We start from the raw sequence: 114,502 nt of genomic DNA, 5'->3' as shown, positions 1-114,502 counted from the left end.
GCGGCGGCAACGACCCGCAGGGGCGCGCCGGCGGGCCGGTGATCGGCAACTCGCATGACAACTTTCCGGAACTGGGTGGTTTCGCCGAGCCGTATCGCTGGACGACCTACGTTGAACATCTTCAGAAAGCGGGTGTGTCCTGGCAGATCTATCAGGACATGCACGACAACTTCACCGACAACCCGCTGGCCGGCTTTGCGCCGTTCCGGCAGGCCTTCACTGCTGCACCCGGGCACGATGCGCAGTTGCGCGCGCGTGGCGTCAGCACACGCGGTGTCGAGCAGCTGCGCGCCGACGTGCTGGGCGGGCGTCTGCCATCGGTGAGTTTCGTCATCGCCGATGCGGCCGGCAGCGAGCATCCGGATCCGTCCAGTCCTGCGCAGGGCGCGGCCTATACCGCGCGTGTGCTGGATGCGCTGACCGCCGATCCGCAGGTGTGGAGCCGCACCGCGCTGTTGTTGATGTTCGACGAGAACGACGGCTTTTTCGATCACATGCCGCCGCCGGCGCCACCGTCGCTGGACCCGCGCGCGGCCGGCGGCCTTGCCGGCGCATCGAGCATCGCCACCGACGACGACTACCATCGCCACCCGGCACCGGGCGAACAGAAGGTGGATCTGCCCGAGCTGCGCGGCCGTCCCTATGGCCTGGGCCCGCGCGTGCCGCTGTACGTGATCTCGCCGTGGAGCCGCGGCGGCTGGGTGGATTCGCAGGTGTACGACCATACCTCGGTATTGCGCCTGCTGGAACGCCGCTTCGGCGTGCCCGCGCCGGAGATCACGCCGTGGCGGCGCGCGGTGTGCGGTGACCTCACCGGTGCATTCGACTTCCGCAATGCCGATGCGCGCCCCTTCGTCGCGGCGTTGCCCGATGTCAGCGCCACCGCAGCGCGCGCGGCAGCCCTGCGCGAACACGCACTGCCGCCGTTGCCGGCCACGTTGCAATCGCCGCAGCAGCCGTTCGGTACCCGCCGTTCGCGGGCGCTGCCGTATCGCCCCAGCGTGGAACTGGCTTATCTGCCTGAGCGTGGCGAGGTGAAGCTGCGCATGTCCAATGCTGGCGCGGCGGTGGTCCTGCACGTCTACGACCGCCTCGATCTTGCCGCAATTCCGCGTCGTTATACGGTGGGGAACGGCGCGGCAGTGGATGGCACGTGGGCCACCGGCGATGGCCGTTACGACCTGTGGTTGATCGGCCCCAATGGCTTCCATCGTCATTATTGCGGAGATCCAGGCGCACCGTTACTGGTGGCCGAGATCACCCAGGATGCGAACGATCGCGCGGCCGTGTCCCTAGCGCTGCGCAATGCCGGCAGCACTGCGGTGCAGGTGGAGCTGCAGCCGGGCGCGTATGCCACCGCGCAACCGCACGAACGCCTGCGCATTGCACCCGGCGCCACCGAACGACGCCGCTGGCAGGCAGCAGCAACCGGCGGCTGGTACGACCTGTGGGTGACGCACGACGGCGCAGCGCAGCGGCTTGCCGGGCGCATCGAAACCGGCGCAGACAGCGTCAGCGACCCGGCCATGGGCGGGCCGGCGCGGCTGCAGCAGGACGAGCCGCTGGTGATCGGCGCGCCGGGTTGAGAAAACTCAGCGCGGCGCGACCTCTGTCAGCGTGCGCCACTCGCGCTGGAACGCGTCGTCGGTGAACCCCGCGCCCGTCATCGCGACCGCGGCAGCAACAGCCTTGAGCGCTGCATCGCGTGCGGCAGCATCGACCGTTGCGCCATTGAGATAGGCGGTCAGCAGCAGCGGCGCCTGGCGTCCTGGCTGCCACAGGATGGCGATGTCGTTGCGGGTGTCGCTGCCGTTGCTGCCGGTCTTGTCGCCGATCTTCCAGCCGCGCGGCAGGCCGGCGCGCAGGCAGGTATCGCCGGTGCGGTTGTCGATCATCCAGTCGGTCAACTGCTTGCGCGAGGCCGGCTGCAGCGCGTCGCCCAGCAGCAGGGTGCGCAAGGTGGCGGCCATTGCCGCCGGGGTGGTGGTGTCGCGCGGGTCGCCCGGGGCGAACCGGTTCATCTCCGGCTCGTGGCGGTCGCTGCGCGTGTGCGCATCGCCGATGCCACGCAGGAAGGCGGTCAGTCCGGCCGGCTCGCCTACTAGCGGAAACAGCAGATTGGCGGCCGGGTTGTCGCTATGGATCATCGTGGCCCGACACAGCTCGGCCACGCTCAGCGACCCGCCGACATGGCGCTCGGTGATCGGGGCATGTTCAAGCATGTCGGCGGCGCGGATCTTCACCCGTTTCCCCAGGGTCAGCTCGCCCTTGTCCACCCGCTGCAGCACCGCCGCAGCCAATACAAATTTGAATGTGCTGCACAGCGGGAAGCGCTCGTCCTCACGCTGGCCGATGCGCCTGCCGGTGGCGCTGTCGAGCAGGCAGATGCCCAGGCGGCCACCGCTCCTGCGCTCGATCCCGGCCCATGCCTCTCGCAACTCAACCGCCGCAGACGCCACCAGACTGACGGCACGTAGGGGCCTGGACGCTGCAAGCAGCACACCCGCGCCGGATGCGCACAGGAATTGTCGACGCTTCAACATGGACCAGCCTCCCGATCAGAGCCCGCAGTATCGGCCCGGGGCGGCCGCCGGAGTATCGCGATGTTTCGATCCCTGGCATGAATTGAACTAATCTCTGCGCATGCCACGCCCTCGCCTCCCGCTCAACGCCTTGCGCGCCTTCGAGGCCGCCGCACGCCACCAGAACCTGACCCGTGCGGCGAGCGAGCTGTGCGTCAGCCAGGCCGCACTCAGCCACCAGATCAAGGCGCTGGAGCAGCAGCTGGGCAGCAGCCTGTTCCATCGGCTACCGCGCGGGGTGGCACTCACCGATGAGGGCGTCGCGCTGGCGCCGGTGCTGGCCGAGGCCTTCGATCGCATTGCCGCCACCCTGGAGCGCTTTGCCGATGGCCGCTATCGCGAGGTGCTCAGTGTCGGCGTGGTGGGTACCTTCGCCACCGGCTGGCTGCTGCCGCGCGTGGATGCCTTTCATGCGGCGCATCCGGAGATCGAGCTGCGCCTGTCGACTCACAACAACCGCGTCGACCTGGCCGGCGAAGGCCTGGATCTGGCGATCCGGTTTGGCGATGGCGACTGGCAGGGGCAGATTGCCGAGGCGTTGATGGAGGCGCCGTTTGCGCCGGTGTGTGCGCCGACCATGGCACGTGGCTTGCGCACGCCGACCGATCTGGCGCAACTGCCGTTATTGCGCTCGTATCGCCAGGACGAATGGCCGCAGTGGTTTCGCGCCGCGGGCGTGGCCGAAGTCGCCGCACGCGGAGCGATGTTCGATTCCTCGTTGACCCTGGCCAGCGCCGCGGCGGCCGGTATCGGTGTGGCGTTATTGCCGCTGCCGATGTTTCGCCAGGACCTGGATGCCGGGCGCCTGGTGTGCCCGTTTCCGATCCAGATCGACGCTGGACGTTATTGGCTGACGCGGCTGCGCTCGCGGGCGGAGAGCGAGGCTGGGCGCAGGTTTCTTGCGTGGTTGTTGGTGGAGCAAACGCCGGGGTGACGCTGGATGCGTTCCCGGGCCGGTTGCCTGCGTGCACGCGACGCTGCCTCTCTTGTGAGATGGCTGCGCCGCACCTCACCCAGCCCTTCCATCGAGATGCCTGTCTTCCGTCGTACCCTCACCCCAACCCCTCTCCCGCAGGGAGAGGGGCTTAATCACCAGAGCGGCGGCTTGCTCCCTTCTCCCGCTGGGAGAAGGTGGCGCGTAGCGCCGGATGAGGGTACGGGCGCGAACTTCCATCACCTTCGCCCTCTTGCACCAGCGATCAACAGGCACCATCACCAGCCCCATCACCGCGACCGCTGCTACACCCCCTCGATCAGCTCCATCCACGCCGCTTCCGCAGCCACCAGTTGCTGTGCGGTGGCCTCGCGGTCGCGGCCCAGCACCGCCATCTTCTCGCTGTCGGCATAGTTGCCCGGGTTGGCGAGCTCGCGGTCCAGCGCCGCCAACGCCGCTTCCAGTTCGCCGACGCGCTTTTCGGCGCTGGCCAGCTTGTGCGGGTTGACGGCCTTCTTCGGCGGCAGCGGCTTGGTCGGCGGTGGCGGTGTCGGCGCCACTTCGGCCATCTTCTGCTTGGTGCCCTGGGCGGCCGGGCGGCTGCGCAGCCAGGCGGCGTATTCGTCCAGGTCGCCTTCGAACGGCTCGACCACGCCATCGGCCACGCGCCAGAAACTGTCGCAGACCAGGCCGATCAGATGGCGGTCATGCGAGACCATCACGATCGCACCTTCGAAGTCGCTCAACGCTTCGGCCAGTGCCTCGCGCATTTCCAGGTCCAGATGGTTGGTCGGTTCGTCCAGCAGCAGCACGTTCGGCTGCTGCCAGGCGATCAGCGCCAGCGCCAGACGCGCGCGCTCGCCGCCGGAAAAACCATCCACCACCTCGAACGCACGGTCGCCGGCGAAATTCCATTTGCCCAGGAAGTCGCGAAACGCCTGGTTGGCACCATCCGGCGACAGCTCGCGGAAGTGATCCATCGGCGACTGGCCCTCGTGCAGCGACTCCACCGTGTGCTGGGCGAAGTAGCCAATCCGCAGGTCCGGATGCGCACTGCGCTCGCCCGACAGCGGCGCAAGCTCGCCCACCAACGTCTTCACCAGCGTGGACTTACCCGCACCATTGGGCCCCAGCAACCCGATCCGGTCACCCGCCTCCAGCCCGAACCCGACATCGTGCAGCACGGTAATCGCATCGCTGGACCCACGCTTTTGCGATTCCCCATTCCCGATTCCCGGCTCCCGCGGCGCAGCCGCATACCCGCAAGCCGCATGATTCAACCGGATCAGCGAAAACGGCAGCCGATTGGGCTGGGCAAACTGGATGCGGAACTCGCGCTCGGCGCGGACCGCCTCGGTGCCGGCCATCTTGGCCAGGCGCTTCATGCGGCTCTGCGCCTGGGTGGCCTTGCTGGCCTGCGCCTTGAAGCGGTCGATGAAGCTCTGCAGATGCGCGCGCTCGGCCTGTTCCTTGTCGTGGGCGATCTGCTGCTGGCGCAGGTGCTCGATGCGCTGGCGCTCGAAATCGGTGTAGCCGCCGACGTACAGCTTGGCGGTGCCGCCATGCAGGTGCAGGGTGTGGGTGGCCACGTTGTCGAGAAACTCGCGGTCATGCGAAATCAGCAGCAAGGTGCCCGGGTACTTGAGCAGCCATTGCTCCAGCCACAGCACCGCGTCCATGTCCAGGTGGTTGGTCGGTTCGTCCAGCAGCAGCAGGTCGCTGGGCATCATCAACGCGCGTGCCAGGTTCAGGCGCACGCGCCAGCCGCCGGAGAACGAGGACACCGCGCGGTGATGGGTGTCGGCCGGGAAGCCCAGGCCGTGCAGCAGCTTGCCGGCGCGCGCCTCGGCATCGTAGGCGCCGAGTTCGGCCATCTTCTGGTGCGCATTGGCCACCGCTTCCCAGTCCTCGCGCGCGGTGGCCGCAGCCTCTTCCTGCAGGATCGCGGAAACCTCGATGTCGCCGCCCAGCACGAACGACAGCGCCGGATCGGGCAGCGACGGGGTTTCCTGCGAGACGCTGGCGGTGCGCACCTTGCCGGGCAGGTCGACATCGCCCTTGTCCGCCTCCAGCTCGCCCTTGACCGCGGCGAACAGGCTCGACTTGCCGGTGCCATTACGGCCCACCACACCGACGCGGTAGCCGGCATGCATGGTCAGGTCGACGTTGGACAACAGCAGACGCTCGCCGCGTCGCATGGAGAAGTTGCGCAGGGAAATCATTGATGGACAGTCCGATAGAACGAAAAGGAATGAGCAGATGAGCAGCACTCCTGCGACGCCATTCTAGCGTTAACGAATAATTAGCGCCTTCGGGCTGGCCGTCGTTCCTTCGCGTCGCCGCGACCAGACCCCGCCCAGCCTTGCTGGTCCTGCCTGGACCCCCGTTCGGAGTTGTCATGAATTACCCGCTGTCCTCGCTCGCAACCGCCGTGGTTGCGGCGCTGCTCGCCTCCCCCGCCTTTGCCCAGAGCGCCACGCCGGCCAGCGCGCCCGCCAACACGCTGGACACCGTCATCGTCACCGGTACCCGGGTGTCCGACCGGACCGTGGCCGAGTCGCAATCGCCGATCGACATCATCAGCGCCGAGTCGCTGCAGGCCACCGGCACCTCGGAGCTGGCCACCGCACTGGCCCGCGCGCTGCCGTCGCTGAACTTCCCGCGCCCTGCGCTGAGCGACGGCACCAGCGCGATCCGTCCGGCACAGCTGCGCGGCCTGTCGCCGGACCAGGTGCTGGTGCTGGTCAACGGCAAGCGCCGCCACACCTCCTCGCTGCTCAACCTCAACGGCACCATCGGCCGTGGCGCCGCGGCGGTGGATCTGAACACCATTCCGGTGGCGGCGATCGCGCGCGTGGAAGTGCTGCGCGACGGCGCCTCGGCACAATACGGCTCCGATGCCATTGCCGGTGTGGTCAACATCGTGCTCAAGGGCGCGGAGAAGGGCGGCAGCCTGCAGGCCGGCTTCGGCCAGTACTCGGCCGGCGACGGCAGCAACTACGAGCTGTCCGGCGACACCGGCGTGGCGTACGGCAACGAGCGCGGCTGGCTGCATGTGGCCGCCCAGCTCAACCAGCAGGACCCCACCGACCGTGCGCGCGGCTATGCCGGCGCCCCCAGCGCCTCGCAGCCGGCGGTGGGCCAGAAGGCGTTCAAGATCGGCGACCCGGACGTCAACGCGCAGGCGGTGTCGGCCAACACCGAGTTCGCCTTCAGCGACAGCATCACCGGTTACGCCTTTGCCACCGCCAGCAACCGCGACATCACCTCGTTCGCGTTCTTCCGCGCGCCGGGCAGCACCCAGAACATCCTGTCGGTCTATCCGCAGGGCTTCCTGCCGGAAATCCAGACCTACGCCAAGGACCGCTCGCTGGTGGCCGGCGTGCGCGGGTCCACGGCCAGCGGCTGGGACTGGGATGCCAGCTACAACTACGGCTACAACAAGATCGATTTCCACACCCGCAACACGCTCAACGTGAGCCTGGGGCCGACCTCGCCGACCTCCTTCTACGATGGCGCGCTGGAAACCACGCAGAACATCGTCAACCTGGACGTCAAGCGCGGCTTCGACTGGGGCCTGGCGTATCCGGTGACGGTGGCCTTCGGCGCCGAATACCGCAACGAGAAGTGGAACCAGTCGCCGGGCGAAGTGGGCTCGTATTTCCAGGCCGGCACGCTGGCCGGTGGCGCGCAGGGCTTCGGCGGGTTTGCGCCGAGCGTGTCCGGGCAGTATTCGCGTGACAGCTACGCGCTGTATGCGGATCTGGAAGCCGATTTCACCGACAAGTTCTCCGCCGGCCTGGCCGGCCGCTACGAAGACTTCAACGATTTCGGCAGCCAGGCCTCGGGCAAGTTGTCCGGCCGCTATGCATTCACCGACAGGGTCGCGCTGCGCGGCACGGTGGCGTCGGGCTTCCGCGCGCCGTCGCTGGCGCAGCAGTATTTCCAGTCCACCAGCACCACCTTCCTGGCCGGCAATCCGAACCCGTTCGAGATCCGCACCTTCCCGGCCGACAGCACCGTCGCGCGTGCGCTGGGGTCCGAGCCGCTGGATGCCGAGACCTCGCTGTCCTACAGCCTGGGCCTGGTGCTGCAGCCGACCGATGCGCTCTACCTCACCGTGGATGCGTACCAGATCGACGTGGACGACCGCATCGTGCTGTCGTCCAACCTCACCGGCACCGGCGTGCGCAACCTGCTCGAAGCGCAGGGCATCTTCGGCATCAACGGCGGGCGCTACTTCACCAACGCGGTGGACACGCGCACGCGCGGTGTGGACGTGGTCGGCAGCTACCGCTGGCAGCTGGCCGCCAGCAGCGTGGACCTGACCGCCGGCTACAACTATTCGGAGACCGAGGTGCGCAGTGTCGCGGCCAATCCGGCCGCGTTGTCGGCCAACGGACTGAGCCTGGAGCGCATCGACCGCACCGAACGCGGCCGCATCGAAGAAGGTTTCCCGCGCGACAAGTTCCTGGTCAACGGCAGCTGGAACCTGGAGCACTGGACGCTGGCACTGGGTGCCACGCGCTATGGCAAGTACAGCACGCGTCCGGCCGCGGCGATCAACGACCAGACCTTCGGCGCCAAGTGGGTGGTGGATGCCTCGGCCAGCTACAAGATCGATCGCTGGACGCTGACGCTGGGTGCGGACAATCTGCTGGACGAGTACCCGGACGAGAACAATTTCGCCAACTCCACCAGCGGGCAGTTCCCGTACAGCAACCTGTCGCCGTTCGGCTTCAATGGTGCCTACGTGTACGGCCGCATCAACTATCGCTGGTAACCCGGCGGCCTAGCCTGCGGTGTTGCCAGGCACTTAGTGCCCAGGCACGCTGCACGATTGCATTCTGACGCTCGACCACACGCCCCGGCTTGCCGGGGCGTGTGCGTTTTTGCCCGGCGTGCTTGCGGCGTTCCTGCAGCAGGCCATCCGCATGCGGGCATCGATGCGCCGTGAAGAGCCACCGGCGGCCGCAGTGGTATCAACGCGCTTCCACCCTGATGGAGCACCCACCATGGACGCAGCGCAACTCTCACGCGGCCGTCTGATCGACCACCTGCATCTGGTCGTCCACGACCTGGCGGCGAGCCGACGTTTCTACCAGGCCGTGCTCGATGTGCTGGGCATTCCGATCGGTGGCGAAGGCGAAGGATTCTTCTGGGCCGACGAGCTGTTCGTGTCCGATCGCCACACGGTGGCGCAAGGCGTACTTACCGGCCGCCACCATCTGGCCTTCCAGGCGCACGATGTCGCCATGGTGCATGCGTTCCATCAGGCCGCCCTCGCCCACGGCGGCCGCGACAACGGCGCACCGGGCGTGCGCCCGTATCACCCGAGTTATTACGCAGCGTTTGCCCTGGATCCAGATGGCAACAACATCGAAGCGGTGTTCCATGGTCCTGCGCAACGCAGCGCCGATGCGGTGCAAATCACGTTCTGATGCAGAAGTTTCATAACTGCTATCGATGTCCATGATGGTGCAAAAAAACCCGTGCAGCAGCAGGTCGGGTGCAAGCGACGCATCACTCTGGTGCAAGCTGGCAACGTTTTCATAAGCATATTTGCGATGACGGTTGCAAGCGCAACATAACCAAAATTTGACATGCGGTTATGCGTGGTCAATGGTTGGGAACGCACCGCAGCTGCCGCAACGGACGCGGCCCGGGAAGGGGGCCCCTGCGATGCATCCGTTCCCCACTCGGAGTTGTCACCGCATGAATTGCAAGACCAGTCCACTCGCAGTTGCCGTTGTTCTTGCACTGTCGTTTTCCGCTTCAAGCGCAGTTGCGCAGTCACAAGCTCCCACCCAGAAAACCCTCGATACCCTGATCGTGACCGGCACGCGCGTGGCCGATCGCACCGTGGCCGAATCGGCATCGCCGATCGACATCATCTCGCCGCAGGCGCTGGAATCGACCGGCACCACCGAGCTGGCGACCGCGCTGTCACGCGCGATCCCCTCGTTGAATTTCCCCCGCCCGGCCATCTCCGACGGCTCGGATGCAGTGCGCCCGGCGCAGCTGCGCGGCCTCTCACCCGACCAGGTGCTGGTGCTGGTCAACGGCAAGCGCTACCACAGCACTGCGTTGATCAACCTCAACGACACCCAGGGCCGTGGTTCGTCGCCGGCCGACCTCAATACCATTCCGATCGCCGCGGTGGAGCGCATCGAAGTGCTGCGCGACGGCGCGTCGGCGCAGTACGGCTCCGACGCCATCGCCGGCGTGATCAACATCGTGCTCAAGGGCAGCGGTGAAGGCGGCAGCGTCAATGGCCGCTACGGCAAGTACAGCGCCGGCGACGGCGAGCAGTATCAATTGTCCGGCGATGCCGGTTTCAGCTTCGCCGGCACCGGCAAGGTGCACCTGGCCGCGCAGGCCGGGCACTCGGACCAGACCAACCGCGCACTGCCCTTCCAGGGCCGCGTGGAGCAGCGTTACGGCGACCCGGACATCGACCAGGGCGCCATTTCGTTCAATGGCGAATACAGCCCCACCGATTACCTGACCTTCTACTCCTTTGGCATGGTCAGCCGCCGCGAGGTGCTGTCCAACGGCTACTTCCGCTTTGCCGGCGACAACCGCAACCGCCCGGAAATCTACCCGGACGGCTTCCTGCCGCAGATCTACAACGTCAGCAAGGACGTGTCGTGGGTCGGTGGCTTGAAGACCTCCACCGAAGGCGGCCTGAACATCGATCTGAGCTACAACTACGGCCAGAACAATCTCACCTTCGATGTACGCAACAGCTTGAACAACAGCTTGGGCCTGGCCAGCCCGACCAACTTCCATGCCGGCACGCTGGAAGTCACCCAGAACGTGCTCAATGCCGACTTCACCAAGACCCTGGACTGGGGCCTGGCGTATCCGGTCACGCTGGCCTTCGGCGCGGAATGGCGCGGCGAAAAGTTCAACCAGTCGCCCGGCGATGCGGCATCCTCGGCCAACGGCGGCATTCCATCTGCGGCCGGAACGCTGATTCCGGGCGCACAGGTGTTCCCGGGCTTCAAGCTCTCCGATGCCGGCTACTACAACCGCAACAGCCACTCGGCCTATGTGGACCTGGAAGCGGATCTGACCGACAAGTTCTCCGCCGGGCTGGCCGGCCGCTATGAGAAGTACAGCGACTTCGGCGACACCGCCACCGGCAAGCTGTCGCTGCGCTATGCGTTCACCGACAAGATCGCAGTGCGGGCCACCGCGTCCACCGGCTTCCGCGCGCCGTCGCTGCAGCAGCAGAACTTCCAGTCGATCGCCACCCAGTTCCTCAACGTGGCCCAGCCCAACGGCACGGTCACCGCGATCCCGTTCGAGATCGGCACCTTCCGTACCGACAACCCGGCCGCCATTGCACTGGGCGCCGAGCCGTTGAAGGCCGAGGAATCCAAGAACTACGGGCTTGGCGTGGTGCTGCAGCCGATCGAAAACCTGTACATCACGGTCGATGCGTATCGCATCGAGATCGATGACCGCATCGTGCTGTCGGAAAACCTCACCTCCAATGCGGCGCGCAACTACCTGCAGGCCAATGGCTTCCCGGGCATCGGTGGCGGGCGCTACTTCACCAACGCGGTGGACACCAAGACCCAGGGCGTGGATGCGGTCGGCACCTATCGCTGGAACCTGGACGGCGGCAGCGCGGAGCTGACCTCCGGCTACAACTACAACAAGACCGAAGTGGAACGGATCGCCGACAACCCGGCAGCGCTGGAAGCGATCGATCCGGGTGCGGTGCGCATCGGCCGCGCCGAACTGGGCCGCATCACCGAAGGCACGCCGCGCGACAAGTTCTTCCTGGGCGGCACCTGGTCGCCGGGCAACTGGTCGTTCACCGGCACCGCCACGCGCTGGGGCGAGTTCAGCACCTTCGGCACCAACGCCGGCAGCGACCAGACCTATGCGGCCAAGTGGACGCTGGACCTGGCCGCGTCCTACAAGTTGAACGACTGGAACTTCACCATCGGCGGCGACAACGTGCTCAACGAATATCCCGACCGCCAGGAAGCCGGCCTGGGCACGCGCACCTACCTGCCGTACAGCAGCGCCTCGCCGTTCGGTTTCAACGGCGCGCTGGTGTATGCCAACGTGAGCTACAAGTGGTAAATCGCCACGTGCCGGTCGGCAACGACCGGCACCTCGATCGCCGAGCCCCACGTCGCTGAGACCAGGCAGCACGCCCGCAGCATCGCTCGCCCTTTCCGATTGTCGCGACAGGGCGAGTTCCTCCCTTATTTCGCAAGGATGCGCCACGCAGCAGACGCTGCGTCGCAGTCCGTTGTCCTTGCCGTGCCCGCCATCCCGCCAACGCACACGCGCTGCGTGCAGGCGACACGGATCACGCAGTCCGCCGTCCTCTTCCCCCGCACCACACGCAGCGCAGTGCTGCGTCCATCATCCCCCTTGAGTCTCCATTCCCATGCACACCTCCAACGCACTCTCGCTTGCGATCTCGGCCGCGCTCACCGTCTGTACGTTTGCCGCCAGTGCGCAATCGCAGCCTGACCAGCCGCAGAAAACCCTGGATACGCTGATCGTCACCGGCACGCGCGTCAGCGACCGCACCGTGGCCGAATCCGAATCGCCGATCGACATCATCACCGAGCAGTCGCTGCAGGCCACCGGCGCGACCGACATCGCCACCGCGCTGGGCAAGCTGCTGCCCTCGCTGAACTTCCCGCGTCCGGCGATCTCCGACGGCAACGATGCCGCGCGGCCGGCCACGCTACGCGGGCTGTCGCCGGATGCGGTGCTGGTGCTGGTCGACGGCAAGCGCTATCACACCTCCTCGCTGATCAACTACAACCCGTACGTCGGGCGCGGTTCGGCACCGGCCGATCTGAACTCGCTGCCGATGTCGGCCATCGCGCGCATCGAGGTGCTGCGCGACGGCGCCTCGGCCCAGTACGGCTCCGATGCCATCGCCGGCGTGGTCAATATCGTGCTCAAGCATGGCGCCGATGCCGGCAGCAATAGCGTGTCGATCAATGGCGGCATCATGGACAAGGGCGATGGCGAGCAGAACGGCATCGACGGCTCGGTCGGCCTGCCCTTCGGCGGCAGCGGCGGCGATACCGCTCCGGGCTGGGTGCGGCTGTCCTGGAACTACCAGAACACCATGAGCACCAACCGCGGCGAAAACACCAACCGCGCCACCACCGTGCCGGGCACGCCCAACCCGGGCGGTGTGCCCTACCAGCGCCACGGCGACCCGGCTTCCACGTTCTACCAGGGGCTGGCCGCCTTCGGCTATGCGTTCTCGCCGAACCTGGAGCTGTACGGCCACCTCAGCATGAGCCGGCGCGAAGTCACCTCCAACGGTTACTACCGCGCAGCTGAAAACACCGCGCGCAACGTGCAGGCGATCTACCCGAACGGCTTCCTGCCGCAGATCTACAACCCCACCAATGACCGCTCGGCGGTGCTGGGCCTGAAGGGCAGCACCGAGAGCGACTGGAATTGGGACATGTCGGCCACCTACGGCAAGAACGACATGAACTTCAACATCCTCAACAGCATCAATACCAACCTGTACTACACCACCGGCAGCTCGCCGACCAACTTCAATTCCGGCGGCTTCGAAACCGAACAGGGCACGATCAACCTGGACGTCAACAAGTCCTTCGACTGGGGCCTGGCGTATCCGGTGAATGTGGCCTTCGGCGCCGAGCATCGCCAGGACCGCTACCAGATCACCGCCGGCTCGCCGGCGTCGTACTTCTTCGATCCCAACACCATCAATCCCGACGACGGTGCCCCGTATCCGGGCGGGGCCCAGGTGTTCTCAGGCCTAGAGCCGTCGGTGGCCGGCAAGTTCGGCCGCCACAGCAACGCGGTCTACGCCAACCTGGAAGCGGACATCACCGACAAGCTGTCCGGCGGCATCGCCGGGCGTTACGAAAACTACAGCGACGCCGGCTCCACGCGCTCGGGCAAGCTGTCGGCGCGCTACGCCTTCAGCGATACCTTCTCGCTGCGCGGCACCATCTCCAACGGCTTCCGCGCGCCGTCGCTGGCCCAGCAGAACTATGCCTCGGTGGTGACCTTGATCCAGAACGGCGAGCTGGTGCAGGTCGGCACCTACCGCACCTCCGACCCGGTCGCGGTGGCGCTGGGCGCCGGCCCGCTGAGCCCGGAGAAATCCACCAACTACGGCCTGGGCGGCGTGTGGCAGCCGACGGCCAACTTCACCTCCAGCCTGGACGTCTACCAGATCCGCATCTGGGACCAGATCCTGTACTCGGACCAGCTGCAGCTGGCGCAGCCGATCGGCCAGGTGGCCGCGGTGCAGTTCTTCGTCAACGGCGCCACCAGCCGCACCCGTGGCGTGGACTGGATCAACAGCTATCTCGCCGACCTGGGCAGCTACGGCAAGCTCAACCTCAGTGCCAGTGCCAACTACAACAAGACCACGATCCTGGAACTGTCCAACCCCAACTTCGGGCGGGCCAGCCAGGGCCTGCTCACCGATGCCACCCCGCGTACCAAGTACATGGCCGCGGCGGACTGGACGCTGGGCGGCTTTGCACTGAACTTCAACGCCACCCGCTACGGATCGATCAAGCGCATCAGCGATCCGGCCGATGGCAGCCAGGACCAGACCTACGACGCGCGCTGGCTGTTGAACCTGGCCGCCAGCCAGACCTGGAACGCATTCACCTTCACCGTGGGCGCGGACAACCTCACCAACCAGTACCCGACCAAGGCGCAGCTGACCACCGGCTACGACGACCGCGCCGGCGGCCTGCAGTATTCGTCGCTGTCACCGTTCGGTTTCAACGGGCGTTACTGGTACGGCCGGGTCACCTATCGGTTCTAGGCCGCCACGCTCGATTGCAACGTGCTGATCGAACGTTTCGATCAGCGCATCTCTCACGCAAACACCGCCGATCGCTCGGCGGTGTTTGTCGTTGTGGCCATCGCAACATGCGTGCAGCGGCTGTGCCATCTGCCGCAATGGTGTCTGTCCCGTTGAACGCCATAGTGATGGCCCACCGTGCGTCGGCGGCGTGGTCAACGCGTTGCCGCCATCCGTGCAGCGTGTGGGAGGGTTTGTTGGCTGCTATTGCCCGACGACCTCACCAGGAGGCGAGCAGCGCGTCGACACCGCGCAGGTTGGCGCGGTCGTTCCAGTTCAGCGTGTCGCGCTGCTCCAGCCGCAGCGCCGGCAGACGTTCCAGCAGGCAGGACAGCGCGGCCTCCATCTCGATCAGGGCCAGCCGGTTGCCCAGGCAGTGGTGGATGCCGCCGCCGAAGGACAGCGCGCGGCCCTGCTGCCGGCGGATATCCAGCACCTGCGGGTCGGTGAACTGCAGGCTGTCGTGATTGGCCGCGCCCAGCATCAGGTACAGCATGGCGCCCTGCGGAACCGCCACGCCCTCGATCTCGAACTCCTGCAAGGCCGTGCGCGTGGCGATCTGCACCGAGCTGTCGTAACGCATGCACTCGAGCACTGCATTGGGCAGCAGGCTCGGGGTGTCCTGCAGCAGGCGCAATTGCTGCGGGTGCTGATGCAGGGCGACCAGCGCATTGCAGATCATGTTGGAGGTGGTCTCGTGGCCGGCAAAGAACAGCAGGATCACGTTGGAGACGATTTCCTCATCGCTCAGGCGGCGGCCGTTGTCCTCGGCCTGGATGAAGCGCGTGATCAGATCGTCACCGCCATCGCTGCGGCGTTGCGCGATCACGTCGTGGAAATATGCTGCCAGCTGGTCGTAGGCGACACTGGTCGCCTGCAGTTCTTCGGCCGTCATCATCGGATCGAAGACCTTTGCCAGGGCACTGGTCGCATGACTCAGCGCGGTGGCATCGGCCGCATCGATGTCCAGCATCCGGCAGATGATGGCGATCGGCAGCGGGAACGCGAACTCGGTCAGCAGATCGCAGTGGCCGTTTGCCTGGAAAGCGTCGATCAACCCGGCGGCGATATCGCCGGCCACCTGGCGCATGGCATCCATCTGCCGCGCACCGAAGGCCTGTGTCATCAATCCACGCAACTGGGTGTGCAGCGGCGGGTTGAGCAGCAGGAACATGCGGCTCATGCCCTGAAACAGCGGCAGGTGCACCGCCGCCTCGCCGTAACGCAACCGAATGCTTTGCAGGTAATCGCGGCCGAGCCGGCGATCGCCGAGCAGCCGATCGACCACCGCGTAGCGGCCGGACATCAGCCGCCCGTCCGCCACCTGTACCAGCGGCCCTTCGTCACGCAGCCGTGCGTAGGTCGGATAGGGATCGTGCCGGAATTGGGGTGTTGCGAAATCGCTGAGATGCATGGCCTGGCTCGTAGGGCATCGCCCGCGACAGGGGCGATGAGGGCGTGGGCCTGCCGGACAACGCAGGCACTCCACTGGGGGCTCCGATTGTCGGCCGCCCCTGCGCAGCGTCCTTGCGCAGGGGCGAAGCGGTGTCGTCTATGTTGAATCGGCGTGCCGGGCATGCGCCGTGCATCGCAGCCTGCGCCAGCGCGCGCAGGGCGCTGCGCCATGCGCGCGGAGGTCCGATGCATGCGTCTGCGTGCGTGCATGCGCTGCGTGTCGCATCACGTTAATCAAGCGCTGTGTACTATGGGCGTCCGGCCAACCGGACCAGCAACGCGGTCCTGTTCCCCCGCGCCGGACTCCAGCCATGACCACGCAATGCCCGCAGGCGATGCCCGGCGCAGTGCCGTTGGCTGGTCGCGCCCGCGACGCTCTCTCGGACACTCTCACAACGGATTGGAATGCATCACGACACCAGCCTCATCGACATCATCGCCGTCGGCCTCGCGGTCGCTTTCGTGCTGGGCACGCTCGCACAGAAAGTGAAACTCTCGCCGCTGGTCGGCTATCTGCTGGCCGGAGTCTGCGTCGGGCCATTCACGCCCGGCTTCGTGGCCGACCAGACGATGGCCAACCAGCTGTCCGAGCTGGGCGTGATGCTGCTGATGTTCGGTGTGGGCCTGCACTTCTCGCTCGACGACCTGATGGAAGTGAAATGGATCGCGATTCCGGGCGCGTTGGCGCAGATCGTGGTGGCCACGCTGCTCGGCTGGGCACTGGCCTGGAGCATGGGCTGGCCGTTGATGCATGGCCTGGTGTTCGGCCTGGCGCTGTCGGTGGCCAGTACCGTGGTGCTGCTGCGCGCACTGGAAGAACGCCGCCTGCTGGAAACCCAGCGCGGCCGCATTGCGGTGGGCTGGCTGATCGTCGAAGACCTGGTGATGGTGATCGCGCTGGTGATGTTGCCGGCCCTGGCCGAGGTGCTGGGCGGCGGCGCGCCGGCAGCGGCGCATGAAGGCGAATCCACCTCGCTGCTGGCCGCGCTCGGCCTGACGCTGTTCAAGATGGTGGCGTTCGTGGCGGTGATGCTGGTGGTCGGCCGCCGGGTGATTCCGTGGTCGCTGGAAAAGGTCGCCGCCACCGGCTCGCGCGAGCTGTTCACCCTGGCCGTGCTCGGCATCGCGCTGGGCGTGGCGTTCCTGTCGGCCACGCTGTTCGGGGTGTCGTTCGCGCTGGGCGCGTTCTTCGCCGGCATGTTGCTGAAGGAATCCGAGCTCAGCCACAAGGCCGCCAGCGATTCGCTGCCATTGCGCGATGCATTCGCGGTGTTGTTCTTCGTCTCGGTGGGCATGCTGTTCGACCCGATGATCCTGGTCGAGCATCCGTGGCAGGTGCTGGCCACGTTCCTGACCGTGACCCTGGGCAAGTCGCTGGCCGCGTTCGTGATCGTGCGTGCGTTCGGCCATCCCACCGGTACGGCGCTGACCATTTCCACCAGCCTGGCGCAGATCGGCGAGTTCTCCTTCATCCTGGCCGGGCTGGGCGTGCAGCTGGCCATCCTGCCGGAAACCGGGCGCGACCTGATCCTGGCCGGTGCGCTGCTGTCGATCATCGCCAACCCGTTCCTGTTCTCGTGGCTGGACCGCTGGCAGGCCAGGCAGGCGCAGGACGCCCCGGCCAAGGTGGAGCCGGAGCTGCCGCCCGGCCCGCCGCTGCCGCTGGACGGCCATGCGATCGTCATCGGCTATGGGCGCGTGGGCAGTGCGCTGGCGCAGTTGCTGCGCAGCCGCGGCGTGCCGGTGCTGGTGATCGACGACAACGGCGATCACGTGGCCAAGGCGCATGCGGCCGGCATTCCCGGCATCCGCGGCAGTGCGGCGGCCGACCGCGTGCTGGCCGAAGCCCGCCCGGAGCATGCCAAGATCGCGATTCTTGCGATTCCGCAGCCGCTGGAAGCCGGCGAGGCGCTGGCCAAACTGCGCGCGATCAACCCGTCGCTGACGCTGCTGGCACGCGCGCACAGCGATACCGAGGTCAAGCACCTGCTCGAACATGGCGCCGACGGCGCGGTGCTGGCCGAACGCGAACTGGCCTACTCGCTGGCCGAGATGGTGATGTCCACTCCGCCGTATCGGGCATTGCGGGTACCGGCCTCGTAATCGCGCACGGGACACGCAGCGCCGCACGAAAATGAAGACCCGCCGGCAGCGCCTGCGGGTCTTTTCTTGTGGCGCGCAGGTGCTTCAGTGCGGAACGGCTCGCACCCCTGCTGTTGGGGGACACCTGGATTGATAAACCGGGATAAGCCGAAATTGGCCGGGAAAAAATGGCACGAAACCTAGACGTGCCAACGGTCTTACGCGGCGGTGCAGCACGATTGCGCGCATCGGCCTAGGTTTGCGGAATGCCGCCCAAAGTGCGAAATAGACAGATGAAGTGCGAAACGCCCGGACGCGGTGAGCCGCCTTCGACGGGCATTTGAAGATGCTGTAAGCCAGCCATCCTGTCTGATGGGCAAAACCCTTCCCTAGCAAGGGTTTTGGCGTTTAAAGACTGCCGCAGCGGTGAGCCGGCCGAGTCACGGTGCCCCAACCTGGGACTTAGCGCGAAAGCCAGCGTGTCAGACCCGCCAGGCAGGCTGCGACTGCTGCCCCGCCGAAAGCCAGGACGGCTAGTTCCCAGAGGGGCGCTTGGCTGCTCATGTACTGCAGGGCGAATATCGGTGCCAGTCCTTCCGGCCGGCCTTGCCAAAGAGGTACCAGCCTGAAGAAGATGTAGGCGGCCACAATCAACACAAAATAGAGGCCTGTCAGGCGGTTGAAGTCAAAGAACGGCTTTTTCTGCGCTACTGGACTCATACCGATATGGACGGAACCGTTGGCATGGACGGCAATTCCCCCGCGATCAGCCGTCACATGCTGCACGTGCTCGGCGTTGCCCTTGGGCGATTGGGACTTTGCGAGCAATTCCCGTATTTGGCGCACGTTTTGTTGACTTTCGTCGCTCATCGCTTGCTCCTGTTAGCGCGCCGGGGGCGCAAAAGCTGAATCGCAGCCGGTCTGCATGTTATCGATCCACTGCGCGAGCCAGGTGTGCAACGCAGCCAGCTGGTCATTGTCGAGCTCTTGGATCACCTGGGCACCTGTGGCGTACACAAACGCCTGAATCTCGTCAGAAAGCCCGTAATAGCGGCCTTGCCGGCCAATCTGCGCCAGCAAGTTGCGGCGTTGGATCGGGTACGGGACTGGCGGCATACAGCTCTGCTGCCGCTCCTCCCTTGCAGTCTGCACCAGCGCCAGGGCGCCATCGATGCTCCGCCTAAGCCCATCTAGATTGGAAATCGCTACGGATTGCTGCGTTTTCGCCCTATCGAGCAGCTTTCTTACCTGATCCACCCACATCCCTTCTGCCATGTTCTGTTTCTCCTATCCCGCGCGCGGCGGGTCTTGCGAACGCCAGTACCTGGGCGCTTGGCAGGCCGTTGACCAAGGCGCCGTGAATGAGCGAGACGAGCTGGGCGTAGTCAGCTGGCTCCAGCCTGCCTCCGTCCAATGCCTCCTCGGCCAACTGAATGGCCAGTGTGAGGGACTCCAATCGCGGAGGCTGAGACGGGGTCTTGTCGGCGGTCTCATCTGACGCAATACCTTGTTTTTCAAGGGCTTCCACGCGTTGTGGACCATCACCGGTCAAGACCCAATTGATGTTCCAGCCCAGTCCTGCATAGCCCGACAGCGCCAACGCGCCAGGTTCTCGCTCACCCCTTTCGTACGTGCCCAGAGTGTTCTTGTGGATGCCAACCAGGGGCGCGAACCCTGCCTGTGATTCCCGACCACGAATGTGTGTCAGTCGCTCGCCGATTGCTTTGAGGTCGTGTCGCACTTAGAGGCTCCGAAGTGCGACGCAAAGCGCGACACGCCTAGCTTGCGTCGCACTTTCGCTAACCCATTGAGGGGAAAAGGCAAAACACGAAAAACCACACATGAGGTCTATTCCTTCGAAGTGCGACACGCGTTCGCGGTTGACATGACCACAAACGCGGGTAATATCTGCCTCATAGACACCGCCAACGGAAAGCGCGAAACGTGACGGCACCACAGACACCAAAAAAAACCAGTCTCAACGACTGGCACCCGGCCGAGGTCGGAGCGAAGTTGCGCATGAAGGGACTCTCCCTGCGCCAACTCAGCATCCTCAACGGCTACGACAATCCGAACAGCCTGGCTAAGGCATTGCACCGGCCTTATCCGCTGGCCGAAGCAATCATTGCCGAGGCACTGGGGATCAGCGCCACGGAGATCTGGCCGAGCAGGTATGGCACGGACGGCAAGCCGAACCGCAAACGCGGTCAGAAGGCTCTTCTTCCTGTTGGCGCAAAGCCTAGCAGGCTGCGCGCGGCTCGCAATCCACAAAGTGGAGCAGCGTAATGAACAACGCCCCCCTTTGCCCGGTCACCCCGGCGCGGCTTGACCAATTGATGGCGGTGATCTTCTTCGCCGGTCGCTCGGCGCGCAGCCCTGAGTACCGGGCAGGTTGCCGTGCGGCAGTCAGCAAGCGCCTGGGCGGCCCGGCCACCCCGAACCTGCACGCCGCCGGCACCGCTTCGGCCGATGCGTGGTGGGCGGGCTGGGATGAGGGCATGGCGCAGGCGTCCGACTTCACAAGCCAGGCCCAGGCAGATGGGTGGGGATCAGCCGGTCAGTGCCCCGCGTCCGACAGCGCGAAAACACCGGCAGTTCGAGAGCAGGTCCGCCACGTTGTGGCAACCGGTGGCATGCCGGTGAGCACCTCCGCCTGTGCGATCGAGCGCGCGGCCGTCGGTGGGGGTATCGGGCGATGAATAGGACAACACGTCGTCGCGCCGATGCCCTCACCAGCGACATGTTCGCAATGCCGCGTCCGGCCGCCCAAATTCCGGGAAGCATGGATTTTCGCCAGCCCATCAGCCTGCTGGTAGGCGACATGCTCAAAGACGCGCATGCCGCCGGCATCGACCGGTTTGAAATTGCCGCACGCGCCAGCCGTCTGGCCGGCCGCGATGTATCCAAGGCGATGCTCGACGGCTACACCGCCGAGAGCCGCGAAGAATTCAACGTGCCGTTGTGGCTGGCCCCGGTGTTGGAAGTCGTCTGCAGCAGCACCCGTCTGGCCGAGTGGCATGGTGGTGTAGTCGGTGGGCAGCTGCTGCTGGGCGCCGCCACACTGGATGCCGAGATTGGGCGGCTGGAGCGTGAGAAGCAGCGCGCCAACGAGCAGATCCGTGCCCTCAAGGAAATGAGTCGGAGGGTGCGTTGATGGAAGGCAGCACACCCAGCGCCGATCACTTGGACCTCGGCTTAATTGCACTTGCCCTGGGCATCACCAAGCGCTCAGCAGAGCGCCGCGCCGCCAAAGAGAACTGGCCCTTCGCCACCAAAACCGGTCGTGGCGGTGTTCGTCGCATGTATGCGTCGGCCAGTCTGCCGAAAGACGTACAGGCCGCATTGTTCCTGCGCTCCGGGGTTATAAGCCCATCCAGCGCCGCAGTGGAGCGTGTGCGCGAGCGTCGGCCGACAGCCGTCGCCAGCGCTGCGCATATCCAGTCGGCCTGGCAGCGCTATGAGGCAGTGCCTCAGCATCTGAAGACTGAAGCAGCGCGCCGGCTGCGCGCCCTGCAGGCGGTCGAACAGCTGGTAGCCGATGGCCATCCGGTACTGGACGCGCGCGCCCTTGTCGCAGTGCAGCTGCAGCGCGAGAACGTGCGCGGCGCCAGCGAAGCGAGCCTGGCGCGCTGGGCGGCGCAGATTGCGGGTGTCGAAAAGCAACACCGCCTCGCGATGCTGGTGCCGGCCTATACCGGTCGCACCGTCACTGCGGAGATCCCAGTAGAGGCGTGGGATCTGTTCAAAGCCGACTACCTCCGCGTCGAAGCGCCCACCGCCAGCAGCTGCTACGACCGTGTGGCGCGCATCGCCAAGGTCAAGCAATGGGCGCTGCCATCTTTGAAGACGTTCCAGCGCCGCATAAAGGCCGAGCTGCCGCGCGGCGTGCTGGTCCTCTCTCGCCAGGGCCAGGAAGCATTCAACCGCACCTTCCCCGCGCAGGAGCGCGATCGTAGTGTCTTCCATGCGCTGGAAGCAGTGAACGCCGACGGCCACAAGTTCGACGTGTTCGCAAAGTGGCCAGACGGCACCATCGCGCGCCCGATCATGGTGGGCGTGCAAGACCTCTACAGCGGCAAACTGCTGGGCTACCGGATTGCCGAGACTGAATCGGCCGACCTGGCCCGCTTCGCTTTCCGCGACGTGGTCGAGCGTTACGGCATCCCGGAGAAGGTCTGGCTGGACAACGGTCGCGGCTTCGCCTCGAAGATGCTGACCGGCGGCACCGCCAACCGCTTCCGGTTCAAAGTGCGGGAAGACGACCCGACCGGCGTCCTTACCGCGATGGGCTGCGAGATTCACTGGGCCACCCCGTACCACGGCCAGGCCAAGCCGATCGAACGCGCATGGCGCGATCTGTGCGATCGCATCGCCAAACACCCGGCTTTCGCTGGCGCATACACCGGCAACAAGCCCGATGCCAAGCCGGAGAACTACGGCAGCAAGGCCGTGCCGCTCGATGAGTTCGTGCGCGTGCTGAACGAAGAGGTCGCCGTGCACAACGCTCGAGAAGGGCGGCGCACTCGGGTAGCGGCAGGAGGCAGCTTCGATCAGGCCTTCGCTGCCAGCTATGCCCAATGCGCGATCCGCAAGGCTTCGGGCGAGCAGCTGCGCCAGATGCTGCTGGCCACCGACGTGGTCACCAGCGACAGCCGCGACGGCAGCGTGCGTTTGTCTGGCAACCGCTATTGGTCCGAAGCGATCGCGCCCCACGCCGGTCAAAAGCTGATGCTGCGGTTTGATCCTGAGCAGCTGCACGCCGAGGTCCAGGTGTACACGCTGGCAAACGTCTACCTGGGCGAAGCGGAGTGCATCGCGGCGGTGGGCTTCGCCGATACGGCTGCTGCACGTGAGCATGCGCGCGCCAAGAAACAATTCCGCCGCGCTACCAAGCAGCAGCTGGACGCCGAGCGTCGGATGGATGTCGCCAGCGTCGCGGCGCAGTTGCCATCGCCGATGCCCGAAGAGCTGCCGCCAGCTGGCGTCATTGCGCCCCTGTTTGGACGCCGCAAGCCGGCCCCTCTTCCCCAAGAAGAGGGGCTGCAACGCACCGGTACCGACGACCACGACAGCGCATTTGCGTCGCTGATGGAGCGCATGGCCGCCCAACAGCAGGCCAACTCGCTGTGGCGGGTGCCAGGAGATGACCAATGAGCGTCTCCGCAGCCACGCAACCTGGTGGTCGCCTCGCGCAGCGGCGTGCGTGGCTGAGCGACTACCTCCAAACCAGCTGCCCAGAGCGCTACCGGTCGAATGTGCGCATTCAGACCGGCGTCGACCAACGCAGCAATCCACGCGCCGGCAAGGCTGGCAGCGCACTGCTCAAACGCCAGCAGATGCGCGCCGACCTCGCCCGCCAGCCCCTTCGTTCCCGTCCCTATTTGCTGCCCAAGGAAATGCGCCAGATGAGCGTTACAAGTCTTCCTACCGCCACCACCGAGCTGTCGCCAGAGCAACTTGCCGACCTGCGAGAGCGTGTCCGCATCGTCGCCCAGGACGATCCCACCTACACCCAGGCGCGCATCGGACGCGAGGCAGACATCAGCAGCGCCACGCTCTCTCAGTTCCTCGGAGGCACCTATGCCGGCAACGTCCAGAACGTCGCCCGCAAGCTCTTGAACTGGACAAAGGCGCTAGATGAGCGCACGAGCGCCGGTCGCCTGCCGGAAGGTCCGGAATGGGTGCCAACGCCGACCAGTGAGAAGATCCTGGCAGGGCTGCGGTACGCCCAGATGGCGGGTGACGTGGTGCTGATTGTCGGTGGCGCAGGCCTTGGAAAATCCAAGACTATCCAGCGTTACACCAAGACCGCTCCGAACGTTTGGCACGTCGAACTGACACCGGCCACCGGCAGCGTGATGAGCTGTTTGCAGGAGATCGCTATCGCGCTTGGACTGCGCGACCTCACCAACTCGGCCGCGTTCCTGCAACGCGCCATCTTCCAGCGCGTCCGCGACACCAACGGCTTGCTGGTGCTGGACGAAGCTCAGCACCTGAGCGTGCCCGCGCTGGACCAGGTGCGGGCCATCAACGACCAGACAGGCGTTGGCTTGGTGCTATGTGGTAACGAGCGCGTCTATACGCAGATGAGTGGTGGCAACCGCGCGCCGTTCCTGGACCGTCTCTATAGCCGCATTGGCAAGAAGATCGTGCTCAAGAAGGCGACGGTGGCAGACGCCGACGCCATCATCTCTGCATGGGGTATCGATGACAGTCCCTGCAGGGATGCGATCCGGCAGATCGCCGCCACGCCTGGCGCGCTGCGCGTGCTCAACAAAGTGCTGCGCCTGGCTGCAACCTACGCCAAGGCACAGGCGCGCTCGATCGGTTGCAACGAGATCCGCCACGCCGCAGCCGAGCTGGGAGTGATGGTCTGATGGAGCGCACAAGCATCCCGGTCATCACCGCCGACCTGATCACGGCCACTGCGCTGATCGGCAGCTTGCGCACCACCGGCCTGCGCGAGCGCTGCCAGGTCGTGCAGTCGATCGTTGCCACCGGCAAGGCCGTGGACGAACTCACCGTGGGTGAGTTGGTCGCGCTCTCCAAACAGGTGCACGCACATGGACAGTGATCCGCGCCAGGCGAGGCAGCCAGTGGGGTCGGGATTCGGCACGCCGCCCACTGGTGCGATGACGATCCCGGCGTGCACGCAGCGCCAGCGCGACCTGGTGCGCTTCTACTTCAAGAATCGCGGGTTGCCCACCGTCTACCTCACCGACGAGCACCAAGGGCTGTTCAATCGCGCTGGCATCGCCTGGAGGTATGGCGCGCTACTGGACCAAACGTTGCGCGCGGTGAGCCACGCCGCCGCACAACGCCTCATCAAAGTGGTCAAGGAATCAGTGTGATGCACGCTTTAAATGCTGTTTGTACCCGCTTCAATGACCAATTAAAGGCCGCGATGGCGGCGATCCATCACCTCTCCGATCAGGGATGCGTGCCGCGCGAGATCCGTCTGAGCGATCGCCGGCCGGTGATCGTGATCGACAGGCCCGGCACCTTCATCCAGGGCGCCATGCGCCGCCGCGAGCGCGTCGGCGTCGTTGTGCGCTCTGTCATGGCCGCGCCGTTCCACGGCTGCCAAGTGGAGTGGGAAGTCAGCGAGCAGCGCAGCGCGCAGGTGCATCAGGCATGAGCGCTCCCTTCCAACCACTGGGCTGTGGCCTGCACGGTGTGCAGACCCGCCTACCCGAACACGATGAGAAGGAACAGCACGTGGCCAGCGCACGCTTAGACGCCACCAGCCGCATCGTCGCGGCTCTCCACGCCGCAGGCGGGATGCTCACCGCCGCACAGCTTCGCGAGGAACTGAGCGATCTGGAGTCCGGCGTGCGGTACATGGCGGTCAACCACCTGAAAAATACTGGCGTGATTGAGAGCCAGGGCAAGGCCAGCAACATCATCTATTCGCTTGTGCGGTCAAGTCCGCTAGATGCCGCCGAAGCGCCGTCAGAGGTGGCAACCGCTCCCACTCCCGCACCCGAAACCGAAACCGTGCCAAGTGCCGAGCCACCAGCAGCAGAGCATCTCGACAGATTTTTGAGCCACAGATCGAGGCTCCTGGTCGGTTCTGACGGTTGTATCCAGGGGCTGCGCCTTGAAACGCGCCCGCCGTGTGCCATCAACGAACGTCTCGATGCGATCGCCGACGACCTGCAGGACGCGCTGGAAGACGCATGCGAGGCGCGGCTGCCCCACGCACTCATCGCCGCCCTGGTGGCCAGCAGCGGCGCGCTGCGGCGCGCCCGCAAGACCCTAACCGCGTGAGCCACTCCCGCCGGCCGGCGGCAACCGGCTTGGCCTGACCGACATCAAGGACCAACAAAGATGACTCCAATCCCCGAAGGGTTCCGACAGGACGCACAAGGCCGCCTGGTCCCGGAAGCACTTATCAAACCGATCGATCTTGCCCGCGATGAGCTGGTGCAGGAGATCATCCAGAAGGCCAAGGCCGTCAGCCGCACCATCGCCGAATTCAAGGCCGGCACCTTTGGCGACATCGAAGCGTTCGTGCAACTGAGCGCCGAGCAGTACCGGGTGCGCCTGGGCGGCAAGAAAGGCAACGTGCAGCTGCTGTCCTTCGATGGGCGCTATAAGGTGTTGCGTGCCAATCAGGAAAATATCGCCTTCGACGAACGCCTGCAGGCCGCCAAGGATCTGATCGACCAGTGCCTGACTGAGTGGACTGAAGGCGCTCGCAGCGAGCTGCGTGCCCTCATCAATGATGCCTTCCGGGTCGACCAGGCTGGCAACATCCGCACCGGCCAGGTGCTCTCGCTGCGTCGCCTGGCGATTGACGATCCCCGCTGGCAAGAGGCCATGTTGGCCATTGCTGAGGCAGTGCAGGTGGTGGGCTCCAAGAGCTACGTGCGCGTGTACGAGCGCGACGCGCAGGGCGAGTACCGTCCCATCGCTCTCGACATCGCGGGGGCCTGACCATGATCATGCTCGTGCACATCGGTGGTGATATGGCGGTGGTCAATCCTGCTGCAACGCTGGGCGCATTTGGGATTGCCGACGACTGCGTGCGCAGTGAGATCGAGCTCTACGCGCGGCAGCAGTACGCCGAAGGCATGCTGTTCTTCGACACCAGTCGGGCGGTCAGCGATGGTGCAGATGGCTTACGCGACCTGGCTATCGTGAAGCGCGCCCTGGACTACATCGCTGCACGCGGCGACATGTGGCAGTGGCGGCTCAAGAGACACATCAACAACCCCGCGCTAGTCCGCTTCGAAGAAAAAGGCGCGGAGGTGTTGCATGGCGATTACTGATAACAACACTGCCAACGAGGTCAACACCTTGCTCAACTGGCTGTTCCCTTCCGCTGGTCGTCGTCATGCGGTCCCGCGCGAAGCCGCCATGAAAGCGGCGGAGCAATTGGCGAACAAAGCCCATCGGCAGCTGGTGGACGGCGTCCATGGCGCAAAGATTCGCGACGCCGTGCCGATCGATGAGTGGCGCTTTGATCCCATCGACAACGGAGGTCGCTGACGATGAGCCTGGCGCTGTCCACACGCAAGACCCAGCTGGCCAAGATCCACCTGGCGGCCAAGCAGAAAGGCCTGGATGAGGCGACCTATCGCGCGCTACTGGTACGCGTCACCGGCAAAGACTCGGCGGCCAAGATGACCGCCGAGGAGCGCGCCCTTGTGATTGCCGAGTTCGTGCGGCTGGGATTCAAGGATGTGCAGCGCGCTGGGCGTAAACGTACCTGGCCGGGCCAACCGAAGAACCTAGACGAGGTGCCGATGCTGCGCAAGGTCCAGGCCCTGCTGGCAGAAGCCAAGCGTCCCTGGGCGTACGCTCACAACACTGCCAAGCAGATGTACGGAATAGACCGTGTGGAATTTCTCAACCAAGACCAGTTGCACCGGCTAGTAGCAGCGCTGCAAGTCGACGCGAATCGCCGTGTTAAAGCTGCCTCAAATCCTCGGTGATACTCGCATGGAAGCTCTCAATTTCACGCACCATCGGCTCAATGTCGAACTGGATATGACCATAGGGATGGCTTTTGAGCATGTCTATAACGCGGCTTGTGACTCGTCTGATATCCACCAAAGAAGCCGATGCATGAAAATGGAATATCGCGGGTACAGCGCCCGCAGCTTGGTAGACAGGCTTAAGTTCCTCGAACTGCCAAATTACAACAGCCGTTACAGAATCCAGCCCCCGAAACGAGGCCTCCATGTTCTCCGCAGCCGTCTCGATACTAGCGTTCTCTGCTCCGTCAAAAGCCAGTGTTCTAACGCGCCCGTGATCCCGAAGCATTCGATTCAATGCCTCGGTCACTATGCCGACTGCATTGCTCGCCATCTCACTAATGGCTTGATCTCGCTTTCGGTCCTGCTGTTCAACACGCTTTCTTTCGTCACGAACCAATTCAACATTTTGCCGATGTTGCCAGTTAGCAATCAGGATCGCGCCAATGATGGCAAGAATCGATCCAACTGCCTGCACAACAGCCGACCAGGCCTGCCAGGTTGCTGCCATCTCCGTGGTCATGCGGGCAATCCTTCAGATGTAGTGGAGACAGGATTCTAATGCGTGCGACCTGCCCAGAGTGCGGCACCCAGGCACATGTCACTGCCTTCTTCGTGGAAGAAGATGGCAAGCGCCTGGCCATGACCGTGGCCGCCATGCCGCCCGACCTGGGCCGGGCCACGCTGGCCTATCTGGGGTTGTTCAAGCCTGCCAAGACCAGCCTGCGGATCGGCCGCGCCGCCAAGATCGCTGCCGAGGTCGCCGAGCTGGTGGCCCCCGGCACGGTCTGTAAGGACGAGCGTGCGGGCGTGCGTCGCCCGGCAAGCGCCGGCATGTGGGCAGCAGCGATGGAGCAAATGGTCACCCAGCGCGCTGCGCTGTCGCTGCCGCTGGAATCGCACGGCTACCTGCGTGCGGTGGTCTTCGGGTTGGCCGATAAAGCCGATGCCGCGAGCGAGCGTCAGCGTGAGGCTGATGCGCGCGTAGGAAAACACCTCAGCGGTGGGTCGGCAAACCTCCCACCCCCGGTGGAGTCAAAGCTGCAGAATGCGATCGCCTTTATCGACCGGCAGATGGAGCTGGGCGCGATCACGCCCGAAGAAGCAGAGGTGCAGGTCGCGGATGCACGCGCCAAGTACGGTGCCTTGGCATGAGCGACCAGGGCGATCTGTGGGGTACGCCCACCGGCTTGGCGGCGCTCGCGCTGATCGAGCGCGGTACTGTGGACGTGCCCGAAGATCGCTGGGCGCCGATGCTCGCTTCGATGGTCGCCGTGCTGGAGTCGACCTATCGCCGGCTGGGCCTTGGCGACGCGCAAGCGGCAAAGCTCGCCACGGCGGGGGTGCTGGCCCAGGCAGAGTACGCGGGCGGCCGAATGCTCTACCTGCCGCGCGGTGACCGGCTACGCAAGGCGCTGCGTGATGCCGAGATCTACCACCGCGCCCGGCGCGGTAATATCCGCCAGCTTGCTGATGAGTACGGACTGACCGACATCCACATCTATCGGATCTGCCGTGAGCAAAAGGAACTGCATCTGTCTAAGGTGCAGGGAAGCTTCAAATTTGGACAGGAAAAATGACAATGAAGTTGAATGGCGTATGGGCTATGTACGGGCTGGCGGTGTTGGTGGCAGCTGGTGTGCTGCTCGCATTCAAGGCCACCGATCTTCTCAAGATGCGTGAGGCAAAGATCGCTGCAGCGGAGCATCTGCTCGATCCGGAATCTGCGAAGTTTCGCAAGGTTCGTCTGCAGGGGATGAGTGTCTGCGGCGAAATAAATGGCAAGAATGCTTACGGGGCATATGTGGGATACAAGCGTTTCTATTACAGCAAGCCTCTTGCGGTGATCGACCCAGGTGAAGACCAAAATGCGATGAGTCGAATACTGTGGAGCGATTACGGTAGAAGATGCTCTGACGCGTGAAAGACAACCCCGCCACCAAGCGGGGTTTTTTTTGCACTAGCCCAGGCTAATCCCGGCACATCCCCCCGCGCGCGCAAGGTGTGCATACCGGGGGAACGTGGCGCGCACCGCGCCACCAGCACATATCGCACCCCGCACCCGCCGGCGTAGGTCCCAGGACCTGCGCCGGCATCACACCAGGAGTGCGTATGCCGCCCAACAACCCGTTTCTTCGTGCCGTCTCTTCTATCAGCTCGCTGCTGGACCGGATCGGCTTCATCTGGCTGTGGCTGGTCGTCAGCCTGTTCCTGCTGCTCATCGTTGCGCTGATCAATCCGATCCTGCTGGCCAGCTACATCTGGGCGGCAAGCAAGATCACGATGGCCGCCACCATCGGCTTTGGGGTCGACCTCACGGTGTTCCGAGGCGCGGACCCGCGCCATCTGGAAGGCATCGAGAAGTCGATGGCGCAGACGCGCCGCGTCACGCTGCTGGGCTGCGCGATGCTCGCCGCAGGGCTGATCGGATGAACCGCTGGAAGGCATTCTGGTCGCGCCACCTGGTCGATTGGCGCGAGGCCACTGCGGTCCTATTGCTTGGGCTGTCCTCACTGGTGTCGCTCGCTGCGCTCATCGTTATCAGCCCGGCCAGCGCAGCCGCCGTACAGGCTGCCAAGCCGCAGGTGCGGGTCGCGCCTGCCTCGGCCCTGTACCGCCACCGTGTCGAGCAGGCGGTGGCACGGGCGTGGGGCGTGGAAGGCTCCAGTGCCCGTCTGGCAGCGCAGTTGCATCAAGAGTCCGGCTTCCGTCCCGACGCAAAATCGCCGGTCGGTGCCCAGGGCATTGCGCAGTTCATGCCGAAGACGGCGCGCTGGATCGCAACTGTCTACCCGAAGGACCTGGACAGTTTCGACCCCTGGAACGCGCAGCAGGCCATTCTGGCCGCTGCGCTCTACGACCGCTGGCTGCTCGATCGCGTCATGGCTTATGGCCCGCGCCCACTGTCCGACTGTTCGCGCTGGGCCTTCACCTTCCGCGCCTACAACGGTGGGGAGACGATGCTCAATCGTGAGCGCAGCGCCGCCTTCAAAGCCGGCGCGAACGCCAATGACTGGCGCGTGGTCGAGCCATACCGCGTGCGGGCTACCTGGGCGCATAAAGAAAACATCAACTACCCGCGCCGGATCTTGCTCACGCTGGAACCTGCGTATCTGGCGGCCGGTTGGCCGGGAGGTGCGGCGTGCACCTAGAGCTCGAAGCACTCAAGCGCGCCAGCACGCGCAGCACGGTCACGGGACTACTGCCCGTCATCGGATGGGCACTTGTCCTGCTGCTCGTGGCGGCGCTGCTCGCCGGCATCTGGGCCGGCAATCGTTGGGCCGAGGGCAGGCAGGCAGTGCAAGACCGCACCGAGCTGCGCACCTACATCAAAGAGCTGCAGATCGAGGTCAAGCATCTGCGGCAAACCAGCGCGGACAGCGCAGTTAGTTACCGCCAGGCCATCGCGCGCCTGGACGCCATCGCTACCCTGAGAGAAGAAGACCGTGAAACCAACCGACTGCAGGCCGACGCCGTGCGTGCCAGCCTGGATGCGCTTCTGCGGGCACGTCCTGATCTGCGCGATGGTCGCGCTGGTGCTGACGTCCTGCGGCATTGGCGCGAAAGCAACACGCGCCCCTCCACCAAACCCGCCGCCGCCAACGATTCCAAGCAACCTGCGCCAGCAGTGCCCGGATCTGCCGCAGCCTCCCAACGACCTGTGGGCAACGTTGCTGGGCAATCACGACCAGGTCGCGGCGCAGTACCACGACTGCCAGAGCAGCATGCACCGGCTGACGCAGGCCGTAAGCGAGTGGGAAACCACCGCATGGGCCTGGTACTGCAAGGCACTGGAGCAAGCGGACTTGAACGCAAAGGAGTGTCGCGGTGAAACGCAAGCCCGGAGCAACGGAGGCCGAGTTGATCCGCCTGCGAAATGATTACGAGGCACGCGCTCGCTTGTGCCATGAACAGGCCAAGAAGTTGACCGGCGATCGTGCAGCGGCGCTGCGTGGCCAAGCGCGTGCCTATGAAGGATGCGCGCTCGACATCAACGATTTGGCCCTAGGCCGGGAGCACCCCTGTGCAAGACGCGGCTGACAAAGCGAACGAAGACGAAGCGCGCGCCTGGGAGCTGTTCGATGCAGACCGGCGCGATCGCGAGGAGCGGCACGCACTGGAGCGCGCGCGCGTCTTCAATCGTGTAGTGCAGATGCACTGCCTGGAATGCGGGGATGAGGTTCCACAAGCGCGCCAGCTGGCGCTGCCTTACACGCGCCGCTGCTTCCGCTGTGCTGACCAGGTAGAACGCCGATGAGCGGTTTCGTGATTCCACTGCTCGTGGGCGTGCTGGTGCTGGCGGCGGGCAACTTGCTGCTGGGCATGGTGATGGTCTGGCGGCATTCGGGCCTGGCCGAGCGCGTTGCCAGGCTGGAGATCTACCAGCAGGCCAACCTCACACACGCCGAAACCCGGCAGATCTACGAGCGCCTGTCCTCGATCGAGGGTCAGGTGCAAGCCACCGCCCGAGTGATGCAAACGGTCCAAGAACACCTGTTGGAGAACGATTGATGACCCAGAAAACTTTTGCCGAGCGCTTGCGCGAGGACCGGCGCCTGGTGCTGCTGCGGCTGCTGTTTGAGCAAATCGGCTACCGGGCCAACTCCAGCATCCTGCACGCCGGCCTGGACTACTTGGCCGTGGCCAGCAGCCGCGACGATGTGCTGACCGACCTGGCCTGGCTCCGCGATCAGGCGCTGGTGCGGCTGATCGAAACCGTACCGGGCGTGCAGGTTGCCGAGCTGTCAGCGCGTGGCATGGACGTGGCACGCGGGATGGCCATCGTGCCGGGCGTCAGCCGCCCGAGCCCGAAGTAAGCGCATGGCCCGTCGTCGTGCCAAATCCAGCATCACCCGGTTGCCGGCCGACCAGAAAGCGCACGTGGAGCGTTTGCTGCGCGAAGGGCGGCTGACCCTGGACGAAATGATTGCCGAGCTGCAGCGCACCTTCCCTGGCGGCGCTGCGGCGGAGGTATCGCGCTCGGCCTTGCACCGCTACGACCGTGGGATGACCGAGCTGACAGCGCGCATGCGCGAGATCGACCAGGCCGCGCAAGCGCTGGTCGGTGAAATGGGCGAAGGCATCGGTGAGAAGTCCGGCGCCTTGCTCGCGCAGGCCGTGACCACGCTTGCCACCGATGCGGCGCTCAAGATGCAGACGCAGGAAAAAGTCAGCGTGGACGACATCCGCAAGATGGCCCGCGCCGCCAAGGACGCGATCGACACCCAGCGTGTCGGCATCAACGTGCGCAAGGCGATCGCCGCCGAGGCCCGCGAGCAGCTGCTGCGCGAACAGGCGGCCAACCTGGACAAGGTGGTCAAGAGCGGCGGTCTGTCGGAAGACGCGGCCGCCTCGATGCGCCGGCAGATCTTGGGGATTGCGCCATGAGCAGCCCGCTCGCTGCCGATCTGCCCGGTTCTGCAGCCCGCCAGATCAACTCCACCACCGATGCGGTGCTGCTGCCGTATCAACGCGACTGGATTGCCGATCGCAGCGACTTGAAAGTAGCAGAGAAGAGCCGCCGTATCGGCCTGACCTGGGCCGAGGCGTCCGACGATGCCCTCATTGCGTCCAGCGCCCGCCAGGCCGGCGGGATGAATGTCTATTACATCGGCTACAACATGGACATGGCTATCGAGTACATCGAGGCCTGCGCCATGTGGGCGCGCGTTTTCAACCAGGCGGCCGAGGCGATCGAAGAAGGTCAGGAGGTCTTCAAGGACGGCGACGATGAGAAGGCAATCAAGACCTACACCATCCGGTTCGCGTCCGGTTTCCGTATCGTGGCGCTGTCCTCCCGACCGGCCAACCTGCGCGGCAAGCAAGGCGTGGTGGTGATCGATGAGGCCGCATTCCACGGCGCACTGGACGAGCTGCTCAAGGCTGCGCTGGCGCTGTTGATCTGGGGCGGCAAGGTGCGCGTGATCAGCACGCACGATGGCGACCAGAACACATTTAACGAGCTGGTCAACGAAATCCGCTCGGGCGCGCGTAAAGGCAGCGTACACCGCACCAGTTTCAGGGAGGCAGTGGATCAAGGGCTGTTCGGCCGGGTGTGCATGCGCAAGGGCGTGCGGTGGGACGCGGACGCCCAGGCCAAATGGGTGGCGGACGTGTATGCGTTCTACGGTGCCGCCGCCGAGGAAGAGCTGGACGTGGTGCCGTCGCAAGGCACCGGTGCCTGGCTGAGTTCCTCGCTGATCGAGGCGCGTATGTATGGCGCGCCCGTGCTGCGCTACAACGCGCCCAAGGGCTTCGAGCAGCTGCCCGACGGCGAGCGCTGGCGCATCATCCAGGAATGGCTGGACTTCGAAGTGCGCCCGCACCTACAGCAACTGGACCCAGATCTGCAAAGCGTGTTCGGGCAGGACTTCGGCCGCACCGGCGACCTCACGGTGATGGTGCCGGCGCAGATCCAGCAGAACCTGCGCCGCAAGATCCCGTTCATCCTCGAACTGCGGAACATGCCGCACAAGCAGCAGGACCAGATTGCGAAGTTCGTGATCAAGGGCCTGCCTCGCTTTGTCAAAGCCGCCGTGGATGCGCGCGGTAATGGCCATGCGGTGGCCGAGTTTCTGGCGCAGGAGTTCGGCTTTAGCCGGGTTGTGCTGGTGATGGCCACCGAGGGCTGGTATCGCGAAAACATGCCGCCGCTGAAAAAGGCATTTGAAGACGACACGATCGCGGTCCCTCGCGACAAGGACGTGCTGACGGACCTACGCGCGATCAAGGTCATCAAGGGCGTGGCGCGCGTGCCCGATCGCAGCGTGGGCAAGGACGGTGGCCAGCGCCACGGCGATGCCGGCATTGCAATCGCGCTCATGTACTACGCAAGCCGTCACCCCGGCGCCGAGATCGGATGGACGGCAATCCCACGCAGTAGCCGCGGCTACGACACCGAGACCGGCCAAGAAAACGACATCGACATTCCGGAACAGAAAGCATGGTAAGCACCTCCCGCATCCTTGGCCCTGATGGCCAGCCCATCCAATTGCGCGACCTGGACGAGCCGCAAACCAGCCGCGTCGGGCATTTGCATCAAGAGTTCCAGGGCCACCCAGCACGTGGCCTGACGCCATCGAGGCTCAATAGCATCCTGCTGGCCGCCGAGCAGGGCGATGTAATCGCTCAGTACGAGCTGTTCGAGGACATGGAAGAGCGTGACGGCCACATCCTCTCGGAGATGAGCAAGCGCCGACGCGCGGTGTCTGGCCTGGCCTGGGAGATCGAGCCGCCAGCCAACCCGACCCCCGCAGAGAAGCGCAACGCGGTCGAGCTGCAGGCATTGATCGGCAGCATCGACGACTTCGAGGCCGTGCTGTTCGACACCACCGACGCGATCGGCAAGGGCTTCGTCGGCCAAGAAATCGAATGGCAGCGGCTGGGCAGCAGCTGGGTGCCCAAGTCGATCGAGCATCGCCCGCAGTCATGGTTCCGGCTGCACCGTGGCTACCGCCAGCAGATCCGGCTGCGCGACAACTCTGCCGATGGTGCCGAGCTGATCCCGTTCGGCTGGATCACCCACACGCACAAGGCCCGCAGCGGCTATGTGGAGCGCGCCAGCCTGTTCCGCGCTCTGGTGTGGCCGTATCTGTTCAAGAACTACAGCGTGGGCGACCTGGCCGAGTTCCTGGAGATCTACGGCATTCCGATGCGGGTGGGCAAATACCCGCCTGGCGCCAGCGAGAAGGAAAAGGCCACGCTGCTGCGCGCCCTGGTGCAGATCGGTCACAACGCGGCCGGCATCATCCCGGATGGCATGACGCTGGACTTCCCGACGGTCGCCGACGGCGATCCCAAGGCGTTCGAGTTGATGATGGATTGGTGCGAGCGCACCGAGAGCAAGGTCATTCTGGGCGCGACGCTGACCAGCCAGGCAGATCGCGGCAGCAATACCAACGCGCTGGGCAACGTGCACAACGAAGTCCGCAAGGAGTTGAAGGACTCCGATGCCAAGCAGGTTGCGGCCACACTCTCGCGTGACCTGGTCTATCCCATCGCGGTGCTCAACGGCCTGGCGCCCGATGGCTACCTGCGCTGCCCGCGTCTGAAGCTGGATATTGCCGAAAGCAAGGACATCACCGTCTTTGCCGAAGCGCTGCCGAAGCTGGTCGGGATGGGCATGCGCATCAATCGTGGCTGGGCACACACCGAGCTGGGCATCCCGCAGGCGGACGCCCACGACAAGGATGTGCTGGTGCCGTTGCAGGAAGCCGCCCCGCCCACACCGCAGTCCAGCAAGATCGCTGCGACAACTGCCGCTGTCGCGCGTCCTGCCGCAGCACCGGCAGATCGCGAGGACCAATTGACGGTGCTACTCCAGCGCCAGGCAGATCCGGCGATCAAGGACATGGTCGACCAGGTCAAAACGCTGGTCGACTCTTCGGCATCGTTGGACGCATTGCTTGCCGGGCTGAGCCAACTGCAGGCGACGATGTCTGTCGACGCGCTGACCGCCGCGATGGGTGAAGCACTGGCGGTGGCGGGAATCGCCGGCATGTCCGATGCATGGGACGACGCCGATGGCTGAGCTCTCCGGCAGCTTCCGCGCGTTTCCCGAGGCGCGCGACTATTTCCAGCGCAAGCTCAATCTACCGACCTGGCGCTGGGATGAACTGTGGCAAGCGCAGCACGCCAAGGCCTTTACCGTGGCCGGGGCGACCAAGGATGCACTGCTGGAAGATCTGCGCCAGGCAGTGGCGGCAGCGATCAATGACGGCGAGACCATCGCCGACTTCCGCGCCCGCTTCAGTGAGATCGTGGCGCGTAATGGCTGGGTGGGCTGGACCGGCTCGGAGACGGCCGCACGCACGGCCTGGCGCACCTCGATCATCTATCACACCAATCTGCGCACCTCTTACCAGGCCGGCCGCTGGGAGACGCTCAAGGGCTTCCCATACCTGAAGTACGTGCACAACACAGTGGCCAACCCGCGCGAGCAGCACAAGCGCTGGGATGGGCTGATCATCGCAACCGGCAATCCTTGGTGGCAGACGCACTATCCGCCCAACGGCTGGGGCTGTCGTTGCACCGCCACTGGCGTATCTGCCGCCAGGTTGCGGGCACTGGGCAAAGCGCAGCCGGATGCGGCGCCGGCAGACACGCCAGGCGACCCATCGCCGGAGTGGGCCTACAACGTCGGTCAGGCGGCGCAGCCATGAGCGATGCATTAGTTGTCCTGATCGACGATGCCCAGGCCAAGCGCTGGTTCGCGCAGCTGCTCGAGCGCAGCAGCGACATAAGCGGGCTGATGGCCGACATTGGCGAGGCGCTGACCGAAAGCACGCAGGCGCGCTTTGCCACCGGCATCGGGCCTGACGGCGTTGCCTGGGAACCGTTGGCCGATGGCAGCGGCCGCACGCCGCTACGCGACTCGGGACGGATGCGGGATGAGATCTTTCCCAGCGCCGGTCCGGATTGGGTGGAGATCAGTGCGACCGCCAAGCAGGCGCGGTGGCACCAGGAGGGCACCGACCCCTACGTGATCGAGGCCAAGAACGGCAAAGCGCTGTTCTGGCCAGGCATGGGCACGCGCACCAGCAAGTCGGGCGCAGAGAAGCCCGCGTTTGTGCAGAAGGTGCATCACCCTGGACTGCCGGCACGGCCGTTCCTAGGCATCAGTACCGAGGACGAGGCGGCCATCGACGCATTGGCGATCGCCTGGCTCGAATTGGGCGCCGAACCCTCCGAGTAGGCGCCCTCTCAAAACGGCCGCCAGGGGCGCCCAGAGCCCCCTGAGCGCACCCACCGTCCCTTAGCGGGGGGCGGTGGCCCGCCAGGGACGATTTAAACGGCTTTCAAACGCGCTCAAAGCGTACGCCGTCCGTGCCCCTGCCGCCGGCACGCCCGCCCACCTGTTCCGGTGGTATGTTTGCCCGGCCCCACGGCACCCGCTCCCGCCCCTGTCTTAGGCACTAGCGCATGCTAGTCCCGAGGGTCGCATCCTGCAGCCAACACTGGCCGGGATGAGCACAGCATCCCCCCGCTTCAAACCGTCTACGCGCCGTACCGGCGTTGCCCTGGCCGCGTGCGCCTTCGAGCTGCCGCCGGTCGGTCCCGAATTGATGCTGGAGATCCAGCTCACCCCTGCTGGTGCATTTCGCCCCAGCGACGGCCGCGATATGTCTGTGCCTGCCTGGCGCATTGACCAGGCCATCGCCAGTCAGGTCATGGAGCGCTTCAACGCGCGCCGCAATCCGCCGGTGGTGGATTACGAACACCAGACCCTGCACAAAGAGACCAACGGGCAACCAGCGCCGGCTGCTGCCTGGATGCGAGCGCTGCAATGGCGCGACACCGGCCTGTGGGCGAGCGTCGAGCTGACCAGCCGCGCTGCCGAACTGATCCAAGCCGGTGAGTACCGGTATGTCTCCCCGGTGTTCCGCTACGACGAGAACACCGGGGACGTGCTGGCCATCGAGATGGCCGCGTTCACCAATCACCCCGCCATCGATGGCATGGAGCCGCTCGCCCGCCGCGCGGCCGCCACGTTCGGCTTCTCCGATTCCGACAAGGACCATTCAATGAATCCGCTGCTCAAGGCCATCCTGGCCGCACTCGCCCTGCCCGAGACCACCACCGAAGAACAGGCGATCGCTGCCTGCTCCGCACTCCGTCCGAAGCTGGACACCCTGGACACCTTGGCCACTACCCTGGGCACCGCACCCGAAGGCGCAGTGGCAGCCTGCAGCGCACTGAAAGCCAGGGCGGCCGGCTCGCCGGACCCTGCCAAGTACGTGCCGGTGGGAGTGGTCGAGGAAATCAAGGGCCAGCTGGCCGCCCTGTCGGCCGAGAACATCGACCGCAAAGTCAACGAGCTGGTCGACCTGGGCCTGGCCGATGGGCGTCTGCTGCCGGCGCAGAAAGACTGGGCGATTGGCCTGGGAAAGAACGACATCGCATCGCTCACTACTTACCTGGGCTCCGCTCAACCGCTGGCTGCGCTCAGCGCGACCCAGACCGGCGGGCGTCAGCCTGCAGGCGGGAAGGACGAGAACGGCTTGACTGCCGATGAGCTGGCGATCTGCACGGCAACCGGCATCGACCCGAAGGACTTTGCGGCCAGCAAGCCCAAGGCCTGACGCCCATCCACTGACCCGCACACGATCGAGACCACTTCCCGATGACCGCAGCAATCGAAGGCCGCAACACAAAGCGGCGTAACGCCGACCGGGTAAGCCACCCGGTCAATCCCGGCACCACCATCTATGCGGGAACCCTGATCGCCCTGCTCACCGCTGGCGGCAACGCCGTCCCCGGCGGGACGGCAGCCTCTGGCAGCGCGGTAGGTGTCGCAGAAGAAACGGTGGTTGGCAACGGCACAAACCGCGTGGAGGCCACACGTGACTCCGCGTTTCAGTTTGCCAACAGCGCCGCCGCCGACCTGATCACGCGCGCCGACATTGGCAGCACCGCCTTCATCGTCGACGACCAGACGGTGGCCAAGACCGACAACAGCGCCGCCCGCAAAGCGGCCGGCAAGATCATCGACGTGGACGCCGGTGGCGTCTGGGTCCTGGTCGGCTGATCCCCCTCACCCTCATCCCGACAAGAGATCCAGATGATCATCAACAAGTTCAACCTGACGGGGCTTTACACCGCCTTCAAGGCTGCTTTCACCCAAGGCCTTGGCGCTGCTGAGTCCAATTACCAGAAGATCGCCACCATCGTTCCGTCCACGGCGGGCACCGAGGAATACGGCTGGCTCGGCAAGTTCCCGAAGATGCGCGAATGGCTCGGGGACCGCGTCATCAACGGCATGGCCACCCACGGCTACTCGATCAAGAACAAGCCGTTCGAGATGACCGTGGGTGTTCCGCGCACCTCGATCGAGGACGATCAATACGGCATCTACACCCCAATGATGACCGAGATGGGCCAGTCCGCGCAGGAGCAGCCCGATGAGTTGGTGTTTGGCCTGCTCAAGGCCGGGCACACAACCCTGTGCTACGACGGCCAGAACTTCTTCGATACGGACCATCCGGTAATCGACGAGAACGGCAACGCCGTCACGCAGTCCAACTACGACAGCAACGGCGGTGCTGGCGTGACCTGGTACCTGCTGGACACCAGCCGCGCACTGAAGCCCATCATCTTCCAGGACCGCAAGAAGCCCAACTTCGTGGCGCTGAATCAGGAAAGCGACGAGAACGTTTTTATGCGCGGCGAGTATGTCTACGGCGTGGACGCGCGCAACAACGTTGGCTTCGGCTTCTGGCAGCAGGCCTACGCAAGCCGCAAGCCGCTGACCGCCGAAAACCTGCAGGCTGCTTACACCGCAATGGCCGAGCGCAAGGGTGACAACGGTCGGACGCTGAACATCAAGCCGCGCGTGCTGGTCGTGCCGACCGGCCTGAAATTCAAGGCAGCCGAGATCCTCACCTCTGCACAGATCGCCGGCACCGACAACGTGATGAAGGGTCTGGTCGAGGTCCTGGACGACGCCCGCCTGGCGTAAGGCAAGAACAGCGGCCGTGAGGCCGCCCCAAGAGTCGGGGAAGCGGCGAGATCGCACTCGCGCAGCTCCCGAGCTCTGCCACCTGGTCGGCAATCGGCCGAGCGCAGGAGCAGCGCAGATGGGCGATGGCGGTGCGATTCCGTCATCGCCGTGATCTGCAGAGGGCCGGAGGAAATGCCGGACTGCAGCAGGCGGACACCCTGCATCCTTATTCCCAGGAGCTGGCACATGGCCACCAACAAAGTCACCGTCAAATCCAAAACCGAGCGTGGCCGCTGGCGCGCCGGCTTGCACTTCACCCGCGCTGGTCGCTCGCTGTCTGTCGATGATGAATTGACCGACGAACAGCTGCGCGCGATCGCCGAGGACCCGGAGCTGGTCGTGTTGCCTTACGAGGAATCGGACGAAGAACGCCAGGAGCGCGAAGCAGCTGCCAGTGCGCAGGCGGCGGCCGCCCAGCTTGCTGCCGACCAGGCGGCTGCAGATAAAGCCGAGGCCAAGCGCATCGATGCCGCGCGCAAGGCTGCCGAAAAGGAAGACTCGCAACGGGCTGCCAAGGACAAGAAGGCTGCGACCAACCCTGCCGCCGAAACAGGCGATGCCTCCGGCGAGGCTGGCAAGAGCGCACCCGCCGCCGCAAGCGAAGAAGCGAAGGACGCGTAAGCGATGCGCTATGTGACGCTCCTGCAACTCGCCGACATGCCCGGCGCGCTGGAACTGGCCCAGGTCGCCAGTGACAAGCATCAGCGCCCGATCACGGCGGAGCTGATGGAGCTGACGCTGCGTGCCGGCGATCGCGCCAGCTACCCGCCGGCTGAGGTTGTGCACGCCGACGCCGCTGCCGCACGGATTGCTCAAGCGATCGCAGAATCCGATGCGGTGATCGACGGATATCTGGGGCGCCGCTACACGCTGCCGCTGCCGAACCCGCCGGGCATCCTGGTGACCTGGTCGCGGGCAATCGTCCGCTACAAGCTGCACAACGACCGCATCACCGACGACCGCACCGATCCGATCGCGCGTGACTACCGCGATGCAATGAAGTTCCTGCAGCTGATCGCCGAGGGCAAGTTCAGCATGGGCATCGAAGACCCCACCATTGGCGCAAGCGCCTTGGGAGAGATCCTGATCGACCCTGGCCAGAAAGTGTTCGGTCGCAGGGTCATGCCATGACGGTAGGCCCTTTCCCTGTCAGTACGGCGATCGCGCGTCTGCGATCGCACGCGCCCGCGCTGTTGGCGGTCGGGAGTGCGGCAGACCTTGCCACGGCACTGGCCCAGCAGCCGCGCGTGGCCGTAAGCGCCTACGTCACAGCGGCCGAGGTTGGCCGGGCAATCAAATACACCGGGCCGCTGGCGATCCAGAACTGCGACGTGACGCTGCGCGTGGTGCTGTTCGTTCGCCACTACGGCGATGAGCAGACCGGTGGCGGCGCGCGTGTCCAGATGGACGAAGAAGTCATCCCACAAGTGCGCGCTGCGCTGTTCGGCTGGGCGCCGGTGGAGGCCTTCGACGCTCTCTCATTCCAGGCTGGGCGAGATGAAAGCTATGCCGCCGGCTGGTTGGTCAGCCAGCAGGTGTTCGGCACCAATTACCGCATGTCACATCAGGTCATCCCATGAACAAGCCAACCCCCACAACCGGCGGCGCCTGGCGCGTTGTCGATGGTCAGTTGATCGACGAATCGACCGAGACACCGCAGATCGCACAGGTCGCCGAGCCGATCTACGCCCATACCGACATCCGTCTAGGCGGCCCCGGTCTGTCGGTGCCCGACGCCGATGCCCCCAACCCTTCGGCGCGAGCCGTCCGTTCTACCAAGCCCAAGGAATAAGCCAATGGCTCAGCCCACTCTCGAACCCTTCAAGCGACGCGGCCTGGCGCTGGCGCTACGCGCCGCTGCCAACATGCCCGTCGTCCCGAGCGCTGCCGCCAATGGCGTGCTGCTGTTCAACGGCACGTCTGGCACGGAGTTCGACAAGGTCGAACGCCCGATCGATCGCCCGCACTTCACTGGCCAGCCGTTCGCGGTCGGCAACAAACGAGCCTTCATCGAAGGTGAGTTTGAGTTGTACCCGCCCGTTACGCCGGGTGCTGCTGCGACCAGCGACGCCAACTGCGCCGTGCTGCTTCTGCCCGCTGGTATGACAGTGGTCAAAGACGCAGCTGCCAAGACCACGCGTTACAACCCGATCAGCGCCAACATTCCGCTGTCGGATGCGAAGTGGTGGCATGCCGGCACGCTCAAGCAAGTCGCAGCTGCGCGCCACAACGTGTCCAGCCTGATCCTGGCGGTCGGCGATCGCTTCAAGGGCAACATCCGTATCCAGGGCGATTACGAAACGATCAACGAGGACGCGTTGCCGACCCTCACGCTGCCGGATACGGTGCCGGCGATCGCGCGCGCCAACAACACCGAAACGCACATCACGCTGCTGCCCGGTGGCGCACCGTTGCTGTGCTGGGCCAAGTCGTTGTCGGTGGACTTCGCCAATACCATCACGCCCAAGGAGTACACCAGCCACAAGGAAACCGGCATCACCGATCGTGCGCCGACCTGGACGCTGCGCATTGCCAAGACTGCGCTGGCCGACTTCAACCCTTGGGCGGTGCGCGATGCGGCCACACCGATCACGGTGGCGCTGCGGTTGACGCCGGCCAACCAGCTGTACAGCGAGCTGGGCATCCGTGGGCAGATCGAATCCATCAACGAAACCGAGATCGATGGCGACTACGGCTGGGAATTGTCCGGCCCGTGCGTGGCCAGCGACACCGGCGGCGATGAGTTCTACATCGAGTTCGGCGACAGCACGCCGTAACCTTCCACCTTCCGTGTGACCAGACCGAAGCCCCGCCAAGTGCGGGGCTTTTTGCATTAGCCGTTGTTAGTCCCGGCGCCATCGCGCGCGTGGGCAAAGTGGCCACACCCCGCGATCAAGCGGGCTTTAAACCACCTTCCCAAAGGATTCGAAACAATGCTCCGACTGACCAAGAGCGAGACCGTGGCAATGCCGGTCAAACTGCGGCTGCCTACAGACAACCCCAACTCCTTCAACGAAGGCACCATCACCTGCAAGGTGAAGATCCTTTCCAAAGATCGCGTGCGCGAGCTGTCGGACAAGGAAACCAACGACGGCGAATATCTGGACCTGGTACTGGTCGACGTGGAAGGACTGGCCGATGAGAACGGCACCGCCATCAAGGGCGATGCGGCCCTGGACGAAGTGCGCATCGGCGGCTGGTCCACGTTTTTGCAGAACGCCATCCTGCAGGCCTATTTCGAGCAGTACGGCGACGCCCGCGTAAAAAACTCGAAGCCGTCGCGCGGGCGCTGATTGGGAAGGGTCCCCGCACTGGCGGCCAGGATCAGGACGATGAAGAGCCTGATCTGACTGTCAGTGCGGCGGATTTTTTGCGCGACGGCGGCAACTCCGAGACAGCGCTCGAGCTGATCGAGGTGCTGGAAGAGAACTGGCAGGCGGTGATGGTGTTCCGGCAATGCCGGGCGCATTGGGTCACCGGCATGCACGCGCCGATCTACGACGGCATCACTGCAATGGAGCTGGAGGCTGCTGCGCGGCTGCACCGCATCCCACCCAGCGCCTATGACGACCTGGTCGCCTGCATCCAAGTGCTGGTGCAGACCACTCGCCAGGCCAGAAACGAAGCAACCACATAGGCACCCCGCGTGAGCAATCCCACCGTCACCCTTCGCCTCACCGCCGACAACAGCAAGCTGGTGCCGGCGGTGCGCGTGTCCAAGGCCGAGGTCGAAGGACTGGGTAAAGCTGCAGTGACCACCGGGCAGCAAGCCGAGCGTGGCAGCCAAGGCGTCGCCGGCATCGGCACGGCGGCCGACCAGGCCGGCCGCAAGGTCGGCGCGATGACCTCTGCCGTCAATGCGTCCAAAGCGGCTATTGCCGGCTATGTGGGCCTGCAGGGCGCGCGTGCGTTGGTCTCGATGTCCGATCAGTACACCAACATTTCCGGCCGCCTCAAGCTGGCGACCTCCGGGCAGCAAGCCTTCGTCACCGGCCAGGCCGAGGTGTTCGCGATCTCGCAGCGCACTTCCACCCTGCTGGAGAGCACTGCCACGTTGTACGGCCGCCTGGCCCAGGCCACCGCCGAGTACGGCTTGACGCAGCAGCGCCAGCTGGCACTGACGCAATCCATCAATCGCACGTTCGCTATCTCCGGCGCCAGCGCCGATGCAGCCTCAAACACCATCACCCAGTTCACACAGGCGCTTGCGGGCGGTGTGCTGCGCGCCGAGGAATTCAACTCGGTGATCGAGAACAGCCCGCGTCTGGCCAAGGCACTTGCCGATGGGTTAGGCGTGGGCATGGGCCAGCTGCGCAAGATGGTCAACGACGGCGGGATCAGCGTGGACCAACTGGTCAAGGCGCTGGAGAGCCAGGCCGGCGCGATCGAAAAGGAATTCAACACGATTCCGCTGACGGTCGAACGAGCGATGGTGCAGCTGCGCAACAGCGTCACCCGGTTTGTCGGCGAAGGCTCGCGCGAGTTGGGCGCCGGCAGTGCACTGGCCGATAGCATCGCCTTCCTCGCCAACAACCTGGACGGGCTGGATGAGATCGTCGGTGTGGTGGCGGTGGCCTTCGGTGGCCGGTTGCTGGGCAACTTGGCCCAGGCCTCTGCAGCCAAGCTCGTAGCTGCGGCAGCCAGCCGTCAGCTGGCCCAGGCCGAGCTTGTCGCCGCCCGCGCAGCCGAGGCACAAGCAGTTGGCCAACTCTCCCTCGCACGTGCCGGCGTCACTGCGGCCGGCAGCACCGTCGCTGCCGAGCAGGCGCTCGCCGCTGCCCAGCTGCGCACCGCGACGGCTGCGCAAGCCGCTTCGGTGGCCCTTACCGCCAAGGCGGCGGCCATGCGTGGGCTCAACACGGCAATGGCCGCCTTTGGTGGCCCGGTGGGATTGGCGATCACAGCGCTCACGCTCTTCGTGATGTGGGCGGCCAACAGCCGCCAGAAGGCAGACGAGCTCTCCAAAGCGGTGACGGCTGGTTTCCAGGCGTCTATCGAGACGTTGAAGGGATTCAACAAGGAGACGGCCAACACGTCGTTTGCCAACCTTTCAAGTTCGGTCGGGACTCTCAATGCGGCCAATGAAGAGCTGAAACTAACAGAGCAGCGCTACCAAGAATTGATTCAAGTCCGTGACGTATGGATGCGTGACAAAGGTGTTCTCCCTCCCGGTTTCAATGAGCAGTTGCAGGAGGCTCAAAGGAATCTTGAGTCAACGAAGCTGCGTCAAAGCGAGCTGTCGCAGGGTTACGAGCGCGCTATCGACGTCGCAGCTGATGTGGTTCTCGAATATGCCGGCATCACCAACGCGACCGACAAGCAGCGGCAGAGCCTCGAAGAGCTCATCAAGCGCCAGTCGAATCAATCACTCACGCTCGATCAATCCAAGCCTCTGCTGATTGACTGGGCCAGGGCACAAGCCGGCGTCACTGCCGCCAACAACCTTACCGCTGCCAGCTTCCGGGACCTCGTTCCAGCGGCGCAAGCTGCCGGTGCTGCGGTGTCGGCTGCAGGCGCGGATATCGTCGCTGGGCTAGACAAGCAGATCCGGCAGCTGGAGCTGCAGCGGATCGAGGATATCCAGGGCAAGGGTGCGCGCGTGCGGGTCGAGGTTGGTATGGAACTGGCCGATGCCGGCGCCAAGCCCAACAGCCAGAACGCCCAGGATGCGCGAGAGCGCGCCGAGCGCGTGGCCGCGATGCTCGATGAGCAAGAGGCGCGCAAGAAGGCGGCAACCGCAGCGACCGCAGCCGAGCAGAAGGCCAAGCAGGCTGCCGAGGAGCTGGTGCGTACGCGGAAGCAGCAGGCGGACTCGCAAACAAAGTACACCGCACAGGCTGCCGAGCTGGCTGCAGCGCTCAACGGGCCGTTAGCGGCCGCCGAAGAGCAGCACCGCCAGCGCGTGCTGGAGCTGGACCGGGAACTGACCAAGCACAATATCACCCAGGAGGCCTACAACGCCCTGGTCAACACTTCGGTCGCCTCGCTGTCGGCCGCTGCAGCTGAGATGGCCAGGGAGCAGCAAGCACCACAGGCGCTGCTGGACAGCATGTCTGGCGAGATCGCATTGCTCGGCAAGACCGGGCTGGCCCGCGAGCGCGCCACGCGCCAGCTGCGCAACGAGCACGACATGCGCCAGGCCATCAACGACGCCAACAAGGCCGGCGCCGGCATCAACGCGGAGATGACCGAGAGCCTCGTACAGCAGGCGCGCGGGTATGCGGATCTGTCGCTGCAGGTCGAGCGGCAGACCGAGAACCTGGAGGAATGGGCAGACGTGGCCACACGTGGCGTTGCCGACTTCTCCGACCTGCTCGCTGATGCGTTCAGTGGTGGTGTGGATAGTTCCAAGGACTTCTTCGACCAGCTGAAGGATGTGTTCCAGCGCGGCTGGCGCGACCTGGTGCGCACCATGTTCGAGCAGGACTTTGTGCGGCCGTTCCAGCAGCTGATCACCAACGCGATCGGCGGTGCCTTCTCCAACAGCGGCAGCAGTAGTGGCGGCTGGATGACGCAGTTGGCCGGCATGGTAGGCGGCGGCCAAGGGCTGACCGGCACCAACGCAATGGCGGCCAACAGCAACTGGGGCAATGCCATCACTGCCGGCGCTGGCTCGCTGATGGGCTTCGGCAACAATCTTGGCGGTGCAGCTGCTGGTGGCGGCGGCTTCAACATGGGCACCTTGCAGGCGCTATACGGCGGCGGCGGCGGTGTGAGTGCTGCTGCAATGCCGTGGATGAGCGCTGTGGGCGGCGCGCTGTACGGCTACAAGAATGCCGGAAACGGCGGCCTGTCGTCGGCGGCTGCCGGTGTCAGCTACGGCACGCTCGGCTATGTCGGCGGCTCGCTGGCTGTGGGCGCGCTGGGCGGCGCAGGTGCAGCGACGGCGGCGACCGCTGGCGCCGGCCTGTATGCCACCGGGTCGGCTGCTGCAGGCGGTGCCGCAGCGGGCGCAGCGGGTGCAGCCGCTGCCATTCCCGTTGTCGGCTGGGTCGTGGCGGCATTGGCGCTGATTGACGTGGTCAGTGGCGGCAAGCTGTTCGGCACCAAGTTCAAGGCCAAGGAAATCACCTCGACGCTGGGCGTGAACGAGTCGGGCGGTTATGCCGGCGCCGAGCTGCTCGAAGAGCGACAGAAGGCCCTATTTGGCGGCCGTAAACAGCGCAGGCGCTCCGTCGATCCAGGCGACGAAGCAAAGCAGGCGGCAGCAGACCTGTATGACGCTATCCACGAAACTGCCGAGCAGGCTGCCGATGCACTGGGCCTGGCCAGCGTGGACATCATCGAGGGCAGCTTTACGCGCGTAACCAACGCGAAGGGGCAACTCAAGCGCGAGTTCAGCACGATCCTTGGTGCGATCTACAACGAGACGGCTGAGGAATTCAGTCAGCGTCTGAGCGCTGAAAACATCATCGGCCAGATCGCCCAGGTCGACGAGCTGGCCAGCGGCATCGCGCAGCGCTGGCGCGGCTCGGCAGCGACACTGGAAGAAGGCGCCCAGTTCCTTCTGGCGGCCGCCACTGACTTCAGCAACGGCTCCGGGCTGCTGACGAGCGGTGGCCTGGCGCGACTCACCGACCTGGTCGAATTGCTCGGACGCGGTGACGAGACGCTGAGCCAGACCTATCAGCGGATCATGTCTGGTGCGCAGGCCTACGCAGCCACGGCAGCGACGGCCTACCAGGAGGTGGCCACCCAGGGCTTCAGCGAGTTCGCCAAGCAGCGCCTGGCGATCGCACAAGAGGAGCAACAGCGCATCAAGGCCCTGCAGGACCAGGCCAAGGCCCTGCACGGACTGTCGGCGCGGGAAGAAGACCTGGCAGCGGTGCGCCAGGCAGCGCAGCTCAAGACCGACACCCTGGTGCAGTCGCTGCAGGCCGAGCTGGTCGACCTGGCGCTCAATCGCATCAACGACCAGATCGAGCAGCTGGGTGGCTCGGCAGATGGCGCCGGCAGCAAGATCGAGGACTTCATCAAGTCGCTTTCGCTCAGCGCCACCTTGTCGCCGAACACCGACACGCAGAAGCGTGCGACCGCCGACGACCTGATGCGCAGTGCTGCAGCCGCCGGCAACGTCGATAGCTTTACCCAGTACGCCCAGCAGTTCCTCGAAATCAGCCGCAACCTCAATGCCAGCAGCGCCGGCTATCAAACCGACTACGCGCAGGTGTTGGAGCTGGCCAAGCGCTTTGGTGCCGATGGCAGCGATGGCTCGCTGCAGCAGCTGTACACACAGCGGGCCGCGCTGCAGGCCCAGCAGGAAGCTGCGGCACGCATGGAGCGTGCCCAGCGCATTGCCCAGGGCGTGAGCGACCTGGCTGGCGTCAACAGCAGCGATCCCTTCCAGATCCTGCGCAACGTCACCGGCATGAGTCCCGAGATGTTGGCCGGCGATTTGGGGCTATCGCTGTCCGAGCTGTCCGATTACCTCACGGCGCAGCAGACCGATATCACCGACCTGGCCGACATCCTAGAAGACCTGCCCGAGCGCATTGCGCAGGCGATGGTCACGGTCCTGGCTGATCGCGAGGTGCCGTCTTATTTCTCGTCTGGCTCGAACAGCGGCAGCCCAGCTAAGCCAAGCACGTCTTCCGCCGCCGCGCCAAGCAGCGACAACGCACAGGTGTTCGCCGAAATTCGCGACGGCATCAACCTGCTAGTCCGTCGCGGCACCATCGCAGAGCTGCAAGCCCTATGAGCCGTCCTGTCCTGCTGATTGAGATCGGCGCTGGCCCACTGCCAGCAGTCACGCCAGTGAGCCGCCCCAGAGGCAGCTGGGTGCCGGTGGTCTATCAAGCACCCCCGATCAACCCTCCCGCCGGAGTCATCCCCACTCCGGTAAACGATGGCGTGTTACTGCAGTGGGAGCCGGTTGCCGGCGTCGATGTTGTCTACATCATCGACCGCAGCGCGACGGCAGAGGGTCCGTGGCTGGAAATCGACCGCACCACTGCGACGCGCTATCTGTATTCGGATGGCACAAATTCGGTTTGGCACTTCCGCATTCGCGCAAGCATCAACGGCCGCAGCGGAGACGGTAGCGTTGTGCGCGCACAGCCGGATATGACAACGGAGAAGATCCGGCAGGAATTTCTCGCGGCCGCAGCACGGGACAAGCAGGTTGCCGAAGAAGCGCTGGCTGCAGCGAATAGGGCGCGCGAAGACGCGATTGCACATGCGGACGCGCTCAACGCCACCCTGGGCGACCTGGTCAACGCTGACGAATGGAACGCGACTTCGCTGTATCCGAAGGGCGACTTCGTGCGCCACGACGGGCGGTTGTACCGGGCGCGGGTGCCAAACTCCGGCGTGGTGCCGGCCGGCAACGACGCTACTTGGCAGAACGTCGGCAATTACGCTAGCGCGGGCGAGGCGATGGCCGCCGCGGTCGACATGGCGACCCAGACGGCGAACAACCTGGCGGCAGAGGTCACCCGGCTATCAGGGGTGATTGCACGCCTACCCGCGGGCGACGGGCAGCTGGCTCCATCCGCATGGGTTTCGGAGGGATTTGCGGCACTGACGAATGCAGACTCTGCGATAGGCCGGCGCGTCGGAACTGTAGAGGGCCGCATGCCGGACGGTAGCGGTGCCCTGGAGACAGCGGCAAAGGTGCTGGCCGTGGATGAAGCTGCGGTCCGGCGCAACGAGGCGATGGCGCAGCGGGTCGGCTTGGTGGAGACGCGCATGCCTTCCGGTGTCGGCCTTCTCGCAACTTCCGCAGGTGTGAATGCTGTGGATCAGGCGCGCGTCAGTGGCGACCAGGCGCTGGGCCAACGCCTTGAAGCGACGAACGCAGCAGTGGCTGGCAAAGCCGACACCTCGGCGCTCAACGCGCTGAGCTCGCAGGTGCAGCAGGTGGGCAATCAGGCCAACGCCACCAGCACCGCAGTCACGGCTGTGGTGGCGAAGACAAACATCAACGCCAACATGCTGAAGAATCCCACCTTTGCCCGAGGGTCTTCCAGCTGGGTCCTACCTGCGGGAGCGGTCCTGTTCAATAACGCGTTGAACGGTCCCTATCTGGTGATGCCTGCCACGTCTGGCGGGGCTGCGGCGGAGCAGTTCGTAAACGACACACCTGCCGGCATCTACACATTGTCGGGAGACATCCTAAAAACCAATGGCAATGGCGTATCGAGACTGGAGATTGGCGCCTATAACGCGTCGGGCTTGATCGGAGCCGTGTCAGTTGCTGCCGACTCTGGCAGCTGGCTTGTCTGGAAGAGATTCCAAATAAGCGTGAACGCACCTTCGGGCACGACTCGGCTTTTGGTTCGCCTGATCGTTGAAGGAACTCCGGGTCCAACGTACTTCAGGCAGCTCAAGGTGGAGCCGGGGCTGGTCGCGACGTTGTGGACGGATGACTCGTCGGTGGTTGACCAGGCATCGGCGACACAGTCGCTCGAAGCGCGGGTGACGATCAACGAGAACGGATTCGCCAGCTACTCGGCGTCGTACACGTTGGCGCTGGACGTGAACAGAAAGGTGGTGGGCATGCGTTCGGTCAACGATGGAGTGATTGGCAAGATCACATTCTCTGCGGACGTGGTGGAAATCATCGGCGCCACGCCAGGTGGCGGCCGCAATGAGTTCGTCGGCGGGAAGTTCTACGCCTACGCGCCCAACGGCCGCCGTGTGGTTGCTCTCGGGTATGGAGTGACATGACCAACGTTCTGATCATCAACGACGCCGACACCGGCGTCGTGCTGCTGCAGGTAACCGATCAGCCCGACTCGGACCTGCTGACGCAGCACATGGGTGCGATCGCCATCGCCAGCGGCAGCAATGGGTCCGTGCCGGTGCCGGTCACAGGGAGCGCCAATCAGCTGTACTACTGGTTTGTGGCTGACACAGTGGCAGGCAACAGCCTGCTGCCGTACTTCAGTGACGACGGCAACACCATCACTTGGGTATCGCCTTCGGCAACGTTGACCGCACGCGCCGGCGGCACCTTGTTCTATGGGAGATTTTGATGGCCTATGCAATCTTTGAGGCCGGCCCCAATCGCGTTGTCATCTCTGAAACCTGGAAGAACCTGGCGCTGGCGTCGAAGCAGACCATCACGCCAACCGGCAGCGGGACGCTCAGAACCTGGAGCCTGACTGTCACCGGCACCAATCCAGTGCTTGCGTTTTTGGGTGAGAACAATGCCACGCTTGCCACGCGCACCCGGAGCGGGAACAGCTTTACTTTCACCGGTTTCACCACCAGCGGCAGCTTTACCGCCTACGTCTTCGACGAGCCGAACTTCGGGCGTCGAGACTACCTGGTGATTACCAATCCCGACACCGGTGAGGTGAACTTCGACGCCACGCTGAAGTACATGAAGGTGCGGGCGTTGCTGCAGGGAAATGCCAATCAGGGCGGGTCGATCACCTTGCCAGCAGGCCGGACCTACGCCGCGCTGGCCGGCTCCACCGGCAACATCATGCTGGCCATCGGCGGCCTGATTGGTGGCGGCCCGCAGTGGCAGGTGCAGGTGCTGTGGCGCAAGGGTGTGGTCAACATCAACGGCAACGTCGCATCCATCTCTGCTATCGAAACCGCCCAGGATCTGCGCACCGGTACCGACCGAAATCCTCAGCCACCCTCTGGCAACTACGGCCAGGCCTGGGTGCGCTCTCCCATCCTCGACGTCACCGGATACTGATAATGATCATCAACGAAAACCCCGCCTTCGGCACGCAGACGCGGATTGTGTCGCCGCGCATCGAGATCCGATGGGACCCGACCACCAACGATGGGCCGGTCGAGTTCCACCTGGAGCAGATGACCACCAAGCCACACCCCGACGGCTGGACCCAGACGCTGGAGCGTTTCTTCCTGCGCGTGCTGACCGTGCAGATCAGCGACCTAATTGGCCGCAGCTACGACATCACCGCACCAGCGACGACCAAGCCGGACCCGGCGACAGGCAAGTCGATCAAGGTGCCCGGCGACATGGTGACCGAACCCGGCGTGCATCTGCTGCTGGGCATCAAGGCGGCCACGCGCGCCGCCTATGATTCCAACGTCGCCGCGCCCGACGCAGATGCTGACCCGATTGCGCGGCAGATCATCATCGTCTGGAACCCCACCAACGACACCGGCACCGTTACTTTCCAGGTCGAGGACCGAGGCGTTGCGCTGGGAGTGCTGGCAGAGTCCATCGCCGAGCTGACGGCACAGGTGTACGTCATTCCCGATCTTGCAAGCGGCGGCCATCTCGACTGGCCTGGCTGGAAGCTGGAAGCCATGATCAAAGCTGCTACCGACATAGCTCTTATTGCCAGCACACAGGGCACTGCAGCAGGGAATGAACCCCAGTGACCAATAGCTATGCTCGATGGGCTGCAAGCCCGATCGATGAACATCTGTTAGTGGAAGATGCGGGCCTTACTCTGACTTCTAATGCGGCAACGACGCGCACCGGCATGGCGCGTAGCGATATCGCGCAAGCGGTTGGCACGCATGGCATTGAGCTGATGTTCTGGGGCGATGATGTGCTGGATGCCACCTTCGGCGTCGTCTCGGCATCCGCGTCGTTGGCGGCTGAAGCCGGAGCATCTAACGGCGTGGCTTGGCGCCTGCATACCGGTCAGATCTTTGTGAACGGTGCAGTGGCGGTCTCCGGGCTGCTACCGCCTTCCAAGGAAGAGCCTGTGGGCGTTCGCATCGTGATCGGCGTGCCATCGCACATCACGTTCTATCGTGGTGGCCAGCTGGTTGCCCAGGTCGATGCCGCGCTGTCGGGGCCAATGCATTTTGCAGCTTCCATCGCGTCGACGAAGGCACAGGGCTTGCGGTGCATCGTCAACGCAGGTCAGTGGCAGGGGCTCAGCCCTGCACTGGACGGCGTGAACTGGATGCAGGCCACTGAGACCGCTCCTGCCACCTTCGTGTCGAGCGAGGATTACATGAGCGCTCCAGGGGATACGCCGGCTAACCAGGCGTATCAAGGCATCATCTCGCCGGAAGGTTTGGCCACGATCGCATCGGTGAGCTTCTGGCCTTGGGATGGATCATCGCGCGGCGGCACTGCCCAGCTGCGCGTGCAGGATGCCGAAGGTGCACTGGATATGCTGGCGCTCAGCTCTGCGCGTGATGTGCCTGTTGCGGTCCGTCAGGTCGTGCAAGGTCAGCCGTTAGGTTCCGCGTCTCCTGTCAGCCGCTATGTGTTGGACCGCATCGATATCGAAAGCGATGGAAGCAAAGCGCTGGTGCTGCGCGATGCGCACGAAGACCTTGATGGCCCATTGAATTGCGCGGTTTTCCTTCCGCCGCAGGGCGACACGCTGGCATGGCAGCCGCAACCCGTCGTCATCGGTGCGGTACGCAGCGTGCCAGGCATCAAGGTCAACAGCGATGGCAGCGCGCAGTGGTTATCCGATGCGCCGCTGGCGAGCGTCGGGACGGTCTTAGATCGAGGTGCCGCCATTCTCGCGAGAGCGGGTTACGCGCTTGCATCGGGTGGTCAGCAGTTGGCGATGACTTCACCGCCACTGGGTCCGCTGGTTGCGGATGTCTCGACGCATGCGGATCTGGAGCCAGCAAAGCTGCGCCAGGCGCTGGCGGCCGTATTTGGGCGAATTGGCAAGAGCGCCTGGTCCGGTGCTGATGCCGACGCATTGGACCTTGCCACCGGCTACGCAGGCGTCGGCTATTACGCTGCGCAAGCGGCCACGCCTCGCCAAGCCCTAAGCAGCATCCTTCCAAGCTATGCGGCGGACTGGTGGCAAGACGGCGATGGCGTGTTGCGGCTGTCTCGCCTGGTCGATCCCGACGATGCCACCGATGCTGATCTGGCTTTCGAGCTGGATTGGCGTGAGCTGCAGGCCGACCTGGTGGTGATGCCCGATCTGGCCCCTAACCTGTCCAGGCGCATGGGCTATCAGCCGAACGCCCTGGTGCTGGCGGCAGGCGATCTGATCACCGATCTGGCTCAGCTGCCACCGGCCACGCGCCAGCAGCTGACAGCCGAGTATCGGGGCCAGGTGTATGCCGCCGGCACGCTAGCCAGCCGCTACGCGCACGCAGAGACCGCCGCACCAATGGTGTCGCGGTTCGACCGCCGCGAGGACGCCCAGGCCGAGATTGATCGCGTGATCCGGCTGTATGCAGTACCGCGCTATTTCTATGCTGGTCGTCTGACCGGCCGTACCGATCTACAGCTGCGGCCTGGCCAAGTCGGCCGCATTACCTACCACCGCTATGGCCTGCAAGCCGGGCGCAAAGTACTGGTCACTGGAGTGACCAGCAATCGCGTTACCGGTGAGCACGCTTTGAAGTTCTGGGGAGCCTGAGCATGTTGATCGGATATGGTCAGCCGATTCTGACGCCAAGCGTCCAAGGCGCCAGTGCCGTCAACCTCGCCGCGCTGGTCGACGGCAGGCCGGCCAGCGTGGCGCGCATTAGCGGCGACGGGAGTAGCGTGCGCTTGCGTGCGGATTGGACGTCACCCGTCCAGGTCGGGATCGTCGCGCTGCTCGGTGTCACGTGCCCTGCCGGTACCGCCTTGACCTTGACCGGACGGCGCCAGGCGGAAACGGGATATGCCTATCCGTTGGGTGCCGAGGTGATCAGGGCATTGGTCGACGAAAGTCGGGCTGCCTGGTTCGTCCTGCCGGCGGAAATTGATCAGCTGGTTGGCCTGCAGCTGGAAGTAGCTGCCTCGAACCTCGACGTGGGTGAGCTTGTCATCCTGCAGGCGGTAGATGTTCCGATCCAGGTCGAGTGGGAAGCAAGCCGGGTCGATCCGAGCAGCGCTGAGCGCACCCTCGGCGGTGGTCTGAATGTTGTGCCCAGGCGGTCATACAGACGCCTGCAGGTCGCGCTGGTACCGGAACAGCGCGCAGCCGTGCGCGGTGCGGCACTGGCACAAGGAATGGACTGGGACCGCCTGACGTATGCCCTGGGTGGCAATGCCCGCTCAGCTGTGATCCCGCGCTGGGGCGGGCCTGGCGCAATCAACCGCGACGAGCTGCATCGGACCGCGCTGTTCGGCCGCTTCACCCCTGGCTCGATCGCACATCGCGGCGGCGACTACTACGCCAGCAATGGCTGGATCTTTGAAGAGATCCCACCGATCTAGAGACAAGGCGCCAGGCTGGTGCCGGCAAGCACCAGCCTGGCGCCATCACCGCGTGTTGTGTCACGCGAATCAAGCCGAGGCCTTGTCGCTCCCGCGAGAGCGAGGCAAGTCTCGGCGATCCATTTCGCAAAGGCTGAGATTTGATGACACAACCGATCATTCCATGGCCAGGCGGCAAGCGCCGGCTGATCAAGCACCTCTATCCCCACTTCCCGACGCATGAGACCTACGTGGAAGCCTTCGCTGGCGGGGCAGCGGCGCTGCTCATGCGTGCAAGGCCGGCCCCGCTTGAAGTCCTCAATGACATCAACAGCGACCTGGTGTGCCTCTACCGCTGCATCCGGCATCACCTGGATGAGTTCGTCCGCATGTTCCGCTGGTCGCTGGTCAGCCGCCAGATGTTTGAGTGGGCGGCGATGGAGCGCCCGGAGACCCTGACCGATATCCAGCGGGCGGCCAGGTTCTACTACCTGCAGCGGCTGGCCTTTGGCGGCAAGGTGCAAAGCCAGACCTTCGGGGTGGTCGCTGCCGGGCCAGGGCCACGGCTCAACCTGCTGCGTATCGAGGAAGAGCTCAGCTCGGTCCATCTGCGGCTGGCCAACGTGGTGATTGAGCACCTGCCCTGGCAGGAGTGCATCCGGCGGTACGACCGGCCGGGAACCCTGTTCTACCTGGACCCACCCTATTGGCAGACCGAAGGATACGGGGTGGAGTTCGGCTTCGAGCAGTACGAGCGGATAGCTGACCTGATGCGGTCCCTGCAGGGCAAGGCGGTCGTGTCCATCAACGACCATCCGGAAATTAGGCGGGTCTTTGCTGGGTTCGACCTGGTGCCTCTGCAGCTCGGCTACACCATTGGTACCAGCGCCAGCCGGGGCAAGCAGTCCGGAGAGTTGATCATCAAGAGTTGGGACGACAGCCAGGCCACCCTGCTGTAACCAGAGTCCGGCCAGGGAGGCCGAAGTGAGGGGGCTTCGAGACGGCTTTACACGCCTCTTGAAGCCCCCTCAATTGCCACCGCAGACCATCTGTCCGCGTAGCGCAAAGTAAGTGTCCCCTTACACCTGCATTGATCAAACTGCGACCAGGGCACCGAAAACTGCCCCTCAAATCCACTTGATAATCATTCCCATCCGGAGCAGGATGAGCGCCCGTTCCATTGGCGGCCTCATCCATGACGTTTGCGGTTGGCGTTCTCAACGCAGTGCCGAGCGTGCAGTTATGCGAGCTGCTGGGCCGCATCGGCTACGGCTTTGTGGTGCTTGATCTGGAGCACGTGCTGCGCGCGCCGGACGACCTGGAACACGCCATCCGCGCCTGCGAGCTGTCCGGCTGCGAAGCCTGGGTGCGGGTGCCGGAAGTGGACGAAAAACTGATCGGCCGGGTGCTGGATGCCGGCGCACGCGGGATCGTGATTCCGCGCGCCGAATCGGCCACGCAACTGGCTGATGCCATCGCCGCGGCGCGGTTTCCGCCGCTGGGCCGGCGCGGCATCACCGGCGGGCGCGTCACCGGCTTCGGCACTGTCGACCTGCCCACCTACATCGCGCAGGCCAATGACGGCATCCGCATCGTGCCGATGATCGAAAGTGCCGCCGGCATTGCGGCGCTACCGGAGATGCTGGCCGTGCCCGGTGTGGCGCTGGTGATGGAAGGCGCACTGGATCTTGCGCTGGATCTGGGCCTGGGTCCGCAGCCGACCCATCCACGGGTGTGGGCGCTGCTGCTGCAACTGCATGCGCACTGCGTTGCGGCCGACGTGCCGTTCTGCCCCAATCCGCGCACCGATGCGCAGCGCGCGCACTGGCTGCAACAACCGGACCTGCGCTGGCTGCTTGCCGGCGAAGACCGCGCGCTGGTTCAACGCGCCCTGCGCGCTCATCTGGCCACTTTCGCCGCCCCTACTCCACCACCCGCCCGCAGGAGCACGCCGTAGATGTCGACGTTCCGTTTCCACGCACTGACCATCGCCATCGCTGCGGCCACGTTGCCCCTGCCGCAGCTGGCAGTTGCCGTCGAGTCGCCGGATGCGGCGGCCACCGATGCGCAACCGCCGATCCGCGCACTGGACACGATCCAGGTGCAAGGCAGCCTGCTCGGGCGCTCCAGGCCCGACGACGTGCAGCGCTATGCCGGCAGCCGGCAGGTGATCGACCGCGAACAACTGCGCAATGGCGGCAACCGCTCGCTGGACGATGCACTGCAGCGCGTGCCGGGCATCAAGATCTTCGACGAGACCGGCACCGGCGCGTTGCCGCAGCTGATGCTGCGCGGTCTGTACGAGAGCCGCAGCGGGCGTGTGCAGGTGCTGGAAGACGGCATTCCGCTGGCACTGGCGCCGTACGGGCAGACCAGCCTGTCGTTGTTCCCGGTGGGGCTGAATCAGATCGACCGTATCGATATCGTGCGCGGTGGCGCGGCCGTGCAGTACGGGCCGAACAACGTGGGCGGCGTGATCAACCTGGTCAGCAAGGAGATCCCCAGCCAGTGGAGCACCACGCTGGCGCACAAGGTCACCGCCGGCGGCCAGGGCCAGTTCCTGCAGGACAGCGCGCTCAGCAGCGGCGGCTACCTCAGCGACAATTTCGGCCTGCAGGTCGATGCCAATCGCACCTACGGCGAGTACTGGCGCGCACACAGCGATACCGACATCAGCAATCTGCGCGTGCGTGCGGAGTGGTGGCTGGACGACACCAAGTTGCTCAAGGCCAGCGTGCAGCGCTATCTGGTGGACATGGACCTGGCCGGCGCACTCAGCCCGGACGATTACCGGCGCGATCCGCGCCAGTCCACGCGCCCATTGGACAGCTTCAACGGGCGTACCACGCGTGCGTCGCTGAGCTATGAGCAACTGCTTGGAGACTGGGGGCCGCTGCAGGATGTGCGGTTGTCCTGGACCAACTTCAGCGCGCGCAGCAGCCGCAACTTCATCGTCGGCATGCGCCAGGCCGCCACCGAAACCTGGCGTTCGGACCTGCCGCCGCAACTACGCCAGACCGCACCGCGCGACTTCCGCGTGGCCGGCAGCGAGCCGCGCCTGAGCTGGACCATGGGCGATGCCGGTGGCGTGCGCCAGCAGTGGACTGCCGGCGTGCGTGCGGTGCACGAGGACATCGATTTTTTGGTCGGCAATCTGCGCCTGCGCGATGGCCTGTTCACCAGCGTGCGCGACTGGCAGTTCGAAGACCGCGCCCTGGCCGCCTACGTCAGCAACGCGATCACCCTGCCCGACGAACGCCTGACCATCACCCCGGGCCTGCGCTATGAGCGGCTGGATTCGCGCTACTTCAATCGCGCCACCGGCCTGCGCACGCGCAACCAGACCCGCGATGTATTGCCGGGGTTGACGCTGGGTTTCCAGGCCAACGAACAATGGTTCTTCTATGCGGACGGGCAACGTTCGCTGCGCGCGCCGCAGGTCACCCAGATCATCTTCGGCAACAACCTGGATGCCGAACTGGCGTGGAATTACGAAGCCGGCACGCGCTACCAGCCCAACGACCGCACCCGCATCCAGCTCGGTGCGTATCTGATCGACTTCGACCAGCAGATCCAGCTGGACAACACCACGCGCGTGTTCCGCAACCTCGGCAAGACCCGCCATCAGGGCGGCGAGCTGGAACTGCAATGGAGCCCGCAAAACCTGCGTGCGCTCACCCTCAACGCCGGTTATGCGTATCTGGATGCCAGCCAGGAGTCGGGCGCGTTCCGCGGGCTGCGCGTGCCCTACACCTCGCGCAACCAGATCACCCTGGGCGGCAACTACACGCTCGGTCACACCACTGTCGCACTGTCGAGCTACTACTTCAGCAAGGCCTACAGCGATGCCGCCAACACCGTGCAGGAGAACGCCATCGCCTCGGTCGGCGAGCTGCCGTCGTACTGGGTCTGGAACACGCAGGTGAGCCATACCCTGTTCGAACGCGATGGACAAAAATTCAGCGCGTCGCTGGCGATCAACAACCTGTTCGATCGGCAGTACTGGTTCCGCGGTGTGGATACCAGCCCGTGGGGCCGCCAGGCCGCACCGTCGCGCACCGTCACCGCCGGGCTGGAATACACGTTTTAGGCCTTCCACCCGGCACATGCCGTCGCGACCGACGTACAGGGGCGTCGGTCGCCTGACGGCAACGGCGCTCGCGCTGGCGCGCGCCGCAGACATGACTGCGTGCATGAGGCACGCATCCCTGCCGCAGCATGCGGCATGCGATCACCGTATCGCAGGCCACCCACCGCCATCGCGGCGCCAGGCAGCCCGTTTCAGTACCGGTTTTTCCACCGTCCTGTTGAACGAGAGCTGCCATGACTGCGACATCCGCTGCACCGTTGGTGATCCTCACCCATGTCTGCCATCCGGCCATCACCGAGGGCTTCCTGCCGGCCGCGCATGCGCTCGGCCTGCCGGTATGGCTGCTGACCGATCACCGACTCGATCACCTGAGCCATTTCCGCGAGCACCCCGCGCATGCGCCGCAGCGGGTGATCGAATGCGATGTGTTCAACCCGCTCGGCGTGCTGGATGCGTTGCACGACGCCGATGTGTCACCGCGCGCAGTGTTCAGCAACAGCGATCATCTGCAGACCAGCACGGCGCTGGTCGCAGCGGGTCTTGGCCTGCCCGGCAAGGACTGGCAGGTCTGTTACGCGGCCAAGAACAAGGCGGCGATGCGTCAGCGCCTGCGCGCGCATGGACTGCCATCACCGTGGTTCTGCACGCTGGCGCCGGGTGCGGCGTTGCCGGCCGGCATTCCGTGGCCGGTGGTGGCCAAGCCGCGCGAGGGCGTGGCCAGTGTGGATGTGCGCCACTGCGCAGACGCCGCACAGTTGCAGGCCTATCTGGACGATGTGTGGCAGCGCCATCCGCAGCGCACCGTGCTGCTGGAAGGCATGCTGGAAGGGGCGCTGTTCACGCTGGAAACGCTGGGCGACGGCCGCACCCTGCAGGCGCTGGGCGGCTTCCAGGTGCGGCTGTCGCCGCCGCCGCATTTCGTGGAATGCGAGGCGCAGTGGGATGCCCGCGTGGACACGCCGGTGATTGCGCAGGCGCTGCAACAGCTGCGCAGCTTCGGTGTCGGCTTCGGGTTGTGCCATAGCGAATTCATCCTCACCAATGACGGCCCGGTGCTGGTGGAGATCAACTACCGCAGCATCGGCGACCGCCGCGAATTCCTGCTCGACGACATGTTCGGCAGGCAGTGGTTCACCGCCGCGCTGGCACCGCACCTGGGCCTGCCGCTGCCGCAGCTGCGCTGCGATCGCGCCCATGCCTTGCTGCGTTACTACGTGGCCGAGCAGGACGGCGAGCTGGTGGCCGCCAGCGAAGACCGCCGCCACCACGATGCGCACAGCGACGTGCACTACCGGCGCATGCGTGCGCCCGGCGAGCGCATCCGCCTGAGCCATTCCAACAAGGATTACCTGGGTGTGCTGAGCGCAGTAGCCAGCGATGCACAGGCGCTGCAACAGGCGGTGGTGCATGCCGAAGCGGGACTGCAATGGCGGATCGATGGCGCGGAGCTGCGCGCATGAGCAGCGCCGCCGACCAGCGCTACATCGCCACCCGCATCATCGATGCCTGCCTGCGCGAGGACCTGCGCGGGATCGCCTCGCGCGGCAGCGCCGCCACACCCGAGGCAAGCGTGCTGGCGGCATGGACCGACCCCAGCCCGGTGGAGGGCTGGTGGCGCATCGCACACCTGCCCGCTGGCACGCTGTGGTTGCCGATCCATCGGCAGGGCTATCTGCAGGACATCGGTGCCTGCGGCGACAGCTGGATCGTGCAGAGCGCCGATGGCACGCATGTCGAACGCGGTGCGCAGGCCTGGCTGCAGCGCATCAGCGCGCAACTGGACGTGGAGACGCAACAGCTGCATCGCGCCTATGCCGAAGAAGCCGAGTGCGCCGCCGCCCACCTGGGCCTGGCGCGGCAGGCCTTCGATGCCCAGGCACCTGCGTTGCTCAACGCATTGCAGCATCCGGATGCAGCCGAGCGTGCGTATCGCTGCGATCAACTGGCCAGCTACCGCGACCATCCGTTCTATCCGACCGCACGCGCCAAGGCCGGGCTGGAGGCCTCGGAACTGCGCGATTACGCGCCCGAGTTCGCGCCCAGCTTCGCGCTGCGCTGGCTGGCGATTCCGCGGGCGCAGGTCAGCTGCACCGGCGCCGCGCCGGACGAGCTGTGGCCGGACTTCGCCACGCTGGGCCTGGCACCCGAACTGGCCGACACGCACGTTGCCTGGCCGGTGCATCCGCTGGTGTGGGCGCGGCTGGAGCAGGATGGGTTTGCGTTGCCGGCGGGCAGCCTGCGCGCGCCGCAGGCCTGGCTGCAGGTGCGCCCCAGCCTGTCGGTGCGCACGCTGGTGCCACTGCAGCATCCGCAGTTGCATCTCAAGCTGCCGATCCCGATGCGCACGCTGGGCGCGCTCAACCTGCGCCTGATCAAACCCTCCACGCTGTACGACGGTCACTGGCTGGAGCGCGCACTGCGCCGCATCGATGTGCGGGATCCGGCGTTGCGCGGCCGCTGCGTGTTCGTGGACGAATCGCTCGGCGGGCACGTGGGACAGGCGCGTCACCTGGCCTATCTGCTGCGGCGCTACCCACCGCTGGACGACGCCACGCTGGTGCCGGTGGCCGCGCTGTGCGCGCTGTTGCCGGACGGCCGGCCGATGGCGATCCATCTGGCCGAGCGCTTTGCGCACGGCGATGTGCTCGGCTGGTGGCGCGAGTACACCGAGCTGATGCTGGCGGTGCATCTGCGCCTGTGGCTGCGCTACGGCATCGCGCTGGAAGCCAATCAGCAGAACAGCGTGCTGGTGTATGCCGATGGCCAGGCGACGCGGCTGCTGATGAAGGACAACGACGCCGCGCGCATCGCACTGCCGCAACTGCGCGCACAGCTGCCGGATCTGGACGCGTTGGGCCCCCTGCACGATGCGCGCATCGCGGTCGACGAGCCGCATGCCCTGGCGCGGATGTTCTGCACCATTGTGCTGCAGCTGGACCTGCAGGCGGTGCTGGAAGGCCTGGCCGAGTGGCAGCCCGCGCTGCGCGCGCCGCTGTACGCGCAGTTGCAGACGCAGTTTGCAGCGACGCTGGCGCAGCTGGACCGCGACGGCATGGACACCGGCCCCGCACGCCGCCTGCTGGCCGCACCGCGGCTGCCGGTGAAGTACCTGCTCAGTGCCGGCAGCCTGCTCAGCAAACAGCTCACCGGTGCGAGCGACATCAACAAGTTCTACGGCGATAGCGCGCCCAATCCCTTCGGCGCCGCCTTCGCCGGCGCACAGCAGATGCCGCGCCAACAGGCGGGTGCCCCGCGATGAAGCGCATCCTGGGCCCGGTGCTGGCAGCGCATTACCTGGCCGCCTTCACCGCACTGGGCATGCCGTTGTTTCTGCCGCAGGTGCTGGCCGAACTGGCGCCTTCGGCGGCGGTTGGCTGGAGCGGCGTGCTGTACGTATTGCCGACGCTGTGCACCGCGTTGACGGCCGGCACCTGGGGACGCCTGGCCGACCGCTATGGACGCAAACGTTCGTTGCTGCGTGCGCAGCTGGGCCTGGCGCTGGGCTTTGCGATCGCCGGCTTTGCGCCGTCGCTGAGCTGGCTGGTGATCGGCCTGATCGTGCAAGGCACCTGCGGCGGCTCGCTGGCGGCGGCCAATGCGTACCTGGCCAGCCAGCCGCAGGCCGGCCCGCTGGCGCGCGCGCTCGACTGGACGCAGTACTCGGCACGCCTGGCGATGGTCAGCGCGCCGGCGTTGCTGGGCCTGGCAGTGGCGCTTGGCCCGGCGCAGTCGCTGTATCGCGCGCTTGCGCTGCTGCCGCTGCTGGCGTTCGCGCTGACCTGGCGCCTGCCGGCCGACCGGCCTGCGGTGCGGCCGGCAGCGTCCCCTGCGCGGTCAACACCCTCCGCAGACGCTGCCGCGTCGCTGTCGGCGTCAGCACGGACCGCCACGACGGCCAGCGCCCTGTGGCCTGCGTTGCTGGTCGCGCAGTTCCTGTTCTGCTTCGCGATGGTGGTGACCTTCCCCTACTTCATCCCGTATGCGCTGGCGCGCGGTGCCGGCCACGATGCGCTGGCCGGCCTGCTCTACAGCCTGCCGCATCTGGTCTACCTGGTGGTGCTGCCGTGGTGGCGGCGCGGCGATGGCGACGCCTGGCTGGTGCCCGGCCTGGTGCTGTTTGCGGTGGCCTGCCTGTGGCAGGCGCTGTTGCACGACGCCGTCGCATTGGCAGCGGCGCGGCTGTTGTTCGGCCTGGGCATGTTGTTCGGCCTGCGCGGGCTCAACCGCCGCCTGGCGCAGGTTGCCAGCGGGCATGGCGCCGGGCGCCTGTTCGGCCGCTTCGACGCCTGCGGCAAATGGGCCGGCGTGTTTGCCGGTGCCGCTGCCGGCGCGCTGACCCAGGCGGCCGGCCCCGCCACCCCCTTCCTGGCTGCCGCGCTGGCTGCGGCGGCTGCTGCGCTCACCGTCCTGGTGCGCTTCCCTTCGAGGAGATCGACCGATGTCGCCGCACACGATGCATGACCCCTGGTACGACAGCATGGCCGACGCGCAGGCCTGCAGTTGCTGGTTGAACTGCTACCTGCGCGAGTTCGCGATTCCGCAACGCGCCGTGGACTTCGATTACCGCGGCCTGGATCGCCCCGGCCCGCGCGTGGCCGAGCAGCGCTGGCTGCGGATCGATCTGGGCGATGCCGGTGTGCTGTGCGTGCGCATTGCCTACGCCGATCGCCTGGGCCGCTGCCGCTTTGCCTCCACGCCGTTCCTCAAGGGCGCGGGCCAACCGTGGCAGAGCCTGGACGCGCATGCCCTGGCGCGCTGCCTGCTGCGGGCGCTGGGCAGCGCGCAGACGGTCAATCCGGAACTGCTCGCGCAAAGCGCCAACAGCGTGGCGGTCACCGCTGCGTTATTGAGACAGGCGCACCGCACCGCGCCGACCGGCGAGGCGATGATCGACGCCGAACAATCGATGCTGTGGGGGCATGCCCTGCATCCCACGCCCAAGAGCCGCGAAGGCGTCGACCTGGCGCAGGTGCTGGCCTGCGCGCCGGAAGCGCGCGCCGCGTTCCAGCTGTTCTGGTTCCGCATCGACCCACGGCTGCTGCGCATGCAGGGCCGCGATGTGCGCGCGAGCCTGCGCCGGCTCTCCGGCGACGACGACCTGTATCCCTGCCACCCGTGGGAAGCGCAGCGCCTGCTCGACGATCCGTTGCTGCGCACCCTGCAGGGGCGCGGCCTGATCACGCCGGTCGGTGCGCTGGGCGACGCCCTGCGGCCCACCTCGTCGGTGCGCACGCTGTATCACCCGGAGCTGGACTATTTCCTCAAGTGCTCAGTGCATGTGCGCTTGACCAACTGCGTGCGCAAGAACGCCTGGTACGAGCTGGAAAGTGCGGTCGCGCTGACCGAGCTGCTGGCGCCGAGCTGGCGTGCGTTGGCAGCGCAGGTGCCGGGCTTCGACGTGATGCTGGAGCCTGCGGCGACCTCGCTGGAGATCGCCCAGGTCGATCCCGCCCTGCACGATGCCGACCCGTTGGCGGCGCGTGGCCTGTCGGAGAGCTTCGGCATCCTGTATCGGCAGACCCTGACTGCCGCGCAGCGGGTGCGGTGGCAGCCGCAGGTGGCCGCGGCCTTGTTCACCTGCGATGCGCAGGGCAACAGCGTGTGTGCGTCCAGACTGCAGGCGTTGGGTGGCGCGCAGCTGGATCGCCACACCGCCACGCTGCTGTGGTTCCGCGCCTATGCAGGCCTGCTGCTGGATGGCGCATGGAGCGCGCTGTTCCAGCACGGCATTGCGCTGGAACCGCATCTGCAGAACACCGTGATCGGGTTTGCCGATGGCTGGCCGACGCGGGTGTGGATCCGCGACCTGGAAGGCACCAAGCTGCTCGCGCACCACTGGCCCGCCACGCGCTTGCAGGGCGTGGGCGAACGCGCGCGCCAATCGCTGTACTACACGCCGGAACAGGGCTGGAATCGCGTGGCGTACTGCGCGCTGGTCAACAATCTGGCCGAGGCGATCTTCCACCTGAGCGAAGGCGATGCCGTGCTGGACGCGCGCCTGTGGCAGTGCGTGGGCGAGCTCGCCGCGCGCTGGCAGCAGCGCCATGGCGCGCAGGCCGCGCTGCAGGGCCTGCTCGAGGGCGCGTCGCTGCCCGGCAAGAACAACCTGGGCACGCGGCTGTGGCAACGCGCCGACCGCCAATCCGACTACACCGCGCTGCCCAACCCGATTCCATGCAGCGCGGCGACACGGCGGGTGGCGGCATGAGCCTGCGCATCGATGGTGACGCAGTGATGCAGGCATTGCCGGGCATCCGCAACCAAAGCGATGGCCCGCTGTGCGCCTACGTCTACGACCTGGCCGCTCTGGATGCACACGCGGCATGGATGCGCGCGCAACTGCCCGAAGCGTGCGAACTATTCTACGCGGCAAAGGCCAATGCAGAGCCACCGATCCTGCAAACGCTCGCCCCGCACGTGGATGGCTTCGAGGCGGCCTCCGGCGGCGAACTGGCCTGGCTGCATCGGCAACAGCCCCAGGCCGCGTTGTTGTTCGGCGGCCCGGGCAAGCTCGATGCCGAACTGGCCCAGGCCGCCGCACTGCCCGACTGCACCGTGCATGTGGAAAGCCTGGGCGAACTGGAACGCCTGGCCGCGATCGCGGCGCAGGCCGGCCGCTGCGTGCCGGTGTTCCTGCGCATGAACATCGCCGTGGCCGGTGCGCAGAGCACGCGCCTGATGATGGGCGGGCAGCCCTCGCCGTTTGGCCTGGACCCGGACGATCTGGATGCGGCGATCCAGCGCCTGCGGGCCAGCCCCTCGCTGCGGCTGGAGGGCTTCCATTTCCACCTGATGTCGCACCAGCGCGACGCCGGCGCGCAGCTGCATCTGATCGCCGCCTACCTGCGCACCGTGCAGCAGTGGCGGCAACGCTATGGGCTCGGCCCGTTGCGGGTGAATGCAGGCGGCGGCTTCGGGGTGGATTATCTGGCGCCGGAATCGTCGTTCGACTGGGCCGGCTTTTGCGCCGGCCTGCCTGCCTTGCTGCGTGAACATGGCCAGGCGCTGCGCCTGCGGCTGGAGCCCGGCCGCTATGTCAGCGCCAGCTGCGGCTGGTACCTGATGGACGTGCTGGACCTCAAGCGCAGCCACGGCGCGTGGTTTGCGATCGCCCGCGGCGGCACCCATCACTTCCGCACCCCGGCCGCGCAGGGGCACGATCACCCGTTCCGTGTGCTGCGTGGCGCGCATGCCCCGGTGCTGCGCGACACCCCGGTCACCCTGGTCGGGCAGCTGTGCACGCCCAAGGACGTGCTGGCGCGCAACCAGCACGTCGCCGCGCTGGCACCGGGCGACTGCCTGGCCTTCCCGCTGGCCGGCGCATATGCCTGGAATATTTCGCACCAGCAGTTCCTGATGCATCCGCCGCCGCAGATGGTGTTCCTGCCGGCGGCGGCTCAGGCGGCGGCAACGGCGTCGGTCGAAGGCTGGACCGGCACGCGGATGTCTGCACGCAACGCTGCCTCTGCCACTGCTTCCGGGTCGTCAAGGTAGAGGTAATGCAGCGGCGCGGCGCGCAAGACGTAGCCGCTGTGTGGTAACCATTGCGCGAGCAGAAGGTCCAGTGCGTCTTCGATACCGGCATACGCACCGATGTGTCGCAACACCGCATGCGTGCCGCCGTCGAGCCGGCGCAGTTGCAGCGGCGCGGGCGGTGCCAGGGCAGCGTCGAAGACCATGCCGCATTCGAACAGGTGCCGGTGCGCCGGCATGTCGCGGTGGTCGCTGAGCGGCAGGCCGATCAAGGACTGCAGGTGCGCGATCGCACCGACCCGCTCGGCCCAGGCCGCGATGCGGCCGAAGCCACGGTCCAGGTCGTCGAAGGCGCCACGCTGGCGTAGCACCACCACTTCCAGCGGATCGAGCACCTGCACCAGCACCTGCAGGGGCGCGCCGGACACCTGCGGCGGCACCGAGGGCCTGGCCAGCTGCTGCAGTTTCTGCGCGCGCACGGCGGGCGCGTTGCGCAAGCTGCTCGGGCTGGCCTGCAGCACGGTGCGAAACGCGCGTGCCAGCGCCTGCGGGGTGTGATAGCCCACCGCCAGCGCCACCTCGGTGACCGATGTCGCCTGCTCGCCCAGCAGATGCAGCGCATGACTCAGGCGCAGCCGCGCGATGGTCTGCCCCAGGGTTTCGCCGGCCAGTGCGCGATAGACCCGATGAAAATGATGCGGCGATTGCTGCGCCACTGCCGCCAGTGCGGCCAGGTCCGGCAGCGGTTCGCCGGCGCGGATGCTGGCCTGCAGATGGGCGACGACGCGCTCGACGCTGCGCTGGCGGTTGAAGACGACCGAGGTGGCTGCTGGCATGGGCGGTTCCTGATGGGCGGCCCCAGCATCGCGCAGATCGGCACCGCCTGCGGTCCCGATCTTGCGCAGTGTCGGTGGCGCGCCCGGGCGCAGACAACGCGCCGCAGGCGTCCACGTTGAACGGCCTGGCTGCGGCGCGTGCGCCGGATGCACGTCACCGTCGATAGGCGGTGCGGCCCTGCCAGGAACATCCCGTATGCTCAGCTCGCTTACGGCGCCAGGGCCCGGAAGCGCCCCAGCGCGGCGCCGTCGGCGCGATCGATGTCGGCCGCCGACGGGCCCTGCCAGTGGCCGAAGGGGTACCTGCGCAACCGCGGATCCGGCTGCAGCGGCAGCGCACGTGCGCTGGCCAGTTCGATGACGAACAAGGCACAGCGCTACAGCGTCGAGGCGACCACCGCGCCCCATGCGCCGTCGGCGGTGGCCGCGCGCAGTTGCTGCCAGCCCGGTGCAGTGAGCGGGTCGTCGAGCTGGCCACGGTCGTTGCGCTGACCGGTGTCGCCGTCGCGCAGCACGCCGATCTACGCACTCATGCGTCGGACACGCCGGCCTCGGCAAAGGTGGCCATGCCGTTGTGCAAGGCGCAGGCATGGCGCAGCAGCGGAATCGCTACCGCTGCGCCGCTGGCCTCGCCCAGGCGTAGATCCAGCTGCAGCAGCGGTTCGGCGTCGAGTGCGCGCAGCAAGGCGGCATGGCCGCGCTCCTGCGAGCAATGCCCGAACAGCAGCCATTCGCGCACGCCGCCATTGAGATGGGTGGCGACCAGCGCTGCGGCGGTGCTGATGAAGCCATCCACCAGCACCGGAATCCCGGCCTGCGCCGCGGCGATGTAGGCGCCGACCAACGCGGCGATCTCGAAGCCGCCCAACCGGCGCAGCCGCTCCAGCGCGGTGGAGGCATCGGCATGCAGGGCCAGCGCACGGGTGATCACGGTGGCCTTGTGGGCGATGCCCTCGGCATCCAGCCCGGTACCGGCACCGGCCATCGCCTGCGGAAACTGCGACAGCAGCGCGCAGCCCAGCGCCGCGGCCGAGGTGGTGTTGCCGATGCCCATTTCGCCACCGACAAACAGCTGCGTGTCGCAACTTCTTGCCTGCGCAACGCTTTCGGCGCCTGCGGCCAGTGCATCGCGCAACTGGGTGGAGGTCATCGCCGGTTGCTCGCAGATGTTGGCGCTGGCCGGCGCGATCCAGGCACGCCGCACCCGCGGCAACTCGCCCGGGTCGTTGACCACGCCCAGGTTCACCACTTCCAGGCGTGCACCGAGTTCGCGCGCCAGCACCGCGATGGCGGCGCCGCCCCGGGCGAAATTACGCACCATCTCGCCGGTGACCGCCTGCGGAAACGCAGACACGCCTTCTGCGGCGACCCCGTGGTCGGCGGCATATACCGCGATCCAGACCCGCTGCACGGTGGGATGCTCGTTGCGCTGCCAGGCCGCCAGTTGCACCGCCAGCTGTTCCAGCCGGCCCAGCGCGCCGGGCGGCTTGGTCAGTTGTTCCTGCCGCGCCAGCGCAGCCGCGCACGCGCGCGTCCGGCATCGCGCAGGCACCATGGATCCAATCGCTTGTCACACCACCTCTCCCTTCAGAACCATCGGCAACCTGCCACCACCAGCACCACAGGCTCGCACTGTAGCGCCAATGCCTGGTGCAGCCGGCCGGCCTGATCGACAAATCGACGCGTCAGTTCGCCCAGCGGCACGCTGCCCTGCCCCACCCGGTTGCTGACCGGCATGAGCCGCCACGGCAGTTGCGGCAGGGTGGCGAGCAGGGCCTCGCGCCTGCGTACGAATCTGGCACTGCGTGTCTTCCAGGACCCGCGTCGGTGCCCGGCGCGTGAGGCCGCTCAGCGGCCATGGCCGGTGCAACAGCCGCGCTTACTGCGCGGCTTGATAGCGCAGGGTCAGCAGATAATTGCGCCCCGGCTGCGCATACCAGCGTGCGGTTTCGTACTGGCGGTCGAACACGTTGTTGGCGGTGAGCCAGACCTTCCAGTCGGCAGTCACTGCATAGCTCACGCGCAGATCCAGCAAGCCGTAACCGGCCAGGCGCTCGGTGTTGGCCAGATCGTCGAACCGCTTGCCGGAGCCGAACAGGCTCGCGCCGACGCCGAATGCCCCGAAGCTGCGGTCTGCATCGATGCGCCCGCTCTGCCGCGCACGCCGCGGCAGCCAGTTGCCTTGATTGATGCCGCCATCGGCTTCCGGCTGCAGCCAGGTCAAGGCACTGCGCACGGTCCAGCCAGCCAGCTCGGTGTCGTAGCCGGCTTCCACGCCGCGGATGCGCGCCCGGTCGATGTTGTTCGGCTGCCCGAACGGATGCGCCGCATCCACCAGCGCCGCGTCGTAGGCGATCAGGTCGTCGATGCGGGTCTGGAACGCGCGCAGCGTCCAGGTGCCCCAGTCGTAGCTGCCGCGCAGGCCGAGCTCGGCGCTTCGGGAGGTTTCCGGCCCCAGCAACGGATTGCCGAAATCAGGGTAGTACAACTCGTTGAAGGTCGGCGCCTTGAACGCGGTGCCGTAGCTGGCGGTCAGGCGCAGGTGCTCGGCAACATCCCAGCCCCACAGCAGGCTGCCGGTGGTCTTGCCGCCGAACTGGCTGTTGTCGTTGCGGCGCAGGCTGGCCTGCACCGACTGCGTACTGAAACTTTGCTGCCACTGCGCGAATGCGGCGCGGTCGATGCGGCTGTCGGCATTGTACGTGTCGCTGCTGGCGATGGCATCGCGCTGCCAGTCGAAGCCGACCGTGAGCAGGCCCGCACCGGCAGCGATATCGGCCTGCAACGCGCCCTGCTTGCGGCGGGTGTCATAGGTGGACACATACGCACCGTCGTAATACGCATCGCTGAAGTCGGAACTGCTGCCGACGCTGGCGGTGAGCTTGAGCGCATCGGTGGGCGCATAACGCACGCGGCCGCCGACCGCCTGCTGCACGCCCTTGGACAGGTTGCCGCCGAAAGCCGAGCCGTCGTATTCGTTGCGGCTCTGCGCGCGCAGGCCGTGCACGTCGGCATCCCACTGGCGATTGAAGCGCCAGCCGCCCTGCACGCTCACCGAATCGTTGCGGTAGCCATCGCGATCCGGATCGTAGTCGCTGGAGCTGGTGTCCAGATACGCGTTGATGCCATCGGTTTCGTCATGCACCGCGTTGGCCGAATACCAGCCACCGCTTTCGCTCAGATCGCCTTCACTGCGCCCGGCCACGCCCGCGCTGTAGCGGCGCGCGTTGTCGCTGCCGGCCGCCGCGCTGAAGGTCGGCACGAAGCGGCCTTGCGGGCGGCGGGTAAAGATCTGGATCACCCCGCCCAGCGCGTCGGAACCGTACAGGCTGGAGAACGGGCCACGCACGATTTCGATGCGCTCGATCTGCTCGATCGGCACGTCCTGCAACGCCGCGCCGCCCGAGGTGGCCGAGCCGATGCGCACGCCATCGATCAACACCACCACCTGGTCGGATTCGGTGCCGCGCAGGAACAGCGAGGTCGGCTTGCCCGGGCCGCCGTTGTTGGCCAGCGCCACGCCGGCCTCGCCACGCAGCAGGTCCTGCAGTGAGTTGACTTGGCGATGCTCGATCTGCGCGCGGTCAATCACCGTGACCGGCGCCAGCGTCTGGTCCTGGGTCTGCGCAGTGCGCGAGGCGGTGACCACGACCTGGTCGAGATCGATGGCAGCCTCGGCGTGGACCAGGTGGGCCACGCACAGCGACAGCCCTGCGGCCAGCACCGCACGGCGCGGCAAAACGGAAGAAAGGGACATCGACTGCTGCTCCTGGAACCGCGCCTACCCGCGCGGGGGCAATGGGGCGGCAGGCAGCAACGGGCCAGGCGTCCAACGCGCAGCGCCAGACGAGCAAGGCCACGCCCACCGCGTGCCGGTTCAATCCCTCAGGCCGGTCTCCGGGCTCGCGAGTGGAAGCCTGCGCCTCCGATGCCGCGCCTTCCCATGCGACTGCACAGTGGCGTAATGCGGCATCTGACCTCGCCCACCGTTGCGGGGGCAGCTCCGGCATTGCAGCTCGCCAAGGCGATCTACGCACCGGATTCCCGTTTAAACAACCGCAACCGCGGCAGTCACCTCAGGGGCGCGCATGGTAGCAGGATTGGCCAGGGGCACCGGCGCGCTCTGGCAACAGGCCAGGCGCCGCGCATCGGCATGCCCCAAATCCAGCCACGCGTCGGTGGGATGCTCGAATTTCCCAGGGTATGGAAGCAACGTGCGGAGGCGGCAGCGCGGGCGCACCAAGGCGCAGGTGAAGCTGGCGCGCAACCCGTGCATTGGTGCCCAACAGTAACGGGAGCTTCAAATCACGCGTTGCCGGCTTGTTCAAGGTTCCCAGGGCATGGAAGCGACGTGCCGAGGCGGCAGCGTGGCCGGGGATTGGCGGAGAGCGGCACACGGATGTGCCGCGGCGGCGAGTCAGACAGGATGTCTGACCGAGCCGAGGAGCCAGTCCCCGGCCGCGCTGCCGCCCCTACCGAAGCCAGTACCCACAGGCATCGTGCATCGCCGTACCCACTCCCACTCCCACTCCCACTCCGCGCCCCGGCCCGCGCCAGCAGCGCGGGCGCACCAAGGCGCAGGTGAAGCTGGCAAGCAGCCCGTGCCTTGGTGCCCCGAAGAGAGCGAGGCTCTGCATTCCTGCACATAAAGGCGGGCGTACAACCTCATGCTCCCTGCAGCGCCTGCTCCAGATCGGCCAGCAGATCGTCGATGTGCTCGATGCCGATCGACAGCCGCACGGTGTCTTCACTGACGCCGGCATGTTCCAGCTCGGCCGGGCCCAGCTGACGGTGCGTGGTCGATGCCGGATGCGTGGCCAGCGACTTCGCATCGCCGATGTTCACCAGCCGCGTGAACAATTGCAGCGCATCCAGAAAACGCGCGCCTGCCGCACGACCGCCGGGCAGGCCGAAGGTCAGCACGCCCGAGCCATGCCCGCCCAGATACTTCTGCGCCAATGCATGCTCCGGATGATCCGGCAGCGCGGCGTAATTGACCCAGGCAACCCGCGCGTGCTGCTGTAGATAGGTTGCTATTGCCAGCGTGTTGGCATTGATGCGCTCCATCCGTAGCGGCAGCGTTTCGATGCCTTGCAGGATCAGGAACGCATTGAACGGCGACAACGCCGCGCCGGTATTGCGCAGCGGCACCACGCGCGCACGGCCGATGTACGCGGCATCGCCCAGCGCTTCGGTGTACACCACGCCGTGATAGCTCACATCCGGCTCGTTGAGGCGTGGAAACCGCTGCTTGTGCGCCGCCCACGGGAAGCGCCCGCTGTCCACGATCGCCCCGCCGATGCTGTTGCCATGGCCGCCCAGATACTTGGTCAGCGAATGCACCACGATGTCGGCACCGAACTCGATCGGGCGCAGCAGCGACGGCGTGGCCACGGTGTTGTCCACGATCAGCGGCACGCCGTGCGCGTGCGCCACTGCCGCCACCGCCTCGATATCGGTGATGTTGCCGCGCGGGTTGCCGATCGACTCGACGAACACCGCCTTGGTGCGTTCATCGATCAAGCCGGCAAACGCCTGCGGATCGCGATAGTCGGCAAAGCGCGTGCCGATGCCGAACTGCGGCAAGGTATGCGCGAACAGATTGTAGGTGCCGCCATACAACGCACTGGAGGAGACGATGTTGTCGCCGGCCTCGGCAATGGTCTGGATCGCATAGGTCACCGCGGCCTGCCCCGACGCCAGCGCCAACGCGCCGATGCCGCCTTCCAGCGCAGCCACGCGCTGCTCCAGCACGGCGTTGGTCGGATTCATGATGCGGCTGTAGATATTGCCCTGCACCTTGAGGTCGAACAGGTCCGCGCCATGCTGGGTATCGTCGAATGCGTAGGCGACGGTCTGGTAGATCGGCACCGCCACTGCACGCGTGGTGGGATCGGGCGTATAGCCGCCGTGCACGGCGATGGTTTCGGGCTTCCACTGCGGATCGGTCATGGCGCGGCTCGCTCGGACAGGAGTGCCGACCATAGCCGGCCTTGCGCGCGTGTCTGCAAACCAGCGGTGATGACCTTATGCCACCACGTTGTGAGCACAACGATGCGCCGCATGTGCCATCCACATCACGCAAACGGGCACTGCCTGCGCAGTGCCCGTTGCTTGCTTCAAACGCAACCAGCGATGCGGCGCACAACCGATGCCGGCTCTCAGCCCTTGGTGAACACCAGGCGCCCACCTTCGGCACGCACGCGCACGGTGTCGCCACCGAGGTAATGCCCCGACAGGATCTGCTGGGCCAGCGGGTTTTCCACCTGCGACTGGATCGCGCGCTTGAGCGGGCGCGCGCCATACACCGGGTCGAAACCGACATTGCCCAGCAATTCCAGCGCCGCATCGTCCAGGTCCAGCTTGAGGCCGCGCTCGGACAGGCGTTTTTCCAGCCCATGCAACTGGATGCGCGCGATCGACTTGATCTGCGCCTTGTCCAGCGGATGGAACACCACGATGTCGTCCAGCCGGTTGATGAACTCCGGGCGGAAATGCGCCTGCACCACGCCCATCACCGCCGCCTTCATCTGCGTGTAGGCCTCGGCGCTGCCGTCGCCGGACAGCTCCTGGATCTGGTGCGAGCCCAGGTTGGAGGTCATCACGATGACGGTATTGCGGAAGTCCACCGTGCGGCCCTGGCCATCGGTGAGGCGGCCGTCGTCGAGCACCTGCAGCAGGATGTTGAAGACATCGGCATGCGCCTTTTCCACCTCGTCCAGCAGGATGAGCGAATACGGACGCCGACGCACCGCCTCGGTGAGGTAGCCGCCTTCCTCGTAGCCCACGTAGCCCGGGGGCGCACCGATCAGGCGCGACACCGAATGCTTCTCCATGAACTCGCTCATGTCGATGCGGATCATTGCCTCGGTGCTGTCGAACAGGAAGTCCGCCAGCGCCTTGCACAACTCGGTCTTGCCTACGCCGGTGGGACCTAAGAACAGGAACGAGCCGCTCGGGCGATTGGGATCGGACAGGCCGGCGCGCGAACGCCGCACCGCGTCGGACACGACCTTGATCGCCTCGTTCTGCCCGACCACGCGCTGATGCAGTTCCTCTTCCATGCGCAGCAGCTTGTCGCGCTCGCCTTCGAGCATCTTGTTGACCGGAATGCCGGTCCAGCGCGACACCACCTCGGCGATTTCCTCGGCGGTGACGCGGTCCTGCACCAGCTTGAAGTCGTGGTGTTCGACCTCGTTGGCCAGCGCCATCTGCTTTTCCAGCTGCGGCAGCACGCCGTACTGGATCTCGCTCATCTTGGCGTAGTCCTGGCGCCGTTGCGCCGCTTCCAGTTCCAGCTTGGCGTGCTCGATCTGCTCCTTGACCTTGGTGGTGCCCTGCAACGCGGCCTTTTCCGACTTCCACAACTCGTTGAGGTCGTAGAACTCGCGCTCGAGCTTGTCGATGTCGGTTTCCAGATCGGCCAGGCGCTGACGCGAAGCGTCGTCCTTTTCCTTCTTCAGCATCTCGCGCTGGATCTTGAGCTGGATCAGGCGGCGCTCCAGGCGGTCGAGCTCTTCCGGCTTGGAGTCGATCTCCATGCGGATGCGCGAGGCTGCCTCGTCCATCAAATCGATGGCCTTGTCCGGCAGCTGGCGGTCGGTGATGTAGCGGTTGGACAGGGTGGCGGCGGCGACGATCGCCGGGTCGGTGATCTCCACGCCGTGATGCACCGCGTAGCGTTCCTTCAGCCCACGCAGGATCGCGATGGTGTCCTCCACCGTCGGTTCGCCCACGAACACTTTCTGGAAGCGCCGCTCCAGCGCAGCGTCCTTCTCGATGTACTTGCGGTATTCGTCCAGCGTGGTGGCGCCGATGCAGTGCAGCTCGCCACGCGCCAGCGCCGGCTTGAGCATGTTGCCGGCGTCCATCGCGCCATCGGCCTTGCCGGCGCCGACCATGGTGTGCAGCTCGTCGATGAACAGGATGATCTGGCCCTCGTTCTTGGACAGATCGCTGAGCACCGCCTTCAGGCGTTCTTCGAACTCGCCGCGGAACTTGGCGCCGGCAATCAACGCGCCCATGTCCAGCGACAGCACGCGCTTGCCGCGCAGGCCTTCGGGCACTTCGCCGTTGATGATGCGCTGGGCCAGGCCCTCGACAATGGCGGTCTTGCCCACGCCCGGTTCGCCGATCAGCACCGGGTTGTTCTTGGTGCGCCGCTGCAACACCTGGATGGTGCGGCGGATTTCTTCGTCGCGGCCGATCACCGGATCGAGCTTGCCGCTCTCCGCGCGCGCAGTCAGGTCGATGGTGTATTTTTCCAGCGCCTGGCGTTGTTCCTCGGCGTTTTCCGACTGCACGGTCTCGCCGCCGCGCAGCTTGTCGATGGCCGCTTCGATCTTCTTCTTGTCGCCGCCTGCCGCGCGCAGCGCCACGCCCAGCGGGCTGGCATCGTCGGCGGCGGCCAGCACGAACCACTCGCTGGCGATGAACGCATCGCCATGTTGCTGGGACAGCTTGTCGGTCTGGTTGAGCAGGCGGTTGAGATCGTTGCCGATCGACAGGTTGCCTTCCTGCCCGGAAACCTTGGGCAGCGTGTCCAGCGCCTCGCCCAGCCGCTCGCGCAGCAGCGGCACGTTGACGCCGGCCTGCGACAGCAGCGGGCGCGTGCTGCCGCCGCTCTGGTCGAGCAGCGCGGCCAGCACGTGCACCGGCTCGATGATGTTGTGGTCGCGGCCCACGGCCAGCGACTGCGCGTCGGCCAGCGCCTGCTGGAACCGCGAGGTGAGCTTGTCCATCCGCATGGGGAGAATCCTCTGAACTGGTGGCCGGCAACGCCGACAATACCGTGCAGATGCGGCTGCTGTGCGGCGTTTCAAGGTGTGGCGGCTGCGCAGGCGCCGATGCGGGGCACCAGGACCGGCTCCTATCCGTGGCATGGGCTGCGCGCTGCGGGCTCGCACAGTGGCCTGAGCGACCCAGGCCCACCGGCAAACCGTCAGATGATCCGCCGGAGAGACAAAGGTGCAGGCATGGCACCCTCCTGCTCCACAGCAGGAGTCTCCGCGCCCGCTGGCGCCACCACGTCCGGCGTCCGCAGCAGGCGCGCCAGCACCTGCGCCTGGATTGCCGCCAGGGCCGGCGCGCCGGGTGCACGCGGATGCGGGACCGGCACCGGCAGATCCAGGCCGACCTGGCCGTGTTCGATCAGCACGATGCGATCGGCCAGCGCACTGGCCTCGGCCACGTCGTGGGTCACCAGCACCAGGGTGAAGCCATGCTGCCGCCACAACTGCACGATCAGCTGCTGCATCTCGATGCGCGTCAACGCATCCAGCGCGCCCAGCGGTTCGTCCAGCAGCAACAGCCGCGGCCGATGCACCAGCGCACGCGCCAGGGCCACGCGCTGGCGCTGGCCGCCGGACAGCGTCGCCGGCCAGTCGCCGCCACGCGTGCCCAGCCCCACCGCGTCCAGCGCCACCTGTGCCTGCGCACGCCCGGCACGCCCCAGGCCCAGCGCCACGTTGTCGATCACGCGCTTCCACGGCAGCAGCCGCGCGTCCTGGAACATCAGCCGCACCGCGTCGCGCTGCGCCGCCAGCGCGGCATGACCGCTGTCGACGGTGCCGGTATCGGCCGTCTCCAGCCCGGCGATCACCCGCAGCAAGGTGCTCTTGCCGCAGCCGCTGCGCCCGACCACCGCCACACATGCGCCAGGTGCGACGTCCAGGTCGATGTCGCGCAACACGGCGCTGTCGCCGTAGCGCTTGCCGATGCCGCGCAAGTGCAGCGGCAGGCCGGTCTCGGTCGCGCTCATCGGCGCAGCTCCGCACGTTGTTGCTGCGCCGGATGCCAGCCCAGCCACCAGGCTTCCAGTCCGCGTGCGGCCAGATCGGCCAGCTTGCCGAGCAGTGCATACAACACGATGGCGACCACCACGATGTCGGTCTGCAGAAACTCGCGCGCGTTGGTCGCCAGATAGCCGATACCGGAACTGGCGGAAATGGTTTCGGCCACGATCAGGGTCAGCCACATCAGCCCCAACGCAAAGCGCAAGCCGACCAGGATCGACGGCAATGCCCCGGGCCACAACACATCGACGAACAGCTGCGGCCCGCGCAAGCCGTAGTTGCGCGCCATCTCGATCAAGGCCGGGTCCACGCTGCGGATGCCGTGGTAGGTATTGAGGTAGATCGGGAAGAACGTGCCCAATGCCACCAGGAACAGCTTGGCGCCCTCGTCGATGCCGAACCACAGGATCACCAGCGGAATCAGCGCCAGATGCGGCACGTTGCGCAGCATCTGCAGGCTGCTGTCGAGCAGGCGCTCGGCCACCCGCGACACGCCGGTCAGCAGGCCCAGCGCAAAGCCGATGCTGCCGCCGATGGCCAGGCCCACGGCCGCCCGCCAGCTGCTGATGGCCAGGTGTTGCCACAACTCGCCGGTTTGTACCAACGTCACTGCGGCACGCAATACCGCATCCGGTGCGGGCAGGATGCGCTGCGGCAACCAGCCGCCGGAGGCCGCGACCTGCCAGGCCACCAGCAAGGTCAGCGGCAACACCCAGGGCACCAGTGCATTGCCCAGACGCTGCAGGCGGCTACGCATCGCGCAACCGCGGTGTCGTGGCGGGGCCTCGGCGCGACGGCGCGCAGCTGCCCGTTGCCGATGTCCGGCACGCGTCCGCACCTGCGCGTGTGCTGCGGCTTGCGCGCATCACTTGCCCCCCGCCGGCTTGCCCGCCGTTTGCGCGGCCGCCGCCGCGGGCGCACGCCATACCGCCGGCGCCACCAGCACGCGTTTGGGCAACAGGCGCTGCGCGTAGAACAGATCGGCTGTGGCCTGCTGCGCCTTGACGACCTCGGCGCTGAGCGGCTGCACGCTGGCCGGCGGGCGGTGCGTCAGCGTGCGCTCGACCACCGCGGGCGACAGCCCGCTGACCTGCGCCAGCACCTTGATGCTGCCGGCGCGGTCGCGCTCCAGCAAGCCATCGGCCTGGTTGAGCGCGCCCATCACCTGCTGCACGAACGGGCCCCAGGCGGTGGCGTAACGGCGCGAGGACAGGAAGAACCCACCAGTCAGCCCCAGCCCTTCGCCATTCGCGAGCAGGCGTGCGCTGCCATCCAGCGTCAGTGCCGAATACCACGGGTCCCAGATCGCCCAGGCATCCACCTGCCCGGCGGCGAACGCCGCACGTGCATTGGCCGGCGACAGATACAACGGCGTGATGTCGCGCATGCCCAGGCCGGACTTGGCCAACAGGCGCAACAACAGGTTGTGCGCACTGGAGCCTTTCTGGAAGGCAACCCGCTTGCCCTTGAGGTCGGCCACACGCCGCAGCGAGCTGCTGGCCGGCACCAGGATGGTCTCGGCCTTGGGCGTGGGCGGCACCCAGCCCACGTACAGCAGGTCGGCACCGGCGGCCTGCGCGAACAGCGGCGGAATGTCACCGGCACCGCCCAGGTCGATGCTGCCTACGTTCAGGGCTTCCAGCAGCTGCGGGCCGGCCGGGAACTCTACCCAGCTGATCCTGGTGCGCGGGAAGCGCTGCTCCAGCAACCGATGCTGCTTGGCCAGCACCAGGCTGGACACCGCTTTCTGATAGCCGATACGCAGCTGCGCCGGCTCGGCGGCCGTTGCGGGTTGCAGCCACGCGATGCCGAACAACAGCAACGCAGCAAACAAAAAACGGTAGCGCATCGGCGTGTTCCTCATTGCCAGTCGGTGGACGGTTTTTCCCAGAGGTTCACGCCCCCCTCGACCGCAAAGCGATCGATCTCGGCCAGCTCTTCCGCACTGAACTCGGGCGTCTGCAAGGCCGCGACGTTTTCGATCAACTGCTCCGGGCGGCTGGCGCCCAGCAATGCCGAGCTCACCCGCCGGTCGCGCAGCACCCAGGCCAAGGCCAGCTGCGCCAGACTCTGTCCACGCCGCTGCGCGATCGCCTCCAGCCCGCGTGCGCGTTGCAGGTTGTCCTCGGACAGATGTTCCGGCCGCAGCGAGTCGCCACCAGGCCGGTTCACCCGCGCATCGCCGGGCACGCCATTGAGGTACTTGCCGGTCAACAGGCCCTGCGCCAGCGGCGTGAAGGCGATGACGCCGGCGCCGACCTCCTCGGTTGCATCGAACAATTCGTGCTCGGCCCAGCGATTGAACAGGTTGTAGGCCGGCTGATGGATCAGCAACGGCACCTTCCACTGGCGCAACAACGCGGCGATTTCGCGCGTGCGCGCCGCCGAGTACGACGACACGCCCACATACAGCGCCTTGCCCTGCTGCACCGCGCTGGCCAATGCGCCAGCGGTCTCTTCCAGCGGCGTGTCCGCATCGAAGCGGTGCGAGTAGAAGATGTCCACGTAGTCCACGCCCAGGCGTTGCAGGCTCTGGTCCAGGCTGGACAGCAGGTACTTGCGCGAACTGCCGCCCTGCCCGTACGGGCCCGGCCACATGTCCCAGCCGGCCTTGGTGGAGAGGATCAATTCATCGCGATACGGCCTGAAGTCCTCACGCAGCAGGCGGCCGAAGTTGATTTCCGCGCTGCCATACGGCGGGCCGTAGTTGTTGGCCAGATCGAAATGGGTGATGCCCAGGTCGAAAGCAGTACGCAGCAATGCGCGCTGCGTGTCGATCGGCGTGCTGTCGCCGAAGTTGTGCCACAGGCCCAGCGACAGCGCAGGCAGGACAAGACCGCTGCGGCCGACACGGCGGTAGGCGATACGGTCGTAACGATCGGGATGTGCGAGATAGGTCATCAGGGTATCCGGTGAGTCAGCGTGCGCTGAAGCGATTGACGGGGCGTGCCAGCCCCAGATGATCGCGCAAGGTGCGCCCGGCATATTCACGCCGGAACAGTCCACGCCGCTGCAGCTCGGGCACCACGTGCGTGGCCACATCGGCCAGGCCGCCGGGCAGATGGGGTACCAGCACGTTGAAGCCGTCGGCGGCGCCCTGCTCGAACCAGGCCTGCAGCTCGTCGGCAATCTGCGTGGGCGTGCCGATCAGGCTGTAATGCCCGCGCCCGCCTGCGATGCGCCGGCCAAGCTGGGCAATGCTCAGTTGCTCCTGCCCGGCCAGCTCGGTGAACAACTGCTGGCGACTGCGTTGCCCGGTTTCGGTGAGCGGCAACTCCGGCAACGGGCCATCGGGCGGATAGCCGGACAGGTCGAAATTGCCCAGCATGCGCGACAGCAGCGCGATGCCGACCTCCGGCTCCACCAGCGCCTGGAACTGCTCGAACTTTTCCTGCGCCTCGGCCTGGCTCTGCCCGACCACGATGAACACACCCGGCATCACCTTCAACGCATCGCGCGAACGCCCGAACTGTTCCAGCCGCCCCTTGATGTCGGCATAGAACGCCTGCGCCTTGGCCAGCGACGATTGCGCGGTGAACACCACCTCGGCCGTTTCCGCCGCCAGCGCGCGCCCGGGCTCGGACGAGCCGGCCTGCACCAGCACCGGATGCCCCTGCGGCGCACGCGCGATGTTGAGCGGGCCGCGGACCTGGAAGTGCGCGCCGCGATGGTCCAGCACATGCAACCGCGCCGGATCGTAGTGCATGCCGGCGGCGGTATCGGCGATGAAGGCATCGTCGTCCCAGCTGTCCCACAGCCCCGCGACCACCTGCTGGAATTCGCGCGCCCGCGCATAGCGCTCGGCATGCACGTAATGCGCGTCGCGGTTGAAGTTCAATGCTTCGTCGGCGGCATCGGAAGTGACCAGATTCCAGCCGGCACGCCCGCCGGACAGATGGTCCAGCGAGGCGAACTTGCGCGCCACGTGGTACGGCTCGTTGTAGCTGGTGGTCATGGTGGCAATCAGGCCGATACGCTCGCTCACCACCGCCAACGCGCTCAGCAGCGTGAGCGGCTCGAACAGGCTGGAGCGCGCCATCCGCGATGCCACCGGCCCACCGGCCGCAGCCAGGCTGTCGGCGACGAACACCGCATCGAACCGGGCGGCCTCGGCGATGCGCACCATCTCACGGTAATGATCGAACACCAGCGGATCGGCACTGGCCTGCGGGTGCCGCCACGCGGCCACGTGATGGCCGGTGGCCATCAGGAACGCCCCGAGCGAGAGCTGTCGTGCGGCGCTCATCGCAGTCCACCGCGCGTCGCGCCTGCATGGCTCGGATCACTCTCGAAACACATCACGGACATCGTCAAAAATCCTTGTGCAATTGCAGCCCGACATAACGCTGGTCGTCACGCGGCACCAGCCGGTACACGTTGCCGGTGGCATTGGCCAACAATGGCGCGTACGTGCGGTCGCCGAGATTGCGGCCGAGCACCGCCACCCGCCAGCCATGCGCATCGTCGGCCAGCGCGATGCTGGCGTTCCAGATCGCATACGGGCCCTGGACGGTTTGCGGGGTCTGGCTGAGGTCGTACTGCACGCTGTCCTGCCAGCTCACGTCGCCGTTGAATTCCAGCGCCAGGCTGCCGCGCAGCGGCACCCGATACCCGGCGCGCAGGTTGCCCTTCCAGTCCGGCGAAAACGGCAGCGGCCTGCCGTCGACATTGCAGTTGGCCGCCGCGGCGGCGGGGCAGGCAAACCGCTGGATGCGCGCCTGCGTGTAAGCCAGCGAGCCGGCCAGGCTGAGCCGCTCGGTGGGCCGATACTCCAGGTCCAGCTCCAGGCCCTGCGTGCGCACCTGCCCGGCGTTGATCAGGCGCGTCACCACCTGCCCGGCCACGGTGTCGAAGAAGTTGGCCTGGTAGTTGGCGTACTCGGTGTGGAACAGCGCCACGTTCGCACTGAGGCGATCGTCCAACGCACGCGCCTTCAGGCCCAGTTCCCAGGCGTTGGAGGTTTCCGGCTTCAGCGCCGGCGTATCGCGCGGCTGCATGTTGAAGAACACGTTGTAGGCCGGGCCCTTGTAGCCGCGCGAATAGGTGAGGTAGCCGGTGGTCCGCGCATCGAAATCGTATTGCAGGCCGGTACGGCCCGACACGCCGTTTTCTGAGGTGCTGCCGCTGCTTGCGGTGGACGGCTGGATGCCGGTGACTGCGGTTGCCGAGCTGGACACGCGCTGATGTCGGTAGTCGAGCGTATCGCGGGTAAGGCGTGCGCCCAGCAGGGCGCGCAGATCCGGGCGCCAATGCCAGGTGGCCTCGCCGAACGCGGCATAGGTTTGCGCGCGGGTGGCGTAATCGGCCACACCCACGGCACTGGCGGTTGGCGTCGTCACCGTGCGGCGATAGGTTTCGTCGTTGCGCGCATGCAGGTAATACAGCCCGGCCACCGCTTCCACCGCGCGATCGCGCGGGGTCTGCAGGCGCAATTCCTGCGAATACTGCGTGTACCCCAGGTCGCCACGGTCGTGCGAGGACGGAAACGCCGCGCTGCGTTGCGCGGTGCGATCGCCGTCCTGGAACTGGGTGTTGTCCCACTGCCGCCACGCGCTGATCGAGGTCAGCAGCGCATCGCCGAGCTGCTGGTCCAGCTGCAGCGAGGCGCCCTTGTTGATGTCGTCCAGATACGTGCGGTAATCGCTGTTGATCTGCCGGTTGTCGGCCCTGGCGACAACCGGTGCCAGCGCCGCGGCGAAGTCCGCACGCGTGCTGGCCACCACCACCCCGCTGGGCGCATCGCTGTGCGATTGCAGGTAGTCGGCGAGCAGCGTCGCGTTCAAGCCGGGGTTCGGGGTCAGGTCCAGCCGCAACCGCGCGCCGGCGCGGCGGTAGCCGTTGACGGTCTGGCCGTCGGCCACATTGCGCGCATTGCCGCCGTACTCGGCCCACAACGCCGACACGCTGGCCTTGAGGAGCTCCGGCACCAGCGTGCCGCCGACACTGGCACGCACGCGATCTTCGTCGCCGCCACCGAAGTGCGAATAATCCACGTAGCCGCCGAACAGTTCCGGCGCCGGCTTGCTGACGATATTGAGCACGCCGGCCGAGGCGTTCTTGCCAAACAAAGTGCCCTGCGGCCCGCGCAGGACCTCGATGCGCTCGACATCGAGCAGGTCCAGCGTGGCCTGGCCCGGACGTCCCAGCACCACACCGTCGATCACCGTGGCCACGCTGGGTTCGACGCCCGGCGAGGTGGAAATGGTGCCCACGCCGCGCAGGAACAACGAGGTGTCCTTGTTGGAGGCACCGGTGCGAAAGGTCAGGCTGGGCACCAGCGCCGGCAGGTCGGCCACGCTGTTGCGGTTTTCGCGCTCCAACGTCTCGCCCTTTACCACCGATACCGCCACCGGCACCTGCTGCAAGGTGGTTTCGCGGCGCGTGGCAGTCACGGTGACCGCGCCCAAGGTCTGCGCGGCGCCCTCCGGCGTCGCGGCAGCCTCGCCCACTTCATCGGCCAGCACCGGCGTACATGCCCACGCCAGACTCCACGCCAACACCTGCGGCCTGGCCAACCATTTCGAAGCAGCGAGGATCCTTGCAGGGGTCCGGTGTCGCGCAGGCATGTACGTCCTTTCGTGGCGTCGGCTGTCTTGCAGCAGCGTGGGGAACTGCGAGTTGGCGGGCGCTGTGCATGCACGGCGACCCAGGCGCAGCGCAGGCCGAAACGGCACTGCAATGCAGTAGCGCATGCTGTTTGCAGCGGCCGCGAGCGTCAAATAACCAATGTTTAGGTGGTTATTCACTCACGCGCCGCAGCGTGTCGCCCCCCGTGCCCAGCGCTCGCCAAGATCTTCGCTGCATGACACCAGGCCAATGGCGATAATGGGCCCATGGATGCACCCAAGCCCTGGCACCTCTATCTGCTGCTGTGTCGCAACGGAAGCTATTACGCCGGCATCACCAACGATCTGGAACGGCGCTTCCAGGCGCATCAGCGCGGGACCGGCGCGCGCTATACCCGTGCAAACCCGCCGCTGGAGCTGCTTGCCAGCCATCCGTATGCGGACCGCGCCGCCGCCTCGCGCGCAGAGTGGCAGCTCAAGCAGCAACCACGCGCGCGCAAGCTGGCCTGGTTGCTGGCGCAACCGCACGATGATATCGGGTCACAGCCCGCTGACGCTTCGCTCACGCCCGCCTAGCCGCGCGGTTTCTACGCTGTAACGCCATCGATCGCGGAGCAGCGCATGCACTACCAGCTCTACTACTGGACCGGCCTGCAAGGCCGCGGCGAATTCGTCCGACTCGCACTGGAAGACGCCGGCGCCGACTACATCGACGTGGCGCGCGTGGAAGGCGATGAAGTGATGAATGCCTTTCTGGAAGGCCACCAGGCCGGCGCGCAGCCGTTCGCGCCGCCCTTCCTCAAGGCCGGCGACACGGTGGTTGCACAGGTCGCTGCAATCCTGCATGTCATCGGGCCGCAACTGCAACTGATGCCGGACTCGGACGCGCAGCGCATCCAGGCATTGCAACTGCAACTGACCATCACCGACCTGGTGGCCGAGGTGCACGACAGCCATCATCCGATCGCCACCGGCCTGTATTACGAAGACCAGAAAGCCGAGGCAGCCAAGCGCGCCAAGGATCTGCGCGACAACCGCCTGCCCAAGTTCCTGGGCTACTTCGAGCAGGTGCTGCAACAGGCCGGCGGCACGCATGTGCTTGGCACGCATTCGTACGTGGACCTGTCGTTGTTCCAGCTGATCAGCGGGTTGGACTACATGTTCCCCGAGCGCATGAAGACACTGTCAGCCGATCTTCCCGGCCTGAAGGCCTTGCAGCAACGCGTGGCCGCGCGCCCGCGCATCGCGGCCTATCTCGCCTCCGAACGACGCGTGGCGTTCAATACCAACGGCATCTTCCGCCACTATCCGGAACTGGATGCGGCGTAAGCAATGGCGGCACGTGGCGTAGCGCGTGCCGCCGAACCTGCGTTGCTTCATGCCGGAATGCCGCGCGAAGCTGCAACCATGCACGCAAGGCCGCACCGGGCGGCCTTATCCTCGCGCCACCACACGCCGCTTCAACGTCCCTGCAGCAACGCCGTGCGGATCCGCTGCAACTGCGCCTTCACTGCAGCCGCTTGCGCCGGCCCCAGCCGCAGCAGTGCCTTTTGACCGACTGAAAGCGACTCCAACGCGGGATCGACAAAACGATAACGGCCACGCTCGTCGCGCTGCACCTTGATCGGCTGTACCGGGTCGGGCGTGCGCAGCAGATGATCGATCACATCAATCACGCGGTCGTTGAAGTAGCGGTCCGGCGCACCAAGATCGGCATAGGCCTGCTGGAACAGCGGATAGAAACGCACATAACTGCGCACCAGCGCCTGCGCATCCACCTGGGTGAACGCCGCCACGTAAGGCGCATATCGCGCCGCATTGGCCTGATCGATCACCACACTCCCGTTGGCATCGGACACCGCAAATTCATCCGCCACCGGCTGCAGCACCGATGCGCGACGGCTGATGCTGGGCTGGGTGAGATTGTCGATCATCACCACAACCCGTTCGATCAGGTGCTTGCGCAGCACGATCGACAACGCGCCATCGTCCTGCACCAGCTCCAGCAAGGCCTGCCACGCAGCCGCATCACTCTGTGCCAGCGCAGGAATCGCGGCGTCGGCGGCATCGGCCGAGGGCTGCTGCACCGGATGGCGCGGCCCGGCCGGTGCCGGCGGCGCGGGGGTCACCGCCGCGGCCACGGCGCTGGCGGTCTGGCTGATCGGCGCAGGCAACGCGCCCGGCGCGGTGGGTGACCCGCTGAACAGCCACCAGGCAGCGCCAGCCACCACCGGCACTGCCAGCAGCCACGGCCAACGCGAAGACTTGGATTGCATCATGGAACTCCTTACATCGACACCATCCAGGGTGTGACCATGCCAGATCGCGGTGGTTCCATCGATGTGCAGCGATGCTGCGATCAAGTACTGAATCGAGGGCGCGGCGCCGTCACCGCTTGCAGGGCACGCCGTGAATCCGTCCCTGGCGGTGGGGGCTTGGTGGCCGCATCCATGCCGCCACACGGTCCCGCAACCTGCGAGCACCCCGCGCCAGACAACTGGTCGGCGCTCATCTGAAAAGCCGTCTCTCGTACGATGCGCATCAGACGTGGAGCCGATGCTCCATGGTCGAACAAGGCGCACCCAGCACTGCTCTTACTTTACGTACCAACCATCTCAACTGGTCCTTGCCCGCCCACCGTCGCGGGACCCTGAGCGGCATGGATGCCGCGCCGGAGCCTACAAGGACGTACTTGCGGCGTGTCCCGCGATGGTGGGCGGGCAAGGGCCTTGCAACCAAGCGCCAGATCGGCCGCTCTGCCGCTGATCCATCCGCACTTTCCAAGCCCAACCACCCAACCCAGAAAGCAGTCGAGACCGGGAACAGCGTGGTTGTTCAGCCGCGATCGGATGCTTGAATCAAAAGCTCAGTGAATCGAAGGCGCGGTGCCCTCACCGCTCGCGGGACACGCCGTAAACCCATCCCTGGGGGCTCGGTGGCGGCATCCATGCCGCCACACGGTCCCGCAACCGGCAAGGGCACCGCACCAGACAATTGGTCGGCGCTCACCTGAAAAGCCGTCTGTCGTGCGGTATGCATCAGACGTGGAACCGTTGCTCATGATCAAACGAGGCGCTTCCAGCACTGCTCTTCCCATGCACACCGACCATCTCGACTGGTCCTTGCCCGCTCACCGTCGCGGGACCCTGAGCGGCATGGATGCCGCGCCGGAGCCTACATGGACGTACTTGCGGCGTGTCCCGCGATGGTGGGCGGGCAAGGACCTTGCAGCCAGGCCACAGGTCCGCCGCTCTGGAGAATGGCATCGCACAGCGCAAGGCCTCAAACCGACTCCCGACTCCCCATTCCCAATTCCCAATTCCCAATTCCCAATTCCCATCCTGCACCCTGGCGCATGCCATGGCAGATAGAATTGCCGCATGACCGAATTCATTCCCCCCGGCACGCTGTTCCACGCGCTGCCCTCGCCGTTTCCGATGAAGCGCGGCGGCCTGTTGCACCAGGCGCACGTGGCCTACGAAACCTGGGGCACGCTGGCAGCCGATCGCAGCAACGCGGTGTTGATCGTCACCGGCTTGTCGCCGAACGCCCATGCTGCGGCAAATCAGGCCAATGCCGAGCCGGGCTGGTGGGAGGCGATGCTGGGGCCAGGCAAGCCGATCGATACCGGGCGCTGGTTCGTGGTCTGCGTCAATTCCCTGGGCAGCTGCAAGGGCTCGACCGGTCCGGCATCGATCAACCCTGCCACCGGCGCGCCGTATCGCCTGAGCTTCCCGGAATTGTCGATCGAAGACGTGGCCGATGCCGCCGCCGACGTGGTGCGCGCCTTGGGCATCGCACAACTCGCCTGCCTGATCGGTAATTCGATGGGCGGCATGACCGCGTTGGCGTTGCTGCTGCGGCACCCGGGTATCGCGCGCAGCCATATCAATATCTCCGGCAGTGCGCAGGCATTGCCGTTCTCGATCGCGATCCGCTCGCTGCAGCGCGAAGCCATCCGCCTGGATCCGCACTGGAACGGCGGCCATTACGACGACACCCGTTACCCGGAATCGGGCATGCGCATGGCGCGCAAGCTTGGCGTGATCACCTATCGCTCGGCGCTGGAATGGGACGGCCGTTTTGGCCGGGTGCGGCTGGATTCCGAGCAGGCTGCCGATGATCCGTTCGGGCTGGAATTCCAGGTCGAAAGTTATCTGGAAGGCCATGCGCGCCGCTTCGTGCGCTTCTTCGATCCCAACTGCTATCTGTATCTGAGCCGCTCGATGGACTGGTTCGACCTGGCCGAGTATGTCGATGACACACCGGCCATCGACACACGTTCTGATGGCACGCAAGCTGGCGGCGCTGCTGTCGCCGCCAAGCCGGACATGGGCGCCTCGACCGACGCCACGGTACTGGCCGGCCTGGCGCAGATCCGCATCGCGCGTGCGCTGGCGATCGGTGCCAATACCGACATCCTGTTCCCGGTGCAGCAACAGGAACAGATCGCCGAAGGCCTGCGCGCCGGCGGTGCCGATGCACGCTTCATCGGGCTGGATTCGCCACAAGGCCACGATGCCTTCCTGGTCGACTTCGCGCGCTTCGGCCCGGCCGTGCGCGACTTTCTGGACGCCAGCTGATTTCTCGAACCGCGCAACGGCGGCGTGGCCCGTCACGACAGCATGGCCTGCCGCGCAAGACGCTGGCCATGCTGTTTCTGGTCGGCATGGCCGCGATGGCGGTTGCAGGTCGCCTGCCAATGCTGCTGGCGCTGTGGTACGCGGCCACCAGCATCGTGGCGATGCTCGCCTACTGGCGCGACAAGCGCGCGGCCCAACGCGGCGGGCAACGCACACCGGAAGCGACCCTGCACCTCATCGCGCTGCTCGGCGGCTGGCCGGGCGCGTTGCTGGTGCAGCAACTGTTCCGGCACAAATCCAGCAAGACGACCTTCCAGCTACGGTTCTGGATCACCGTCGTGGTGAACGTCGCTGCCTTGTGTTGGGCATGGCAACACCCCACGATGATGGCTGCGTTGGACACATTGCCTGGTTGAGGCAACGCACGCACTCACTGCGACCGAGCGTTGCCCGCATGCATGCGCGGTGCTTTGGTCAGCGGGCTACGACTCGCCCCTGGACAGCAGCTTTACCGGCGAGTCCACCACCACGGTCTGGTCTACGGTGTCTCCAAGCGCCTGGAGGCATTCCCGCGACAATGCCTGCCGCGGCAACTCCAACGAGCGCTGGTTGTCGAGATCGCGCTTAGTGGTCGGGCCGCCCGACAGCGTGATATTCGTCTGCATGCGGGTGGACACCGGCACATTGTTCAACTGCTCGGGTTTGAAACGCTGCGCCTTGACCCATTGCGCAGCCATTCCCTCCAACCAGCGCGCTCCGCGTGCGTCGGTCGGGCTGTTGATGTGCACCTGCTCGAACGTTGCGCGCCCGTTCGCCAGCACGTTGTAGTCAATTGTCAGCTGCAACGCCGTGGCGGACAGCAGGCCCGGAGGTGGCGCCGATCTGGGCTGGAACTCAACACGCGGCGGCCGGTAAGGACCATTGCCCGCATTGGCGATCGCCAGACCGACTGCATCCTGTTTCGACACCAGACATGCTGCGACCTGCACATAAGTGACCGCCGAGACCGGCCTGCCTTGCTCGGTTGGCGGTGCGAACCTCCAGGCGCTTACGCGACGCTCGATGGATTCCCGCACTTTTTCGTGCAGGCCTTGATCGGCCTGCGCCGAAACGATGGAACCATCGGGACCGACCTCGACCCTGACCTGTGTCATGAACGCCGAAGGCTTGGAGACCTCGGCCACTGCGGCCTGCGTCATGCACGCAGCCGCACAGAGCACTGCCTTCATCCATCCTTGCATGTGCTGCATCATCGATTCCTGTCGAAGTGGTTACCCGATCCTCGCTGATGGCAGCCGCCTGTGCAAGGACCCCTAGACCAACGGCTCCAGTGCACCGGCGCGCATGCGGTAGCGCCGCTGCACTACACCCTCGGGCACGCTGTCGTGGGTGATCATCACCAGGCTGCGTTCGCCCAGTGCCGCCGATAGATCCAGCAGCAAGGCGTGCGCGGTATCCACGTCCAGGCCGTCGGTGGGTTCGTCCAGCAACAGGATCGCTGCATCGCGCAGCAAGGCTCGCGCCAGCGCCAGCCGGCGCGCCTGGCCGGCCGAGAGCGTGGCGCCGTTTTCACCGACCCAGGTGTCCAGGCCGTTCTGCGCGCTGGCCCAGGCGCGCAGACGCACCTGGTCCAGCACGCTCCACATCGCCGCATCGCTTGCGTCCGCATCGCCGATGGCCAGGTTATCGCGCACCGTGCCGGCAAACACCGGGGCATTCTGCGGCAGCCAGGCGATGCGGCGATGCCAGTGCGTCTGCGCCACGTGGCGCAGGTCGATACCGGCGTAGCGCACCTGCCCGGCCTGCGGGTCCCACAGCCGCAGCAGCACTGCGGACAAGGTGCTCTTGCCGCTGCCGCTGTCGCCGCTGATGGCGATGCGTTCGCCGGGCGCCAGCGTCAGATCGAGCGCCTGCAGCACCGGACGTGCGCTGCCCGGCCATGCAAAGCCGACCTGATCCAGCTGCAGCGTGCCGCTGCGTGGCACCTCCACCGGCTGCGGGGGATCGAGCACCGATGGCGCCTGATCGACGATGGACTGCAGGCGCCTGGCTGCAACGCGTGCGCTCTGCAGCGCCTGCAAGGCGAGCCCGGCGCCGGCCCAGACTTCCAGCAGCGCCATGGTCAGGAACACCAGCCCGGCCGCCATGCCCGCCGCAATCGATCCGCGTTCGGCCGCGCCCAGTGCCAGCCACAGCATGCCGGCCAGGCCGAGACCGCCGCAGATTGCATGCAGCAGATTGCCGCCGATCAGCCGGCGGCGCTGCAGGCGATCGCCGTCGACCACTGCCGCCGCCGCCGCATCGACCTGATGCAGCCAGGCACCTTGCGCATCCACCGCGGCGAGATCGGCCGCACCTTCCAGGCCCTCGAATGCATGCGTGCGCAATGCCGTGCGTTGCCGGGCGCGCAGCTGTTCGCGCTGCGCCCCGCCGCGCGCCACCTGCCACGGCACCACACCACCGATGACCACGCCAAGCACCACCAGCAACAGGCCAGCCGGCGGGTGGATCAGCGCCGCGGCAACCACACCGGCAAGCCAGATGCCGAGCAATGCGCTCAACGGTGCCAGCGCGCGCACGCTCACGCCATCGACCTCGCCGATGTCGGACATCAGCCGCGCCAGCAGATCGCCGGTGCGCGTGGCCGACAGGCGCCCCGGCGCGAGCGGCAACGCGCGGCGGAAGAACCATACGCGCAGATCGCGGGCGATGCGCAGCGTGGCGTCGTGGCCGATCAATTTTTCGCCATAGCGCGAAAAGATGCGCGCGAAGGTCAGCGCACGGATGCCGGCCGAAGGCGAGAAGAAATTGAAACCGGCGCCCATGCCCGCGACACCGGCCAGGGCAGCGGCGGTCAGAAAGCTGCCGGACAGGCCGAGCAGGCCCACGCCGGCCAGCATGGTGACCAGTACCAGCAGGGCCGACAGCAGCAGGCGCCAGGCATGCCGGCGAAACACGGTGCGCAGACGATCGGGCTGTGCGGGGTTCATGGCTGCTCCGATACCACGGTGGCGCCGCGCAGGTCGATCACCGTATCGGCCCACTGCATCACCGCAGCGCTGTGCGTGGCCACCACCACCGCGCGGCCGCGTGCGAACATACCCAGCGTGCGCAGCAACTCCGCTTCGGTGTCCGGGTCGAGAAAGGCGGTGGGTTCGTCCAGCAGCAACAGGTCCGGCTCACGCAGCAACAGCCGTGCCAGGGCCACGCGTCGCGCCTCGCCGCCGGACAGCCCGAAACCGCGTTCGCCGATCACCGTGTCCAGGCCCGCAGGCAACTGCGCAGCAAAGCGCAGCACCTGCGCGGCATCGGCCACCGCATGCAGGCGCGCCGCGCCGGCCTGTGGGTCGGCCAGGCGCAGGTTGTCGGCGATGCTGCCGTGAAACAGGTACGGCCGCTGCGTGGCATAGCCGATGCGGGCATCCGGACGCAGCACCACGCTGCCTGCCTCCGGCGCAAGCCAGCCGGCCAGCCCCTCGAGCAAGGTGCTCTTGCCGCTACCGCTGGCACCGATCACCGCCACGCGCTGGCCAGGCTGCAAGGTCAGCGAAAAATGCGCGACCACGCTGTGTGGCGCGCCCGGCGGCCGCAGCGCAAGATCATGCGCCTGCAGCAACGGGGCCTGCGCTTGGGCAGGTTCCATCACGCGCAACGGGGGCACCGGCACCCGCACCGTTGCCGACGGTGGCTCGAATCCTTCCAGCAGACGCTCGGCTTCGGCCACCGCCGCCAAGGCATTGGCGCGGTCGTGGTAATGCGCGGCCAGCCGCCGCAATGGCGCAAAGAATTCCGGCGCCAGCAGCAGGCAGAACATGCCCGCGCCCAGCGTCGGCAAGCCGTGCAGATTCAACATGCCCAGATAGGTCAGGCCGAAGTACAGCGCCACGATCGCCACGCTCACCGAGGCGAAGAACTCCAGCACCGTGGACGACAGGAAGGCGATGCGCAGCACCTTGAGCGAGCGCTCGCGCACGCCTTCTGCCGCGGCGGCAATGCCGCTCAACTCGGCGTCGCCGCGGCCATACACGCGCAGCAAGCCCAAGCCTTTGAGGCGATCGGCGAAGTGCCCGCCCATGCGTGCCAGTTCGCCCAACTGCTCGCGCCCGGCGGCTTCGGCGCCCCAGCCCACCAGCATCATGAAAAACGGAATCAGCGGCGCGGTCAGCAGCAACACCAGGCCCACCACCCAATCGACCGAGAACACCGCGAGCAGGATCAGCGGCGGCACCAGCGTCATTTCGGTGCGCGCGAGCTGGTAGCCGACGAAGTAGCCCTCCAACGCATCGGTGTGCGCCAGGCTCAGCTCGCCCAGTTCGCCGCTGCGTTGCCGGCGCAACCACACCGGCCCGTGCTGCACCAGGCGCCGCGCGATGCGGGCGCGCAGCTCGCGCTTGGCCACATCGGCCACCTCGCCGGTCAGCGACTGCGCCCAGGCATTGAGCATCGCCCGCCCCACCAGCGCACAGACCAGTCCCGCGCCCACGTCGCGCAGCTGCGTCAGCGCCAGATGCTGCACCAGCACGGCCTGCAGCAACCAGGCGATCGCCGCCGCCTGCGCCAGCAGCAGCACGCCGGACACCGCCACCGCCACGCCGGCCAGGCGCCGCGCACGCGTGGCCGGGGCTGCCAGTGCATCCAGCCACCGGCCGCGTTGGCGGCGCTGGGCTGGCGTTTCGCTGGCTCGCACGCTGGGCTGGCTCACATCGCTCTCTGGGAAGACATCGTGTTGCAGGCGATTGTAAGGCGCCACCTCCCGCTCCGGGCTGCGCATTGTGCCGCACCCGTCCGCCGCGGCATTGATCTGGATCAACGCGCATGTCGCGGCAAGCGCAGATGATCGGCTGCATTCCTTCATCGACACCCAACCAGGCCCACCCGCCATGATCGACTCGACAGTTGTTGAACTGTCGCGGCTGCAGTTTGCAGTCACCGCGATGTACCACTTCATCTTTCCGCCGCTGACCATGGGCCTGTCGTTCCTGCTCGGCATCATGGAGAGCGTCTATGTGATGACCGGCAAGGAGATCTGGCGGCGCATGACCATGTTCTGGGGCGTGCTGTTCGGCATCAACTTCGCCATGGGCGTGGGTACCGGCATCGTGATGGAGTTCGAGTTCGGCATGAACTGGTCGTACTACAGCCATTACGTCGGCGACATCTTCGGCGCACCGCTGGCGATCGAGGGCCTGATGGCGTTCTTCCTGGAAGCGACCTTCCTGGGCCTGTTCTTTCTCGGCTGGAACCGGCTGAGCAAGGTGCAGCATCTGGCCACCACCTGGCTGGTGGCACTCGGCAGCAACTTCTCCGCGTTGTGGATCCTGATCGCCAACGGCTGGATGCAGAACCCGACCGGCGCAGTGTTCAACCCGGACACCATGCGCATGGAAGTGGTCGATTTCATGGCGGTGCTGTTCAACCCGGTGGCGCAGGCCAAGTTCGTGCACACCGTCAGCGCCGGCTACGTGCTAGGTGCGGTGTTCGTGATGTCCATCAGCGCGTTCTACCTGCTGCGCGGCAAGCATGTGGAGATGGCACGACGTTCGTTCGCGGTGGCTGCCGCGTTCGGCCTGTTGTCGTCGCTGTCGGTGGTGGTGCTCGGCGATGAGAGCGGCTATGCCGCCAACGAACATCAGAAGATGAAGCTGGCCGCGATCGAGGCCATGTGGGAGACCGAAGCCGCGCCGGCCGACTTCACCGCGTTCGGCATTCCCAACCAGCAGACCCATCGCAACGACTACGCGATCAAGATTCCGTATCTGATGGGGTTGATCGCCACACGTTCGCTGGACCAGCCGATCCCCGGCATCCTGGAACTGGTCGGCCGTGCCGAACACCGTATCCGCGGGGGCCAGATCGCCTACGGCGCACTGGAGCGCATCCGTGCCAACAAGGACGATGCCCAGGCACGCCAGGTCTTCAATGCGCATTGGCAGGATCTGGGCCACGGCCTGCTGCTCAAGCGCTATCGCGACGACATCGGCAATGCCACGCCGCAGCAGATCGCCCAGGCCGCCATGGACACGGTGCCGCGGGTACTGCCGTTGTTCTGGACCTTCCGCATCATGGCCGCCATCGGCATCTACCTGATTGCGTTCTTCGCCATCGCGTTCTGGTTCGCCTGCAAGCACAACTTCCAGGACAAACGCTGGTTCCTGACGGTGGCGCTGTGGACCTTGCCGCTGCCGTGGATCGCGATCGAGTGCGGCTGGTTCGTGGCCGAATACGGCCGCCAGCCGTGGGCGGTGGAAGGCGTATTGCCGACCTTCTATGCCGCCTCGGGACTGGACCTGTACGAGATCGTGTTGACCCTGGTCGGCTTCACCGCGCTGTACACCACGCTGCTGGTGATCGCGATCAAGCTGTCGCTGAAGACGATCCGCAAGGGCCCGGATGCGCTGTTCCCGCCGACGCACCGCACCCCGGCACCGCACAACGACTCGCCCCACGCGTCCTCACCCAACGCCCCACTGAGCACCGGCGCGCTGGCCGGCGGCGCACCGTAAGCCAGGAGAGACACCATGGATTTCATCTTGCTCGACTACACCACACTGCGCGTGATCTGGTGGCTGTTGCTTGGCGTATTGCTGTCCGGCTACGCGGTGATGGGCGGCTTCGACCTGGGCGTCAGCACCTTGCTGCCGCTGGTTGCCCGCAACGATGCCGAACGGCGGCTGGTGATCAACACCATCGGCCCGGTCTGGGAAGGCAACCAGGTGTGGCTGATCCTGGGCGGCGGCGCGATCTTCGCCGCATTCCCGCCGCTGTATGCGGTGAGTTTTTCCGGGTTCTACCTGGCGATGTTCCTGATCCTGTTCGCACTGATCCTGCGCCCGGTCGGCTTCAAGTTCCGCGGCAAGCTGGTCGATCAGCGCTGGCGCAACAACTGGGACTGGGCGTTGTTCGTCGGCGGCTGCATTCCGGCGCTGATCATGGGCGTGGCGGTCGGCAACGTGCTGCTCGGTGTGCCGTTCCACTTCGACGACAGCATGCGCATCTTCTACACCGGCAACCTGTTCGGACTGCTGACACCGTTCGCGCTGCTCGCCGGCCTGCTCAGCGTGGCCATGCTGATGGCGCACGGCGCAGCGATGCTGGTGCTCAAGACCGACGGACCGGTCGCCGCGCGCGCCGCGCGTTTCGGCAGCATCGCCGCGCTCGGCGCGGTGGCGTTGTTTGCGGCCGCCGGTGCGTGGGTGGCGCTGGGTCTGCCGGGGTATGCAGTGACCTCTGTGCTGGCCACCGATGCGCCGACCAATCCACTGGCCAAGACCGCCGCACTCACCGCGGCCGGCGGCTGGCTGCACAACTACAGCAGCATGCCGGCCACCTTGATCGCACCGCTGGTCGGCCTGATCGGGCTTGCGATGAATGCGCTGCTGTTGCGCGTACGTCGCGGCGGCCTGGCATTCATCGCGTCGGGTTGCGCCATTGTCGGCATCGTCTTCACCGTCGGCTTTGCGTTGTTCCCGTTCCTGCTGCCCTCGTCCACCGCACCGAGCGCAAGCCTGACGCTGTGGGATGCCTCCAGCAGCCGCCTGACGCTGTGGATCATGCTGCTGGCGACCACGCTGTTCATGCCGATCGTGCTGGCCTATACGAGCTGGGTCTATCGCGTGCTCAAGGGCAAGGTCACCGCCGACGAACTGTCGGCCAATCCAAACGCCTACTGAGCAAGCCCCGCTGCGCTGCTGCGCACATGGCGCCCGCGGCGGGCCTTCAACGTCTCACGTATTTCAACGTCTCACGCATTTCAACGACTCAAGGAGAATGACAATGTGGTATTTCGCCTGGATCCTCGGCACCGGTCTGGCCGCACTGGCTGCGGTGCTCAACGGCATGTGGTTCGAAGCACGCGAGCCCGAGCGTGGCCAGCCGCATCGGTAAAAAATATTTTCGATAGATGCTTGCCGATCTGGCATTCCCTATGTAACATACGCGGCTCCTTCGGGGTGTAGCTCAGTCTGGTAGAGCGCTACGTTCGGGACGTAGAGGTCGCAGGTTCGAATCCTGTCTCCCCGACCAGTTTCAAAACACAAAACCGGCCTCGTGCCGGTTTTGTGTTTTCAGGCGCTGGCGCATGCAGGTGCGCAGTGCGGATGGTCTGTCATGTCTGTTGTCATTGCCGCTGCCTCCCCGTCCGCCCGGTTGCGTGGTCGCGGCCTGGTGCTGGCTGCCATTTTGTTGTCCGCGTTCAATCTGCGGACCGCGGTGACCTCGTTGACGCCGCTGCTGGAACGCATTGCCGACGAGTACGCATTCGGCGCGCCCACCATGGGCGCGCTCGGCATGTTGCCGACCGCGGCATTCGCGCTCACCGGGGTCGCCACGCCGGCGTTGCTGCGCCGCTTCGGCCTGCTGCGCACGGCGCTGCTGTCGATGGCATTGGCCACCCTCGGCCTGGTGTTGCGCCCGCTGTTGCCGCAGACCACCGGACTGTTCATCGGATCGCTGGTGGCGCTGGCCGGCATGGGCATGGGCAACGTGGTGCTGCCGCCGCTGGTGAAGCGCTATTTCGGCGATCGCGTCGGCGGCGTCAGCACGCTCTACATCACCGTGCTGCAGGTCGGCACCCTGCTGCCGGCACTGCTGGCGGTACCGGTGGCCGATGCGCTGGGCTGGCGCAGCTCGATGGTGGTGTGGGTGTTGCCGGCGCTGCTGGCACTGGTGGCCTGGGCCATGGTGCACACCAACCACCGCCGTCTCCGCGCGACCGGACCGGCACCGGTCACGCCCACGCCCGAAGCCGAGGGCCGCGTGGCACGCACCGCCCTGGGCTGGAGCATGGCGGTGACCTTCGGCATGACCTCGCTGGTCACCTATTCGATGTTCACCTGGTTGCCGACCCTGCTGCGCGAAGCCGGCGCCTCGCCCGCGTTCGGCGGCACCATGGTGGCGTTGTTCGCCGCACTGGGCATGGTCGGTGCCTTGACCATGCCGGCGCTGGCAGTGCGCATGCGCAACCCGTTTCCGATCGTGCTGCTGTGCGCGGCCTGCCATCTGGTCGCGTTCGCCGGGCTGTGGTGGGCGCCATTGGCCGCGCCGATCCTGTGGGTGACCCTGCTCGGCCTGGGGCCGAGCACGTTTCCGCTGGCATTGGTGCTGGTCAACCAGCGTAGCCGCACCGCGGCCGGCTCGGCCGCCCTGTCCGGGTTTTCGCAGGGCATGGGCTATGCGATGAGCTGCCTGGGACCGTTCCTGTTCGGCTGGCTGCACGCCCACCACGGCGGCTGGACCTCGCCATTCGCCTTCCTGGTGATCTGCATCCTGCTGCAACTGGCGGCAGCCTGGGTGGCCTGCCGCCCGCAGCTGCTGGAAGACGTCTGGGCACCGGCGCCGCGCGGCGCCGGCGTGGTCAACGTACCGGCAGACTGATGTAGCTGGGCTGCTCCGGAGTCACGTAGACGCGCTGGGTGGCCTTTTGATAATCGCCGGGCCTGGCGAAGAAGATGTTGTCCACGTAGGTCTGCGGGTTGCGGTCGTACAGCGGAAACAGGCTGGACTGCACCTGCACCATCACCCGGTGCCCCGGCTGGAAGGTGTGGTTGGCAGTCGGCAGGCCGAACTGGAACGCCAGCGGCTGATTGGACGCCAGCGGCTTGGGCGTGCTGAAACTCTCGCGATAGCGGCCGCGGAAGATCGCCAGCGACACCGGCAATTCGTAACCGCCCATCTTCGGACTGGACGCCATCTCGTCCGGATAGACATCGATCAGTTTCACCACCCAGTCGCTGTCGCTGCCGCTGGTGGAGGCCTGCAGATGCACTTCCGGTGCGCCGGCGATCTGCAGGGGTTCGGTCAGCGGCTCGGTGACGAAGGTCAGCACATCCGGGCGGCCGTCGACGAAGCGCTGGTCCTGCACCAGCCAGGTGGTCCACATGCTGCGATCGCCGAAGTCCACCGGGCGCGGCACGAACGGCACCGGCTTGGCAGGGTCGGCCACGTATTCCTCGAAGCCCCGCTGCCCCGCCGCCGGCCGCTGGAACGACAGCTTGCCGCCGGCCTGCAGGTACAGCGGCTTGCTGGTCGCTGCACAGCCCTTGGCGCAGCTGCGCGGCCAGGCCTGCAGACGGTCCCAGTGATTCTCTCCGGTGTTGTAGATGAACACCGGCGGCGTGCTCGCCTTGGGCGCGCCATCGACCAGGTATTGATCGAAGAACGGGCGCAGCACGTCGTGACGGAACTGGCGCGCGGTATCGCCGTCGAAATTCAATGCGCCCAGCGCGCTGCCGTCGTAGTTGACCTGGCTGTGCCGCCACGGGCCCATCACCAGGTAGTTGAGCGTATTGCCCTTGTCGTGCGGCTCCATCGCCGCGTAGCTATGAATCGCGCCCCACATGTCCTCTTGGTCCCACAGCCCCTGCAGCCACATGGTCGGCACCTTGAGCGGAGTGCGCGCCATCACCTTGTCCAGCGCCTGCTCCTGCCAGAACGTGTCGTAGGCGGCGTGTTCGGTGAGTTTGTGCCACCACGGCAGCTGCTCCAGGCCGGCGGCCTTGGCGAAATCCCCCGCCGAGCCGGCACGCAGCAGGTTGCTGTAGTCGTCATGGCCCTGGCGCGCGATGCCGATGCCCTTGCCGCGCCGGGTGAGCTGGCCGGTGAAATAGTCGAAGTTGACCTGGCGGAACGCACCATAGTTGAACCAGTCGTCGCCCATCCAGCCGTCGATCATCGGGCTTTCCGGCACTGCGACCTTGAGCGCCGGATGCGGGTTGGTCAACGCCATCACCACGGTGAAACCTTCGTAGGACGAGCCGATCATGCCGACCCTGCCGTTGGACTCCTTCACGTTCTTCACCAGCCAGTCGATGGTGTCCCAGGCATCGGTGGCATGGTCCACCTCGCTGGGATTGAGCGCACCGCGCAGCGGCCGGGTCATCACGTAATCGCCTTCCGAGCCGTACTTGCCGCGCACGTCCTGGATCACGCGGATGTAGCCGCCTTCCACGAACACGTCATCGCCCTGTGCGAGCAGGTCCTTCATATGCGGCGAGGCCATGCGCTCGGTGCGCCCGCTGGCGTTGTACGGGGTGCGCGTCAGCACCATCGGTGCGTTGCGTGCGCCCTTGGGCAGCACGATCACCGTATGCAGCTTGACCCCGTCGCGCATCGGGATCATCACCTCGCGCTTGATGTAGTCGTTGGCGGCATCGCTGGCCACGAACGGCTTGCCGGTGATGTCCGGCGTCATCGGCGAGGTTTGCGCCAGCGCGCCGCCGGTGGCGGCGGCAATGGCGGTGGCGAGCAGGCAGGCGGCAAAACGGCGCATCGACGACTCCGGAACGTGCGGGGGCAGTCCTCGACTGTAGGCAGGACGCGGCCTGCCGGGGGAGTGTCAAAGGTCGTGGTTGGCGGGATGGGGACACGCGGGCCAACCGCAAGGCGCGGCCCCGGCATCTGAACCAACGGAGTCCATGTATCGCTCAGCTGGCAGCCGCGAAGGCCTGGCGAGAACAATGACCAGCGCATCACTGCCGCCAAGTCGCGCGCGATCAAGCCCAACGATCAGCAGCGAAATATGCCATTGCTCGCGCATCGCGTGCTGGAGGCGATGCTGATATCAACGATTCGCACGCAAGTCGATCGCTTCGCGCTTCCATTTTTCGAAAGGGATGTTCCCGCACATGATGGAGCGGCCTTTAACAATCAGGTGCTCATCCATGGGTATTTGCGGTTCCGTCGATCGTGTCCAGTCGGGAAGATTCACATATACCGAAAGTTCTCCGGCCCAGCAGCCGCCAGCGGGCAGCACTTCGCAGCGTGTCAACAGCCCCGACCACACAGGTGGCGTGCTGGCAGGACTGAGCAGCGCGAGCCATCGCAGGAGTGCGAGCAGACCGTCCTCACGACAGCGCTCCCTCTCGCCGAGCCTCAGGGCTGTCAGCGAGGTCATGCAGTCCGTCAGGGCCGAGTACTACAAGGCGCCCCGCTTGAAGTCGAGCAACAAAAAGAGAAACGCTGGCTTTGAGGAGGCCGTTCGAATCCACAATGCGACTGCAGAGATCGCCCGGATGCGACAGCAGGTGGATAACCTGGAAGAGGATGTGGTGTCGGCGGCCATGGATGGGAATGCGCACAACTGCGGTGAGCTGGCTACCCTGGCCGTCCACTATTTGCAGCAAGATCACAACCAGATCGCACGCCTTGCTTTCTTCAATGGAACAACGCACACCGCCGCGATCGTCGGCCCAGTGCCGCGCGCAGGCACCTTACCTTCGGACATGACAGATTGGGACGCGGACATCTATGTCTGCGACCCCTGGTGCAATATCGCCTGCAGGGCAAACGACTATCCCGCCGAATTCAAAGAAAAGATGGAAAAGTGGGACCGCGCGGGGAAACAGGTGTGGCTGTCAGGAACTGGCTTCGTTTCCCCAACAAGCGATGAATGGATGAGCACGGTGCTTGGAGGAGAAAAGCGGGCCACGTGATCGAGTCGATGTCGGCCAGTGGCGCTGCAATGCACAGCGCCACAGGACTGAGCCGGCAACGCATGCCACTTCAATGGCGTACCTGGCCCTCGCCACGCACCACGAAGCGCTCGACGGTGAGCGCTTCCAGGCCCATCGGGCCATAGGAATGCAGGCGCGTGGTGGAGATGCCGATCTCCGCACCCAGGCCGAGCTCGCCGCCGTCGGAGAAGCGCGAGGACGCATTGACCATCACCACGGCCGAGCGCAGTGACTGCACGAACTGCTCGGCATTGGCGGCGTCCCGCGTGGCGATCACCTCGGTGTGGTCCGAGCCGTACTGGCGGATATGCGCCAGCGCGGTGTCCAGATCCGGCACCACGCGGATGGCCAGGATCAGGTCGAGAAATTCGGCGGCGTAATCCTCGTCGCTGGCTGCGCCAATATCCGGCAACAGTGCACGCGTTGCCGCATCGCCACGCAGCTCCACGTTACGGTCGCGCAGGGCCTGCGCGGCCGCCGGCAGGAAACGCGCGGCGATGTCGGCATGCACCAGCAAGGTCTCCAGCGCATTGCAGGCCGATGGCCGGCTGGCCTTGCCATCGACCAACAGACGCACGGCCAGATCCACGTCCGCCGACGCATCCACGAACAGATGGCACACGCCCTTGTAATGCTTGATCACCGGCACGCGCGCATGCTCGGCGACGAAGCGGATCAGTCCTTCGCCACCACGCGGAATCGCCAGATCGACGATATCGCTGAGCTGCAGCAGCTCCAGCATGGTCTCGCGGCGTAGATCCTCGACCAGCGTCAGCGCCGCTTCCGGCACGCCGGCCTCGCGCAAGGCGCGCTGCAGGGCGCGCGCAATCGCGGTATTGGAGTGGATCGCTTCCGAGCCGCCCCGCAGGATCACGCCGTTGCCGGCCTTGATGCACAGCGCTGCCGCATCGGCAGTCACATTCGGGCGTGCTTCGTAGATCATCGCGATCACCCCCAGCGGCACGCGCACCTTCTGCACGACGATGCCATTGGGGCGAACATCCTCGCGCGTGACCTGACCGACCGGATCGGGCAATTGCGCGACCTCGCGCAAGGCCGCGGCGATGCCGGCCAGGCGCCTGTCGTCCAGTGCCAGCCGGTCGAGCATGGCCGTGCCGGTGCCCTTGGCGCGGGCGGCTTCAAGATCGCGCGCGTTGGCGGTAAGGATCGATGCGGCATCGGCTTCCAGCGCGGCAGCCATCGCCTCCAACAAGGCCTGCTTGGCCTGCGCGGAAAGTTGCGACAGTACTTGCGCCGCATCACGGCATTGCAGGGCGAGGGATTTGATGGTCATTGTGGAATCGGGAGTGGGGAATCGGGAATGGTAAAAGCACGCGCCATCACTTTACTGCGACAGAATCGGCAGCAGGAAAGTTGGCTGGAAACGCTCTTGCGATTCCCGATTCCCGATTCCCCGCTACAAAAGCACCAGATCATCGCGATGCACCACGTTCTCGCCGTAGCTATACCCGAGCACGCTATCGATCTCGCGCGAGTGGCGGCGGGCGATGCGGCGGATATCCACGGCCGAATACTGGCTGACGCCGCGTGCCAGGCAGCGCTCGCCGGCGTCATCGCGCAGGCGGATCTCCACCATGTCGCCACGCCGGAAGTCGCCGTGCGCACCGGCCACCCCGCCCGGCAGCAGCGAGGCGCCCTTGTCGGTCAGCGCGGCGGCGGCACCGGCATCGATCAGGATCGCGCCCGCCTCCACCGGTGCGTGGCGCAGCCAGTACTTGCGGGCGGCAATGCGCGTACGCGCGGCATGGATCCGCGTGCCATGCAGGCGATCCTGCGCCAGGGCGCGCACCACATCGCCATTGCGGCCGTTGAACAGATAGGTTTCGATGCCGGCCGCGCCGGCCTTGGCAGCGGCCTCCAGCTTGGTGCGCATGCCGCCGGTGCCCACGCTGCTGCCGCTGCCGCCGGCCATCGCCAGCACCTCGGCAGTGAGCTCGGGCACCTCGTCGAGCGGCCGCGCCAACGGATTGCTGCGCGGGTCGGCGCTGTACAGCCCGTCGATATCGGTGGCGATGAACAAGGCATCGGCATCGACCAGGGCGGCGACGATCGCGGCCAGGTTGTCGTTGTCGCCCAGCTTGAGCTCATCCACCGACACGGTGTCGTTTTCGTTGATCACCGGCAACGCGCCCAGCCGCAACAACTCGCCCAGGGTGGCGCGTGCATTGAGATAGCGGCGGCGGTTACGCAGGTCGTCGTGGGTGAGCAACACCTGCGCCACCGGGCGCTCGAAGAAGCGCTGCCAGAGCGCGATCAACTGCGCCTGCCCGAGCGCAGCCAGCGCCTGGCGCGCGGCGATCGGTGCGCCGGCCTCGGCCGCCCTGGGCAGGATCGCCCGGCCGGCCGCCACCGCGCCCGACGACACGATCACCAGCTCGCGCCCGGCGGCCAGATTGGCCGAGACGAATTGCGCCAGGCCCAATGCGAACCGTGGCGACAAGCCACCGCCATCGGCGGCCAGCAGGCTGCTGCCGACCTTGAGTACCGCCCGTCGCCACGGCGGCAGCGCCTGCTCGGTAAACGACACAGCAGTGGCGATGGGCGTGCTCATGGCGACAATCTGCTCAGTGCGTGTTCCACTCATGGACGGTCAGCGTGGAGGCATCGCGCAGTACCAGCGGATCACGTGCCACGATCTGCTGCGCCTGCTGCAGGCTGTCCACGTTGACCAGCACGTAGGCGCCACCACTGCCATCGCTGAAGCCGCCGGTCAGCTCCAGCTGCCCGGCCGCCCGCAGCGCATCGAGAAATGCGCGATGCGGCTGCACCACATCGGCCGGGAAATCCGGCTTGCGCATCGCCAATACCAGATAGCGCGTCGCCATCAGCCGGCCTCCTTGTCGGGTGTTGCTTCGCTACGGCCGAACGGCGTGGAAATCACCAGAAAGCGCGCTTCCCTCTCGGACAGGTTGTGCATCTGGTGGGTGGAACCGGGCGGCACATGCAGGCCCTGCCCCGCGCGCAGCACATGCTGCTCGCCATCCAGCTGCAGCATCACCTCGCCGGCCAGCACATAGAAGAAATGCCGTGCGCGGCTGTGCCGATGGCGCAGTTCGGCAGCGCCCGGCGGCATGCGTTCTTCCAGCACGCTCAGGTTGGGGTCGCGCAGCAGGTGCCAGCCATCGCTGGCCTCGCCCCAGGGATAATGTTCTGCGCTGTCGGTACTGATCACGGCCATCAGACCAGCGCCTCCCAGCGGGCACGCAGCACGTCCAGCTGCAGGTCCGCGGCGGCGCCTGGCGAGACGCGCGCGGCCAGGCTGCCTTCCGGCGTGCGGCCCTGCCCGGCGGTGTCGGCCGATTCCGCCGCGGCCTTGTAGGCCTCGCGAAACGGCACACCGGCAACGGCCGCTTCCACCGCCACGTCGGTGGCGTACATGCCCGAATCGATCGCCGCACGCAGCTTGTCCGGGCGCCATTCCAGGTTGGCCAGCAGGGCCGGCAGTAGTTCCAGCGCCGCCATGCCGCGCCCGAAGCCGTGCACGATGGCGCCCTTGCTGCTCTGCAGGTCGCGGTGATAGCCCGACGGCAGCGACAGCAGCTGTTCGATCTCGGTGCGCGCGGCGGCCACGCTGGCATGGGTGGCGCGCATCAGCTCGATCACGTCTGGGTTGCGCTTGTTCGGCATGATCGAGCTGCCGGTGGTGTACTGCGCCGGCAGCGCGACGAAGGCGAACTCGCCGCTGGTGAACAACGACAGGTCCCAGGCAATCCGGCGCAGGTCCAGCGTTGCGCTGCCAAGCGCCTCAAGCGCGGCCAGTTCGTACTTGCCACGCGAGAGCTGCGCATAGATCGGCGAGACCTGCAGCCGTGCAAAGCCCAGCTCGGCGGTGGTATGCGCACGGTCCAGCGGCAGGTTGACACCATAGCCGGCCGCAGTACCGAGCGGATTGCTGTCCACCAGACGCAGGGTGTCGGTCGCACGCACCGCATTGTCGATAAAGGCCTCGGCCCAGCCTGCCCACCACATGCCGGCCGAAGACACCACCGCGCGCTGGATATGCGTATAGCCCGGCACCGGCAACGCGGCTTCTGCCTGCGCGCGATCCAGCGCCACCTTGGCGATCTCCGCGCCAAGCTCGGCCACGCGCTGCAGCTTGTCCTTCAACCACAGGCGGGTGGCGACCAGGATCTGGTCGTTACGGCTACGCCCGGTGTGGATCTTGCGGCCGGCATCGCCCAGCCGCTCGGTCAGGCGCGCCTCGATCGCCGAATGGCAGTCCTCGTAGCGCTCGTCCAGCACGAACGCGCCGCTGCGGAAATCGGCAGCCAGCAGATCCAGTTGCTCGCTCAGCCCGCCCAGCTCCTGCAGCGACAGGATGCCGATGTGCTGCAGCCCCTGCGCATGCGCCTTGCTGGCGGCGATGTCGTACAGGAAGAACTCGCGGTCCAGGATGACGTCGTCGCCGGCCAGGAAACTCTGGATCTTGGCGTCCACCGCCACGCCGGGTTTTTGCCACAACAGATTGGTCATCGGAAAGCGTCTCGAGTAAGTCGTCCAGTTGAATCACCGCACATGGAGGTGCGGGCTGCTGCGAGGGACTCGCATCTTCGAATCCCCGCACATGGATGTGCGGGCTCTTGCGAGGGACTCGCATCATCAGCCAATCGCAGTCAATTCGTCCCAGCCCAACGCCAGGTTGAGATTCTGCATCGCCTGTGTCGCCGCGCCCTTGAGCAGGTTGTCCAGCGTGGCCACCACCACCACCCGCTTGTTGCCCGGCGCCAGCGTCACGCCGCCGATCTGCACGCCATGCCTGCCGGCAATGCGGCTGACCCACGGCGCTTCATCGACGATCTCGATCAGCGGCTCGTCGGCGTAACGCTGCGTGTAGCGCGCCTGGATCTGCTCGCGTGTCAGCGGCTGCTGCAGCCACAGGTTGACGGTCATGGTGATACCACGGAAATGCGGCGCCACATGCGGCATGAACTCCACCGGCACCCCGAGCTGCGCAGAGACTTCGCGCTCATGCATGTGGTTGGTCAGCGCATACGGCATCAGGTTATCGGCCAGCAGCTCGGGGTTGTTCTTGTCCGACGGCGTGGTGCCCGCACCCGAATAGCCGGACACGCCGAAACACTGCGGCGGGCCGGCCAGTTGGTCGAGCAAGGGCGCGATCGTCAGCTGCATCGCGGTGGCATAGCAACCCGGGTTGCTGATGCGCTTCTGCCCGGCGTAGCTGCCGCGCGTCAGCTCGGGCAGCCCGTAATACCAGGCCGGATCGAAGCGGTAATCGGCCGACAGATCAATCAGCAGTGTCTGCGGCCTGGCCGCATCGATCGCCGCGACGAAGGGTTCGGCCTTGCCGTTGGGCAATGCCAGGATCACCACGTCGGCGGCCTTGGCGGCCACCGCGTCGGCATCCAGGCTCTCGTAGCGCAATTCGCCACGATACGCAGCGTTGTGGTCGGCCACCGGCTGCCCGGCCAGTTCGCGCGAGGACACGAACACCAGCTGCAGATGCGGGTGTGCCACCACCAGCTTGATCAATTCCGATCCGGTATGCCCGCGGGCACCGACGATGCCGATGGTCGTTGCTTGAACAGTCATGCGTTTGCTTCCAGGCGGAACTGCAGGTGGCGTTTGACCCCGGCCCATTCCGTATCGATGATGGAGAACACCACGGTATCGCGCGGTGTGCCGTCAGGGTGACGGGTGTGATTGCGCAGCACGCCGTCCTGCTTTGCACCGAGCCGCGCAATTGCCGCGCGCGAGGTGTGATTGAACCAGCTGGTCTCGAACACCACGCTCAGGCAGCCCAGCGTTTCGAAGGCGTGCTGCAGCAGCATCCGCTTGGTGTCGGTATTGACGCCGCTGCGCTGCACGCGCGGCGCGTACCAGGTGTAGCCGATCGACAGCTTGGGCACTGTCGCATCCAGCCCGTAATAACGCGTACAGCCGACAATCTCACCGGCCGCATCGCGTACCACGTAAGGCAGCACCCGCCCGTCGGCTTGCGCATCCAAGGCCGCGCCCACGTAGTCGTCCACCTGCGCCGGTGCCGGCACGCCGGTGTACCACAGCCGCGACAGGGCCCCATCGCCCAGCGCGCCGCGCAGACCATCGGCATGCGCAGCCTGCAAGGGTTCCAGTAGTGCGTGTTGCCCACGTAGCGTGGGCAGCTCGCGCCAAAGCGATGGCAATGCGACGGGCGCCATCGTACTCAGCCCAGCAGCGTCGGCTGGCGCGTCGCGCAATGCGCCACGCAGTGCTGGATCTGCTCGAAGCTCTCCAGCCCGTACCAGAACACCTTCCACTTCTCCTGCTTGATGCAGCCGTCGGACTCGGCGTAGTAGAAGATGTTGACCTGGTTGTTGTGCCGCGAGCGCCAGAACAGTTGCGGGGTTTCCTCGCGCATCACGTTCCACACCGCACGGCCCAGGCCTTCACCCTGCGCATCGTCGAGCACCGCGAACTTGTCCAGGTAGATCAACGCGCTTGCACCCAGCATGCCCTCATCGGTGAGGATCACCGCCGCGCGATAGTTCTCGCTGACGTAGGCACGCAGCAACCTGGTGTTGCTGAAGTACTCGGGCACCAGCGTGCGGCCGAAGCTGGATTCGATCAGGGTCTTGAGCCGCGGCAGGTCCAGTTCGTCCCAGGAGGTCGCGCGCAACACGCGCTCGCCGCGCCGCACCAGCGTGCCCGAGCCCTTGTGCGTGAACAGCTCCTTGGCCAGATCCGCCGGCCGGGTGATCGATACCGACGATTCCAGCGGCAGGCGATCGAGCAGGTCCTTGATCTGTTCGATCTTGACCCGCATCCCGCCGTTGATCCACGGCTGCTGCATCAGGTGATCGAACTCGGTGGACAGGTTGATCGAATCGATCACCTTGCCATCGGCATCCAGCAGACCGCCGGTGCCGGTGAGGAAGATGATCTTGTATGGCTGCAGCTCCTGCACCAGTTCGTTGGCAGCAAAATCCGCGTTGATGTTGAGGATCTGCCCGCTCGGCGTCTCGCCCAGGCTGGTGATGACCGGAATCGAGCCGGCCTGCAGGCTGGCTTCGATCGGCGCCAGGTTCACCGCCTTGACCTCGCCGACCAGGCCATAGGTGTCGCGATCCAGATACTGCGCTTCGAACACGCCGCCGGTGATCGAGGTCGCACGCGCGCCATTCTGCTGCAGCGCTTCGACCAGCTTGAGGTTGGAGGCCTGGAACACCTTGCGCACGATCGCCAGCGCTTCGGGCGAGGTCACCCGCAAGCCGTTGACGGTCTGTTTTTCGATGCCCGCTGCAGACAGCTCCGCATCCAGCTGCGGGCCAGCGCCATGCAGCACGATCGGGGTCAGGCCCACTTCCTGCAGGAACGACAGCGATGAGGTCAGCGCGTCCAGGTCGTCACGCAGCACCGCGCCGCCCACCTTGACCACCGCAAAGCGTTTGGCATCCAGCTGCGAGAAACGCTTGAGGTACTGGCTGATTTCCTTGGCGCTGGCCATGCTCGAAAGCAGGCGCACGATGGTCTGACGGGTCTGTTTGTGAGGCTGTGCGGAGAGGGACATTGCCGTGATCGAAGAGAGGAATGGCCGCGCCAGGCGCGGAACGCGGCTTCAGTTGCAGCCGTTGATGATGCGATGGACCGACTCGGCGTAACGCTGCAACTGCGCAAGCGTCACGAACTCGTCGGCGGTGTGGGCCTGGGCGATGTCGCCCGGTCCGTACACCAGTGCGGTGTAGCCACCGGCCGAGAACAGCGAGGCCTCGGTCCAGAAATCCACTGCATTGCCGATCGGCAGGTCCAGCGCATCGGCGACATCGCGTGCGGCCAGGCGGCGCTCTTCTGCACGCGCGATGTCACCCGACGGCAGGCTCGGCCCGCGAAAGGTTTCTTCGAACTGCGCTGCCGCAGGATCGGCGAAGCCGGCAAACGTGGCCAGCAAGCCATCCACATCCATCGACGGCAGCGGACGAAAGCCGAAACGCAGCTCGGCCGCCGGGGCGATCATGTTGGCCTTGATGCCACCCTCGACGCGGCCGATGTTGAAACGCAGGCCGGTCAGGCCGCCGAAGCGCGCATGCGCCAGCGACTCGACATGCTCCAGTGCCCTGCCGCCCCAGCGCATCGCCTGGTGCAGCGCACTGGCGGATGGATCCTGCTTGCCCGACGCATGCCCGGCACGCCCGGCAAAGCGCATCAGCACCGAGCTGATCCCGCGATGCGCCAGCACCGCCTCGCTCATGGTCGGCTCGGCGACCAGCACCGCCTCATACGGCACGCCGCGCGCCAGGAACGCGGCGATGCAGCGCGGGTCGTTGGCTTCCTCGTCGGAGGAAAACAGGAATGCCGCATCGCCCTGCCCGGCATTGGCCGCCGCCACCAGCGCCGCTGCCGCCCCCTTGATGTCGCAGACGCCCAGACCGATCACGCGATCGTCGGTACGCCGCATCACGTGCGGATCGGCACTCCAGTGCGGCGAATCCGGCACCGTATCCAGATGCACGTTGAACAGGTACTTGGGCGCACCGCGCACCGCATACAGGCTTACCGCACCGGCACCGTGGTCGATCACCTCGACCTGGAACCCGGGCAGCTGCGTGCGCAGATAATCGAAGATGCCGCCCTCGGCAGCGATCGCCCGCGGCGGGTTGCGGGTGTCGAAGGACACCAGCTTTTGCAGATGCGTCAGTGTGTTGTCGAGCAGTGTGGTCATTGATCGCGTCTTGATTGCGTCGGCCAGAGGGTGGTCGGTCTTTACTAACGCCCATCTGGCCCTTCCCCCGCCTGCGGGGGAAGGTGCCCGACAGGGCGGATGGGGGCATGCGGCAGGTCGCCCTCATCCGGCGCGATGCGCCAGCTTCTCCCGCACGCGGGAGAAGCAAGATGCCGGCTGCCTGCGGAGCGGTCGCCTCAGCGATTCACCTGGGCATACAGCGTCGAGCTCATCCCGAACAGCTTGATGAAGCCTTCCGCCTCTTCCACGCCCCAGTCGGCCGACTGCGCATAGGTCGCGCCCTTGGTGTTGAGCAGATGCGGCGAACGCACCGCCACCGCATCGACGCGGCCACCGCGGGTTTCCAGCGTGACCTCGCCGTTGACCTTGGACTGCGACGACTTCAAAAACGCCTCGATATCGGTCTTGAGCGGGTCGTGGTAGAAACCTTCGTACACCAGCTCCACCCACTTGCGCGCCACATCCGGCTTGAAGCGGTTCTGCTGCTTGGTCAGCACCGCATCTTCCAGCGCACGGTGCGCGGTCAGCAGCGAAATCAGGCCGGGCGCTTCGAACACGATGCGGCCCTTCAAACCGATCACGGTGTCGCCGGTATACACGCCGCGGCCCACGCCGTAGGGCGCAAACAGCTTGTTGAGCTGGGCCAGGATCTGCTCGCCGGGCAGCGTCTTGCCATTGAGCGCGACCGCCTCGCCTTCGACGAACGTCAGGGTGACGGTCAGCGCTTCGGCCGGCCACTCGCTGCGCGGCGCGCACCAGCCACGCGCACCTTCGCCCGGCGCTTCCCACCGGTCGATCTCGCCGCCGGACATGGTCAGCCCGAGCAGGTTCTCGTTGATGGTGTAGGCCTGCTGCTTGGCGCGCACACCGAAGCCGCGCTCTTCCAGATACTTCTGCTCGTAGGCGCGGGTCTGGGTGTGCTCCTTCTGGATCTCGCGGATCGGCGCCACGATCTGGTAGTCGCCCAGCGCCTTGACCGCCAGATCGAAGCGCACCTGGTCGTTGCCCATGCCGGTGCAGCCGTGGGCGATGCTGCGCGTGCCCAGTTCTTCGGCGCGCTTGAGCGCAGCATCGACGATCAGGTAACGGTCGGACACCAGCAACGGGTACTGGCCCTGGTAGCCCTCGCCGGCCCACACGAACGGCTTGACGAAGCCCTGCCAGATGGCCGGACCGCCATCGACGGTGACATGGCTGGCCGCGCCCAGCTCGGCGGCGCGCTTCTCGATGAAGTCGCGTTCCTCCGCATCCACGCCGCCGGTATCGGCAAACACGGTGTGCACTGCATAGCCCTGCGCCTGCAGATACGGAATGCAGAAGCTGGTGTCGAGGCCGCCGGAGAAGGCGAGAACGATATCCTTATTTGTGCCGGGATTGGAGAGTGGGGATTCGGGATTGGTGGAAGCGGTCTGCTGCGACATGGGGGTCTCTTTAGAAGTTAACTAGGTTGGGTCGGGAGCCGGGTTCGCCGTTGCGAATCCCAAATCCCCAATCACGAATCCCGGCTGCCCTGGCCCACCAGGGCAGCCATGATCGCCTTCTGCACATGCAGGCGGTTCTCGGCCTCGTCGATGGCGATGCAGTTGGGCGAATCCATCACCGCGTCGGTGGCCTTGACGTTGCGACGCAGCGGCAGGCAGTGCGAGAACACGCCGTTGTTGGTCAGCGCCATCTTGCGTTCGTCGACGATGAAGTGCTGGTACTGGTCGCGGATCGGCTTTTCCGGCTCCCAGTTACCGAAGAACGGCAGTGCGCCCCAGCTCTTGGCATACACCACGTCGGCGCCGGCATAGGCGCTGTCGATGTCGTGGCTGACCTGTAGCGAGCCGCCGCTTTCGGCCACGTTCTGCGCTGCCCAGTCCATGTAGCGCTCGTCCAGGATGTAGTCCGGCGTCGGGCACAGCAGGGTCACGTCCATGCCCATGCGGGTGGCGATGGTCAGCGCGGAATTGGCCACCGCGGTGTTCAACGGCTTGGGGTGATAGGTCCAGGTCAGCACGTACTTCTTGCCGCGCAGATCCTGGGTGCCGAAGTGTTCCTGCAAGGCCAGCGCGTGCGCCAGCTCCTGGCACGGGTGGGTGATCGTCTCCATGTTGATCACCGGCACCGGCGAGTACTTGGCGAAGCTCCTGAGCACCTGGTCCTCGCGGTCCTTTGACCAGTCGACGAACTTCGGGAACGCGCGCACGCCGATCAGGTCGACATAGCGGCCCAGCACGCGCGCCACTTCGGCGATGTGCTCCTCGGTGTCGCCGTCCATCACCGTGCCCAGATTGAACTCGATCGGCCAGGCATCCTTGCCCGGCTGCAGCACCACTGCATGCCCGCCCAGCTGGAACGCGCCCAGCTCGAAGCTGGTCCGCGTGCGCATGGACGGGTTGAAGAACACCAGCGCGATCGACTTGCCCTTCAGCTCGCTTCCCAGCTTGTTGCGTTTGAACAACGCGGCCTGGGTCAACAGCGCGTCCAGTTCGGCGCGGCTCCAGTCCTGGGTGTTCAAGAAGTGCTTCAGTGACATCGATCGATCCTTGTGCTGCGTGCTTCTGCTGCGTGGTCCGCCAGGAGCGACGGGGTGCGCGACATGCGCGTTTCTTGCGGTTGAAACTTTTGTGACGTCAAAACGAAAAAACCCAGCCTCAGGGCTGGGTTTTCAACAGCGGAACAGCCAAACGCTCCGGTTACCCAGCGAAAATGTGGGATTCCGGTCGGCGGGCACGCGAGGTCATGCCGGAGGCCATCCGGGCGGCGCTGGTGTCGTGCTGAAAGGCGTTTGCGTGCATAGGGCGCGAATCCTCGCATGCATGCGGGTACGGCGCAACCGCTGCGCGACTCAGCGCGGCGGCGCGACGATGGCGTCGGGGATGTAGGGGGTGACCGACACACGGATGCGCAGCCGGTTGCCCGGGTCTTCCGGCAGCCGCGAGCGGTACTTGGTGCCCTTGTAGACGTAGTCCACGTCGAAGGCGATCGGCCGCCGGAACTCGCGCGGCACCTCCACCACCCGGCAGTTGCGCCGCGTGCTGGTCGGTGGCACTGCCATCGGCACGGCGGCCGGCTCGGGGCGCCGCGAGAACATCTCCTTGACCGAATCCACCATCCGGTTGATGCGGCCTTCGTCCTCGGCCGGTACTACCGGCGCGACCGGCTCGGCCTCGCACTGCTCCTCGATGCGGGTGGCACGCAAGGTCTGGTAGACCGGCTCGACGTTGAGCACCTGCGCGTAATCCAGCTTCACGTTCTCGATCACCACCACCCTGTTCTTGGGATCGGTCTCTGCCGCATGCGCTGACGGTGCCTGCCAGGCGAACACACACAGCAGCAGGAAGAACGGGGAAGGTCGCATCAGTACCAGGGGGGCGGAGCGAAGCAATACGTAAGTGTATGGAGCTTGCGATCCCTTGGGCTGAACGCAGCCCATCCGGTCACCGACATCGCGGGAGGCAGACGGCTGGTTCGCCATCCCGCCGCGACCGGCTAGAATCGCCCGGTTATCCTTTTCCAGATGCCGATGAGCCTGCGCCTGCACAACAACCTGACGCGGCGGGTCGAGCCGTTCGCGCCGCTCGATCCGTCCAGCCCCACCCTGTATGTGTGCGGCCCCACCGTCTACAACTACGCGCATATCGGCAACGCCCGCGGCCCGGTCGTGTTCGATGTGCTGGCCGCACTGCTGCGGCGGCGCTTCGGGGCGCTGCGCTACGCGCGCAACATCACCGACGTGGACGACAAGATCAATGCCGCCGCGCAGGCGCAGGGCGTGCCGATCTCGACCATCACCGACCGCTTCGCGGCGATCTATCGCCAGGACATGGCCGCGCTCGGCGTGCTGCCGCCGGACATCGAACCGGAAGCCACCGCGCATATCCCGCAGATCGTGGCGATGATCGAGCAGCTGATCACCAATGGGCATGCCTATGCCGCCGAGGGCCATGTGCTGTTCGCGGTGGCCAGCTTCGCGCACTACGGCAAGCTCTCGCGCCGCGATCCGGACGAGATGCTGGCTGGCGCGCGCGTGGACGTGGCGCCGTACAAGCGCGACCCGGGCGACTTCGTGCTGTGGAAGCCGTCCAGCGACGAGCTGCCCGGCTGGGACTCGCCCTGGGGCCGCGGCCGCCCGGGCTGGCATATCGAATGCTCGGCGATGGCCGCCGCGCACCTGGGCCCGACCATCGACATCCATGCCGGCGGCGTGGACCTGCAGTTCCCGCATCACGAGAACGAGATTGCGCAGAGCGAATGCGCACATGGCGGCGCCACCTTCGCCCGCTTCTGGCTGCACAACGGCATGCTCAATTTCAGCGGCGCCAAGATGAGCAAGTCGCTGGGCAACATCGAGACCGTGCACGACCTGATCGCCAGGCACCCGCCCGAGGCGCTGCGCTACGCGCTGCTGAGCGCGCATTACCGGCAGCCGCTGGACTGGTCCGATGGTTTGATCGAACAGGCCAAGAACACGCTGGATCGGCTGTACGGCACCGTGCGCGACCTGGCGGCGGCCGAGCACGCCGCAGGGATCGCCCCCGCGTCGCCGGCCGCGATTCCCGACGAGGTGGAGGCCGCGCTCGACGACGACCTCAATACGCCGCTCGCGCTGTCGGTCATCGCCAGCATCGCCTCCGAAGCACGCGCGCTGCGCACCCAACTCGCGCATGGCGGCGACGCACCGGCAGGCGTTGCCGCGCTGTCCGGGCTGAAGTCCCGGCTGCTCGGCGCAGGCCTGGCACTGGGCTTGCTGCAGCAGGATCCGGCCGCCTGGTTCTCGCGCGGCACCGACGCCGGCGACGATGCGCGCATCACTGCGCTGGTCGAAGAACGCAATGCCGCGAAGAAGGCCAGGGATTTTGCCCGCGCCGATGCCATCCGCACGCAGCTGGCCGACGAAGGCATCGTGCTGGAAGACACCCCGCAAGGCGTACGTTGGAAGCGCGCATGACCCTCTTTCCTTCTCCCGTCGGGAGAAGGTGCCCCGCAGGGGCGGATGAGGCTGCGAGCGAAGCCACATGCACCTTCCTTGAGGTAAGAGCGACGCCACCCGCATCGAATTCCAGCGAGGCTTCCCCCCCTACCCTCAC

Annotated in this window: 104 protein-coding genes, 1 tRNA gene, 3 pseudogenes and 1 riboswitch (1 of these 109 cut by a window edge); of the genes and pseudogenes, 71 read left to right on the top strand and 37 right to left on the bottom strand. The window is 66.0% G+C overall.

The window, feature by feature from the left end; genetic code table 11:
- Positions 1 to 1,586 carry the 3' portion of a phospholipase C, phosphocholine-specific gene (locus EO174_RS02225; RefSeq protein ID WP_126941979.1) on the top strand. Its footprint begins 565 nt before the window's first position, so the window shows 1,586 of its 2,151 coding nt (coding positions 566–2,151); its start codon lies off the left edge, out of view; its stop codon occupies positions 1,584 to 1,586.
- 6 nt (positions 1,587 to 1,592) lie between these two features.
- Here the strand turns inward: EO174_RS02225 and bla are convergent, their stop codons facing one another.
- Positions 1,593 to 2,543: a class A beta-lactamase gene (gene bla, locus EO174_RS02220; RefSeq protein WP_126941977.1), complete on the bottom strand. Its 951-nt coding sequence runs from the start codon at positions 2,541 to 2,543 to the stop codon at positions 1,593 to 1,595.
- A gap of 100 nt (positions 2,544 to 2,643) precedes the next feature.
- On the opposite strand from bla, the gene ampR reads away from it, so the two are divergent.
- A complete protein-coding gene (gene ampR, locus EO174_RS02215) occupies positions 2,644 to 3,516 on the top strand; it encodes a LysR family transcriptional regulator AmpR (RefSeq protein WP_126941975.1) in 873 nt (290 codons plus the stop codon).
- Between the two features lie 305 nt (positions 3,517 to 3,821).
- Here the strand turns inward: ampR and EO174_RS02210 are convergent, their stop codons facing one another.
- On the bottom strand, positions 3,822 to 5,738 hold the full coding sequence (locus EO174_RS02210; RefSeq protein WP_115677226.1) for an ABC-F family ATP-binding cassette domain-containing protein: 1,917 nt from the start codon (positions 5,736 to 5,738) through the stop codon (positions 3,822 to 3,824).
- Positions 5,739 to 5,914: 176 nt separating this feature from the next.
- Here EO174_RS02210 and EO174_RS02205 point away from each other — a divergent pair, with 176 nt between their 5' ends.
- From EO174_RS02205 to EO174_RS23325, 5 genes are all read left to right on the top strand, one after another.
- Positions 5,915 to 8,299, top strand: a complete 2,385-nt coding sequence (locus EO174_RS02205; protein ID WP_119127655.1) for a TonB-dependent receptor — start codon at positions 5,915 to 5,917, stop codon at positions 8,297 to 8,299.
- 232 nt (positions 8,300 to 8,531) lie between these two features.
- Positions 8,532 to 8,957, top strand: coding sequence for a VOC family protein (locus EO174_RS02200; RefSeq protein WP_164739746.1), 426 nt, complete (start codon positions 8,532 to 8,534; stop codon positions 8,955 to 8,957).
- Positions 8,958 to 9,231: 274 nt separating this feature from the next.
- On the top strand, positions 9,232 to 11,619 hold the full coding sequence (locus tag EO174_RS02195; RefSeq protein ID WP_126941973.1) for a TonB-dependent receptor: 2,388 nt from the start codon (positions 9,232 to 9,234) through the stop codon (positions 11,617 to 11,619).
- Positions 11,620 to 11,932: 313 nt separating this feature from the next.
- The gene (locus EO174_RS02190; protein ID WP_126941971.1) at positions 11,933 to 14,332 is read left to right on the top strand and encodes a TonB-dependent receptor; all 2,400 of its coding nucleotides are present in this window, start codon (positions 11,933 to 11,935) and stop codon (positions 14,330 to 14,332) included.
- 21 nt (positions 14,333 to 14,353) lie between these two features.
- Positions 14,354 to 14,488, top strand: coding sequence for a hypothetical protein (locus tag EO174_RS23325; protein ID WP_255437892.1), 135 nt, complete (start codon positions 14,354 to 14,356; stop codon positions 14,486 to 14,488).
- A gap of 103 nt (positions 14,489 to 14,591) precedes the next feature.
- Here the strand turns inward: EO174_RS23325 and EO174_RS02185 are convergent, their stop codons facing one another.
- Entirely contained in the window at positions 14,592 to 15,785 is a 1,194-nt protein-coding gene (locus EO174_RS02185) for a cytochrome P450 (protein ID WP_126941969.1), read from the bottom strand.
- A gap of 446 nt (positions 15,786 to 16,231) precedes the next feature.
- Between EO174_RS02185 and ybaL the strand changes: the two genes are divergently transcribed.
- Positions 16,232 to 17,929, top strand: coding sequence for a YbaL family putative K(+) efflux transporter (gene ybaL / locus EO174_RS02175; RefSeq protein ID WP_126941966.1), 1,698 nt, complete (start codon positions 16,232 to 16,234; stop codon positions 17,927 to 17,929).
- A 441-nt stretch (positions 17,930 to 18,370) separates the two neighbouring features.
- Here ybaL and EO174_RS02170 read toward each other — a convergent pair whose 3' ends face one another.
- A complete protein-coding gene (locus EO174_RS02170) occupies positions 18,371 to 18,778 on the bottom strand; it encodes a hypothetical protein (protein WP_126941964.1) in 408 nt (135 codons plus the stop codon).
- A gap of 12 nt (positions 18,779 to 18,790) precedes the next feature.
- A complete protein-coding gene (locus EO174_RS02165) occupies positions 18,791 to 19,183 on the bottom strand; it encodes a hypothetical protein (protein WP_126941962.1) in 393 nt (130 codons plus the stop codon).
- Between the two features lie 669 nt (positions 19,184 to 19,852).
- On the opposite strand from EO174_RS02165, the gene EO174_RS02160 reads away from it, so the two are divergent.
- Genes EO174_RS02160 through EO174_RS02100 form a run of 13 tightly spaced genes read left to right on the top strand, consistent with a single transcriptional unit; the run spans position 19,853 to position 27,348 of the window.
- Entirely contained in the window at positions 19,853 to 20,194 is a 342-nt protein-coding gene (locus tag EO174_RS02160) for a helix-turn-helix transcriptional regulator (protein ID WP_206515029.1), read from the top strand.
- Positions 20,194 to 20,607 (top strand): hypothetical protein, encoded by a 414-nt coding sequence (locus tag EO174_RS02155; protein ID WP_126941960.1) that lies wholly within the window; start codon positions 20,194 to 20,196, stop codon positions 20,605 to 20,607. The genes EO174_RS02160 and EO174_RS02155 overlap by 1 nt, the downstream gene beginning before the upstream one ends.
- Positions 20,604 to 21,062 carry a hypothetical protein gene (locus EO174_RS02150; protein ID WP_039586634.1) on the top strand — a complete coding sequence of 153 codons (459 nt, stop codon included), beginning with the start codon at positions 20,604 to 20,606 and terminating at the stop codon, positions 21,060 to 21,062. Before EO174_RS02155 ends, EO174_RS02150 begins: the two co-directional genes overlap by 4 nt.
- Positions 21,062 to 23,062: a transposase domain-containing protein gene (locus EO174_RS02145; RefSeq protein ID WP_126941959.1), complete on the top strand. Its 2,001-nt coding sequence runs from the start codon at positions 21,062 to 21,064 to the stop codon at positions 23,060 to 23,062. The genes EO174_RS02150 and EO174_RS02145 overlap by 1 nt, the downstream gene beginning before the upstream one ends.
- Positions 23,059 to 24,285, top strand: a complete 1,227-nt coding sequence (locus tag EO174_RS02140; RefSeq protein WP_126941957.1) for an AAA family ATPase — start codon at positions 23,059 to 23,061, stop codon at positions 24,283 to 24,285. Before EO174_RS02145 ends, EO174_RS02140 begins: the two co-directional genes overlap by 4 nt.
- Positions 24,285 to 24,482, top strand: a complete 198-nt coding sequence (locus tag EO174_RS02135; RefSeq protein ID WP_126941955.1) for a hypothetical protein — start codon at positions 24,285 to 24,287, stop codon at positions 24,480 to 24,482. The genes EO174_RS02140 and EO174_RS02135 overlap by 1 nt, the downstream gene beginning before the upstream one ends.
- On the top strand, positions 24,472 to 24,759 hold the full coding sequence (locus EO174_RS02130; RefSeq protein ID WP_126941953.1) for a hypothetical protein: 288 nt from the start codon (positions 24,472 to 24,474) through the stop codon (positions 24,757 to 24,759). The genes EO174_RS02135 and EO174_RS02130 overlap by 11 nt, the downstream gene beginning before the upstream one ends.
- Positions 24,759 to 25,046, top strand: a complete 288-nt coding sequence (locus EO174_RS02125) for a hypothetical protein (protein ID WP_126941951.1) — start codon at positions 24,759 to 24,761, stop codon at positions 25,044 to 25,046. The genes EO174_RS02130 and EO174_RS02125 overlap by 1 nt, the downstream gene beginning before the upstream one ends.
- A complete protein-coding gene (locus EO174_RS02120) occupies positions 25,043 to 25,678 on the top strand; it encodes a hypothetical protein (protein WP_126941949.1) in 636 nt (211 codons plus the stop codon). The genes EO174_RS02125 and EO174_RS02120 overlap by 4 nt, the downstream gene beginning before the upstream one ends.
- A 60-nt stretch (positions 25,679 to 25,738) precedes the next feature.
- A complete protein-coding gene (locus EO174_RS02115; RefSeq protein ID WP_126941947.1) occupies positions 25,739 to 26,347 on the top strand; it encodes a DUF3164 family protein in 609 nt (202 codons plus the stop codon).
- A 2-nt stretch (positions 26,348 to 26,349) separates the two neighbouring features.
- Entirely contained in the window at positions 26,350 to 26,682 is a 333-nt protein-coding gene (locus EO174_RS02110) for a hypothetical protein (protein ID WP_126941945.1), read from the top strand.
- On the top strand, positions 26,669 to 26,902 hold the full coding sequence (locus EO174_RS02105; RefSeq protein ID WP_126941943.1) for a hypothetical protein: 234 nt from the start codon (positions 26,669 to 26,671) through the stop codon (positions 26,900 to 26,902). Before EO174_RS02110 ends, EO174_RS02105 begins: the two co-directional genes overlap by 14 nt.
- A 2-nt stretch (positions 26,903 to 26,904) precedes the next feature.
- The gene (locus EO174_RS02100) at positions 26,905 to 27,348 is read left to right on the top strand and encodes a regulatory protein GemA (RefSeq protein WP_126941941.1); all 444 of its coding nucleotides are present in this window, start codon (positions 26,905 to 26,907) and stop codon (positions 27,346 to 27,348) included.
- Here the strand turns inward: EO174_RS02100 and EO174_RS02095 are convergent.
- Positions 27,323 to 27,913 carry a hypothetical protein gene (locus EO174_RS02095; RefSeq protein ID WP_126941939.1) on the bottom strand — a complete coding sequence of 197 codons (591 nt, stop codon included), beginning with the start codon at positions 27,911 to 27,913 and terminating at the stop codon, positions 27,323 to 27,325. The two genes, EO174_RS02100 and EO174_RS02095, sit on opposite strands and share 26 nt — an antisense overlap.
- A gap of 38 nt (positions 27,914 to 27,951) precedes the next feature.
- On the opposite strand from EO174_RS02095, the gene EO174_RS02090 reads away from it, so the two are divergent.
- The 39 genes from EO174_RS02090 (at position 27,952) to EO174_RS01895 (ending at position 66,525) form a co-directional block, all read left to right on the top strand.
- Positions 27,952 to 28,545, top strand: a complete 594-nt coding sequence (locus EO174_RS02090; protein ID WP_126941937.1) for a hypothetical protein — start codon at positions 27,952 to 27,954, stop codon at positions 28,543 to 28,545.
- Positions 28,542 to 28,970, top strand: coding sequence for a Mor transcription activator family protein (locus tag EO174_RS02085; protein ID WP_126941935.1), 429 nt, complete (start codon positions 28,542 to 28,544; stop codon positions 28,968 to 28,970). Before EO174_RS02090 ends, EO174_RS02085 begins: the two co-directional genes overlap by 4 nt.
- Positions 28,971 to 28,972: 2 nt before the next feature.
- The gene (locus EO174_RS02080; protein ID WP_126941933.1) at positions 28,973 to 29,314 is read left to right on the top strand and encodes a hypothetical protein; all 342 of its coding nucleotides are present in this window, start codon (positions 28,973 to 28,975) and stop codon (positions 29,312 to 29,314) included.
- A 188-nt stretch (positions 29,315 to 29,502) separates the two neighbouring features.
- Positions 29,503 to 29,823, top strand: a complete 321-nt coding sequence (locus EO174_RS02075) for a putative holin (protein WP_126941931.1) — start codon at positions 29,503 to 29,505, stop codon at positions 29,821 to 29,823.
- A complete protein-coding gene (locus EO174_RS02070; RefSeq protein WP_126941929.1) occupies positions 29,820 to 30,542 on the top strand; it encodes a transglycosylase SLT domain-containing protein in 723 nt (240 codons plus the stop codon). Before EO174_RS02075 ends, EO174_RS02070 begins: the two co-directional genes overlap by 4 nt.
- Positions 30,533 to 31,222 (top strand): hypothetical protein, encoded by a 690-nt coding sequence (locus EO174_RS02065; RefSeq protein ID WP_126941927.1) that lies wholly within the window; start codon positions 30,533 to 30,535, stop codon positions 31,220 to 31,222. The genes EO174_RS02070 and EO174_RS02065 overlap by 10 nt, the downstream gene beginning before the upstream one ends.
- Entirely contained in the window at positions 31,219 to 31,431 is a 213-nt protein-coding gene (locus EO174_RS02060) for a hypothetical protein (protein ID WP_126941925.1), read from the top strand. The genes EO174_RS02065 and EO174_RS02060 overlap by 4 nt, the downstream gene beginning before the upstream one ends.
- Before the next feature lie 225 nt (positions 31,432 to 31,656).
- On the top strand, positions 31,657 to 31,902 hold the full coding sequence (locus EO174_RS02050) for a hypothetical protein (protein WP_126941921.1): 246 nt from the start codon (positions 31,657 to 31,659) through the stop codon (positions 31,900 to 31,902).
- The gene (locus EO174_RS02045) at positions 31,902 to 32,207 is read left to right on the top strand and encodes an ArsR family transcriptional regulator (protein WP_116903895.1); all 306 of its coding nucleotides are present in this window, start codon (positions 31,902 to 31,904) and stop codon (positions 32,205 to 32,207) included. The genes EO174_RS02050 and EO174_RS02045 overlap by 1 nt, the downstream gene beginning before the upstream one ends.
- Before the next feature lie 4 nt (positions 32,208 to 32,211).
- Positions 32,212 to 32,778: a phage protein Gp27 family protein gene (locus tag EO174_RS02040; RefSeq protein ID WP_126941919.1), complete on the top strand. Its 567-nt coding sequence runs from the start codon at positions 32,212 to 32,214 to the stop codon at positions 32,776 to 32,778.
- Positions 32,775 to 34,340: a hypothetical protein gene (locus EO174_RS02035; RefSeq protein ID WP_126941917.1), complete on the top strand. Its 1,566-nt coding sequence runs from the start codon at positions 32,775 to 32,777 to the stop codon at positions 34,338 to 34,340. The genes EO174_RS02040 and EO174_RS02035 overlap by 4 nt, the downstream gene beginning before the upstream one ends.
- Entirely contained in the window at positions 34,334 to 35,920 is a 1,587-nt protein-coding gene (locus EO174_RS02030) for a DUF935 domain-containing protein (protein ID WP_126941915.1), read from the top strand. The genes EO174_RS02035 and EO174_RS02030 overlap by 7 nt, the downstream gene beginning before the upstream one ends.
- On the top strand, positions 35,913 to 36,551 hold the full coding sequence (locus EO174_RS02025; protein ID WP_164739411.1) for a phage minor head protein: 639 nt from the start codon (positions 35,913 to 35,915) through the stop codon (positions 36,549 to 36,551). The genes EO174_RS02030 and EO174_RS02025 overlap by 8 nt, the downstream gene beginning before the upstream one ends.
- Entirely contained in the window at positions 36,548 to 37,084 is a 537-nt protein-coding gene (locus EO174_RS02020; protein WP_126941911.1) for a phage virion morphogenesis protein, read from the top strand. The genes EO174_RS02025 and EO174_RS02020 overlap by 4 nt, the downstream gene beginning before the upstream one ends.
- 271 nt (positions 37,085 to 37,355) lie before the next feature.
- Positions 37,356 to 38,471, top strand: a complete 1,116-nt coding sequence (locus EO174_RS02015; protein WP_126941909.1) for a phage protease — start codon at positions 37,356 to 37,358, stop codon at positions 38,469 to 38,471.
- Positions 38,472 to 38,512: 41 nt separating this feature from the next.
- Positions 38,513 to 38,917, top strand: coding sequence for a hypothetical protein (locus EO174_RS02010; protein ID WP_126941907.1), 405 nt, complete (start codon positions 38,513 to 38,515; stop codon positions 38,915 to 38,917).
- A gap of 33 nt (positions 38,918 to 38,950) precedes the next feature.
- Positions 38,951 to 39,847: a Mu-like prophage major head subunit gpT family protein gene (locus EO174_RS02005; protein ID WP_126941905.1), complete on the top strand. Its 897-nt coding sequence runs from the start codon at positions 38,951 to 38,953 to the stop codon at positions 39,845 to 39,847.
- 228 nt (positions 39,848 to 40,075) lie between these two features.
- Positions 40,076 to 40,510: a hypothetical protein gene (locus tag EO174_RS02000; protein WP_126941903.1), complete on the top strand. Its 435-nt coding sequence runs from the start codon at positions 40,076 to 40,078 to the stop codon at positions 40,508 to 40,510.
- A gap of 3 nt (positions 40,511 to 40,513) precedes the next feature.
- Positions 40,514 to 41,020: a DUF1320 domain-containing protein gene (locus EO174_RS01995; RefSeq protein ID WP_126941901.1), complete on the top strand. Its 507-nt coding sequence runs from the start codon at positions 40,514 to 40,516 to the stop codon at positions 41,018 to 41,020.
- Positions 41,017 to 41,469, top strand: a complete 453-nt coding sequence (locus EO174_RS01990; RefSeq protein ID WP_126941899.1) for a hypothetical protein — start codon at positions 41,017 to 41,019, stop codon at positions 41,467 to 41,469. The genes EO174_RS01995 and EO174_RS01990 overlap by 4 nt, the downstream gene beginning before the upstream one ends.
- On the top strand, positions 41,466 to 41,681 hold the full coding sequence (locus EO174_RS01985; protein WP_126941897.1) for a hypothetical protein: 216 nt from the start codon (positions 41,466 to 41,468) through the stop codon (positions 41,679 to 41,681). The genes EO174_RS01990 and EO174_RS01985 overlap by 4 nt, the downstream gene beginning before the upstream one ends.
- Positions 41,682 to 41,685: 4 nt before the next feature.
- The gene (locus EO174_RS01980; RefSeq protein ID WP_126941895.1) at positions 41,686 to 42,666 is read left to right on the top strand and encodes a hypothetical protein; all 981 of its coding nucleotides are present in this window, start codon (positions 41,686 to 41,688) and stop codon (positions 42,664 to 42,666) included.
- A gap of 156 nt (positions 42,667 to 42,822) precedes the next feature.
- Positions 42,823 to 43,182: a hypothetical protein gene (locus EO174_RS01975; protein WP_126941893.1), complete on the top strand. Its 360-nt coding sequence runs from the start codon at positions 42,823 to 42,825 to the stop codon at positions 43,180 to 43,182.
- 77 nt (positions 43,183 to 43,259) lie between these two features.
- A complete protein-coding gene (locus EO174_RS01970; RefSeq protein WP_126941891.1) occupies positions 43,260 to 43,526 on the top strand; it encodes a DUF1799 domain-containing protein in 267 nt (88 codons plus the stop codon).
- A 9-nt stretch (positions 43,527 to 43,535) separates the two neighbouring features.
- On the top strand, positions 43,536 to 48,587 hold the full coding sequence (locus EO174_RS01965) for a tape measure protein (protein ID WP_126941889.1): 5,052 nt from the start codon (positions 43,536 to 43,538) through the stop codon (positions 48,585 to 48,587).
- Entirely contained in the window at positions 48,584 to 50,557 is a 1,974-nt protein-coding gene (locus tag EO174_RS01960; protein ID WP_126941887.1) for a hypothetical protein, read from the top strand. The genes EO174_RS01965 and EO174_RS01960 overlap by 4 nt, the downstream gene beginning before the upstream one ends.
- Positions 50,554 to 50,865: a hypothetical protein gene (locus EO174_RS01955; RefSeq protein WP_126941885.1), complete on the top strand. Its 312-nt coding sequence runs from the start codon at positions 50,554 to 50,556 to the stop codon at positions 50,863 to 50,865. The genes EO174_RS01960 and EO174_RS01955 overlap by 4 nt, the downstream gene beginning before the upstream one ends.
- Positions 50,865 to 51,542, top strand: a complete 678-nt coding sequence (locus EO174_RS01950) for a hypothetical protein (RefSeq protein ID WP_126941883.1) — start codon at positions 50,865 to 50,867, stop codon at positions 51,540 to 51,542. Before EO174_RS01955 ends, EO174_RS01950 begins: the two co-directional genes overlap by 1 nt.
- 2 nt (positions 51,543 to 51,544) lie before the next feature.
- Positions 51,545 to 52,201: a hypothetical protein gene (locus EO174_RS01945; protein ID WP_126941881.1), complete on the top strand. Its 657-nt coding sequence runs from the start codon at positions 51,545 to 51,547 to the stop codon at positions 52,199 to 52,201.
- Positions 52,198 to 54,174 carry a hypothetical protein gene (locus EO174_RS01940; RefSeq protein ID WP_126941879.1) on the top strand — a complete coding sequence of 659 codons (1,977 nt, stop codon included), beginning with the start codon at positions 52,198 to 52,200 and terminating at the stop codon, positions 54,172 to 54,174. The genes EO174_RS01945 and EO174_RS01940 overlap by 4 nt, the downstream gene beginning before the upstream one ends.
- 2 nt (positions 54,175 to 54,176) lie before the next feature.
- Complete coding sequence (locus tag EO174_RS01935) at positions 54,177 to 54,962, top strand: hypothetical protein (RefSeq protein WP_126941877.1); 786 nt, start codon at positions 54,177 to 54,179, stop codon at positions 54,960 to 54,962.
- Positions 54,963 to 55,105: 143 nt separating this feature from the next.
- Positions 55,106 to 55,900, top strand: coding sequence for a DNA adenine methylase (locus EO174_RS01930; RefSeq protein ID WP_126941875.1), 795 nt, complete (start codon positions 55,106 to 55,108; stop codon positions 55,898 to 55,900).
- Between the two features lie 236 nt (positions 55,901 to 56,136).
- Entirely contained in the window at positions 56,137 to 56,898 is a 762-nt protein-coding gene (locus tag EO174_RS01925) for an aldolase/citrate lyase family protein (protein ID WP_126941873.1), read from the top strand.
- Positions 56,899 to 59,031 (top strand): TonB-dependent siderophore receptor, encoded by a 2,133-nt coding sequence (locus EO174_RS01920; protein ID WP_126941871.1) that lies wholly within the window; start codon positions 56,899 to 56,901, stop codon positions 59,029 to 59,031.
- A 233-nt stretch (positions 59,032 to 59,264) separates the two neighbouring features.
- Positions 59,265 to 60,491, top strand: a complete 1,227-nt coding sequence (locus EO174_RS01915) for a siderophore biosynthesis protein PvsA (protein WP_126941869.1) — start codon at positions 59,265 to 59,267, stop codon at positions 60,489 to 60,491.
- Positions 60,488 to 62,290, top strand: coding sequence for an IucA/IucC family protein (locus EO174_RS01910; RefSeq protein WP_126941867.1), 1,803 nt, complete (start codon positions 60,488 to 60,490; stop codon positions 62,288 to 62,290). Before EO174_RS01915 ends, EO174_RS01910 begins: the two co-directional genes overlap by 4 nt.
- Positions 62,287 to 63,492, top strand: a complete 1,206-nt coding sequence (locus tag EO174_RS01905) for an MFS transporter (RefSeq protein WP_126941865.1) — start codon at positions 62,287 to 62,289, stop codon at positions 63,490 to 63,492. The genes EO174_RS01910 and EO174_RS01905 overlap by 4 nt, the downstream gene beginning before the upstream one ends.
- Complete coding sequence (locus tag EO174_RS01900; RefSeq protein WP_126941863.1) at positions 63,470 to 65,239, top strand: IucA/IucC family protein; 1,770 nt, start codon at positions 63,470 to 63,472, stop codon at positions 65,237 to 65,239. Before EO174_RS01905 ends, EO174_RS01900 begins: the two co-directional genes overlap by 23 nt.
- Entirely contained in the window at positions 65,236 to 66,525 is a 1,290-nt protein-coding gene (locus tag EO174_RS01895) for a type III PLP-dependent enzyme (protein ID WP_126941861.1), read from the top strand. The genes EO174_RS01900 and EO174_RS01895 overlap by 4 nt, the downstream gene beginning before the upstream one ends.
- Here EO174_RS01895 and EO174_RS01890 read toward each other — a convergent pair.
- The 13 genes and pseudogenes from EO174_RS01890 to EO174_RS01825 all read right to left on the bottom strand — a co-directional run bounded on the left by EO174_RS01890 (position 66,429) and on the right by EO174_RS01825 (position 83,700).
- The gene (locus EO174_RS01890; RefSeq protein WP_241239964.1) at positions 66,429 to 67,340 is read right to left on the bottom strand and encodes a GyrI-like domain-containing protein; all 912 of its coding nucleotides are present in this window, start codon (positions 67,338 to 67,340) and stop codon (positions 66,429 to 66,431) included. The genes EO174_RS01895 and EO174_RS01890 overlap by 97 nt on opposite strands.
- A gap of 221 nt (positions 67,341 to 67,561) precedes the next feature.
- Positions 67,562 to 67,861: pseudogene (locus tag EO174_RS01885) on the bottom strand (histidine phosphatase family protein); the annotation flags it as partial.
- A gap of 8 nt (positions 67,862 to 67,869) precedes the next feature.
- A pseudogene (gene cobT, locus EO174_RS01880) lies at positions 67,870 to 68,914 on the bottom strand (nicotinate-nucleotide--dimethylbenzimidazole phosphoribosyltransferase).
- A pseudogene (locus EO174_RS01875) lies at positions 68,911 to 69,122 on the bottom strand (bifunctional adenosylcobinamide kinase/adenosylcobinamide-phosphate guanylyltransferase); the annotation flags it as partial. The pseudogenes cobT and EO174_RS01875, both read right to left, overlap by 4 nt.
- A 97-nt stretch (positions 69,123 to 69,219) precedes the next feature.
- Complete coding sequence (gene btuB, locus EO174_RS01870) at positions 69,220 to 71,097, bottom strand: TonB-dependent vitamin B12 receptor (RefSeq protein ID WP_126941856.1); 1,878 nt, start codon at positions 71,095 to 71,097, stop codon at positions 69,220 to 69,222.
- Positions 71,098 to 71,210: 113 nt separating this feature from the next.
- A riboswitch (cobalamin riboswitch) is annotated at positions 71,211 to 71,434 on the bottom strand.
- 571 nt (positions 71,435 to 72,005) lie between these two features.
- Positions 72,006 to 73,292, bottom strand: coding sequence for an aminotransferase class I/II-fold pyridoxal phosphate-dependent enzyme (locus EO174_RS01860; RefSeq protein WP_104583622.1), 1,287 nt, complete (start codon positions 73,290 to 73,292; stop codon positions 72,006 to 72,008).
- Between the two features lie 209 nt (positions 73,293 to 73,501).
- Positions 73,502 to 76,087, bottom strand: coding sequence for an ATP-dependent chaperone ClpB (gene clpB, locus EO174_RS01855; protein WP_126941854.1), 2,586 nt, complete (start codon positions 76,085 to 76,087; stop codon positions 73,502 to 73,504).
- A 194-nt stretch (positions 76,088 to 76,281) separates the two neighbouring features.
- Entirely contained in the window at positions 76,282 to 77,100 is an 819-nt protein-coding gene (locus EO174_RS01850; RefSeq protein WP_126941852.1) for an ATP-binding cassette domain-containing protein, read from the bottom strand.
- A complete protein-coding gene (ssuC, locus tag EO174_RS01845) occupies positions 77,097 to 77,891 on the bottom strand; it encodes an aliphatic sulfonate ABC transporter permease SsuC (protein ID WP_126941850.1) in 795 nt (264 codons plus the stop codon). The genes EO174_RS01850 and ssuC overlap by 4 nt, the downstream gene beginning before the upstream one ends.
- 108 nt (positions 77,892 to 77,999) lie before the next feature.
- Entirely contained in the window at positions 78,000 to 78,983 is a 984-nt protein-coding gene (locus tag EO174_RS01840) for an aliphatic sulfonate ABC transporter substrate-binding protein (protein ID WP_126941848.1), read from the bottom strand.
- A gap of 11 nt (positions 78,984 to 78,994) precedes the next feature.
- Positions 78,995 to 80,035, bottom strand: a complete 1,041-nt coding sequence (gene mgrA / locus EO174_RS01835) for an L-glyceraldehyde 3-phosphate reductase (RefSeq protein ID WP_126941846.1) — start codon at positions 80,033 to 80,035, stop codon at positions 78,995 to 78,997.
- A 16-nt stretch (positions 80,036 to 80,051) separates the two neighbouring features.
- Positions 80,052 to 81,380, bottom strand: a complete 1,329-nt coding sequence (locus EO174_RS01830; RefSeq protein WP_126941844.1) for an LLM class flavin-dependent oxidoreductase — start codon at positions 81,378 to 81,380, stop codon at positions 80,052 to 80,054.
- Between the two features lie 64 nt (positions 81,381 to 81,444).
- Complete coding sequence (locus tag EO174_RS01825; protein ID WP_241239963.1) at positions 81,445 to 83,700, bottom strand: TonB-dependent receptor; 2,256 nt, start codon at positions 83,698 to 83,700, stop codon at positions 81,445 to 81,447.
- A 267-nt stretch (positions 83,701 to 83,967) separates the two neighbouring features.
- Here EO174_RS01825 and EO174_RS01820 point away from each other — a divergent pair, with 267 nt between their 5' ends.
- Positions 83,968 to 84,276 (top strand): GIY-YIG nuclease family protein, encoded by a 309-nt coding sequence (locus tag EO174_RS01820; protein WP_047129181.1) that lies wholly within the window; start codon positions 83,968 to 83,970, stop codon positions 84,274 to 84,276.
- A 45-nt stretch (positions 84,277 to 84,321) separates the two neighbouring features.
- Positions 84,322 to 85,029, top strand: coding sequence for a glutathione S-transferase (locus tag EO174_RS01815; protein WP_126941842.1), 708 nt, complete (start codon positions 84,322 to 84,324; stop codon positions 85,027 to 85,029).
- 131 nt (positions 85,030 to 85,160) lie between these two features.
- Here EO174_RS01815 and EO174_RS01810 read toward each other — a convergent pair whose 3' ends face one another.
- Positions 85,161 to 85,976, bottom strand: coding sequence for a DUF3014 domain-containing protein (locus tag EO174_RS01810; protein WP_126941840.1), 816 nt, complete (start codon positions 85,974 to 85,976; stop codon positions 85,161 to 85,163).
- A 1,104-nt stretch (positions 85,977 to 87,080) separates the two neighbouring features.
- Between EO174_RS01810 and EO174_RS01795 the strand changes: the two genes are divergently transcribed.
- Positions 87,081 to 88,283, top strand: a complete 1,203-nt coding sequence (locus tag EO174_RS01795; RefSeq protein WP_126941838.1) for a homoserine O-acetyltransferase — start codon at positions 87,081 to 87,083, stop codon at positions 88,281 to 88,283.
- Positions 88,284 to 88,351: 68 nt separating this feature from the next.
- A complete protein-coding gene (locus tag EO174_RS01790) occupies positions 88,352 to 88,699 on the top strand; it encodes a DUF1294 domain-containing protein (protein WP_126941836.1) in 348 nt (115 codons plus the stop codon).
- 66 nt (positions 88,700 to 88,765) lie between these two features.
- Here the strand turns inward: EO174_RS01790 and EO174_RS01785 are convergent, their stop codons facing one another.
- From EO174_RS01785 to cydD, 3 genes are all read right to left on the bottom strand, one after another.
- A complete protein-coding gene (locus EO174_RS01785) occupies positions 88,766 to 89,533 on the bottom strand; it encodes a hypothetical protein (protein ID WP_126941834.1) in 768 nt (255 codons plus the stop codon).
- A 63-nt stretch (positions 89,534 to 89,596) separates the two neighbouring features.
- Positions 89,597 to 91,273 (bottom strand): thiol reductant ABC exporter subunit CydC, encoded by a 1,677-nt coding sequence (cydC, locus tag EO174_RS01780; protein WP_115676918.1) that lies wholly within the window; start codon positions 91,271 to 91,273, stop codon positions 89,597 to 89,599.
- Positions 91,270 to 93,054 carry a thiol reductant ABC exporter subunit CydD gene (gene cydD / locus EO174_RS01775; RefSeq protein ID WP_126941832.1) on the bottom strand — a complete coding sequence of 595 codons (1,785 nt, stop codon included), beginning with the start codon at positions 93,052 to 93,054 and terminating at the stop codon, positions 91,270 to 91,272. The genes cydC and cydD overlap by 4 nt, the downstream gene beginning before the upstream one ends.
- 109 nt (positions 93,055 to 93,163) lie before the next feature.
- On the opposite strand from cydD, the gene EO174_RS01770 reads away from it, so the two are divergent.
- The 5 genes from EO174_RS01770 (at position 93,164) to EO174_RS01750 (ending at position 97,655) form a co-directional block, all read left to right on the top strand.
- Positions 93,164 to 94,786 carry a cytochrome ubiquinol oxidase subunit I gene (locus tag EO174_RS01770; RefSeq protein WP_104586081.1) on the top strand — a complete coding sequence of 541 codons (1,623 nt, stop codon included), beginning with the start codon at positions 93,164 to 93,166 and terminating at the stop codon, positions 94,784 to 94,786.
- Between the two features lie 15 nt (positions 94,787 to 94,801).
- On the top strand, positions 94,802 to 95,953 hold the full coding sequence (gene cydB / locus EO174_RS01765; RefSeq protein ID WP_104586060.1) for a cytochrome d ubiquinol oxidase subunit II: 1,152 nt from the start codon (positions 94,802 to 94,804) through the stop codon (positions 95,951 to 95,953).
- Positions 95,954 to 96,056: 103 nt separating this feature from the next.
- Positions 96,057 to 96,167: a cytochrome bd-I oxidase subunit CydX gene (cydX, locus tag EO174_RS01760; RefSeq protein WP_016903201.1), complete on the top strand. Its 111-nt coding sequence runs from the start codon at positions 96,057 to 96,059 to the stop codon at positions 96,165 to 96,167.
- A gap of 61 nt (positions 96,168 to 96,228) precedes the next feature.
- Positions 96,229 to 96,305: transfer RNA gene (locus tag EO174_RS01755), tRNA-Pro, on the top strand.
- A 123-nt stretch (positions 96,306 to 96,428) separates the two neighbouring features.
- Entirely contained in the window at positions 96,429 to 97,655 is a 1,227-nt protein-coding gene (locus EO174_RS01750) for an MFS transporter (RefSeq protein ID WP_164740047.1), read from the top strand.
- On the opposite strand, the gene EO174_RS01745 is transcribed toward EO174_RS01750, so the two are convergent.
- Both EO174_RS01745 and EO174_RS01740 read right to left on the bottom strand, forming a co-directional pair.
- Entirely contained in the window at positions 97,636 to 99,549 is a 1,914-nt protein-coding gene (locus tag EO174_RS01745; protein ID WP_126941830.1) for a CocE/NonD family hydrolase, read from the bottom strand. The two genes, EO174_RS01750 and EO174_RS01745, sit on opposite strands and share 20 nt — an antisense overlap.
- Before the next feature lie 291 nt (positions 99,550 to 99,840).
- Entirely contained in the window at positions 99,841 to 100,173 is a 333-nt protein-coding gene (locus tag EO174_RS01740) for a hypothetical protein (RefSeq protein WP_126941828.1), read from the bottom strand.
- 37 nt (positions 100,174 to 100,210) lie between these two features.
- On the opposite strand from EO174_RS01740, the gene EO174_RS01735 reads away from it, so the two are divergent.
- The gene (locus tag EO174_RS01735) at positions 100,211 to 100,711 is read left to right on the top strand and encodes a hypothetical protein (RefSeq protein WP_241239962.1); all 501 of its coding nucleotides are present in this window, start codon (positions 100,211 to 100,213) and stop codon (positions 100,709 to 100,711) included.
- Positions 100,712 to 100,781: 70 nt separating this feature from the next.
- On the opposite strand, the gene EO174_RS01730 is transcribed toward EO174_RS01735, so the two are convergent.
- The 12 genes from EO174_RS01730 to EO174_RS01675 all read right to left on the bottom strand — a co-directional run bounded on the left by EO174_RS01730 (position 100,782) and on the right by EO174_RS01675 (position 112,752).
- Positions 100,782 to 102,026, bottom strand: a complete 1,245-nt coding sequence (locus EO174_RS01730) for a glutamate-5-semialdehyde dehydrogenase (protein ID WP_126941824.1) — start codon at positions 102,024 to 102,026, stop codon at positions 100,782 to 100,784.
- Positions 102,027 to 102,149: 123 nt separating this feature from the next.
- Positions 102,150 to 103,304: a glutamate 5-kinase gene (gene proB, locus EO174_RS01725; protein WP_126941822.1), complete on the bottom strand. Its 1,155-nt coding sequence runs from the start codon at positions 103,302 to 103,304 to the stop codon at positions 102,150 to 102,152.
- Positions 103,305 to 103,317: 13 nt separating this feature from the next.
- Positions 103,318 to 103,578 carry a YciI family protein gene (locus EO174_RS01720; RefSeq protein WP_104586068.1) on the bottom strand — a complete coding sequence of 87 codons (261 nt, stop codon included), beginning with the start codon at positions 103,576 to 103,578 and terminating at the stop codon, positions 103,318 to 103,320.
- Positions 103,578 to 103,931: a cupin domain-containing protein gene (locus EO174_RS01715; protein WP_164739245.1), complete on the bottom strand. Its 354-nt coding sequence runs from the start codon at positions 103,929 to 103,931 to the stop codon at positions 103,578 to 103,580. Before EO174_RS01715 ends, EO174_RS01720 begins: the two co-directional genes overlap by 1 nt.
- The gene (locus tag EO174_RS01710; protein ID WP_126941820.1) at positions 103,931 to 105,226 is read right to left on the bottom strand and encodes an argininosuccinate lyase; all 1,296 of its coding nucleotides are present in this window, start codon (positions 105,224 to 105,226) and stop codon (positions 103,931 to 103,933) included. Before EO174_RS01710 ends, EO174_RS01715 begins: the two co-directional genes overlap by 1 nt.
- Positions 105,227 to 105,352: 126 nt before the next feature.
- Complete coding sequence (gene argC, locus EO174_RS01705) at positions 105,353 to 106,303, bottom strand: N-acetyl-gamma-glutamyl-phosphate reductase (RefSeq protein ID WP_126941818.1); 951 nt, start codon at positions 106,301 to 106,303, stop codon at positions 105,353 to 105,355.
- Positions 106,300 to 106,911, bottom strand: a complete 612-nt coding sequence (locus EO174_RS01700) for a GNAT family N-acetyltransferase (protein WP_126941816.1) — start codon at positions 106,909 to 106,911, stop codon at positions 106,300 to 106,302. Before EO174_RS01700 ends, argC begins: the two co-directional genes overlap by 4 nt.
- A gap of 5 nt (positions 106,912 to 106,916) precedes the next feature.
- Positions 106,917 to 108,260, bottom strand: a complete 1,344-nt coding sequence (locus tag EO174_RS01695; protein ID WP_119128682.1) for an acetylglutamate kinase — start codon at positions 108,258 to 108,260, stop codon at positions 106,917 to 106,919.
- A 48-nt stretch (positions 108,261 to 108,308) separates the two neighbouring features.
- Positions 108,309 to 109,409 carry an acetylornithine deacetylase gene (locus EO174_RS01690; protein WP_126941814.1) on the bottom strand — a complete coding sequence of 367 codons (1,101 nt, stop codon included), beginning with the start codon at positions 109,407 to 109,409 and terminating at the stop codon, positions 108,309 to 108,311.
- A gap of 197 nt (positions 109,410 to 109,606) precedes the next feature.
- On the bottom strand, positions 109,607 to 110,851 hold the full coding sequence (locus tag EO174_RS01685; RefSeq protein ID WP_126941812.1) for an argininosuccinate synthase: 1,245 nt from the start codon (positions 110,849 to 110,851) through the stop codon (positions 109,607 to 109,609).
- 71 nt (positions 110,852 to 110,922) lie between these two features.
- Positions 110,923 to 111,948 carry an N-acetylornithine carbamoyltransferase gene (locus EO174_RS01680; RefSeq protein WP_104586076.1) on the bottom strand — a complete coding sequence of 342 codons (1,026 nt, stop codon included), beginning with the start codon at positions 111,946 to 111,948 and terminating at the stop codon, positions 110,923 to 110,925.
- Positions 111,949 to 112,260: 312 nt separating this feature from the next.
- On the bottom strand, positions 112,261 to 112,752 hold the full coding sequence (locus EO174_RS01675) for a hypothetical protein (protein ID WP_164739250.1): 492 nt from the start codon (positions 112,750 to 112,752) through the stop codon (positions 112,261 to 112,263).
- Between the two features lie 186 nt (positions 112,753 to 112,938).
- Between EO174_RS01675 and cysS the strand changes: the two genes are divergently transcribed.
- Positions 112,939 to 114,363: a cysteine--tRNA ligase gene (gene cysS / locus EO174_RS01665; RefSeq protein ID WP_164740045.1), complete on the top strand. Its 1,425-nt coding sequence runs from the start codon at positions 112,939 to 112,941 to the stop codon at positions 114,361 to 114,363.
- The last annotated feature ends 139 nt before the right edge of the window (positions 114,364 to 114,502 follow it).

The sequence above is a fragment of the Xanthomonas sp. BRIP62418 genome, assembly GCF_003993495.1.
Taxonomy (GTDB): domain Bacteria; phylum Pseudomonadota; class Gammaproteobacteria; order Xanthomonadales; family Xanthomonadaceae; genus Xanthomonas; species Xanthomonas euroxanthea.
This window is presented reverse-complemented; position numbering and strand designations above follow the sequence as displayed.

Bases quoted from the DNA above. Each gene is read 5' to 3' on its own strand.
- EO174_RS01785 (WP_126941834.1), bottom strand. From the start codon at position 89,533: ATGCAGCACATGCAAGGATGGATGAAGGCAGTGCTCTGTGCGGCTGCG.
- EO174_RS01710 (WP_126941820.1), bottom strand. From the start codon at position 105,226: ATGACCAATCTGTTGTGGCAAAAACCCGGCGTGGCGGTGGACGCCAAG.
- EO174_RS02095 (WP_126941939.1), bottom strand. From the start codon at position 27,913: ATGACCACGGAGATGGCAGCAACCTGGCAGGCCTGGTCGGCTGTTGTG.
- EO174_RS02005 (WP_126941905.1), top strand. From the start codon at position 38,951: ATGATCATCAACAAGTTCAACCTGACGGGGCTTTACACCGCCTTCAAG.
- EO174_RS01975 (WP_126941893.1), top strand. From the start codon at position 42,823: ATGCTCCGACTGACCAAGAGCGAGACCGTGGCAATGCCGGTCAAACTG.
- EO174_RS01715 (WP_164739245.1), bottom strand. From the start codon at position 103,931: ATGGCCGTGATCAGTACCGACAGCGCAGAACATTATCCCTGGGGCGAG.
- EO174_RS01795 (WP_126941838.1), top strand. From the start codon at position 87,081: ATGACCGAATTCATTCCCCCCGGCACGCTGTTCCACGCGCTGCCCTCG.
- EO174_RS02105 (WP_126941943.1), top strand. From the start codon at position 26,669: ATGGCGATTACTGATAACAACACTGCCAACGAGGTCAACACCTTGCTC.
- EO174_RS01770 (WP_104586081.1), top strand. From the start codon at position 93,164: ATGATCGACTCGACAGTTGTTGAACTGTCGCGGCTGCAGTTTGCAGTC.
- EO174_RS02190 (WP_126941971.1), top strand. From the start codon at position 11,933: ATGCACACCTCCAACGCACTCTCGCTTGCGATCTCGGCCGCGCTCACC.
- cydC (WP_115676918.1), bottom strand. From the start codon at position 91,273: ATGAACCCCGCACAGCCCGATCGTCTGCGCACCGTGTTTCGCCGGCAT.
- ssuC (WP_126941850.1), bottom strand. From the start codon at position 77,891: ATGCGTAGCCGCCTGCAGCGTCTGGGCAATGCACTGGTGCCCTGGGTG.
- cysS (WP_164740045.1), top strand. From the start codon at position 112,939: ATGAGCCTGCGCCTGCACAACAACCTGACGCGGCGGGTCGAGCCGTTC.
- EO174_RS02150 (WP_039586634.1), top strand. From the start codon at position 20,604: ATGAATAGGACAACACGTCGTCGCGCCGATGCCCTCACCAGCGACATG.
- EO174_RS01910 (WP_126941867.1), top strand. From the start codon at position 60,488: ATGAGCAGCGCCGCCGACCAGCGCTACATCGCCACCCGCATCATCGAT.
- EO174_RS01935 (WP_126941877.1), top strand. From the start codon at position 54,177: ATGTTGATCGGATATGGTCAGCCGATTCTGACGCCAAGCGTCCAAGGC.
- cydD (WP_126941832.1), bottom strand. From the start codon at position 93,054: ATGCGCAGCCCGGAGCGGGAGGTGGCGCCTTACAATCGCCTGCAACAC.
- EO174_RS02090 (WP_126941937.1), top strand. From the start codon at position 27,952: ATGCGTGCGACCTGCCCAGAGTGCGGCACCCAGGCACATGTCACTGCC.
- cydB (WP_104586060.1), top strand. From the start codon at position 94,802: ATGGATTTCATCTTGCTCGACTACACCACACTGCGCGTGATCTGGTGG.
- EO174_RS02075 (WP_126941931.1), top strand. From the start codon at position 29,503: ATGCCGCCCAACAACCCGTTTCTTCGTGCCGTCTCTTCTATCAGCTCG.
- EO174_RS02130 (WP_126941953.1), top strand. From the start codon at position 24,472: ATGGACAGTGATCCGCGCCAGGCGAGGCAGCCAGTGGGGTCGGGATTC.
- EO174_RS01695 (WP_119128682.1), bottom strand. From the start codon at position 108,260: ATGTCCCTCTCCGCACAGCCTCACAAACAGACCCGTCAGACCATCGTG.
- bla (WP_126941977.1), bottom strand. From the start codon at position 2,543: ATGTTGAAGCGTCGACAATTCCTGTGCGCATCCGGCGCGGGTGTGCTG.
- EO174_RS02155 (WP_126941960.1), top strand. From the start codon at position 20,194: ATGAACAACGCCCCCCTTTGCCCGGTCACCCCGGCGCGGCTTGACCAA.
- EO174_RS01685 (WP_126941812.1), bottom strand. From the start codon at position 110,851: ATGTCGCAGCAGACCGCTTCCACCAATCCCGAATCCCCACTCTCCAAT.
- mgrA (WP_126941846.1), bottom strand. From the start codon at position 80,035: ATGACCTATCTCGCACATCCCGATCGTTACGACCGTATCGCCTACCGC.
- EO174_RS01905 (WP_126941865.1), top strand. From the start codon at position 62,287: ATGAAGCGCATCCTGGGCCCGGTGCTGGCAGCGCATTACCTGGCCGCC.
- EO174_RS02185 (WP_126941969.1), bottom strand. From the start codon at position 15,785: ATGCATCTCAGCGATTTCGCAACACCCCAATTCCGGCACGATCCCTAT.
- EO174_RS01955 (WP_126941885.1), top strand. From the start codon at position 50,554: ATGACCAACGTTCTGATCATCAACGACGCCGACACCGGCGTCGTGCTG.
- EO174_RS01900 (WP_126941863.1), top strand. From the start codon at position 63,470: ATGTCGCCGCACACGATGCATGACCCCTGGTACGACAGCATGGCCGAC.
- EO174_RS01740 (WP_126941828.1), bottom strand. From the start codon at position 100,173: ATGACCTCGCTGACAGCCCTGAGGCTCGGCGAGAGGGAGCGCTGTCGT.
- EO174_RS01745 (WP_126941830.1), bottom strand. From the start codon at position 99,549: ATGCGCCGTTTTGCCGCCTGCCTGCTCGCCACCGCCATTGCCGCCGCC.
- EO174_RS01915 (WP_126941869.1), top strand. From the start codon at position 59,265: ATGACTGCGACATCCGCTGCACCGTTGGTGATCCTCACCCATGTCTGC.
- btuB (WP_126941856.1), bottom strand. From the start codon at position 71,097: ATGTCCCTTTCTTCCGTTTTGCCGCGCCGTGCGGTGCTGGCCGCAGGG.
- ampR (WP_126941975.1), top strand. From the start codon at position 2,644: ATGCCACGCCCTCGCCTCCCGCTCAACGCCTTGCGCGCCTTCGAGGCC.
- clpB (WP_126941854.1), bottom strand. From the start codon at position 76,087: ATGCGGATGGACAAGCTCACCTCGCGGTTCCAGCAGGCGCTGGCCGAC.
- EO174_RS01890 (WP_241239964.1), bottom strand. From the start codon at position 67,340: ATGCCAGCAGCCACCTCGGTCGTCTTCAACCGCCAGCGCAGCGTCGAG.
- EO174_RS02015 (WP_126941909.1), top strand. From the start codon at position 37,356: ATGAGCACAGCATCCCCCCGCTTCAAACCGTCTACGCGCCGTACCGGC.
- EO174_RS02165 (WP_126941962.1), bottom strand. From the start codon at position 19,183: ATGGCAGAAGGGATGTGGGTGGATCAGGTAAGAAAGCTGCTCGATAGG.
- EO174_RS02205 (WP_119127655.1), top strand. From the start codon at position 5,915: ATGAATTACCCGCTGTCCTCGCTCGCAACCGCCGTGGTTGCGGCGCTG.
- EO174_RS01850 (WP_126941852.1), bottom strand. From the start codon at position 77,100: ATGAGCGCGACCGAGACCGGCCTGCCGCTGCACTTGCGCGGCATCGGC.
- EO174_RS01730 (WP_126941824.1), bottom strand. From the start codon at position 102,026: ATGACCATCAAATCCCTCGCCCTGCAATGCCGTGATGCGGCGCAAGTA.
- EO174_RS02070 (WP_126941929.1), top strand. From the start codon at position 29,820: ATGAACCGCTGGAAGGCATTCTGGTCGCGCCACCTGGTCGATTGGCGC.
- EO174_RS02170 (WP_126941964.1), bottom strand. From the start codon at position 18,778: ATGAGCGACGAAAGTCAACAAAACGTGCGCCAAATACGGGAATTGCTC.
- EO174_RS02025 (WP_164739411.1), top strand. From the start codon at position 35,913: ATGGCTGAGCTCTCCGGCAGCTTCCGCGCGTTTCCCGAGGCGCGCGAC.
- cydX (WP_016903201.1), top strand. From the start codon at position 96,057: ATGTGGTATTTCGCCTGGATCCTCGGCACCGGTCTGGCCGCACTGGCT.
- EO174_RS02035 (WP_126941917.1), top strand. From the start codon at position 32,775: ATGAGCAGCCCGCTCGCTGCCGATCTGCCCGGTTCTGCAGCCCGCCAG.
- EO174_RS01680 (WP_104586076.1), bottom strand. From the start codon at position 111,948: ATGTCACTGAAGCACTTCTTGAACACCCAGGACTGGAGCCGCGCCGAA.
- EO174_RS01990 (WP_126941899.1), top strand. From the start codon at position 41,017: ATGACGGTAGGCCCTTTCCCTGTCAGTACGGCGATCGCGCGTCTGCGA.
- EO174_RS01700 (WP_126941816.1), bottom strand. From the start codon at position 106,911: ATGGCGCCCGTCGCATTGCCATCGCTTTGGCGCGAGCTGCCCACGCTA.
- EO174_RS02200 (WP_164739746.1), top strand. From the start codon at position 8,532: ATGGACGCAGCGCAACTCTCACGCGGCCGTCTGATCGACCACCTGCAT.
- EO174_RS01815 (WP_126941842.1), top strand. From the start codon at position 84,322: ATGCACTACCAGCTCTACTACTGGACCGGCCTGCAAGGCCGCGGCGAA.
- EO174_RS01790 (WP_126941836.1), top strand. From the start codon at position 88,352: ATGCTGTTTCTGGTCGGCATGGCCGCGATGGCGGTTGCAGGTCGCCTG.
- EO174_RS02210 (WP_115677226.1), bottom strand. From the start codon at position 5,738: ATGATTTCCCTGCGCAACTTCTCCATGCGACGCGGCGAGCGTCTGCTG.
- EO174_RS02085 (WP_126941935.1), top strand. From the start codon at position 28,542: ATGAGCGACCAGGGCGATCTGTGGGGTACGCCCACCGGCTTGGCGGCG.
- EO174_RS01950 (WP_126941883.1), top strand. From the start codon at position 50,865: ATGGCCTATGCAATCTTTGAGGCCGGCCCCAATCGCGTTGTCATCTCT.
- EO174_RS02125 (WP_126941951.1), top strand. From the start codon at position 24,759: ATGCACGCTTTAAATGCTGTTTGTACCCGCTTCAATGACCAATTAAAG.
- EO174_RS02145 (WP_126941959.1), top strand. From the start codon at position 21,062: ATGGAAGGCAGCACACCCAGCGCCGATCACTTGGACCTCGGCTTAATT.
- ybaL (WP_126941966.1), top strand. From the start codon at position 16,232: ATGCATCACGACACCAGCCTCATCGACATCATCGCCGTCGGCCTCGCG.
- EO174_RS02135 (WP_126941955.1), top strand. From the start codon at position 24,285: ATGGAGCGCACAAGCATCCCGGTCATCACCGCCGACCTGATCACGGCC.
- EO174_RS02000 (WP_126941903.1), top strand. From the start codon at position 40,076: ATGGCCACCAACAAAGTCACCGTCAAATCCAAAACCGAGCGTGGCCGC.
- EO174_RS02120 (WP_126941949.1), top strand. From the start codon at position 25,043: ATGAGCGCTCCCTTCCAACCACTGGGCTGTGGCCTGCACGGTGTGCAG.
- EO174_RS02020 (WP_126941911.1), top strand. From the start codon at position 36,548: ATGAGCGATGCATTAGTTGTCCTGATCGACGATGCCCAGGCCAAGCGC.
- EO174_RS02080 (WP_126941933.1), top strand. From the start codon at position 28,973: ATGAAGTTGAATGGCGTATGGGCTATGTACGGGCTGGCGGTGTTGGTG.
- EO174_RS01995 (WP_126941901.1), top strand. From the start codon at position 40,514: ATGCGCTATGTGACGCTCCTGCAACTCGCCGACATGCCCGGCGCGCTG.
- EO174_RS01720 (WP_104586068.1), bottom strand. From the start codon at position 103,578: ATGGCGACGCGCTATCTGGTATTGGCGATGCGCAAGCCGGATTTCCCG.
- EO174_RS01985 (WP_126941897.1), top strand. From the start codon at position 41,466: ATGAACAAGCCAACCCCCACAACCGGCGGCGCCTGGCGCGTTGTCGAT.
- EO174_RS02030 (WP_126941915.1), top strand. From the start codon at position 34,334: ATGGTAAGCACCTCCCGCATCCTTGGCCCTGATGGCCAGCCCATCCAA.
- EO174_RS01895 (WP_126941861.1), top strand. From the start codon at position 65,236: ATGAGCCTGCGCATCGATGGTGACGCAGTGATGCAGGCATTGCCGGGC.
- EO174_RS02195 (WP_126941973.1), top strand. From the start codon at position 9,232: ATGAATTGCAAGACCAGTCCACTCGCAGTTGCCGTTGTTCTTGCACTG.
- EO174_RS02100 (WP_126941941.1), top strand. From the start codon at position 26,905: ATGAGCCTGGCGCTGTCCACACGCAAGACCCAGCTGGCCAAGATCCAC.
- EO174_RS01690 (WP_126941814.1), bottom strand. From the start codon at position 109,409: ATGACCACACTGCTCGACAACACACTGACGCATCTGCAAAAGCTGGTG.
- EO174_RS02115 (WP_126941947.1), top strand. From the start codon at position 25,739: ATGACTCCAATCCCCGAAGGGTTCCGACAGGACGCACAAGGCCGCCTG.
- EO174_RS01980 (WP_126941895.1), top strand. From the start codon at position 41,686: ATGGCTCAGCCCACTCTCGAACCCTTCAAGCGACGCGGCCTGGCGCTG.
- EO174_RS01960 (WP_126941887.1), top strand. From the start codon at position 48,584: ATGAGCCGTCCTGTCCTGCTGATTGAGATCGGCGCTGGCCCACTGCCA.
- EO174_RS01830 (WP_126941844.1), bottom strand. From the start codon at position 81,380: ATGAGCGCCGCACGACAGCTCTCGCTCGGGGCGTTCCTGATGGCCACC.
- EO174_RS01925 (WP_126941873.1), top strand. From the start codon at position 56,137: ATGACGTTTGCGGTTGGCGTTCTCAACGCAGTGCCGAGCGTGCAGTTA.
- EO174_RS02110 (WP_126941945.1), top strand. From the start codon at position 26,350: ATGATCATGCTCGTGCACATCGGTGGTGATATGGCGGTGGTCAATCCT.
- EO174_RS01810 (WP_126941840.1), bottom strand. From the start codon at position 85,976: ATGCAATCCAAGTCTTCGCGTTGGCCGTGGCTGCTGGCAGTGCCGGTG.
- EO174_RS01825 (WP_241239963.1), bottom strand. From the start codon at position 83,700: ATGCCTGCGCGACACCGGACCCCTGCAAGGATCCTCGCTGCTTCGAAA.
- EO174_RS01930 (WP_126941875.1), top strand. From the start codon at position 55,106: ATGACACAACCGATCATTCCATGGCCAGGCGGCAAGCGCCGGCTGATC.
- EO174_RS02045 (WP_116903895.1), top strand. From the start codon at position 31,902: ATGACCCAGAAAACTTTTGCCGAGCGCTTGCGCGAGGACCGGCGCCTG.
- argC (WP_126941818.1), bottom strand. From the start codon at position 106,303: ATGACTGTTCAAGCAACGACCATCGGCATCGTCGGTGCCCGCGGGCAT.
- EO174_RS01945 (WP_126941881.1), top strand. From the start codon at position 51,545: ATGATCATCAACGAAAACCCCGCCTTCGGCACGCAGACGCGGATTGTG.
- EO174_RS02140 (WP_126941957.1), top strand. From the start codon at position 23,059: ATGAGCGTCTCCGCAGCCACGCAACCTGGTGGTCGCCTCGCGCAGCGG.
- EO174_RS02010 (WP_126941907.1), top strand. From the start codon at position 38,513: ATGACCGCAGCAATCGAAGGCCGCAACACAAAGCGGCGTAACGCCGAC.
- EO174_RS01920 (WP_126941871.1), top strand. From the start codon at position 56,899: ATGTCGACGTTCCGTTTCCACGCACTGACCATCGCCATCGCTGCGGCC.
- EO174_RS02040 (WP_126941919.1), top strand. From the start codon at position 32,212: ATGGCCCGTCGTCGTGCCAAATCCAGCATCACCCGGTTGCCGGCCGAC.
- proB (WP_126941822.1), bottom strand. From the start codon at position 103,304: ATGAGCACGCCCATCGCCACTGCTGTGTCGTTTACCGAGCAGGCGCTG.
- EO174_RS01860 (WP_104583622.1), bottom strand. From the start codon at position 73,292: ATGACCGATCCGCAGTGGAAGCCCGAAACCATCGCCGTGCACGGCGGC.
- EO174_RS01840 (WP_126941848.1), bottom strand. From the start codon at position 78,983: ATGCGCTACCGTTTTTTGTTTGCTGCGTTGCTGTTGTTCGGCATCGCG.
- EO174_RS01820 (WP_047129181.1), top strand. From the start codon at position 83,968: ATGGATGCACCCAAGCCCTGGCACCTCTATCTGCTGCTGTGTCGCAAC.